Annotated in this window: 102 protein-coding genes and 1 tRNA gene (2 of these 103 only partly in view); 73 read left to right on the top strand and 30 right to left on the bottom strand. The window is 67.4% G+C overall.

The features are described 5' to 3' along the window. Window positions 1-43, top strand: partial view of a CoA-acylating methylmalonate-semialdehyde dehydrogenase gene (locus RBT54_RS00565; protein ID WP_320363040.1) — the 3' end only. The gene continues 1,472 nt to the left of window position 1, outside the view; 43 of the gene's 1,515 nt are visible here — the last part of the coding sequence; its start codon lies beyond the left edge, outside the window; it ends in the stop codon at window positions 41-43. A 49-nt stretch (window positions 44-92) separates the two neighbouring features. Here the strand turns inward: RBT54_RS00565 and RBT54_RS00570 are convergent, their stop codons facing one another. Beyond that, the gene (locus RBT54_RS00570; protein ID WP_320363041.1) at window positions 93-1,139 is read right to left on the bottom strand and encodes an AraC family transcriptional regulator; all 1,047 of its coding nucleotides are present in this window, start codon (window positions 1,137-1,139) and stop codon (window positions 93-95) included. Window positions 1,140-1,301: 162 nt separating this feature from the next. Between RBT54_RS00570 and RBT54_RS00575 the strand changes: the two genes are divergently transcribed. The 13 genes from RBT54_RS00575 (at window position 1,302) to RBT54_RS00635 (ending at window position 15,856) form a co-directional block, all read left to right on the top strand. After that, window positions 1,302-2,483, top strand: a complete 1,182-nt coding sequence (locus tag RBT54_RS00575; RefSeq protein WP_320363043.1) for an isovaleryl-CoA dehydrogenase — start codon at window positions 1,302-1,304, stop codon at window positions 2,481-2,483. Window positions 2,484-2,496: 13 nt separating this feature from the next. Continuing rightward, window positions 2,497-4,104, top strand: coding sequence for a carboxyl transferase domain-containing protein (locus tag RBT54_RS00580; protein WP_320363045.1), 1,608 nt, complete (start codon window positions 2,497-2,499; stop codon window positions 4,102-4,104). A 10-nt stretch (window positions 4,105-4,114) separates the two neighbouring features. Further along, complete coding sequence (locus RBT54_RS00585) at window positions 4,115-4,906, top strand: enoyl-CoA hydratase/isomerase family protein (protein WP_320363047.1); 792 nt, start codon at window positions 4,115-4,117, stop codon at window positions 4,904-4,906. A 77-nt stretch (window positions 4,907-4,983) separates the two neighbouring features. Continuing rightward, on the top strand, window positions 4,984-5,661 hold the full coding sequence (locus RBT54_RS00590; protein WP_320363049.1) for a DUF4126 domain-containing protein: 678 nt from the start codon (window positions 4,984-4,986) through the stop codon (window positions 5,659-5,661). Between the two features lie 57 nt (window positions 5,662-5,718). After that, window positions 5,719-7,725, top strand: coding sequence for an acetyl/propionyl/methylcrotonyl-CoA carboxylase subunit alpha (locus RBT54_RS00595; protein ID WP_320363051.1), 2,007 nt, complete (start codon window positions 5,719-5,721; stop codon window positions 7,723-7,725). A gap of 89 nt (window positions 7,726-7,814) precedes the next feature. After that, a complete protein-coding gene (locus RBT54_RS00600; protein ID WP_320363053.1) occupies window positions 7,815-9,506 on the top strand; it encodes an AMP-binding protein in 1,692 nt (563 codons plus the stop codon). 188 nt (window positions 9,507-9,694) lie between these two features. After that, window positions 9,695-10,633 carry a hydroxymethylglutaryl-CoA lyase gene (locus tag RBT54_RS00605; protein WP_320363055.1) on the top strand — a complete coding sequence of 313 codons (939 nt, stop codon included), beginning with the start codon at window positions 9,695-9,697 and terminating at the stop codon, window positions 10,631-10,633. A 78-nt stretch (window positions 10,634-10,711) separates the two neighbouring features. Beyond that, the gene (locus RBT54_RS00610; protein WP_320363057.1) at window positions 10,712-10,912 is read left to right on the top strand and encodes a DUF1289 domain-containing protein; all 201 of its coding nucleotides are present in this window, start codon (window positions 10,712-10,714) and stop codon (window positions 10,910-10,912) included. After that, window positions 10,909-11,103, top strand: a complete 195-nt coding sequence (locus RBT54_RS00615; RefSeq protein WP_320363059.1) for a DUF1289 domain-containing protein — start codon at window positions 10,909-10,911, stop codon at window positions 11,101-11,103. Before RBT54_RS00610 ends, RBT54_RS00615 begins: the two co-directional genes overlap by 4 nt. After that, window positions 11,100-12,020: an MBL fold metallo-hydrolase gene (locus RBT54_RS00620; protein ID WP_320363061.1), complete on the top strand. Its 921-nt coding sequence runs from the start codon at window positions 11,100-11,102 to the stop codon at window positions 12,018-12,020. The genes RBT54_RS00615 and RBT54_RS00620 overlap by 4 nt, the downstream gene beginning before the upstream one ends. A gap of 89 nt (window positions 12,021-12,109) precedes the next feature. Beyond that, window positions 12,110-13,831, top strand: coding sequence for an ABC transporter ATP-binding protein (locus RBT54_RS00625; protein WP_320363063.1), 1,722 nt, complete (start codon window positions 12,110-12,112; stop codon window positions 13,829-13,831). A 2-nt stretch (window positions 13,832-13,833) separates the two neighbouring features. Next, a complete protein-coding gene (locus RBT54_RS00630) occupies window positions 13,834-14,523 on the top strand; it encodes a S8 family serine peptidase (RefSeq protein ID WP_320363065.1) in 690 nt (229 codons plus the stop codon). Next, the gene (locus RBT54_RS00635) at window positions 14,465-15,856 is read left to right on the top strand and encodes a lycopene cyclase family protein (protein WP_320363067.1); all 1,392 of its coding nucleotides are present in this window, start codon (window positions 14,465-14,467) and stop codon (window positions 15,854-15,856) included. Before RBT54_RS00630 ends, RBT54_RS00635 begins: the two co-directional genes overlap by 59 nt. A gap of 98 nt (window positions 15,857-15,954) precedes the next feature. On the opposite strand, the gene RBT54_RS00640 is transcribed toward RBT54_RS00635, so the two are convergent. Further along, window positions 15,955-16,941 (bottom strand): helix-turn-helix domain-containing protein, encoded by a 987-nt coding sequence (locus RBT54_RS00640; protein WP_320363300.1) that lies wholly within the window; start codon window positions 16,939-16,941, stop codon window positions 15,955-15,957. 516 nt (window positions 16,942-17,457) lie between these two features. Here RBT54_RS00640 and peaA point away from each other — a divergent pair. The 13 genes from peaA (at window position 17,458) to RBT54_RS00705 (ending at window position 32,670) form a co-directional block, all read left to right on the top strand. Next, a complete protein-coding gene (peaA, locus tag RBT54_RS00645) occupies window positions 17,458-19,041 on the top strand; it encodes a quinohemoprotein amine dehydrogenase subunit alpha (protein WP_320363069.1) in 1,584 nt (527 codons plus the stop codon). A 69-nt stretch (window positions 19,042-19,110) separates the two neighbouring features. After that, window positions 19,111-20,541, top strand: coding sequence for a quinohemoprotein amine dehydrogenase maturation protein (gene peaB, locus RBT54_RS00650; RefSeq protein WP_320363071.1), 1,431 nt, complete (start codon window positions 19,111-19,113; stop codon window positions 20,539-20,541). Continuing rightward, window positions 20,538-20,864, top strand: coding sequence for a quinohemoprotein amine dehydrogenase subunit gamma (gene qhpC, locus RBT54_RS00655; RefSeq protein ID WP_320363073.1), 327 nt, complete (start codon window positions 20,538-20,540; stop codon window positions 20,862-20,864). Before peaB ends, qhpC begins: the two co-directional genes overlap by 4 nt. A 10-nt stretch (window positions 20,865-20,874) precedes the next feature. Further along, window positions 20,875-22,029, top strand: a complete 1,155-nt coding sequence (gene peaD, locus RBT54_RS00660; protein ID WP_320363075.1) for a quinohemoprotein amine dehydrogenase subunit beta — start codon at window positions 20,875-20,877, stop codon at window positions 22,027-22,029. Window positions 22,030-22,142: 113 nt separating this feature from the next. Beyond that, window positions 22,143-23,459 (top strand): alginate export family protein, encoded by a 1,317-nt coding sequence (locus RBT54_RS00665; protein WP_320363077.1) that lies wholly within the window; start codon window positions 22,143-22,145, stop codon window positions 23,457-23,459. Window positions 23,460-23,509: 50 nt separating this feature from the next. Continuing rightward, the gene (locus tag RBT54_RS00670; RefSeq protein ID WP_320363079.1) at window positions 23,510-25,012 is read left to right on the top strand and encodes an aldehyde dehydrogenase family protein; all 1,503 of its coding nucleotides are present in this window, start codon (window positions 23,510-23,512) and stop codon (window positions 25,010-25,012) included. A gap of 92 nt (window positions 25,013-25,104) precedes the next feature. After that, entirely contained in the window at window positions 25,105-25,971 is an 867-nt protein-coding gene (locus RBT54_RS00675; protein ID WP_320363081.1) for a hypothetical protein, read from the top strand. Then, entirely contained in the window at window positions 25,968-26,981 is a 1,014-nt protein-coding gene (locus RBT54_RS00680; protein ID WP_320363083.1) for a U32 family peptidase, read from the top strand. The genes RBT54_RS00675 and RBT54_RS00680 overlap by 4 nt, the downstream gene beginning before the upstream one ends. A 1-nt stretch (window position 26,982) precedes the next feature. Then, complete coding sequence (ccsA, locus tag RBT54_RS00685; protein ID WP_320363084.1) at window positions 26,983-29,166, top strand: cytochrome c biogenesis protein CcsA; 2,184 nt, start codon at window positions 26,983-26,985, stop codon at window positions 29,164-29,166. A 113-nt stretch (window positions 29,167-29,279) separates the two neighbouring features. After that, window positions 29,280-30,728 (top strand): alanine/glycine:cation symporter family protein, encoded by a 1,449-nt coding sequence (locus RBT54_RS00690; RefSeq protein WP_320363086.1) that lies wholly within the window; start codon window positions 29,280-29,282, stop codon window positions 30,726-30,728. Between the two features lie 91 nt (window positions 30,729-30,819). Then, on the top strand, window positions 30,820-31,716 hold the full coding sequence (gene rapZ / locus RBT54_RS00695) for an RNase adapter RapZ (protein ID WP_320363088.1): 897 nt from the start codon (window positions 30,820-30,822) through the stop codon (window positions 31,714-31,716). Beyond that, entirely contained in the window at window positions 31,713-32,102 is a 390-nt protein-coding gene (locus RBT54_RS00700) for a NusG domain II-containing protein (RefSeq protein WP_320363090.1), read from the top strand. Before rapZ ends, RBT54_RS00700 begins: the two co-directional genes overlap by 4 nt. Before the next feature lie 55 nt (window positions 32,103-32,157). Then, the gene (locus RBT54_RS00705) at window positions 32,158-32,670 is read left to right on the top strand and encodes a Gx transporter family protein (RefSeq protein WP_320363302.1); all 513 of its coding nucleotides are present in this window, start codon (window positions 32,158-32,160) and stop codon (window positions 32,668-32,670) included. Between the two features lie 311 nt (window positions 32,671-32,981). Here RBT54_RS00705 and RBT54_RS00710 read toward each other — a convergent pair whose 3' ends face one another. Continuing rightward, window positions 32,982-33,866, bottom strand: coding sequence for a dienelactone hydrolase family protein (locus RBT54_RS00710; RefSeq protein ID WP_413788409.1), 885 nt, complete (start codon window positions 33,864-33,866; stop codon window positions 32,982-32,984). Between the two features lie 327 nt (window positions 33,867-34,193). Here RBT54_RS00710 and RBT54_RS00715 point away from each other — a divergent pair, with 327 nt between their 5' ends. Next, on the top strand, window positions 34,194-37,577 hold the full coding sequence (locus RBT54_RS00715) for an EAL domain-containing protein (protein ID WP_320363092.1): 3,384 nt from the start codon (window positions 34,194-34,196) through the stop codon (window positions 37,575-37,577). Window positions 37,578-37,605: 28 nt separating this feature from the next. On the opposite strand, the gene infA is transcribed toward RBT54_RS00715, so the two are convergent. The 13 genes from infA to ybgC form a co-directional block, all read right to left on the bottom strand. Then, window positions 37,606-37,872 carry a translation initiation factor IF-1 gene (infA, locus tag RBT54_RS00720; RefSeq protein WP_320363094.1) on the bottom strand — a complete coding sequence of 89 codons (267 nt, stop codon included), beginning with the start codon at window positions 37,870-37,872 and terminating at the stop codon, window positions 37,606-37,608. Between the two features lie 397 nt (window positions 37,873-38,269). Continuing rightward, window positions 38,270-38,716: a YaiI/YqxD family protein gene (locus RBT54_RS00725; protein ID WP_320363096.1), complete on the bottom strand. Its 447-nt coding sequence runs from the start codon at window positions 38,714-38,716 to the stop codon at window positions 38,270-38,272. Window positions 38,717-38,842: 126 nt separating this feature from the next. Continuing rightward, window positions 38,843-38,918 (bottom strand) — tRNA-Lys (locus RBT54_RS00730). A 67-nt stretch (window positions 38,919-38,985) separates the two neighbouring features. Further along, the gene (locus RBT54_RS00735) at window positions 38,986-40,092 is read right to left on the bottom strand and encodes a YeeE/YedE family protein (RefSeq protein WP_320363098.1); all 1,107 of its coding nucleotides are present in this window, start codon (window positions 40,090-40,092) and stop codon (window positions 38,986-38,988) included. Between the two features lie 57 nt (window positions 40,093-40,149). After that, window positions 40,150-40,842 (bottom strand): 7-cyano-7-deazaguanine synthase QueC, encoded by a 693-nt coding sequence (queC, locus tag RBT54_RS00740; RefSeq protein WP_320363100.1) that lies wholly within the window; start codon window positions 40,840-40,842, stop codon window positions 40,150-40,152. A 75-nt stretch (window positions 40,843-40,917) separates the two neighbouring features. After that, a complete protein-coding gene (gene queE, locus RBT54_RS00745; protein WP_320363102.1) occupies window positions 40,918-41,589 on the bottom strand; it encodes a 7-carboxy-7-deazaguanine synthase QueE in 672 nt (223 codons plus the stop codon). A 4-nt stretch (window positions 41,590-41,593) separates the two neighbouring features. Then, window positions 41,594-42,334, bottom strand: coding sequence for a tol-pal system protein YbgF (ybgF, locus tag RBT54_RS00750; RefSeq protein ID WP_320363104.1), 741 nt, complete (start codon window positions 42,332-42,334; stop codon window positions 41,594-41,596). A 12-nt stretch (window positions 42,335-42,346) separates the two neighbouring features. Next, on the bottom strand, window positions 42,347-42,859 hold the full coding sequence (gene pal / locus RBT54_RS00755; protein ID WP_320363106.1) for a peptidoglycan-associated lipoprotein Pal: 513 nt from the start codon (window positions 42,857-42,859) through the stop codon (window positions 42,347-42,349). 69 nt (window positions 42,860-42,928) lie between these two features. Beyond that, window positions 42,929-44,206: a Tol-Pal system beta propeller repeat protein TolB gene (tolB, locus tag RBT54_RS00760; RefSeq protein WP_320363108.1), complete on the bottom strand. Its 1,278-nt coding sequence runs from the start codon at window positions 44,204-44,206 to the stop codon at window positions 42,929-42,931. A gap of 40 nt (window positions 44,207-44,246) precedes the next feature. After that, the gene (locus RBT54_RS00765) at window positions 44,247-45,170 is read right to left on the bottom strand and encodes an energy transducer TonB (RefSeq protein WP_320363110.1); all 924 of its coding nucleotides are present in this window, start codon (window positions 45,168-45,170) and stop codon (window positions 44,247-44,249) included. After that, on the bottom strand, window positions 45,167-45,583 hold the full coding sequence (tolR, locus tag RBT54_RS00770) for a protein TolR (protein WP_320363111.1): 417 nt from the start codon (window positions 45,581-45,583) through the stop codon (window positions 45,167-45,169). The genes RBT54_RS00765 and tolR overlap by 4 nt, the downstream gene beginning before the upstream one ends. Before the next feature lie 18 nt (window positions 45,584-45,601). Beyond that, a complete protein-coding gene (tolQ, locus tag RBT54_RS00775; protein ID WP_320363113.1) occupies window positions 45,602-46,270 on the bottom strand; it encodes a protein TolQ in 669 nt (222 codons plus the stop codon). Further along, on the bottom strand, window positions 46,267-46,725 hold the full coding sequence (ybgC, locus tag RBT54_RS00780; protein WP_320363115.1) for a tol-pal system-associated acyl-CoA thioesterase: 459 nt from the start codon (window positions 46,723-46,725) through the stop codon (window positions 46,267-46,269). The genes tolQ and ybgC overlap by 4 nt, the downstream gene beginning before the upstream one ends. 187 nt (window positions 46,726-46,912) lie before the next feature. Here ybgC and RBT54_RS00785 point away from each other — a divergent pair, with 187 nt between their 5' ends. From RBT54_RS00785 to RBT54_RS00875, 19 genes are all read left to right on the top strand, one after another. After that, the gene (locus RBT54_RS00785) at window positions 46,913-48,082 is read left to right on the top strand and encodes an STAS domain-containing protein (protein ID WP_320363117.1); all 1,170 of its coding nucleotides are present in this window, start codon (window positions 46,913-46,915) and stop codon (window positions 48,080-48,082) included. Between the two features lie 43 nt (window positions 48,083-48,125). Next, on the top strand, window positions 48,126-48,662 hold the full coding sequence (hslV, locus tag RBT54_RS00790; protein WP_320363119.1) for an ATP-dependent protease subunit HslV: 537 nt from the start codon (window positions 48,126-48,128) through the stop codon (window positions 48,660-48,662). 10 nt (window positions 48,663-48,672) lie between these two features. Then, a complete protein-coding gene (gene hslU, locus RBT54_RS00795) occupies window positions 48,673-50,010 on the top strand; it encodes an ATP-dependent protease ATPase subunit HslU (protein ID WP_320363121.1) in 1,338 nt (445 codons plus the stop codon). Between the two features lie 195 nt (window positions 50,011-50,205). Then, complete coding sequence (locus RBT54_RS00800; RefSeq protein ID WP_320363123.1) at window positions 50,206-51,081, top strand: AEC family transporter; 876 nt, start codon at window positions 50,206-50,208, stop codon at window positions 51,079-51,081. Between the two features lie 166 nt (window positions 51,082-51,247). Then, window positions 51,248-51,652: a type II secretion system major pseudopilin GspG gene (gspG, locus tag RBT54_RS00805; protein ID WP_320363125.1), complete on the top strand. Its 405-nt coding sequence runs from the start codon at window positions 51,248-51,250 to the stop codon at window positions 51,650-51,652. Between the two features lie 12 nt (window positions 51,653-51,664). Beyond that, complete coding sequence (locus tag RBT54_RS00810) at window positions 51,665-52,840, top strand: type II secretion system F family protein (protein ID WP_320363127.1); 1,176 nt, start codon at window positions 51,665-51,667, stop codon at window positions 52,838-52,840. Continuing rightward, the gene (locus tag RBT54_RS00815) at window positions 52,837-54,561 is read left to right on the top strand and encodes a GspE/PulE family protein (protein WP_320363129.1); all 1,725 of its coding nucleotides are present in this window, start codon (window positions 52,837-52,839) and stop codon (window positions 54,559-54,561) included. Before RBT54_RS00810 ends, RBT54_RS00815 begins: the two co-directional genes overlap by 4 nt. Next, on the top strand, window positions 54,542-55,408 hold the full coding sequence (locus RBT54_RS00820; protein WP_320363131.1) for a hypothetical protein: 867 nt from the start codon (window positions 54,542-54,544) through the stop codon (window positions 55,406-55,408). Before RBT54_RS00815 ends, RBT54_RS00820 begins: the two co-directional genes overlap by 20 nt. Further along, window positions 55,405-55,962: a PilN domain-containing protein gene (locus RBT54_RS00825; RefSeq protein ID WP_320363133.1), complete on the top strand. Its 558-nt coding sequence runs from the start codon at window positions 55,405-55,407 to the stop codon at window positions 55,960-55,962. The genes RBT54_RS00820 and RBT54_RS00825 overlap by 4 nt, the downstream gene beginning before the upstream one ends. After that, window positions 55,959-56,513 carry a hypothetical protein gene (locus RBT54_RS00830; protein ID WP_320363135.1) on the top strand — a complete coding sequence of 185 codons (555 nt, stop codon included), beginning with the start codon at window positions 55,959-55,961 and terminating at the stop codon, window positions 56,511-56,513. Before RBT54_RS00825 ends, RBT54_RS00830 begins: the two co-directional genes overlap by 4 nt. Then, a complete protein-coding gene (locus RBT54_RS00835) occupies window positions 56,510-57,028 on the top strand; it encodes a hypothetical protein (protein WP_320363137.1) in 519 nt (172 codons plus the stop codon). Before RBT54_RS00830 ends, RBT54_RS00835 begins: the two co-directional genes overlap by 4 nt. A gap of 4 nt (window positions 57,029-57,032) precedes the next feature. Further along, window positions 57,033-59,282, top strand: coding sequence for a secretin N-terminal domain-containing protein (locus tag RBT54_RS00840; RefSeq protein ID WP_320363139.1), 2,250 nt, complete (start codon window positions 57,033-57,035; stop codon window positions 59,280-59,282). A 25-nt stretch (window positions 59,283-59,307) separates the two neighbouring features. Next, window positions 59,308-59,784, top strand: a complete 477-nt coding sequence (locus tag RBT54_RS00845) for a type II secretion system protein (RefSeq protein WP_320363141.1) — start codon at window positions 59,308-59,310, stop codon at window positions 59,782-59,784. Window positions 59,785-59,788: 4 nt separating this feature from the next. Beyond that, on the top strand, window positions 59,789-60,181 hold the full coding sequence (locus RBT54_RS00850; protein WP_320363143.1) for a prepilin-type N-terminal cleavage/methylation domain-containing protein: 393 nt from the start codon (window positions 59,789-59,791) through the stop codon (window positions 60,179-60,181). Between the two features lie 4 nt (window positions 60,182-60,185). Beyond that, window positions 60,186-60,650, top strand: coding sequence for a type II secretion system protein (locus RBT54_RS00855; RefSeq protein WP_320363145.1), 465 nt, complete (start codon window positions 60,186-60,188; stop codon window positions 60,648-60,650). A gap of 210 nt (window positions 60,651-60,860) precedes the next feature. Next, window positions 60,861-61,214, top strand: a complete 354-nt coding sequence (locus tag RBT54_RS00860; protein WP_320363147.1) for a hypothetical protein — start codon at window positions 60,861-60,863, stop codon at window positions 61,212-61,214. Window positions 61,215-61,224: 10 nt separating this feature from the next. After that, entirely contained in the window at window positions 61,225-62,277 is a 1,053-nt protein-coding gene (locus RBT54_RS00865; RefSeq protein WP_320363149.1) for a hypothetical protein, read from the top strand. Between the two features lie 68 nt (window positions 62,278-62,345). Continuing rightward, the gene (locus RBT54_RS00870; RefSeq protein ID WP_320363151.1) at window positions 62,346-64,193 is read left to right on the top strand and encodes a hypothetical protein; all 1,848 of its coding nucleotides are present in this window, start codon (window positions 62,346-62,348) and stop codon (window positions 64,191-64,193) included. Between the two features lie 60 nt (window positions 64,194-64,253). Then, window positions 64,254-64,964, top strand: a complete 711-nt coding sequence (locus tag RBT54_RS00875) for a PEP-CTERM sorting domain-containing protein (RefSeq protein WP_320363153.1) — start codon at window positions 64,254-64,256, stop codon at window positions 64,962-64,964. A 99-nt stretch (window positions 64,965-65,063) separates the two neighbouring features. Here RBT54_RS00875 and RBT54_RS00880 read toward each other — a convergent pair whose 3' ends face one another. The 10 genes from RBT54_RS00880 to RBT54_RS00925 form a co-directional block, all read right to left on the bottom strand. Further along, on the bottom strand, window positions 65,064-65,834 hold the full coding sequence (locus tag RBT54_RS00880) for a slipin family protein (protein ID WP_320363155.1): 771 nt from the start codon (window positions 65,832-65,834) through the stop codon (window positions 65,064-65,066). Beyond that, window positions 65,831-67,501, bottom strand: coding sequence for an NfeD family protein (locus tag RBT54_RS00885; protein ID WP_320363157.1), 1,671 nt, complete (start codon window positions 67,499-67,501; stop codon window positions 65,831-65,833). Before RBT54_RS00885 ends, RBT54_RS00880 begins: the two co-directional genes overlap by 4 nt. Before the next feature lie 277 nt (window positions 67,502-67,778). Then, window positions 67,779-68,180, bottom strand: a complete 402-nt coding sequence (locus RBT54_RS00890) for an RNA-binding S4 domain-containing protein (protein ID WP_320363159.1) — start codon at window positions 68,178-68,180, stop codon at window positions 67,779-67,781. A 150-nt stretch (window positions 68,181-68,330) separates the two neighbouring features. Then, a complete protein-coding gene (locus RBT54_RS00895) occupies window positions 68,331-69,068 on the bottom strand; it encodes a complement resistance protein TraT (protein ID WP_320363161.1) in 738 nt (245 codons plus the stop codon). A gap of 248 nt (window positions 69,069-69,316) precedes the next feature. Beyond that, entirely contained in the window at window positions 69,317-70,597 is a 1,281-nt protein-coding gene (gene cysN, locus RBT54_RS00900; RefSeq protein ID WP_320363163.1) for a sulfate adenylyltransferase subunit CysN, read from the bottom strand. Window positions 70,598-70,635: 38 nt separating this feature from the next. After that, a complete protein-coding gene (gene cysD / locus RBT54_RS00905) occupies window positions 70,636-71,550 on the bottom strand; it encodes a sulfate adenylyltransferase subunit CysD (protein WP_320363165.1) in 915 nt (304 codons plus the stop codon). Between the two features lie 257 nt (window positions 71,551-71,807). Continuing rightward, window positions 71,808-72,581 carry a phosphoadenylyl-sulfate reductase gene (locus RBT54_RS00910; protein ID WP_320363168.1) on the bottom strand — a complete coding sequence of 258 codons (774 nt, stop codon included), beginning with the start codon at window positions 72,579-72,581 and terminating at the stop codon, window positions 71,808-71,810. Next, a complete protein-coding gene (locus RBT54_RS00915; protein ID WP_320363170.1) occupies window positions 72,578-73,132 on the bottom strand; it encodes a DUF934 domain-containing protein in 555 nt (184 codons plus the stop codon). The genes RBT54_RS00910 and RBT54_RS00915 overlap by 4 nt, the downstream gene beginning before the upstream one ends. Further along, window positions 73,125-74,804, bottom strand: coding sequence for a nitrite/sulfite reductase (locus tag RBT54_RS00920; protein ID WP_320363172.1), 1,680 nt, complete (start codon window positions 74,802-74,804; stop codon window positions 73,125-73,127). Before RBT54_RS00920 ends, RBT54_RS00915 begins: the two co-directional genes overlap by 8 nt. Window positions 74,805-74,867: 63 nt before the next feature. After that, window positions 74,868-75,650: a sulfite exporter TauE/SafE family protein gene (locus RBT54_RS00925; protein WP_320363174.1), complete on the bottom strand. Its 783-nt coding sequence runs from the start codon at window positions 75,648-75,650 to the stop codon at window positions 74,868-74,870. Window positions 75,651-75,754: 104 nt separating this feature from the next. Between RBT54_RS00925 and cysB the strand changes: the two genes are divergently transcribed. Beyond that, window positions 75,755-76,696, top strand: coding sequence for an HTH-type transcriptional regulator CysB (gene cysB, locus RBT54_RS00930; RefSeq protein WP_320363176.1), 942 nt, complete (start codon window positions 75,755-75,757; stop codon window positions 76,694-76,696). 100 nt (window positions 76,697-76,796) lie between these two features. Here cysB and RBT54_RS00935 read toward each other — a convergent pair whose 3' ends face one another. The 3 genes from RBT54_RS00935 to RBT54_RS00945 are packed head-to-tail and all read right to left on the bottom strand — an operon-like array spanning window position 76,797 to window position 81,489. Continuing rightward, the gene (locus RBT54_RS00935; protein WP_320363178.1) at window positions 76,797-77,819 is read right to left on the bottom strand and encodes an asparaginase; all 1,023 of its coding nucleotides are present in this window, start codon (window positions 77,817-77,819) and stop codon (window positions 76,797-76,799) included. 17 nt (window positions 77,820-77,836) lie between these two features. Next, the gene (locus tag RBT54_RS00940; protein WP_320363180.1) at window positions 77,837-79,594 is read right to left on the bottom strand and encodes a cation:proton antiporter; all 1,758 of its coding nucleotides are present in this window, start codon (window positions 79,592-79,594) and stop codon (window positions 77,837-77,839) included. Window positions 79,595-79,626: 32 nt separating this feature from the next. Then, the gene (locus tag RBT54_RS00945) at window positions 79,627-81,489 is read right to left on the bottom strand and encodes an ABC transporter ATP-binding protein/permease (RefSeq protein ID WP_320363184.1); all 1,863 of its coding nucleotides are present in this window, start codon (window positions 81,487-81,489) and stop codon (window positions 79,627-79,629) included. 428 nt (window positions 81,490-81,917) lie between these two features. Here RBT54_RS00945 and RBT54_RS00950 point away from each other — a divergent pair, with 428 nt between their 5' ends. From RBT54_RS00950 to nqrF, 16 genes are all read left to right on the top strand, one after another. Further along, window positions 81,918-83,837 carry a DUF1302 domain-containing protein gene (locus RBT54_RS00950; protein ID WP_320363186.1) on the top strand — a complete coding sequence of 640 codons (1,920 nt, stop codon included), beginning with the start codon at window positions 81,918-81,920 and terminating at the stop codon, window positions 83,835-83,837. A 29-nt stretch (window positions 83,838-83,866) separates the two neighbouring features. Next, the gene (locus tag RBT54_RS00955; RefSeq protein ID WP_320363188.1) at window positions 83,867-85,198 is read left to right on the top strand and encodes a DUF1329 domain-containing protein; all 1,332 of its coding nucleotides are present in this window, start codon (window positions 83,867-83,869) and stop codon (window positions 85,196-85,198) included. 140 nt (window positions 85,199-85,338) lie between these two features. Then, window positions 85,339-86,313 carry a WD40/YVTN/BNR-like repeat-containing protein gene (locus RBT54_RS00960; RefSeq protein WP_320363190.1) on the top strand — a complete coding sequence of 325 codons (975 nt, stop codon included), beginning with the start codon at window positions 85,339-85,341 and terminating at the stop codon, window positions 86,311-86,313. Continuing rightward, window positions 86,313-88,652 (top strand): efflux RND transporter permease subunit, encoded by a 2,340-nt coding sequence (locus tag RBT54_RS00965; protein ID WP_320363192.1) that lies wholly within the window; start codon window positions 86,313-86,315, stop codon window positions 88,650-88,652. The genes RBT54_RS00960 and RBT54_RS00965 overlap by 1 nt, the downstream gene beginning before the upstream one ends. 148 nt (window positions 88,653-88,800) lie before the next feature. Continuing rightward, a complete protein-coding gene (locus tag RBT54_RS00970; protein WP_320363194.1) occupies window positions 88,801-89,499 on the top strand; it encodes a TetR/AcrR family transcriptional regulator in 699 nt (232 codons plus the stop codon). Window positions 89,500-89,561: 62 nt separating this feature from the next. Then, complete coding sequence (locus RBT54_RS00975) at window positions 89,562-92,057, top strand: acyl-CoA dehydrogenase (protein ID WP_320363196.1); 2,496 nt, start codon at window positions 89,562-89,564, stop codon at window positions 92,055-92,057. Further along, window positions 92,054-93,334 carry an acetyl-CoA C-acetyltransferase gene (locus RBT54_RS00980; RefSeq protein ID WP_320363198.1) on the top strand — a complete coding sequence of 427 codons (1,281 nt, stop codon included), beginning with the start codon at window positions 92,054-92,056 and terminating at the stop codon, window positions 93,332-93,334. The genes RBT54_RS00975 and RBT54_RS00980 overlap by 4 nt, the downstream gene beginning before the upstream one ends. After that, the gene (locus tag RBT54_RS00985; protein WP_320363200.1) at window positions 93,334-95,370 is read left to right on the top strand and encodes a 3-hydroxyacyl-CoA dehydrogenase NAD-binding domain-containing protein; all 2,037 of its coding nucleotides are present in this window, start codon (window positions 93,334-93,336) and stop codon (window positions 95,368-95,370) included. Before RBT54_RS00980 ends, RBT54_RS00985 begins: the two co-directional genes overlap by 1 nt. Window positions 95,371-95,402: 32 nt before the next feature. Beyond that, window positions 95,403-97,796 carry a 3-hydroxyacyl-CoA dehydrogenase/enoyl-CoA hydratase family protein gene (locus RBT54_RS00990; RefSeq protein ID WP_320363202.1) on the top strand — a complete coding sequence of 798 codons (2,394 nt, stop codon included), beginning with the start codon at window positions 95,403-95,405 and terminating at the stop codon, window positions 97,794-97,796. Between the two features lie 38 nt (window positions 97,797-97,834). After that, a complete protein-coding gene (locus tag RBT54_RS00995; protein ID WP_320363204.1) occupies window positions 97,835-99,034 on the top strand; it encodes an acetyl-CoA C-acyltransferase in 1,200 nt (399 codons plus the stop codon). 337 nt (window positions 99,035-99,371) lie between these two features. Next, complete coding sequence (locus RBT54_RS01000) at window positions 99,372-100,712, top strand: Na(+)-translocating NADH-quinone reductase subunit A (protein WP_320363206.1); 1,341 nt, start codon at window positions 99,372-99,374, stop codon at window positions 100,710-100,712. A 2-nt stretch (window positions 100,713-100,714) separates the two neighbouring features. Next, complete coding sequence (locus RBT54_RS01005) at window positions 100,715-101,929, top strand: NADH:ubiquinone reductase (Na(+)-transporting) subunit B (protein ID WP_320363208.1); 1,215 nt, start codon at window positions 100,715-100,717, stop codon at window positions 101,927-101,929. Then, window positions 101,919-102,707, top strand: coding sequence for a Na(+)-translocating NADH-quinone reductase subunit C (locus tag RBT54_RS01010; protein WP_320363210.1), 789 nt, complete (start codon window positions 101,919-101,921; stop codon window positions 102,705-102,707). The genes RBT54_RS01005 and RBT54_RS01010 overlap by 11 nt, the downstream gene beginning before the upstream one ends. Before the next feature lie 2 nt (window positions 102,708-102,709). Continuing rightward, complete coding sequence (locus RBT54_RS01015; RefSeq protein WP_320363212.1) at window positions 102,710-103,375, top strand: NADH:ubiquinone reductase (Na(+)-transporting) subunit D; 666 nt, start codon at window positions 102,710-102,712, stop codon at window positions 103,373-103,375. Further along, complete coding sequence (gene nqrE / locus RBT54_RS01020; RefSeq protein ID WP_320363215.1) at window positions 103,375-103,983, top strand: NADH:ubiquinone reductase (Na(+)-transporting) subunit E; 609 nt, start codon at window positions 103,375-103,377, stop codon at window positions 103,981-103,983. Before RBT54_RS01015 ends, nqrE begins: the two co-directional genes overlap by 1 nt. Window positions 103,984-103,998: 15 nt before the next feature. Continuing rightward, window positions 103,999-105,222 carry an NADH:ubiquinone reductase (Na(+)-transporting) subunit F gene (gene nqrF / locus RBT54_RS01025; protein ID WP_320363217.1) on the top strand — a complete coding sequence of 408 codons (1,224 nt, stop codon included), beginning with the start codon at window positions 103,999-104,001 and terminating at the stop codon, window positions 105,220-105,222. 135 nt (window positions 105,223-105,357) lie between these two features. On the opposite strand, the gene RBT54_RS01030 is transcribed toward nqrF, so the two are convergent. Next, window positions 105,358-106,140: a YdcF family protein gene (locus tag RBT54_RS01030; protein WP_320363218.1), complete on the bottom strand. Its 783-nt coding sequence runs from the start codon at window positions 106,138-106,140 to the stop codon at window positions 105,358-105,360. Window positions 106,141-106,404: 264 nt separating this feature from the next. Here RBT54_RS01030 and RBT54_RS01035 point away from each other — a divergent pair, with 264 nt between their 5' ends. The 9 genes from RBT54_RS01035 to ubiD form a co-directional block, all read left to right on the top strand. Beyond that, window positions 106,405-107,061 carry a DUF2802 domain-containing protein gene (locus RBT54_RS01035; RefSeq protein ID WP_320363219.1) on the top strand — a complete coding sequence of 219 codons (657 nt, stop codon included), beginning with the start codon at window positions 106,405-106,407 and terminating at the stop codon, window positions 107,059-107,061. A gap of 236 nt (window positions 107,062-107,297) precedes the next feature. Then, window positions 107,298-107,654, top strand: a complete 357-nt coding sequence (locus tag RBT54_RS01040) for an SPOR domain-containing protein (protein WP_320363220.1) — start codon at window positions 107,298-107,300, stop codon at window positions 107,652-107,654. Window positions 107,655-107,725: 71 nt separating this feature from the next. Continuing rightward, complete coding sequence (fliW, locus tag RBT54_RS01045; RefSeq protein ID WP_320363222.1) at window positions 107,726-108,169, top strand: flagellar assembly protein FliW; 444 nt, start codon at window positions 107,726-107,728, stop codon at window positions 108,167-108,169. 74 nt (window positions 108,170-108,243) lie between these two features. Then, window positions 108,244-108,624, top strand: coding sequence for a RidA family protein (locus tag RBT54_RS01050; RefSeq protein WP_320363225.1), 381 nt, complete (start codon window positions 108,244-108,246; stop codon window positions 108,622-108,624). Between the two features lie 15 nt (window positions 108,625-108,639). Continuing rightward, window positions 108,640-110,694, top strand: coding sequence for an ATP-dependent DNA helicase RecG (gene recG, locus RBT54_RS01055; RefSeq protein WP_320363227.1), 2,055 nt, complete (start codon window positions 108,640-108,642; stop codon window positions 110,692-110,694). Between the two features lie 67 nt (window positions 110,695-110,761). Then, window positions 110,762-111,355, top strand: coding sequence for a chorismate--pyruvate lyase family protein (locus RBT54_RS01060; RefSeq protein WP_320363228.1), 594 nt, complete (start codon window positions 110,762-110,764; stop codon window positions 111,353-111,355). Further along, on the top strand, window positions 111,352-112,233 hold the full coding sequence (gene ubiA / locus RBT54_RS01065; RefSeq protein ID WP_320363230.1) for a 4-hydroxybenzoate octaprenyltransferase: 882 nt from the start codon (window positions 111,352-111,354) through the stop codon (window positions 112,231-112,233). Before RBT54_RS01060 ends, ubiA begins: the two co-directional genes overlap by 4 nt. 74 nt (window positions 112,234-112,307) lie before the next feature. After that, on the top strand, window positions 112,308-113,132 hold the full coding sequence (gene pyrF, locus RBT54_RS01070; protein WP_320363232.1) for an orotidine-5'-phosphate decarboxylase: 825 nt from the start codon (window positions 112,308-112,310) through the stop codon (window positions 113,130-113,132). A gap of 63 nt (window positions 113,133-113,195) precedes the next feature. Next, window positions 113,196-114,183, top strand: the 5' portion of a protein-coding gene (ubiD, locus tag RBT54_RS01075; protein WP_320363234.1) for a 4-hydroxy-3-polyprenylbenzoate decarboxylase. 503 nt of this gene lie beyond the right edge of the window; 988 of the gene's 1,491 nt are visible here — the first part of the coding sequence; its start codon is at window positions 113,196-113,198; its stop codon lies off the right edge, out of view.

Below are 114,183 nucleotides of genomic sequence, written 5' to 3' on the forward strand. Positions count from 1 at the left end.
CAGCGGCTCGAACGGGCCGGAGTTCGTGATGCCGGTCAACTAGCGGGGTTTGGCCGGACGGGCGGCATTAAATCCGTTGCGCGCGGCACTGGCTACGGTGCCGACCCAATGCTCGTCCGGTACGCGCTCGGCGCCACCCCAGTCCACTCCCGGAACGCGCGCGCAAAGCTCTTCTCGCTGTCGAACCCCACCGCGGCGGCGATCTGCTTGACCGGCTTCGTCGTCTGCAGCAGCAGCTTCACCGCGTGTTCGCGGCGCGACTCGTTCTTCAGCCGTTGCAGTGACACGCCTTCCTCCTTGAGCTGCCGGTGCAGTGTGCGCACCGAGGTGTTGAGCTGGGCAGCGACGTCTTCCGCGGTGTGGGTGGCGGCAGGGTCAGCGGCGAGGATCTGCGCGACGCTGTGCACCAGCAGGCGGTCGCGGCGGTACTGCAGCACGGTGAGCGGCAGCGCGCGCTGCAGCATGGTCTGCAAGGCCTTTTCGTCGCGGCGCACCGGCAGCGCGAGGTAGCGCGCGTCGAAGGCGATGCTGGCGGATTCTGCGGCGAAGCGCGCCGGGCCGGCGAAGAGGTAGGCGTAGGCGTCGGCGTGGGCCGGGGCGGGAAAGGGGAAGGCGGCCGCGGTGAGCGCGATGCGTGAATCCACCACCCAGCAGGCGTAGCCGAGCAGGTAGCGCAGGGTGCTGACGAGGGAGAACTCGCGCAGTTCGCCGAGCGCGGCGTGCTCGGTGACGCCGATCGTGGCGAGCCCCCCGCGTTGGGTCAGCTCGAAGACGATGTCCTCGGTGAGCAGACGGTGGTGGCGGCACCAGCGCTTGAGCGCCACCTCCAGCGTCGGCGCGGTGAGCGACGCCCGGCACAGCATGCCGTAGCTGCCCCAGGGCAGGCGCCGCGAGAACCAGCCCAGCGCCTCGTCGTCGAGCGCCTGCATGGCCGCGCCCGACATCAGCTCCATCTGCGCCGCGGTGACGCGTGCGCTCGGGTCGTCCAGCAAGGCCGACGGGATCTGCGCCTGCGCGAGCGCGCTGGCCGGATCCATGCCCCGCAGCCGATACCCGGTGACGATCGCGCGGATGAAGGCGATCGGCGTGGCGGCACGGCCGCGAGTGAGTTCGGCGGGCGAGGGGGCGAGGATCTTCATGCATCGGAATGCTAGTCCGCGTGGCACGAATTGCAACCATGATGGCACTCGTCGAACGCCCCGCCCCGCTAATCTCCATTCATTCCCGGGCATGCGCCGTCCATAATGGATTTTGCGCAAGGAGCCCATCGCGCCAGGACAACCTCGAGAAGGAGACACCCCATGAACGTGCCCAGCCTGAACTTCAACCTCGGCGAGACCATCGACGCGCTGCGCGATACGCTGCAGTCCTTCTGCGCGGCGGAAATCGCCCCGCGCGCAGCCGAGATCGACCGCGTCAATGAGTTCCCCGCCGACCTGTGGAAGAAGCTCGGCGACCTCGGCGTGCATGGCATGACGGTGAGCGAGGAGTACGGCGGCACCGACATGGGCTACCTCGCCCATATCGTGGCGATGGAAGAAATCTCGCGCGCCTCGGCCTCGGTGGGCCTGTCGTATGGCGCGCACTCAAACCTGTGCATCAACCAGATCCGCCGCAACGGCACCGAGGCGCAGAAGCAGAAGTACCTGCCCAAGCTGATCTCGGGCGAGCACGTCGGCGCGCTGGCGATGTCCGAGCCTAACGCCGGCTCCGACGTGGTGAGCATGAAGCTGCGCGCCGATCGCAAGGGTGACCATTTCGTGCTCAACGGCGCCAAGATGTGGATCACCAACGGCGGCGACGCCGACACCCTGGTGGTTTACGCCAAGACCGACCTCGCCGCCGGCCCCAAGGGCATCACCGCCTTCATCATCGAGAAGGGTATGAAGGGCTTCTCCTGCGGCACCCACCTCGACAAGCTCGGCATGCGCGGCTCCAACACCTACCCGCTGTTCTTCGACGACGTCGAGGTGCCGCTGGAGAACGTGCTCGGCGGCGAGGCCAACATCGGCCGCGGCGTGCAGGTGCTGATGTCCGGCCTCGACTACGAGCGCGCGGTGCTGTCGGGCGGCCCGCTCGGCATCATGGCGGCGTGCATGGACGTGGTCGTGCCCTACATGCACGAGAGGAAGCAGTTCGACACCCCGATCGGCGAGTTCCAGCTCATGCAGGGCAAGATCGCCGACCTGTACTCCACCTGGAGTGCCTGCCGCGCCTACGCCTACGCCGTGGGCCAGGCCTGCGACCGCATCGACCACGCGCGCAGCCTGCGCAAGGACGCCGCCGGCGTGATCCTCTACACCGCCGAGAAGGCAACCTGGATGGCGGGTGAGGCGATCCAGGCCCTGGGCGGCGTGGGCTACACCAATGAATACCCGGTCGGCCGCCTGTGGCGGGATGCCAAGCTGTACGAGATCGGCGCCGGCACCAGCGAGATCCGTCGCATGCTGATCGGTCGCGAACTCTTCACCGAAACTCGCTGAGCGGAGCGCCCCCATGAGCGTGATCAAATCCAGCATCAACACCCGCAGCGAAGACTTCCAGGCCAACGCCGCCAGCCTGCGCGCCCAGGTCGAGGACCTGCGCGCCAAGGCGGCCCAGGTCAGCCTCGGTGGCGGCGAGTCGGCGCGCGCCAAGCACACGGCGCGCGGCAAGCTGCTGCCGCGCGACCGCGTCGGCCACCTGCTCGACCCGGGCACGGCCTTCCTCGAGGTCGGCCAGATGGCCGCGTACGGCATGTACGACGACGAGGCGCCGAGCGCCGGCGTCATCACCGGCATTGGCCGCGTGCAGGGCGTCGAGTGCATGATCGTGGCCAACGACGCCACGGTGAAGGGCGGCACCTACTACCCGATGACGGTCAAGAAGCACCTGCGCGCGCAGGAGATCGCCGAGCAGAACAACCTGCCCTGCATCTACCTGGTCGACTCGGGCGGCGCCTTCCTGCCCCGGCAGGACGAGGTCTTCCCCGACCGCGACCACTTCGGGCGCATCTTCTACAACCAGGCCAACATGTCGGCCAAGGGCATCCCGCAGGTCGCGGTGGTGATGGGTTCGTGCACCGCCGGCGGCGCCTACGTGCCGGCGATGTCGGACGAGACCGTCATCGTCAAGAACCAGGGCACCATCTTCCTCGGCGGCCCACCGCTGGTGAAGGCGGCGACCGGCGAGGTGGTGACGGCAGAGGACCTCGGCGGCGGCGATGTTCACACCCGGCTTTCGGGCGTGGCCGACCACCTGGCCGAGAACGACGCCCACGCGCTGTATCTGGCGCGCCGCATCGTCTCCAACCTCAACCGGACGAAGCCGATCAGCCTGGCGCTCGGGCAGGGCGAGGAGCCGCTGTACGACCCGGAAGAGATCTACGGCATCATCCCCTCTGATACCCGCAAGCCCTTCGACGTGCGCGAGATCATCGCCCGCGTGGTCGATGGCTCGCGCTTCGACGAATTCAAGGCCCGCTACGGCACCACGCTGGTGTGCGGCTTCGCCCAGCTCCACGGCTACCCGGTGGGCATCGTCGCCAACAACGGCATCCTGTTCGGCGAGTCGGCGCAGAAGGGCGCGCACTTCATCGAGCTGTGCGGCCAGCGCGGCATCCCGCTGCTGTTCCTGCAGAACATCACCGGCTTCATGGTCGGGCGCAAGTACGAGAACGGCGGCATCGCCAAGGACGGCGCCAAGATGGTGACCGCGGTCGCCACCGTGCAGGTGCCCAAGATCACCATGCTCATCGGCGGCTCCTTCGGCGCCGGCAACTACGGCATGTGCGGCCGTGCCTACAGCCCGCGTTTCCTGTGGATGTGGCCGAATTCGCGCATCAGCGTGATGGGCGGCGAGCAGGCGGCGAGCGTGCTGTCCACCGTGCGCCGCGACGGCATCGAGGCCAAGGGCGGCGCCTGGAGCAAGGAAGAGGAAGAAGCCTTCAAGGCGCCGATCCGCGACCAGTACGAGGCCCAGGGCCATCCCTATTACGCCACCGCGCGCATGTGGGACGACGGCGTGGTCGACCCGGCACAGTCGCGGCGCATCCTGGGGCTGAGCTTGTCTGCCGCGCTCAACGCGCCGATCCAGCCGACGAAGTTCGGCGTGTTCCGGATGTAAGGGGGCTGAGATGAGCTATGAGACCCTGGAGATCGCCCGCGAAGCCGGCGTGGCGACGATCTGGATGAACCGTCCGGACGTGCACAACGCCTTCAACGCACAACTGATCGCCGACCTCACGACGGCCTGCATCGAGCTCGATGCGGACGATTCGGTGCGCGCGGTGGTGCTGGCCGGGCGCGGCAAGAGCTTCTCGGCCGGCGCCGACCTCAACTGGATGAAGGCCGCCGGCGAGGCGAGCGAGGCGGAGAACTTTGCCGACGCGATGAAGCTCGCCGGCATGCTGCGTACGCTGGCCGAGATGAACAAGCCGACGATCGCGCGCGTGCATGGCGCGGCGCTCGGCGGTGGCATGGGGCTGGCGAGCGCTTGCGACATCTGCATCGCCGGTGACAAGGCGGTGTTCGCGACCTCCGAGGTCAAGTTCGGGATCATCCCGTCGGCGATCAGCCCCTATGTGATCCGCGCCATCGGCGAGCGTCAGGCCTATCGCTACTTCCAGACTGCGGAGCGCATCGGTTCGGTGCGCGCTGCCGAACTGGGGCTGGCGCACGAGGCGGTGGTGACCGAGGCGCTCGACGCCAAAGTCAAGGAGGTGGTCGAGGCGCTGCTGCAGGGCGGGCCGAAGTCCCAGGCTGCGGCCAAGGACCTGATCCGCGCGGTGGCCAACCGGCCGGTGAGCGATGCGGTGGTGGAAGACACCGCGCGCCGCATCGCCAGCCTGCGCGTGACGCCCGAGGCCAAGGAAGGCTTGGCCGCCTTCCTCGACAAGCGCCCTGCGGCGTGGATCAAGCAGGGCTGAGGCGCGGCCGGGCTGTGGCCGGCAAGCGCACGGACCGCGCTGCCAGCCGCGCCTGACGAACATCCGGAGACACCGCCATGGACGCCTACGCCTTCAGCAGCTGGCCGACCGAGCTCACCGCGCTGCTCGACTGGAGCGGTGTGCCGCTCGACATGGCCTCGCTCGCTGCATTGGCGGCGGGTCTGGGTTGGGCGAGCGGGCTGCGGCTGTATGCGCTGGTGTTCGTGCTCGGGGCGCTCGGGCGCTTCGGCGGCGTGCAGGTGCCGGGCGGGCTGGAAGTGCTCACCCATCCGCTGCTGCTCGGGGTGTCCGGGGTGATGCTGCTGGCAGAGTTTTTCGCCGACAAGCTGCCCTGGGTCGATTCGATGTGGGACGCGGTGCATACCTTCATCCGCATCCCGGCCGGTGCGGCGCTCGCCGCGGCGGTGATGGGCGACCAGAGCGGCGCCTTGCAGGTGGCGGCGGCGTTGGCCGGCGGCACGCTGGCGGCGGGCACGCACTTCGCCAAGGCGGGGGCGCGCGCGGCGATCAACACCTCGCCCGAGCCGGTGACCAACGTCACCACCTCCCTCGGCGAGGACGCGCTGTTCGCCGGCGGGCTGTGGATGTTGCTGCAGGAGCCGCTGTGGTTCCTGGTGGCGCTGGTGGTGTTCGTGGTGCTGGCGGTGGCGCTGATCGTGATGCTTTGGCGCTTCCTGCGGCGCGTGTTCCGGCCGCGATTGCGACCGCCGCGCCCCGAGTTGCCCGCGCCGTGATGGCCGCAAATAGCGCAAAGACAGATTTCTGAATTCCGACAAGAAGCTGGAGACGACATGTTCGACAAGATCCTGATTGCCAACCGTGGAGAGATCGCCTGTAGGGTGATCAAGACCGCCCGCCGCATGGGCATCAAGACCGTCGCGGTCTATTCCGAGGCCGACGCCAACGCCCGCCACGTGCGCCTGGCCGACGAGGCGGTGCTGATCGGGCCGGCGGCGGTGCGCGAGTCCTACCTCGTCATCGACAAGATCATCGCCGCCGCCAGGCAGACCGGCGCGCAGGCCATCCACCCCGGCTACGGCTTCCTGTCCGAGAACGAGGACTTCTGCCACGCCTGCGAGCGCGCAGGCATCGTCTTCATCGGTCCGCCGGTGGCGGCGATCCGCGCCATGGGCTCGAAGTCCGAGGCCAAGAAGCTGATGGAAGCCGCCGGCGTGCCGCTCACCCCCGGCTACCACGGCGACGACCAGGAGCCGGCGTATCTGCACCAGCAGGCCGACGCCATCGGCTACCCGGTGCTGATCAAGGCCGCGGCCGGCGGCGGCGGCAAGGGCATGCGCCTGGTGGAGCGCTCGGAGGACTTCATCGACCTGCTCGCCTCCTGCAAGCGCGAGGCCATCTCCAGCTTTGGTGACGATCACGTGCTGGTCGAGAAGTACATCACCAAGCCGCGCCACATCGAGATCCAGGTCTTCGGCGACACCCACGGCAACGTGGTGTATCTGTTCGAGCGCGACTGCTCGGTGCAGCGCCGTCACCAGAAGGTGCTGGAGGAGGCGCCCGCGCCCGGCATGACGCCCGAACGGCGTGCGGCGATGGGCAATGCCGCGGTCGAAGCGGCGAAGGCGGTGGGCTACGTCGGTGCCGGCACTGTCGAGTTCATCGCCAATCAGGACGGCTCGTTCTACTTCATGGAGATGAACACCCGCCTGCAGGTCGAGCACCCGGTCACCGAGATGATCACCGGACTGGACCTGGTTGAATGGCAATTGCGCGTCGCTTCGGGCGAGAAGCTGCCGCTGGCGCAGGAGCAGCTGCAGATCCGCGGCCATGCGCTCGAAGCGCGCATCTACGCCGAAGACCCGGCCAAGGGCTTCCTGCCCTCGACCGGCAAGCTGGTGCACCTGGCGCCGCCCGCCGAGTCGCTGCACGTGCGCGTCGACACCGGCGTCGAGGAGGGCGACGAGATCAGCCCGCACTACGACCCGATGATCGCCAAGCTGATCGTGTGGGACATCAACCGCGACCGCGCGCTCGCCCGCATGCTGCAGGCGCTGGCCGACTACCGCGTGGTGGGCGTGGCCAACAACATCGAGTTCCTGTCGCGCCTGACCGCGTGCCCGGCCTTTGCCGGCGCGGACCTCGACACCGGCCTGATCGAGCGCGAGAAGGCCTACCTCTTCCCCGCCGAGGAAGGCGTGCCCGACGAGGTGCTGCAGATCGCCGCGCTCGCCGAGCTGCTGCGCGAGACCGCGCTCGCCGATAAGCGCGCCCAGCGCACGGCCGATGCACGCTCGCCCTGGCACGCGCGCGACGGCTGGCGCATGAACGCCACCGCGCGCCGCACGCTGCTGTTCCGCGCCGGTGAGACCGAGCACGCGGTGGACGTCGCCTACCTGCCCGGGGCGTACCGGCTGACGATCGACGGCCGCAGCGTCGAAGCGCGCGGCGAACTCAACCCGCGCGGTCTGCTGCGCGTCGAACTCGACGGCACGCGCATGGACGCCACCGTGATCGCCGCCGCCGGCCGCCGCCATGTCTTCGCCAAGGGCCGTGCGTGGCAACTGGCCGCGGTCGATCCGCTGCACCACGGCGGCGAGGGCGGCGGCGCCGAAGGCGGCCTGCTGGCGCCGATGCCGGGCAAGGTCATCGCCCTGGTCGCCGCCGAGGGCGCCAAGGTGGAGAAGGGCGCGCCGCTCTTGATCCTGGAGGCGATGAAGATGGAGCACACCATCACCGCGCCGTCCGCCGGCACGGTCAAGGCCTACCGCTTCGGTGTCGGCGACCAGGTGGGCGATGGTGCGGAGTTGGTTGAGTTCGAGGCGGCAGCGGCGGCCTGAGCCTGCAGGTGCAGGATGGAAGTCTGGAAGAAGCAGCCTGGCGGCCGGCAAGCGCCGGTGCTGCCCTGGCGTATGAGGAGAGGAACACGATGAGCAGTACCGCGAGCTATGTGCACGGCGCATCCGCCAAGCCCTTGATCGGCCAGACCATCGGCCGCTTCTTCGACGAGGCCTGCGCCCGCCACGCCGAGCGCGAGGCGCTGGTGGTGCGTCACCAGAACGTGCGCCTGACCTACGCCCAACTGAAGAGCAAGGTCGACGCGCTCGCCTGTGGTTTCATGCGTCTGGGCCTGGCGCCGGGCGAGCGCATCGGCATCTGGTCGCAGAACACCCTGGAATGGACGCTGACCCAGTTCGCCGCAGCCAAGGCCGGGCTGGTGCTGGTGAACATCAACCCCGCCTACCGCCGCTCCGAGCTCGAGTACGCGCTCAACAAGGTCGGCTGCCGCGCGCTGGTGCTGTCGCCGGCCTTCAAGACCAGCGACTACCTCGAGATGATCGCCGAACTCGCGCCCGAGCTCGGTCACTGCGAACCCGGCCTGCTGCGCAGCCACCGCCTGCCCAGCCTGGAGATGGTGATCCGCATGGGCGCGGACGAGTCGCCCGGCATGCTCAACTTCGACGCGCTGCTGCGCGCGCCCGGCCGCGAGGAGCTCACCGCGCTCGCCGTGCTGTCCGAGAAGCTGCAGTTCGACGACCCGATCAACATCCAGTTCACCTCCGGCACCACCGGCCACCCCAAGGGCGCGACCCTGTCGCACCACAACATCCTCAACAACGGCTTCTTCGTCGGCGAGGCGATCAAGCTGGTGGCGGGCGACCGCCTGTGCATCCCGGTGCCGCTGTATCACTGCTTCGGCATGGTGATGGGCAACCTCGGCTGCCTCACCCACGGTGCCACCATGGTGTATCCCGCCGAGGCCTTCGAGCCGCTGGCGGTGCTGGAGACGGTGGCGCAGGAAAAGTGCACCGGCCTCTACGGCGTGCCCACCATGTTCATCGCCGCGCTCGACCATCCGCGCTTTGCCGAGTTCGACCTGTCCAGCCTGCGCACCGGCATCATGGCCGGCAGCCCGTGCCCGATCGAAGTCATGAAGCGCGTGATCGGCAAGATGAACATGGCCGAGGTGACCATCGCCTACGGCATGACCGAGACCTCGCCGGTGAGCTTCCAGAGCGGCACCGACGATCCGATCGACTGCCGGGTGTCCACGGTGGGCCGCATCCAGCCGCATCTGGAGGTGAAGATCGTCGACAACGAGGGCCGCATCGTGCCGCGCGGCCAGTCGGGCGAGCTGTGCACCCGCGGCTACTCGGTGATGCTCGGCTACTGGGACGACGAGGCCAAGACCCGGGAGGCGATCGACGCCGGCGGCTGGATGCACACCGGCGACCTCGCGGTGATCGACGACGAGGGCTACTGCAACATCGTCGGCCGCATCAAGGACATGGTGATCCGCGGCGGCGAGAACATCTATCCGCGCGAGATCGAGGAGTTCCTCTACGCCCACCCCAAGGTGCTCGACGTGCAGGTGGTCGGCATCCCGGACGAGAAATACGGCGAGGAGCTGTGCGCGTGGATCATCCTGCGCGAGGGCGAGCGCCTCTCGGAGGACGAGGTGCGCGAGTACTGCAAGGGCCAGATCGCCCACTACAAGATCCCGCGCTACATCCGCTTCGTCGACAGCTTCCCGATGACGGTGACCGGCAAGATCCAGAAATTCCTGATCCGCCAGAAGATGAAAGAAGAGCTCGGGCTGGATGAGGCAAGGACGGCCTGAACTGCACAGCGGGCGTAGTTTTTCTGTGGGAGCGGGCTTGCCCGCGAAAAGGGCTGGCTGAATCGCTGCCTTCGCGGGCAAGCCCGCTCCCACAAGAGCCCGCTCCCCGTGGACTGGCACCTTGTCCGCCGCACATTCACGCTGGTACGCGCTGTTCCAGCCCGGCAAAGTTTGAGGAGATGCAATCCATGGCGAACAACCGCCTCCCCGAATCCGTCCGCATCGTCGAGATGGGCCCGCGCGACGGCCTGCAGAACGAGAAGCAGCTCGTCTCCACCGACACCAAGCTCGAGCTCGTGCGCCGCCTCGAGCGCGCCGGGCTGAAGGCGATCGAGACCACCTCCTTCGTGTCGCCCAAGTGGGTGCCGCAGATGGGTGACAACGCGGAGCTGCTGCCGCGCGTGCTCGCCGCAGCCGCGCCCGGCGTCGCCTACCCGGTGCTCACCCCCAACCTCAAGGGCTTCGAGACCGCGCTTGCCGCCGGCGCGAAGGAGGTCGCGGTGTTCGGCGCCGCCTCCGAATCCTTCAGTCAGAAGAACATCAACTGCTCGATCGCCGAGTCGCTCGAGCGCTTCCGCCCGGTCACCGAGGCGGCGCACGCGGCCGGCGTCAAGGTGCGCGGCTACGTCTCGTGCGTGGTCGGCTGCCCCTACGAGGGCGCGATCGCGCCGCAGGCGGTGGCCGACGTGGCGGCGACGCTGCTGGACATGGGCTGCTACGAGGTCTCGCTCGGCGACACCATCGGCGTCGGCACGCCCGCGAGCATCCAGCGCATGCTCGAGGTCGTGGCCGGGCGCGTGCCGGTGGACAAGCTCGCCGGCCACTATCACGACACCTACGGCATGGCGGTGGCCAACGTGTATGCGTCCCTCGAACTGGGCGTGGCGGTGTTCGACGCCTCGGTCGGCGGGCTGGGCGGCTGCCCTTATGCGGCGGGCGCGTCGGGGAACGTTGCCACCGAGGATGTGGTCTGGTTGCTCAACGGGCTCGGCATCGACACCGGCATCGACCTCGATGCGCTGGTCGACACCGCCGCCTGGATCAGCGCCCAGCTCGGCCGCGAGCCGGCGTCGCGCGTGGCGCGCGCAGTGCTGGCCAAGCGCGCCAAGGCGGCCTGCGCGTCGTAAGTCGTTCATAATCGGGGCTGAATTCCACGAGGCGGCGCGCATGTACGCGCCGTCCACATCCCAGCAGAGACTGTACCCATGAGTGTTCCTTCCCCCTGCACCAACGTCTGCCGCATGAGCCCCGACACCGGCTGGTGCGAAGGCTGTCAGCGCACGATCGACGAGATCACGCGCTGGAGCCGCACGACCGACGACGATCGCCGCAGCATCCTCGCCGCCTTGGCCGAGCGCCGCGAATGGCTGGGCGAGGCTGGCCAGGCCGCGGAGACGCGCGCATGAGCGGTGATGCGCTGTGTGTCGGCGTGTGCATGATCGACTGGGACTCGGGCGTGTGCCTGGGCTGCGGCCGCACGGCAGACGAGATCAACGGCGTGCCGGTGGCGCCCCCGCCCGCGGCCCTGCAGGCTGACGACAAGCCCGTACCGCTGCCGGCGAATGTCGCCGCGCAGGTCGGGGAGGGGAGCGATTGAGCGCGCAGCCCCGCCTGCCCGAAACCGTCCAGGTCTTCGAGCGCGGCTGGCTGTCGGCCAACAACGTGCTGCTGTTCGACGGCGGTGAGGCGACGCTGGTCGACAGCGGCTACGTCACGCACGCCGGGCAGACGGTGGCGCTGGTGCGGGCGGGGCTCGACGGGCGCCGCCTCGGGCGGCTGATCAACACCCACTCGCATTCCGACCACATCGGCGGCAACGCCAGCGTGCAGCGCGCCTTCGGGTGCACCATCACCGTACCGACCGGCATGGCGCAGGCGGTGACGCACTGGGACGAGGCCGCGCTGCTGTTGAGCACCGCAGCCCAGGCCGGCGAGCGCTTCGAGATCGACGCCACGCTCGCCCCCGGCGACCGCTTCCTTGCTGGTGAGCTGGAATGGCAGTCGATCGCCGCGCCCGGTCACGACATGGACGCGCTCGCCTACTACAACGCCGAGCGCCGCATCCTGATGTCGGGCGATGCGCTGTGGCGCGACGGCTTCGGCATCCTGTTCGCCGACGTGCTCGGCACCGGCGACGGGCTCGGCGAGACGCGGCGCACGCTGGAAGGCATCGGCCGGCTCGCGGTCGATATCGTCATCCCCGGCCATGGCGCCCCCTTCACCGAGTTCGACGATGCGCTCGAGCGCGCCTTCGCCCGCCTGCGCGCCTTCGAGGCCGACGGCGCACGCATGGCGCGCAACGCCATCCGCGCCTGCATCACCTTCAGGTTGCTCGACGTGCGCAGCATGGCGCTCGACGAACTGCCGCAGCACCTCGCCGAGACGCCGCTCTACCGCGAGGCCAACCGGCGCTTCCTCGGGCTGAGCCCGGACGCGCTGGCGGGCTGGCTGGTGAAGGAGCTGGAGCGGGCGGGCGTGGCGCGGCGTGAGCACGGCGCGCTGGTGGTGAGCTGAGCCATGCGTGATGACGACCGACTGGTATCCGGATGCAGAGGGGCCCGCCGCGCCAATCGGTCGCGCGGATCCGGGGTTGTGCCGATGTCATGCTCGCAAAGCTGATCCACGCCGAACGGCCGGAGGAACTGGCCCGCGGCCTGCGCTGGCTGTATGGGTTCGTGCGTCCGCAGCGGCGCAGGATCGCCGGGCTGCTGCTGCTGTCCTTCGTCGCTACCCTGCTGGTCCTGCTGCAGCCGTGGTTGACCAAGCTGCTGATTGACGACGGTCTGTTGGCGCGGGACTACGGAACCTTGCTCAAGGTCGCTGGCGGCATGGTCGCGGTGGGGATCGTCGGCACCGTACTCGCGGGGGTGAACCGGCAGCTTCACACCCGGTTGTCCGGCACGATCCTGTTTGCCTTGCGCAGTGACCTTTACCGCCACCTGCAGACACTGTCGCCCACTTTCTACGGCCGTCAACGCATGGGCGATCTGCTGTCGCGCATCGACGGCGACGTGGCCGAGATCCAGCGCTTTGCGGTGGACAGCCTGTTCGCCGCCGTCAGCAGCGTGATCGGCCTCGTCGGGGCGCTGGCGCTGATGCTGAGCCTGTCCTGGCAGTTGTCCTTGCTGGTGCTCGTGCTCGTCCCGCTCGAGACCGTCTGGCTACGCTGGATGCGGCGCAAGGTCGAGTCGCGTACGCGCACCGTGCGCGAGCGCGCGGCCGACCTGTCGAGCTTCCTGGTCGAGACCCTGCCAGCGATGAAGTTCATCCAGGCTTCACGGCGTGAGAGTGACGAGCGCGCCCGCCTCGATGGCCTGGGCGTACGTTATCTCGACGACTTGTTGAGCCTGCAGCGCACCGAGTTCATGACGCATGCAGTGCCGTCCACGCTCACCTCGCTGACGCGCGCCGCGGCCTTCATGATCGGCGGCTGGTGGGTGATAAACGACACCTGGCAGCTCGGCGCGCTGATCGCATTTTCGACCTACCTCGGCATGGCGACCGGTCCGGTCAACAGCCTGCTCGGCCTCTATGTTGCGATCCAGCGCATGAGCGTGAGCCTGATGCGGGTCAGCGAGCTGCGCGAAGCGCAGGCCGACGTCGCGGAGGATGCCCGGGCAACTGCCGTTTTGCCGTCCTGGCGGGGAAACCTCACGTTCGACGAGGTCACGTTTCGCCATCAGGAACGATCGGAGGCCGTGCTTGATGGTGCCCGGCTGACGATCCCCGCCGGCAGCAAGGTGGCGCTCACGGGCGCCTCGGGTGTCGGCAAGTCGACGCTGATCGATCTGCTGCATCGACATTACGATCCGCAAGGCGGGACGATCCTGCTCGACGGTACGGATCTGCGCGTGATCCCACTCGGCGAACTGCGTCGTGCGGTGGCCGTGGTGAGTCAGGACATCGTGCTGTTCCGGGGGTCGCTGGCGACCAACATTCGCTACGCTGCGCCGCACGCCGATGACGACGCGGTGCTTGAAGCGGCGCGGCGCGCGCATCTCGACGCCCTGGTTGCCAGCCTGCCGCAGGGCCTGGACACGCCGCTCGGCGAGCGCGGCCAGCAGCTCTCGGGCGGTCAGCGCCAGCGCATCGCGATCGCCCGTGCGTTGTTGCAGGAGCCCTGCGTGCTGGTGCTCGACGAGGCGACCTCGGCGGTGGATGAGGCCACCGAGGCCGCAATCATCGCCGAGGTCGACACCCTGTTCGCCGGACGTACCCGCATCCTGATCAGTCATCGTGCGGCAACATTGAGCGGTTGCGACTTGCGCGTGCGCCTGGAGAACGGACGCCTGGAGGTGCTTCAGCAGCTTGGGGAGCGGGTTTAGCCATGTCGATCTCGGTCCGCATCGGCGTGATCGACAGCGGCTGTGCCGCCGTTCATGCGCCGCAGGTGGCGGCCTCCGCGGCCTTCGAACGGATTGGATCGGAGGTTCTCCACGTGCCTGTCGAGATGGATGTCCTCAATCATGGAAGCCGCGTGGCGGACATCCTGCTTCACTGCGCTCCGCAGGCCGAGCTCGTGGTCGCCCAGGTTTTCCGCGCACGTCTCACCACGACCGCGGCTCAGGTGGCGGCAGCGATCGACTGGGCAGTCGCCAGCGGCGCACGTCTTGTCAATCTGAGCCTCGGTCTGCGCGAACCGCGGCCCGAACTGGCAGAGGCTTGTGCGCGTGCCCTGGCGGCTGGGGTCGTGCTTTGTGCGGCGGCGCCCGCACGTGGAGAGCCGGTTTATCCGGCCGCGTTTCACGGCGTGCTGCGGGTCACTGGCGATGCGCGTTGCGCGCCCGCCGAACTCGCCGACCTTGGCGCCGGGCACGCCGACTTTGGCGCCCACGTGCGGCCGTTGGACGGAGGGCTGGCCGGGGCGGGGGCGAGCATGGCCTGCGCCTGGCTGACGGGCGCGGTTGCGCAGCACTTCGTCGCTGGCGGCGATGCGGCTTCGCTTCGCGCGTGGCTGCATGCGCAGGCGCGTCACCACGGCGTCGATAATCCAAGGGAGCGGCAGCATGGCAGGTGAAGGCATCGTCATCGTCGGCGCGGGCCCGGCAGGGGCTGCGGTAGCGATCGGACTGGCGCGGATGGGCGAGCCGGTGACGCTGGTGGGAGAACCTCGGCGATTTGCTGCGGTTGAAGGCGTGTCCGCGCGGGTGATCGAGGCCCTGCGCGCGCTGGATGTGCGGCAGGCGCTGCAGGCTTTCGCGCCGCCCTCGCCGCGGCGGGCAAACTGGGACGGTGCCTACACCGAGGCCAACACCGAGAGTCTGGTCGACCGCCAGCGCTTCGATCAGGGTTTGCTCGAAGATCTGCAGCGCCTGGGCGTCAGCGTGGTGCGCGGCCGGGTGACGGCGCTGCATTCTGCACCGGGCCAGCATGAGATCGAGGTCGACACCGAGCGCGGGCGGAGAACGCTGGGCGCGGACTTCCTCGTCGAGGCACGTGGCCGTGCTGCACCAGGAGGCGGCGTTCCGCGGGTGCGCGGAGTCGAGACGGTTTCACTCTTGCAGTACTGGCAGGGCCCCCCGGGAGCGGCAGGATCGGCGGTACAAAGCTGCGAGGATGGCTGGGTGTGGATGGCGGCGCTGGGTGACGGGCGGCGTTACCTGCAACTCACGATCGATGTGGCCAGCACGACCCTGCCGCCCAAGAAGGCGCTCGGCGACTATTGCAGTGCGCGCTTTCGCGCTCTCGAAGCGGCGGAACCATTCGTGCGCGACGCGGTGCCGGTTGGCGAGCCCCATGCTCGCACCAGCACGGCAGTGCTCAACGAGGCCCTCGTGGCCGATGACTGGATCCGCGTCGGCGATGCCGCGATGGCGGTCGACCCGCTGTCCGGAAACGGCATCTTCCAGGCCTTGTCCTCTGCCCTGCAGGCCCCGGCGGTGGTGGCCACCCTGCGCCACGATCGCAGCCTTGCGGCGCTGGCGCAGCAGTTTCATTGCCAGCGGATCGAGCATCTGTTCTACCGCTTTGCCCGCATCGGGCGGGATTTTTATGCCCGGGAGACGCGCTGGCCGCAGGCCCCGTTCTGGGCCGCGCGTCGTGGCTGGCCCGACGCCGAGCCGCTCCACGTTGCCGTGACCCCCGACGCTGTCAGCCTCGCGCATCGGCCGGTGGTGTGCGATGGACGAATCGCCGAGGCAGACGTGGTGGTGACGCCGGATCAGCCGCTCGGCGTGTGGCGCGTCGATGGAATCCTGATTGCGCCGGTGCTCCACGCATTGCGTTCGCATGGGGGCGTCGGGCAGGACGGGGAGGCAGAACAGGCCCTGCTGATGAGCCGGTTCGGGTTCGATCAATTGCGTGCGCGTGCGCTGCTCGACTGGATGCGGGCGCAAGCTTGGCTGAATTGATCACTTCTGAGGGCGATCGGGGAACTTTTTTTGCCCGTCTTTTTGCCGATTTGGGCTAATGACCGAAGAAGTTATTTTTATTTCAGGAGCGCTCGCCGTCAGCCTGGTCGCTTGAGGGTCTCCGACGGCAACTCGCTGAACATCGCCTTGTATTCGGCCGAGAAGTGCGACAGATGCCAGAAACCCCAGCGCGCGGCGATGTCGGCAACCGTCGCGCCGCGGCTCTGATCCGCAGCCTTCAGCGCTCGGCGTACCGCGTTGAGGCGTATGGCGCGCAGGAATTTCACCGGGTTGAGGTCGAGAACGTCCTGGAAGCTGTACTGCAGCGTGCGGCGTGACACGCCGAGTTCGATGCACAGGTCGGCTACGGTGATTACCTCGTCGATGTGGGCTTCCATGTAGGCCCGCGCCCTCGCGACCAACTGCTGGCGCGCGCTGCAACAGGGCGCTGCAGTTGACCGGGCGGTGCCCGTCGACACACTGTCGAGCAGGGTCGCGAACACGGCTTGTTCCATCGCCTTGCGCATCTGCGGATGCTTGAGCAGTTCGGGCGTCGCGCGCAGGCCCGTCATCATTGTCGCCAGCAGGCTGCCGAGGAGGCTGATTCCCTCCGGCGTGGTCGGGGCGAGCCTGTGCCCTGCAAGTTCGGCTTCGAGATCGCGATGATCCACCTGCATGGCGTAGTCGTTGAGCGCAGACGAGTCCGCCGTGCACGCGAGAATCTCCAGCCGGCGCGGGGTCCGGAAGTCGAGTTCGTCGCTGCCGCCGAGCGTCAGCATTGATTCCGCGTCGTAGGCTGCGCCGCCGAACGAGCCTGTACCTTCGATCGCGATCGGCACTGCAAAGGTGCGCGATCCGGGCCAGGCGCCGCCGACCTGATGAACCGACTGGTTCAGACCCTCGCGGAACAGCTGCAGCCGGCCGAAACAGAACTCCTCGAACACCCCCGCGAACGAGCCCGCGGTGAGCTGATCGTAGCGCTGCTGCCAGTTGGTGAGGCACGCAGCGTGCTCGTCCGCGTCAAGGGTGTCGCGCAGGGTGCAGCAATAGGGGAGTCTGTCCGCGCTGTGGCCAGGCGGGGTCATCGCCTGCACCTTCTCGGCAAACGCCGAGTGGCGGTGGCAACCATGTCTCATCCTCTCTCGATCGTCGTGCGATCGTGCTTGTCGTTATGTGTGTGCCCGTAGCGTCGCACAGACACCGGGCGACGCTCGTTTCCGGATTTTCCGGCGGCGATTCAGGATGGCACGGGCGATCGTCCTTTTGCAACCTGGGCTGTTCCGACGGCTTGCCGTTTTAGGATAACGCCCAAAGGGGCGACTGCATACGATGCAATCACCCCGTGCATGAACCCGACGCCGATCGGTACAGGCACAGGCAGTGGTGGTTGCTGCGCAGGCTCTCGAAGAAGGGCTGCAAGCGGATCTCGTGCGCCGTTCGGCGGTGGTGCGAGGAGGAGACAGGATCGGATCGCCCGCTGCGATCGATGTCCGTTTTCGCCTTCAGTCTGCGCAGTGCTGCAGTGTTCCCGGCGTACGAGGCGGCAAGGCCGACCCGCCGCGGGGACGCTTCATCAAAGGATATGAAGAGGAGATCCGGTCTTGAAAATCAAAATGCTCGCCACTGCGATGAGCAGTGTGGCCATGCTTGGCATCTCGCTGGCGTCACCGCCGGCTTACAGCTCTACCGAGGCGCTGATCCGCGCAAAGTGCCTGCCCTGTCACACCGAGAGTGATGACGGCGTCAGTCGCGTCAGCCATCAGCGCAAGACCCCCGAAGGCTGGCTGATGTCGGTTGCGCGCATGCAGATCGTGCACGGCCTGAAGATCACCGATGAAGAGCGCCGCGCAGTGGTCAAGTACCTGGCCGACAAGCAGGGCCTCGCTCCTGCCGAGACCGAGGGCGTGCGTTACGCGCTCGAGCGCCGGCTGAATACCGTCGAGGCCTTCGAGTCCGAGAAATTCACGCAGATGTGCGCGCGTTGCCATTCCGGTGCGCGGGTGATGCTGCAGCGTCGACCTGCCGAGGAGTGGGAGCACCTGGTGCATTTCCACCTCGGTCAGTTCCCCACCACCGAATATCAGGCGCTTGGGCGCGATCGTGACTGGTTCGGCATTGCGCTCAAGGAGATGGTGCCCGAACTGGCAGACAAGCTGCCGCTGCAGTCGGAGGCCTGGAAAAACTGGCAGGCCCGTGGCCCGCAAGTGGTCAAGGGCGAGTGGAGCATGAGCGGCCACCTGACCGGCCGCGGCGGCTTCTCGGGTGTGATGAAGGTGGCGCCGGGCGAGGGGCAGGATCGTTACACGCTCGCCTTCGAAGGCCGTTGGGACGACGGCAAGGCGATGAAGGGAAAGGGCCAGGCGTTGATCTACACCGGCTATGAGTGGCGTGGCGATCTGGTGGTCGACGGCACGCCGATGCGTCAGGTGTTCGCGGTCGAGGACGGCGTGATGCGTGGGCGCATGTTCCTGCGCGATCAGGACGAGGTCGGCGCCGATGTGGTGGCCAGCCTGCAGCAGGCGGGCAACAGCCGTGTGCTGGCGGTGCATCCGTCCTACCTGAAGGCGGGTGAGACCGTCGAGCTGCGCATCGTCGGTTCCGGCCTGACGGGCGACGTGGCGCTGCCCCAGGGGGTGAAATTGCTCGAGACGGTGAAGCGTTCCACCTCCGAGGTCGTGGTCCGTGTGCAGGCCGATGCGGCCGCGCGCGGGGTGCACACGGTGGCCGTGGGTCAGGCCTCGGGCGGCAGTCTTGCGCTGTACGACAGCATCGCGGCGCTCAAGGTCAGTCCCGCGTTTGCAGTCGCCCGTATCGGCGGCAACGGCACGCCCACGGCCAAGGTCGAAGCGCGTTTCGACGCCGAGGCCTGGGCGGCTGGCGCGGATGGCAAGGCCGGCACGGAGGACGACTTCCGCATCGGCGTGGTGCCGGCGACCTGGTCGGTGGAGCCGTTTGATGAGACCTCGGTGCGCGACGAGGATGTCAAGTTCGCGGGTCTCATGGATCAGGCAAGTGGCGTATTCGTGCCGGGTGATGCCGGCCCCAATCCGGCGCGCCGTATGACGGCGAGCAACGTGGGCAATCTGAAAGTCGTGGCCGAGGTGGCGCAGGGGGCTGACCGCTTGCGCGGCGAGGGGCAGGTGATCGTGGCGCCGCCGCGCTGGAACAACCCGCCGCTCCCCTGATCCGCGTTCCCCCGCGTTCCGGCAGGTCCCGGCCTGCCCTCCGCAACCCCGACACGAAAGGAGGCCCCCATGGGAGCCGTCTTGAATCTGGTGCAGAACAATCTGCACGAGCTGTGCGTCGACGACACGCGCATGCTGTTTCACATCCCGAGCAGTTCGCTGTTTGCGCTCGACCCGCTGACCGAGGCCCTGATTGACCGCATTCGCCGCCAGAGCCTGACGGCAGAGGCGCTGATCGACGGTTTGCGCGGCGAGTTCGATGCCGATGAAGTCGCCGGCACGATCCGCGACCTGGTCGCGCTCGAGCTTGTCGATGACGGGCGTCCTGCCGGTGCCAAGGCGTTGGCGCACACCTTCGAGCGCTTCCCGCTCACGACGGTGGTGCTCAACGTCAACACCGGCTGCAACCTGAGCTGCACCTACTGCTACAAGGAAGACCTCGACAAGCCTTCGGCGGGGAAGAAGATGGCTTTCGAGACTGCGCGTGACTCGATCGAGATGCTGTTGCGCGAGTCGCCCGACGAGCCGCGCTACAACGTCGTCTTCTTCGGTGGGGAGCCGCTCAGCAACCTGCCCCTGATCAAGCAGGTGGTCGAGTACTGCGAGGCCCGCTTCCCTGAGCTGGGCAAGCAGATCGACTTCGTGATGACGACGAATGCGACCCTGCTCTCCAACGAGACCATCGACTGGCTCAACGCCCACCGCTTCGGCCTGTCGATCAGCATCGACGGTCCGAAGGCAATCCATGACCGCAACCGGCTCACGGTCGGCGGCCAGGGCACCTACGAGACGGTGCGGCGCAAGGCCGAGCGCCTGCTGTCCCGCTACACCGCGCGGCCGGTCGGGGCGCGGGTAACGCTGACCCGCGGCACGACCGAGGTCGAGCGCATCTGGGATCACCTGTTCAACGAACTCGGGTTTGCCGAAGTGGGCTTCGCGCCGGTGACCTCCGGTGACATCAGCACCTTCAACCTCACCAACGAGGAACTGGTCGAGGTGTTCGCGGGCTTGAAGCGGCTCGGCGCGCGCTATCTGGAAGCGGCGCTGGAGGGGCGCAACATCGGCTTCTCCAACATGCACCAGCTGATCACCGACCTGCATGAAGGCCACAAGAAGGCGCTGCCCTGCGGTGCCGGCCTGAAGATGCTGGCGGTCGATTACAAGGGTGAGCTCAACCTGTGCCACCGCTTCACCGGCTCCACGCTGCCGACTTTCGGTGACGTGAAGAACGGCATCAAGCGCGAGCAACTCGGGGACTTCCTGTCGCAGCGCCTGGATCGGACCGATACCGGCTGCGCGAGCTGCCGCATCCGCAACCTGTGCTCGGGCGGCTGCTACCACGAGAGCTACGCGCGCTATGGCGATCCCGCACATCCCACCTACCACTACTGCGATCTGATGCGCGACTGGGTCGATTTCGGCATCGAAATCTACAGCCGCATCATGGCCGGCAACCCGGCCTTCATCGAACAGCACATTACCCCGAGGAGTGCGTCATGAAACATCTGAAAGCGATCAACAACAAGGCGCGGCTGCTGGACAAGGCGGTGAGCGAGAACCGGGTCGAGGAAGTGGTGGCCATGAGCGCCATCGCCGGCTGCGCGGCGACCGTGGACCCGGGCTGGGAGGTCGATGCCTTCGGTGGGGTGTCGTCGCTGTGTCAGCCGATGGAATCGGATCTCTATGGCTGTGCCGACCCGTGCTGGTGGCCGGCGCAGGTGCCGGATGTGATGAACACCTATCCGGACTGGAACAAGGACGCGATGAACTCCAAGGAAGACTGGCGCAATCTCGGCTCGGTCTTCCCGGGCGACAAGCTGTAAGGGGGCGGACATGAAGAAATCGATGATCGGCGGCGCGCTGTGCCGCACCGCGGCCGCGGCCGCCTGCCTGGCGGCGGGCGCCTTGCCCGTCGCTGCAGCCAACCCCGCCGTGGCGGCCAACGAATCGCTGGCACTCAAGTCGGGTAGCGAATACCTGATGGTGGCCAACTACCCCAACAACCTGAACGTGGTCGATCTGGCTACCGAGCGTGTTTACAAGACCTGCGCGTTGCCGGACGCCTTTGGTCCCGGCACGACGCAGATTTCGCCCGACCGCCGCACCGCCTACGTCCTCAACAACCGCTTCGGCACGATCTACGGCGTCGAACTCGATACCTGCAAGGTGACTTTCCGCGCCGAGATGTCGCAGGTCGAGAACGAACGTGCGAAGTCGATCGCGTCGTTCACCGTCAGTCCTGATGGCAAGGAGTTGTATGCCGTACAGAACCCGACGATGATCAACCGCGACCACTACCGCGTAGGCGAGCCACGCTTTGCGGTCTACGACACCAGTGGGGGTCTGGAGGCCAAGCCGGTGCGCGTGTTCCCGGCCCCGCGCCAGGCCAACATCATGCAGGCGGGCGACGACGGGACGATCTATCTGGCTGGCCCGAACATCTACAAGGTCGATGTGAAGACCGGCGAGATGACGGTCGCGCTGCCGATCCGCGACTGGCAGCGGCCCACGCATGCGCCGCTCGATGTGCTCTACATCTGGCCGGTGCAGACGCCGCAGCGGGACTTCACCATCCTCTACACCACGGCGAAGTTCCAGGATGAGAAGCAGGACATGGCGACGGCGGAGTACCAGTACGGTTTCCTCAACGTGGACCTGAAGAGCGGTGATACGGAGGCACGCGAGTTCGGGCCGCTGACCGAGATCTACTTCACCGGCATGCGCTCGCCGAAGGACCGTAACGTCATCTACGGCCTGCTGCACCGCCTGACCAAGTACGACATCGCGCAGCAGAAGCTGGTGCAGGCGGCCGAGCTCGATCACACCTACTACACCCTGCTGACCAACCAGGCCGGTAGCCGGCTGTACCTCACCGGCACCTTCAACGACATCTCCATCCACGATGCCGACACGCTGGCCAAGGTCGGGCAGGTGAAGCTGCCGGGTGGGGACATGTCGCTCGGCACCGGGCAGGTCTTCGTGCGCTGAACGCGCTTTCCCGACCAGTGATTCGCTGACCCGCGTCGCGGGGTGTTCATCGGGGCCTTCACCGGCTCCGAGGGCCCCCGCGCGCCAAAAAAATCAATCAGGAGACGAACATCATGCGCATTCACACAACCCTGGCCGCCGTGCTCGCGGGGCTCGCCACGCTGGGCAGCGCACACGCCGCCGACTTCTACGAGCGCGACGGCACCACCCTGGGCCTCAACGTCGACGGCATGGCAGGCGCCTTCTCGACCCGCGAGGACTACCTGACCGAGGGCGGCAAGCAGTGGCGCGAGGCCTTCGTGCACGGGGTGCTGGTCGGCAAGACCCGCGCCGGCAACGGTGAGCTGTATGGCGGGCTGGGCGCGATCGCCCAGGGTACCTGGGGCGACGGCGACGCCGGCGGCTACACCAACGGTCGCGAACGCGACGTCGATCTGGAGGACGCCTATCTCGGCTGGCGCAGCGCCGGCGGCCTGCTCGACTTCTCCTTCGGCCGCCAGCAGTTCCAGCTCGGCGACGGCTTCCTGATCGCGGGTGACCGCATCAACCTCGGCAAGGGGCTCGATGTGCTCGGTGTCGATGTGGACCGCGGTGGCGCCTACTACCTGGCGGCGAAGAAGAGCTTCGGTAATACCGCCATCCTGCGCGTTGATCCGCACGGCCCCCTGCGCGGCGACGCCTTCTGGCTGCAGTCGGACAACCCCTACCACCAGGACACCGAGCTCGGTGGCCTGAACGTGGAGTACGTGTCGGAGACGCACGGCACCCTGGGTCTGAGCTGGATGAAGGTCCTTGACGTTGATCAGGACGCAGGTCTCGGCATCTTCAATCAGCGCGATGGCATGCGAATCGCCAGCGTGCGCGGCCAGGGCAGCCTCGGCGTGGAGAACCTGTTCCTGTCCTTCGAGTACGTCGACCAGCGCGGCGGCAGCACCGCGGTGAAGAACGATGCCGACGCCTGGTACGTGGAGGGCGGCTGGACCTTCGCCGACCTGCCCTGGAGCCCGACGCTGAACTACCGCCATGCGCGCTTCTCGGCCGACAAAAGCGGGACCGACCGTAACGAAGCCTTCGACCCGCTGTTCTTCGGCCTGAGTCGTGGCCTGGGTACCTGGTTCCAGGGCGAGGTCGCCGCCAACTATGCCGGCCCGGCCAACAGCGGCAACAAGCTGGACCGCCTGGAGCTGACCGTGACGCCGCGCGCGGACCTGTCGGTGACCGTGCAGTACTGGGACATCAAGTCCATTGGCGACGCACCCGACCTCGACGGGCGCGAGATCGACCTGTTCGCGTTCTGGCAGATCAACGACAACTTCACCTTCGTGCCGCTCGTCGGCATCTATGAGCCGCGCGGCGGGGACGTGCAGGCTCTGCAGGGCAACGATCGCCGCAACGTCTATCTGCAGGCGGTGCTGCTCTACAACTTCTGACGGCGGCGACGCCTTTCCCACACCAGTACATAAGTAGTCGGAGACAAGAGATGGATCGATACAAGGGCGAACTGATCAGCGAAAACACACGCCGCTTCCTGGCTCAGCCCAAGCGCATGCTGATCGGGGGCGAGTGGGTGGATGCGGTAGGCGGCGGCCGACTGGAGGTGATCGACCCCGCCAGCGCGCAGGTGTTCGCCAGCGTGCCGGCGGGCGAGGAAGCGGACATCGACCGTGCCGTCGCCGCAGCACGCAAGGCCTTCGAGCAGGGCGAGTGGCCGCGCATGCGACCGGTCGATCGCGAGCGCCTGTTGCTGCGCCTGGCCGATCTGGTCGAGGTGAACGCGCAGGAGCTGGCCGAGATCGAGGCGCTCGACAACGGCAAGCCGGTGACCATGGCGCGCGCGGTCGATCTGGCCCTGGTGGTGGATTTCCTGCGCTACATGGCGGGGTGGGCGACCAAACTCGAAGGCTCGACGATGGAGGTATCGGTCCCGCTCGTGCGTGACCGTGAATTCTTCGGCTTCACGCGGCGGGAACCCGTAGGCGTGGTGGGCGCAATCATCCCGTGGAATTTCCCCTTGCTGATGCTGGCGTGGAAGGCCGGTCCGGCGCTCGCCTCCGGCTGCACCATGGTACTCAAGCCGGCCGAGGAGACGCCCTTGTCGGCGCTGCGCTTTGCCGAGCTGATGGAGCAGGCGGGCTATCCTGCCGGGGTGTTCAACGTGGTGACCGGCCACGGCCACACTGCAGGTGCGGCGCTGGCGTCCCACAAGGGGATCGAGAAGGTGGCCTTCACCGGCTCGACCGAGATCGGCAAGCTGGTCGGCAAGGCCGCGCTGGACAACATGACGCGGGTGTCGTTGGAGCTCGGCGGCAAGAGCCCGGTGATCATGCTCGACGATGTCGATCCGGGGGTGGCGGCCGCGGGCGCGGCGCAGGCGATCTTCTTCAACCAGGGTCAGGTGTGCTGCGCCGGTTCGCGCCTGTATGTGCACAAGAGTCGTTTCGAGCGCGTTGTCGAGGGCCTGTCCGAGATCGCCGCAGGCATGAAGCTCGGTGCCGGCATCGACCCCGCAACGCAGATCGGCCCGCTGGTTTCCGCGGTCCAGCAACAGCGCGTACTCGGCTACATCCGCAGCGGTTTCGAGGAAGGGGCGCGTGCGCTGGCCGGCGGTGCGGCAGGCGAGGGCGAGGGCTACTTCGTCAAACCCACCGTGCTGGTCGACACCCGTGACGACATGCGCGTGGTGCGAGAGGAGATCTTCGGTCCGGTGGTGGTCGCGATGCCCTACGACGATCTCGATGAGGTGGCTCACCGCGCCAACGACACCCCGTTCGGTCTGGGCGCCAGCATCTGGTCGAACGACCTGTCGCGTGTGCATCGTCTGGTGCCGAAGATCAAGGCGGGAACGGTGTGGGTCAACTGCCACAACATTCTCGACGCCTCCATGCCCTTCGGCGGCTACAAGCAGTCCGGTATCGGTCGCGAGATGGGGCGCGCGGTGCTCGACCTCTATACCGAAAGCAAGTCGGTGATCATGGCCCTGTGATCCATGGCGCGCGGCGCCGGGGGCCCGCGCCGCGCGCCATGGATGGTCCGGACCATCTGTCGGCGGCTGCCAAGGCCGCCTGGAATGCGCATATGAATGCCCCCGAACTGGCAGTGAGCGCGATTCATGCCGTCGCGCTCGAGTGGACAACGGCGACGCCCGCCGAGCGCGAACGTCACTGGTTCCGCCTGCATGGCGACACGGACCTGGCCGCCTGGCTCGCGCCCCTGCAGCCCACGCATGTTCACTTCGGCAGCGAGTTTTGCGAGCACCTGCTGCCCTCGACCCGCAGCCTGCATCAGGCGCTGCGGCAGGCGGAGCAAGCCGGGCTGTGCCTGGCCCTGCTCACGCCGCTTGCCTCGCCCGATGTGCTCGCCCACCTCGCCCGGCTGTTGCCGATGCTGCCCGCCGGGGCCGAGGTGGTGGTGAATGACTGGGGCGTCGCACACGAGCTGGCCACGCGCTTTCCCGCGCTGCGCCCGGTTGCTGGCCGCGTGCTGTGCCGCATGACCAAGGACCCGCGCCTCGACGCGCGCTGGGCGGGACGCTGCGGCCATGGCCTGGAGGCGCCCGCCATGCGCGGCCTGTTCGAGCGCCTCGGTATCCGCCGGCTCGAGATCGACATGCCGGTGTTCGCGGAGGATGAGGCGCTCGATGACCTGCCGTTGCCCGCGGGCGTGCATCTGCCCTACGTCTACGTTGCCAAGGGCCGCATGTGTCGGGCGGGGTCACTGTCGATGACGGGGCCGGAGCGCTTCGCTGTCGGTCGTCGCTGCCAGAAGGAGTGTCTGCGCCTGTCGGCCGTGGCCGAGCGGCCGGGCAGGGGGGATGCCTGTGCCACGGTGCAGGTGGGCAATACCTTGTTCAGCCGGCATTCGGATGCGATGGCCCGCGTCCTGCGACATGCTGTCGGCCGCGGTCGAGTCGCCCGCCTGGTGGTTCCGGGAGAACCGCTATGAGGATCGTTGCCCCGATTTCCCGCGTGGCCGAAGTGGCGCTGCTCGCGCAGGCGGGCGCCAGCGAACTTTACTGCGGCATGATGCCGCCCGAATGGCTTGGGCGCTTCCATGCCCTGAGTGTCAATCGCCGGCCGTCGGGCAATCTGACCCGCTACGAGGACCTGGCAAGCGCGATCGAACTCGCTCATGCACATGGCTCGACCCTCTCGTTGGTCCTCAACGCCCAGCATTATTCCGCCGCCCAGGGCGAGGCCGCGACGGAAGTTGCAGAGCGCTTCGCTGAACTCGGTGGTGATGCACTGATCGTCAGTGACCTTGGTCTGGTGCAATCGCTCGCGGCACGGCTTCCCGGGCTTCGGGTTCACGTCAGTTCGGTGGCGACCTGCCGTAACGCCGGCGCGGCGCGATTATGTCGCGAGTTGGGCGCGTGCCGTCTGATCCTGCCGCGCGACGTCACCATCGCCGAAGCCGCAGCGATTGCGGCCGAGGTGCCCGATATCGAGATCGAGGCCTTCGTGCTCAACGACGGCTGCATCTTCGAGGAGGGCGCCTGCCATACGATCCATCTCCCCGGTCAACTCGGTGGGCCGATCTGTCTCGATCGCTACCAGTACCGCTATCGTCGCCGCGATGGCGGCGCATTGTCGCCCGGGCTGCTCGAACGCCTGCGGGAAAACGATGAGTCTTACGAGCGCTGGCTGTGGTACCGCTTCTCCTGCGGCTTCAGCACCACGCCGGAAGGGTTGCCCTACGGCCCTTGCGGGTTGTGCGCCGTGCCGGCGCTGCGGCGCGGGCGGGTGGCGGCGATCAAGATCGCCGGACGCGAGGCGCCGACCGCGCGCAAACTGGCGAGCGTGCGCATGGTGAAGTCGGTGCTCGAGCGTGTGTGCGGAGGTGAGGACGACACAGCCGTGCGGCGCTTTGCCATGGAATTGCGGCCGTCCGAGGCCCACTGCGCCACCGGCTTCATGTGTTACTACCCGGAAGTGCTGCGCGCGGAGGTGAATTGAAATGTCTGCGCCGCCTCCTGCCCTGCTGAGCCTGGCGGTCACCGCCTTGGCGGCGGCGTTGGTGGCGAGTTGGGCGGCACTGGGGCAAGTCGCGCTTGCCGCAGCAGCTGTGCTGGCCGCGCATGCTGCGTTCCGACCGCCCGGCCGCAGGACCATGCTGACGCTGGCGGCAACACTGACGTGGGCTTGCGTGCTCGCGCTGGGCTGGCATTTCGCCCACGATCACTTCGTGCTGCGCTACGTCTGGCTGTACAGCAGTACCGAACTGCCCCTGCACCTGAAAATCGCCAACCTGTGGGGTGGGGATGAGGGCACCACGCTGCTGCTCGCCGCCTGCTGCCTGAGTCTCGCTGCCGCGGAGGTGCGTGCCGTGCGCGATCCGTCCCGCCTGTCTGTTTTCGCAGTGATCGCCACCTGGTACGGGGTGACCGCGCTGTGGCTGGCGCCCTTCGCCGCGACTCCGGCTGAGTGGTTGGCGCAGTCGCCGTCTCAGGGCATGAACGCGCACCTGATGAAGCCCTGGATGCTGTTCCACGCGCCGCTGGTGCTGGCGGCCTACGCGTGGACACTGTCGCTTGCCGCGCCCGCCCTCGAAGCCCTGCGTGGGCTATCGACGCCGTGGCCGCCCCTCGCACGCCTGCGAGCACGCCGGGCCTGGATGGTGCTCACCGCGGGCATCGGTTTCGGGATGCTGTGGGCCTTCGAGGATGCGATGTACGGGCAGGTGTGGCATTGGGATCCCGTGCAGACCGCGGTGTTCTGCCTGTGGTGTCTGCTGGGCGCGCATCTGCACGGCGTGGGGGGATGGGGTGTGGGTCGCCGGCACTGGCGAGCGATGCCGTGGGCTGGCGCGCTCGCTGCGGCCGCCGTGCCACTCGTCATGGCGGTGACGCGCAATCCAATGCTCGCCAGTTCGCATCGATATGTCGGTGCCGATTCCTGGGTGAGCCATGTCATCCTCGGAACGGCGCTGCTGCTGGCTGCAGTCGGTTGCGCAATCGCAGGTTGGCGCGCTGGGGCGGGGCTGCCGTGCGCGACGGAGCGGCGGTCGTCCGGACTGGGCCTGTGGCTGGCGCAGCTCTGCTTCCTGGGCGCCGCGGTCGCCGCGGCCGGGCAGTTGTTGTTTGCATTCGCCGCGAGCGCGCTGGAGCTGCCGCGGCCGGAGGAATACAAGCCTTTCCTCGCCATGCTGAGCAACCTCACGACCGGCGCCGAGCTGGCTGCCCTGCGTGCAGCTTTCGAGCAGTGGGATGTGGACGGCTATGTGCTCGCGCGCGGACTGTTGCTGCCCCTGGCCGGATTTGGGCTCGTTGGCGGCTGGTACTTCTTTCGCCGGATCTCCAAGGGTGCGGGACACCTTTCGCTACCTCTGGCGTTGGCGGCAATGTGGGCCACTGCCGCATGGGGCGGGCCGATGACGAAGTCCTATGCGGGCGCTGGCATCCTGTCGCAGCAGATCGTGGCCGTGCTGCCGCTGTTCGATGCGAGCCTGGTCGGCGGAGCCTACCTCGCGCTTGGTGGCATCGCCTGGGCGGCGACCGTCCTGCGCCAGCGTGGTCGCAAGGGCCTCGCGACGGCTATCCCGTTGGCGGCGATTCATGTCGGCGTCGCGTTGGCGCTGTGGGGTGGACTCCTCGCAACTGCGCTGAACAGCTACACACAGCACGAGATTCGCTTCGACGGCGCGCAGACAGGCTGGGCGCAGGCTCGTCACGGTTATGCATTCCGGATTGCAGACGTTCGGGTCTCCTCCGTGCGGGATGGCGGCGTCAACGCGTCGAACGGGGTTCAGGCGCTGACCGCGATCGAGGTACGCAGCCCGGCGGGCGAGGTACTGGACGGGCAGACCCTGTATCGGGATTCACGCGCGCCGCCAGAGCGTTACGACGGTCCCCTGCGCCAGGTCTGCGAACTGCTGGATTATCGCTATGCTCGTCACATGGGAGCGCCGGGCTATCTGCTGCAACCGCTCATCGACCAGGGTTGGGCGAGTGCAGTGCAGTTCTGGGTTTCTCCGGCCGCGGTGGTCGAATCGCTTGCGGACCGCCAGGGCGGAGCGGAAGTGATCGTTGTCGTGAAGGTCTTCCCGTTCCTCTCCCTGCTGTGGAGCGGGCTCCTGCTCGTGCTGTTCGGAAGTGGATGGTTTGCGTTCTTCAGCCCTCGCGAGCCGGCATGGCGCCATTAGTTTCCTCCACCCTGAACAGGTCTTGCTTCAGGCCCCTCCCGAGAACGAAGGCTTTTCATTGATCTGCAACAAGCGGATACAATCAAGCCCTTACTTTTCCCGGATGTACCTTCATGCAACAAACCGTCGACTGGATCAACGGCTGGGTGTGGAGTCCCGCCCTTGTCTATCTGTGCCTGCTGGTAGGTCTGTACTTCTCGATTCGTACCCGTTTCATGCAGGTGCGCCACATGGGCGAGATGGTGCGCGCGATGTTCCGCGGCAAGAGTTCGGCCGCAGGCGTGTCGTCCTTCCAGGCGCTGACCATCGCGCTGTCGGGGCGGGTCGGTACCGGTAACATCGCCGGTGTCGCCACGGCGATCGGTTTCGGCGGTCCGGGCGCGATCTTCTGGATGTGGATGGTCGCCTTCCTCGGCGCCGCTACCGCCTACATCGAATCCGCGCTCGGCCAGATCTACAAGACCGAGCATCACGGCCTGTACCGTGGCGGTCCCGCCTACTACATCGAGAAGGGCCTGGGCTGGCGCACGTACGCGATCGTGTTTGCGGTCGCGACCATGATCGCCTGCGGCTTGCTGCTGCCCGGGGTGCAGACCAACGCCATCGCCGCTGGCATGGAGAACGCATTCGGCGTGGCGCCGGCCGTCACCGGCACCATCATCGTGATCCTGCTCGGCCTCATCATCTTTGGCGGCGTACGCCGCATCGCCCAGGTCACCCAGGTGGTCGTACCGTTCATGGCGCTCGGCTACGTGCTGGCGGCGGCGGTGGTGGTGGCGCTCAACGTCGAGAAGGTGCCCGAGGTCATCGGCCTGATCCTGTCCTCGGCTTTCGGTATCGAGGCTGGCTTCGGCGCCATGATTGGCCTGGCGATCCAGTGGGGCGTCAAGCGCGGTGTGTATTCGAACGAAGCCGGCCAGGGTACCGGCCCGCACGCGGCCGCCGCGGCCGAGGTGCCGCACCCGGCCGCGCAGGGCCTGGTGCAGGCCTTCTCGGTGTATGTCGACACCTTGTTCGTGTGCTCGGCGACCGCGTTCATGATCCTGATCACCGGGACTTATAACGTCACTGGCGCGGACGGCCAGCAGGTGTTCACCGGCCTCGCCAACATCGCCGCGGGTACCGGCTTCACGCAGGCGGCGATGGAGCAGGTGCTGCCCGGCTTTGGCGCGGTGTTCGTGGCCATCGCGCTGTTCTTCTTCGCCTTCACCACGGTGCTGGCGTATTACTACATCGCCGAGACCAACCTCGCCTACCTCACTCGCAACCTGCGCTCCGAGGCCTTGATCTTCGTGCTGCGCGTGGCGCTGATCGGTTCCGCGCTGTACGGCTGCGTGCGCACCAGCGACCTCGCCTGGGGCCTGGGCGACATCGGCGTCGGCATCATGGCGTGGCTCAACATCGTGGCGATCCTGGTGCTGCAGAAGCCGGCGCTGCTGGCGCTGAAGGACTACGAGGCGCAGCAGGCGCGCGGTCGCGCCGAGCCCGAGTTCGATCCCCGTCCGCTGGGCATCAAGAACGCCGACCTGTGGGAGAAGATCGCCGACAAGCGCAAGGCCTGATCGACCCCGCGGGCAGCAAGACCCGCTTGCGAAGCCCCGCCCGCCGACGCTGCGCTATAGTGTCGGCGGGCGTTTCACATTCGAAGGACCCATGCAGATCGTACTCATCAGTGGCCTGTCGGGCTCGGGCAAGAGCATCGCGCTCAACGTGCTGGAAGACGCCGGCTACTACGTAGTGGACAACCTGCCCGCAGCGCTGCTGCCGCAGCTTGTGGCGCACCTGCGCGGCGCGGGCTGGCGGCGAGTCGCGGTGGCGGTGGATATGCGTTCCGGCGTGAGCATCGCAGCCCTGCCGCAGCAGGTCGAGGCGCTGCGCGCGACCGTGCGCGACCTGCGCGTCATCTTCCTCGAGGCGCGCGACGATGCACTGATCGCCCGCTTTTCCGAAACCCGCCGCCGACATCCACTTGCCATCGACGACGTCACCCTGGAAGAGGCGATCCAGCGCGAGCGCGAGGCGCTCGAGAGCATCGCGGAACTCGGTCATCGCATCGATACCAGCGACCTGCATCCGAACACGCTGCGTGCCTGGGTCAAGGACTTCATCCAGATGGCCTCGACCGAGGGCATGACGCTGATGTTCGAGTCCTTCGGCTTCAAGTACGGCATCCCGCTCGACGCCGACCTGGTGTTCGACGTGCGCTGCCTGCCCAACCCGCACTATGACCCAACGCTGCGCCCGCTGACCGGACGCGACCAGCCGGTGATCGAGTTCCTGGAGAAGATTCCGGAGGTCGAGCGCATGGCGCAGGACATCCGTCAGTTCGTCGCCAATTGGTTGCCCGCCTACCTGCGTGATAACCGCAGCTACCTCACGGTGGCAATCGGCTGCACCGGCGGTCAGCACCGCTCGGTGTATCTCGCCGAGTGGCTCGCCGACCACTTTCGCGATCAGCTCGAAGTCATCGTGCGCCATCGCTCGGCGGCCCGCCGCGCGGCAGATCGCGCTGCCGGTAGCCACGAGGCCGGGGGTGGAACGGCAACGTGAAGTTCGATGTGGCCCAGTGGCGGGCGCTGCTGCGACCGGGCGACATCGTCGTGGTCGCCCTTGGCCTCGCAGTGTGCGTGTATGCGGTGCTGAACCTGTGGCAGGGCGGTGTGCCGGATGGCGCGGTGGTGCGCGCTGGCGGGCGGGTGGTGGCCGAGGCCGATCTCACGCGCGAGCGCCTGATCGAGGTGCCCGGCCCACTCGGCGTTACCGTGATCGAAATCCAGCCCGGACGCGCGCGCGTCGCCTCGGATCCCGGGCCGCGGCAGTATTGCGTGCGCCAGGGCTGGCTGACACAGGCCGGCGCGGTGGCGATCTGCGCGCCCAACGAAGTCAGCCTCAGCCTCACCGGCCGCGCTGCCGCCTATGACTCCCTCAACTATTGAGCTGACGCCCACCGTGGAGGACCGCCGCATCGCCCGCCATGCGGCGGCGGCGATCGTGCTCACGGTGGCCGAAGCGGCGATTCCGTTGCCGCTGCCCGGGGTCAAGCCCGGGCTGGCCAACATCGTGACACTGGTTGTGCTTGCGCGCTGGGGCTGGCGCGAGGCGGTGTGGGTGTCGCTGCTGCGCGTGCTTGCGGGAAGCCTGCTGCTCGGCCAGTTCTTCGCACCGGGTTTTTTCCTCAGTCTGTCCGGGGCGCTCGCCAGTCTGCTGGTGTTGGGAATGGCGATGCATCTGCCGGCACGCTGGTTCGGCCCGGTGAGTCACAGCATCCTCGCGGCGTTCGCGCACATCGGCGCGCAGCTGGTGGTGGCGCGGCTGTGGCTGGTGCCGCATGACGGAGTGTTCTACCTGTTGCCGGTGTTTGCCCTGGCTGCGGTGGTGTTTGGCCTCGTGAATGGCCTGGTTGCGTCGCGCTTGCTGGCCGAGCTGCCTCTTCAGGCTTCCGGCTCGCCGTCAGCGGATTTGGCCGTGCGATCGGCAGCGGAAGCGGATTCTCCGGAACGCTGACTGCCTGCCGCCGTCCAACCGGACACTGCGGGCGACAAGTGCCGCCCGTGCGACGTACGGAGGACACATGCGCGGACCCTGGTGGCGATGGCTGAGCACCGTGCTGGCGATCATCTCCGGCCTGGTTTTCGGCTGGGTGGCGGGTACTGGCGTGGTGCAGGCCGCCGTCACTGCAGGCGCCCCCGTCGTTGCAGTCAAGGACGCCGGCAGGCTCGGGTCTTTCGCCAGCGATACGGCCCGGATACCGCCCGGGAGTCCATGAGAGCGGCTCCACGGGCGGCGCCTGGGCGCGGCGCCCGTGGAAATGGTGCTCAGCTGCGCTGCTGGGCGAACCATTCCAGCATGCGTTTCCAGCCGTCCTCGGCCTCTGCCTTGCGGTAGCTCGGGCGGTAATCGGCATGGAAGGCGTGCGGTGCATCCGGGTAGACGTGGATCGTGCTGCGGCTGCCGGCCTTCTCCAGCGCTTCGCGCATCATGTCTACATCGGTCAGTGGAATGCCCTGGTCCTGCCCACCGTAGAGGCCAAGCACCGGGGCATGCAGGGCGTCGGCAATGTCCATCGGATGCTGGGGCGTCATGTCGGACGGTACGCCGTCGACGCGGCCGTACCAGGCCACGCCGCTCTTGACCCTGGGGTTGTGGGCAGCGTACAGCCAGGTGACGCGGCCACCCCAGCAGAAGCCGGTGATTGCCAGCCAGTCCGGGTCGCCGCCCTGGGTTGTGGCCCAGGTGGCGCAGGCGTCGAGGTCGGCCATCACCTGGGCGTCCGGTACCTTGGAGACGATGCCCTGGATGATCTCGCCGACGTTCTCGATCGTGCGCGGGTCACCCTGGCGGAAGAAGAGTTCGGGCGCGATCGCGAGGTAGCCCTGGTGCGCCAGGCGGCGGCAGACGTCGCGGATGTACTCGTGCACGCCGAAGATCTCCTGCACCACCAGCACCACCGGCAGCTTTGCTCCGCTGGCGGGGCGGGCGAAGTACACCGGCAGCGCACCGCCCTCGACCGCAATGTTGGCGTCGCCGGTGCTGAGCCCGGTGGCCTCGGTGCTGATCGCGGTGCTTGCCTGCACCGGTTGCACGGCAAGCGCAAAGCCCGCGGCGGCAAGGGTGGTGACGAAGCCGCGACGGTCGAGGCGGGCTGCAGGGAGCAGGCTGTCGAACTGCTGGCGGTCGGTTTCTGTATCCATGTTCTTCATCGTTCGGGTCTCCTCTGTCGGATTCTGGGCAGCCGCTGCAGGCTGCATTGTGAGCATCGTCGTGGGCACGGATGCCGCCTGTTCATGACCGTCGTATGCTTCAACGCGTTCCGCATGGCTCGCGATAAAGTAACATCTTGCTAACGTAAATCCCCGCTTTGGGTCGTCCATGCGTCTTGTGCTCCTCGTTCTGCCCACTCTGCCCGCTGCGCCTGTCAGCCGGACCCCGGTCCGGCCTGTCTGCGCTCGGGGCAAAGTGTCGATCAACTGTGCGCCGCTGGGGTGGGGGCGTGACGGAGGTGTCGGCATCGGGCTGGTGCGCACGCGATGAACAATGACCTGTCGGTGCTGCGCGTACTGTACGTCGAGGACAACCCGGCCGACGCCGAGCTCGCGCAACGGGTGCTGGCACGCGTGGCACCGTGGATCGAGCTGGATATTGCGACCACGATCGCCGAGGTGAAGGCGGCGCTCCAGTGCGCCGAACTCCCCGATGTGCTCGCCACTGACATTCATCTGTCCGATGGCAGCGGAATCGAGCTCGTGAGCTGGCTGCGCAGTTGCGGCCTGGCGCTCCCGGTCGTGGTGCTCACCGGCTTGGGCAACGACCAGTGTGCCCTGACGGCATTGCGTGCGGGCGCCGACGACTACCTGACCAAGCACGGCGACTACCTCCAGCGCCTGCCCCGCATCCTGCGCGAGGCGCGCGAACGCAAGCTGCGGCGCAAGGCGTTCATGGGCGCGACCGTGCGCGTGCTGTTCGTCGACGCGGATGAAGCCGAGATCGCCAGCGTGCGGGATTGCCTGGCGCGCAACACGCCCAACATCCATGTCGACATCGCACATACGATCGCCGAGGCGCTCGCGGGCCTGCCCGCAGACGAGGTGCCGCCGGTCGATCTGCTGCTGATCTCGCATGCCCTGCCCGATGGGGAGGGTCTCGAACTTGCCCACATCCTGCGCGTTGAGCGCGGCATTGCCTTGCCGGTGGTTCTGCTCGCCGATCAGTGCAGCGAGGCGCTGATCACGCGCGCCGCGCACGAGGGTGTGGACGACTATCTCGTCCGCCACGACGCCTACCTCTACGAGCTCCCTGCCACGCTCGAGAAGGTGCACCGCCAGGCCGTCATTGCCCGCGAGCGTGTGCAACTGCGCATGACCACCGAGCGTCTCGGACGCCTGCTCGCGACCGGCTCCACCGTGCTCTACGGCCTGCGCATGGTCGACGGGGCGCTGGTGGCGACCTGGTTCAGCGACAACATCGAGCGCCTCACGGGCTACACCGCAGCAGAGACCATGGCGCCGGGTTGGTGGGCCGCAAACCTCGATCCGGTGATGCGCGACGATGTCCTCGCACATTCTGCTCGCCTGATCGAGGACGGCCAGTTGAGTCACGAGTACCGCTTCCGCTGCCGGAATGGACGGATGATCTGGGTGCGCGACGAACTGCGCGTGGTGCCACGGCGGGCTGCCGAAGCGCTGGAGGTGGCGGGCGCGTGGACCGACATCACCGCGAGCAGGCGGGCCGAGCAACTGCGTTGCGCGCGCGCTGCCGTGCTCGATGGCGTGGTCGCCAGCCAGCCGCTGTCCTCCATTCTCGACATGGTTGTGCGCAGCCTGGAGGATCTGGTGCCGGAGATGCGGGTGTCGATCCTGCTGCTCGACGCGCACAGCGGGCGGCTCCATGTGGCTGCGGCGCCCAGGTTGCCGGATTTCTACAACGCGGCGGTCGAGGGCCTGGAGATCGGCGAGGGGCGCGGCTCGTGCGGCACCGCTGCGTTCCGCGGCGGGCGGGTGATCGTCGAGGACATCGCGCAGCATCCGTTCTGGCGGGGCTTCGAGGAAGTGACCGCGCGCGCGGGCTTGCGGGCGTGCTGGTCGGTGCCGTTCAAGGACACCAGCGGCCAGGTGCTGGGTACCTTCGCCAGCTACCACGCCACGCCCCACGCGCCTGACCAGGACGAACTCGATCTGGTCGAGGAGTTCGCCCGCATCACCGGGCTGGCGGTGCAGAAGGTGCGTGCCGAGGCGGCGCTGCGGCAGTCGTCGGCGGTGTTCGAGAGTACGCGCGACGGGGTGGTGATCACCACGCTCGAGCCGCGCATCGTCGCGGTCAACCCGGCCTACAGCGAGATCACCGGTTACAGTGCCGAAGAGGTGATCGGTCGCAATCCCGGCCTGTTGCGCTCGGGGCGTCATGATCGTGCCTTCTATCAGGCGATGTGGGCCAAGCTCAAGACGTTGGGCTACTGGCAGGGTGAGGTCTGGAACCGGCGTGCGAACGGCGAGGTGTATCCGCAATGGCTGACGCTCAGCACGGTGCGCGACGAGGCCGGCGAGCCGAGTCATTTCGTGGGTGTGTTCACCGACCTCACACAGCTCAAGCGCTCGGAGCAGCAGCTCGAGCACCTGACCCACTACGATCCCTTGACCGATCTGCCGAACCGGCTGCTGGTGCAGTCGCGGCTGGAGCACGCGATCGAGCAGGCGCGCCGCCATCGCAGCAAGGTCGGGGTGTTGTTCGTCGATCTCGATCGCTTCAAGAACGTCAATGACAGCCTGGGGCATCCTGCGGGGGACGAGCTCATCCAGGCGGTTTCGGCCCGCCTGCGCGGCGGTCTGCGCGACGAGGACACGCTCGCGCGGCTGGGCGGAGACGAGTTCCTCGTCGTCATCGAGGATCTCGAGTCCGCCGACGCGGCCGCCAGCGTCGCCAGCAAGCTCACGCAACTGGTGCAGAATCCGTTCCGCGTCGCCGATGGCCAGGAGGTCATCGTCAGCGCGAGCATCGGCATCAGTCTGTACCCGGACGACGGCGACACGGCCACCGGGCTCATCCAGCATGCCGATGCCGCGCTGTATCAGGCCAAGGCGCGCGGTCGCGACAGCTTCTGCTTCTATTCGAGCTCACTCACGGCCGCGGTCAGCGAACGCATGCAGATGGAGATGGGGCTGCGCCGGGCGCTGGAGCGCGGTGAACTGCTGATTCACTACCAGCCGCTGGTGAGCCTGGAAGGGGGGCGCATCGGCGCCGAGGCATTGCTGCGCTGGCAGCCGCCGGGCGAGGCACTGGTGCGGCCCGACCGCTTCATTCCGCTGGCGGAAGAGACCGGTCTGATCGTGCCGATCGGCGCCTGGGTGCTGCGCCAGGCTTGCCAACAGGCGCGTGCCTGGCTGGACGCCGGGCTGGATTTTGGTGTGGTGTCGGTCAACCTGTCGGTGCGCCAGTTCCACGAGCGGGATCTGGGTAGTCTGGTGGCGGACGTGCTGAGGGAGACGGGCCTGCCGGCGGATCGCCTTGAATTGGAAATCACCGAGTCCGCGCTGATGAACGATGTCGAGCAGGCGGTGCGCATGCTGCGGCTGCTGCGCGCAATCGGAGTGGCGCTGGCGGTGGATGACTTCGGGACCGGCTACTCGTCGCTCGCCTACCTGAAGCGTTTTCCGATCGGCAAGCTGAAGGTGGATCAGAGCTTCGTGCACGGCATTGCCACCGACGACAGCGATCGTGCAATTGTCACGGCGACGATCGCCATGGCGCGCAGCCTGGGCTTCACGACCACAGCAGAGGGGGTGGAAACCGAGGCGCAACTCGACATCCTGCGCGCGCTCGGTTGTAGTGCCTACCAGGGCTACCTGTTCAGCCGCCCTGTCGATGCGATGACCTTCGCCCGCCTGCCGTGCTTCGGCAGGGCGGATGAGGCCGGGTGAGCCCGCGTTCAGCGGGGTAGGGCGGGAATCAGCGGCGGCGCGGGGGCGGCGAGGCGGCAGCGCCAGCCGGGCGGCCCGGCAGGTGGCGGAACGTGATCCGGCCCTTGCTCAGGTCATAGGGCGACATCTCGAGTGAGACGTTGTCGCCGGCGATGATGCGGATGTGGTGCTTGCGCATCTTGCCGCCCGAGTAGGCGATCAGGTTGTGACCGTTGTCCAGCGTCACGCGGTAGCGGCCGTCGGGCAGCACCTCGGTGACGGATCCGTGCATTTCGATGAGTTCTTCCTTGGCCATGTTCAGGCTCCTTGTCGTTTTCCGGTGCCGGCGTGTGCGCGGCACCGGTTTGGCTCGCTCCGCAGCGGCAAGCTTGAATCTGGTGTACGTCATGCGGTGGCGCAGCATGAGCCGGATACAAGCGGCGCGTCGTGGGCGGGCCGTTAAGGGGTGTTGCAGTGGCGTGCCCGCGGTTGAATGCATGGCACGGGCAGTGAAGGCGAGAGGGTGGAGCGTACGCGGGGCGCTCGGGATCGCTGCCGGAAAGGGTGGAGTTGCGATGAAGTTGCGGCACTTCGCGTGCCACGTTCCGGATTGAACGCGTACATGCCGATCCGGGAAAATATTCGCCATAAACTATACCCGATTTCCAGCCTCGGGTCCAGACGTGGGTTTGTCCTCCGCCCGCCCGCGCTCCTCAAGTCATGCGTAGCAGAAGGCGGTCCAGGCGGTTTGCGAACGCCTGTCGGTCCGCGGCGCCGAATGCCGCCGGCCCGCCGGTCTCCACGCCCGTGTTGCGCAGCGTGTCCATGAAGTTGCGCATGTCGAGCAGCTCGCGGATGTTCTCCTTGCCGTAGAGCTCACCCCGCGGCGACAGCGCGTGGGCGTCCCTGGCCACCACGTCGGCGGCGAGCGGGATGTCGGCGGTGACCACCAGGTCGCCCGCCGCGACGTGCGCGGCGATGTACTTGTCGGCCTCGTCGAAGCCGCCTGGAACCTGGATCATGCGGATCAGGGCGGACGGCGGCGTACGCAGGAACTGGTTGGCGACCAGCGTCAATGGGAGTCCGGTGCGCCCCGCGGCGCGGAACAGGATGTCCTTGATGACCACGGGACAGGCGTCGGCATCGACCCAGATGTGCATGGCGGGACGTCCTTTGGCGGAGGCGGGCAGGATCGGAGCGAGAGGGGTGAAGCGCCGCCGATCGAGCAGGTCGCGGCCTGGAAACGAAAATGCCCCAGCCGAAGCCGGGGCATTTTCGTGTTTTCTTGGTAGGCCGTGCGGGATTCGAACCTGCGACCAACGGATTAAAAGTCCGCTGCTCTACCAGCTGAGCTAACGACCCGAAAAACGAGGCTGAATTATAGATGCTCCTCGCAGCTTGCGTCAAGTGGGCAACAAGCGTCGTGTCGTCAGGCTTCGCGCATCAGCAGCCAGTACTGGATCTTCATCGTGATTGCAGAGCCGGCGATGATCGCGGCGGTGGTCAGGATCGAACCGACGGCCAGCGTCGACAGCCCGGTGACGCCCTGGCCGATGGTGCAGCCGAGCGCGGTGACGCCGCCGAAACCCATCAGCAGGCCGCCGAGCATGTGGCGGACGAGGTCGCCGGTGTCGCGGAAGCTTTCGATGCGAAAACCACGGCTGAGCAGCGCATGGATAGCCGCGCCGACGATGACGCCCAACGCGCTGGCGATGCCGAAGGTGACGATGCGGCTCTTGTCGCTCCACAGCAGCAGCAGTTCGAGCGTGTACGCGACCGGGGCAACGAAGGTCAGGGATTCCGCGCGGCCGCTGTTGGTGGCGATGAAGGCTTCCTCGAGGGTCTCGGGATGCTCGACGACGTAGCCGATGTGCCCGGAGACGTACCATCCGGCAACGACGGTGGCGCCGACCACGATGCCGCCCAGCAGCACGTCCACGCGCCAGGCTTCGCGGCTGGCGAGCGACCACAGCAGCAGGCCGCCGCCGATCACCGCGGTGGCGAGCAGCAGAGCGGTGGCGGGCTCGAGGCCGGCGGCGGCGAGGAAGGCGGGGATGTCCTGACCGTGGGGCAGATCGGCGGAGAACGGCTCGATGAAGCTGACCCGCCACACGCCGAACAGCCCGCGGATCGTCATGTAGGCGCCGATCGCCAGGAACACGAAGACCACGATCGACTTCAGGTTGCCACCGCCGATCCGGATCAGGGTCTTGCTGCCGCAGCCCGAGGCCAGGGTCATGCCGATGCCGAAGCACGCGCCGCCGAGGAGGTGTCCCAGCCAGGTCAGCCGGCTGCCGGTGTAGAGCGTCTTGGACGCGTCGAACAGCCCCAGCCATTGCAGGGCGCCGGTGCCGAGGATGGCGACCGCGATGGCGAGCGCCCACATCCGCATGCGGTTCCAGTCGCCCATGTTCACGATGTCGGATACCGCGCCCATGGTGCAGAAGTTGGTGCGGTGGGCAACGAAGCCGAACACGACGCCGATGGCGAACGCGAGCCAGACGATGGTCGAGGCGGAGACCAGGGTTTCTTCCATGATGCAGACCGGAAAGCGGCAGGAGCCGGGAGTTTAAAGGAAAGACTGCAGTTGCCGTCAGGCAGTGCGCGGTCGGTAGAGGGTGGGATCGGGGATGCCCGCGGCCTGGAAGCCGGCTGCACGCAGGCGGCAGGCTTCGCAGCCGCCGCAGGCGCGACCCTCGTCGTCGGCCTGGTAACAGGTGACGGTGATGCCGTAGTCCACGCCCAGTGCCACGCCGCGGCGGATGATGTCGGCTTTGGAGAGGTCGATCAGCGGGGCGTGGATGCGCAGCCGGGCGCCTTCGACGCCAGCCTTGGTGGCGAGGTTGGCCATGTGCTCGAAGGCCTCGATGAAGGCGGGCCGGCAGTCGGGATAGCCGGAGTAATCCACCGCATTGACGCCGACGAAGATGTCGTTGGCGCCGAGGACTTCGGCCCACGCCAGCGCGATCGACAGCATCACGGTGTTGCGCGCCGGCACGTAGGTGACCGGAATGCCGCCCTTGTCCTCGTTCATCGGCACGGCAATGCCCGGGTCGGTGAGGGCCGAGCCGCCGAACTGGCCGAGGTTGACGCTGGCGGTGCGATGTTCGCTGGCGCCCAGCGCGGCGGCGACGCGTCGTGACGCGTCGAGCTCGGCGGCGTGACGCTGGCCGTAGGCCACCGACAACGCGTAGGTTTCGAAGCCCAGGTCGCGGGCGATGGCGAGGCAGGTTGCGGAGTCGAGGCCGCCGGAGAGCAGGACGACGGCACGGGGCGGGTTGTTCATGTCGGCAATTTCCATAAGGGGCGCGTCCGGCGCAAAGGCACGCGACACGGCGTGCTCACCGCCGCGGGCGGTCGACTAGCGCCCGCGGGCGTCGTTCCACAGAATCTTGTGCAACTGGAGCTGGAAGCGCACCGGCAGGCGGTCGCGCACGACCCACTCTGCCAACTCGGCGGGGTCGAGCGCACCGGCAACCGGCGACAGCAGCACGCTGCAGCGCCGGTCGAGCGCATGGGTGGTGATCTGCGCGCGCGCCCAGTCGTAATCGGCGGCGTCGGCGAGCACGATCTTCACTTCGTCATGGGCGCGCAGCAGCGCCATGTTCTCGTAGCGGTTCTTTGCCACTTCCCCGGAGCCGGGGGCCTTCAGATCCATGACGCGGGAGACGCGCGCGTCCACTTCGCTGATGTCGAGGGCGCCGCTGGTCTCCAGCGACACCTCGTGGCCGGCGTCGCACAGGGCGCTGAGTAGCGCCAGGCAGCCCTTCTGGGCGAGCGGCTCGCCGCCGGTCACGCACACGTGGCGCAGGCCATGGCGGGCGACTTCGGCGAGGATGTCGTCGAGCGCGCGCGAGCTGCCACCGGTGAAGGCGTAGGCGGTGTCGCACCAGGTGCAGCGCAGGGGGCAGCCGGTGAGGCGGACGAAGACCGTGGGCAGGCCCACCCGGCTCGATTCGCCCTGTACGGAGGCAAATATTTCGGTGATGCGAAGGCGGACGGCGGCTGCCGTCCCCGTGTCCATGACCGCCATGGACTCAGCGTGTGCCCAGACGCTGGCGCGCGACCTGGGCGGCGTTGCTTTGCGGATAGCGTTCGGTCAGCGACTTCAGCGTGTTGCGCGAGGCGGTGGCGTCGCCGAGGGCCTGCTGGCTGTTGGCCAGGCCGAGCATGGCGTCGGGCGCAACGTTGTCGCTGGGCCACTTGTCGAGCACGGTCTTGAAGTGGCGGTTCGCGCTGGCGACGTCCTTCGACTGCAACGCCGCATTGCCGGCCCAGAAGTGGGCGCCGGCGGTGAAGTTGCCGGACGGATAGCGCCTGGTGTAGCTGTCGAAGGCGGCGAGCGCCTCTTGCTGCTTGCCGCTCTTGAGCAGGTTCAGTGCGGCTTCATAGTCGGCCGATTCGGCCGCCGCATCGCCGGCAGGCGCTGGCGCCGCAGTCCCGCTCGCCGGGGCTGCGGCGGTGCCGCCGGTTTCGATCTGGCGCAGACGTGCGTCCAGATCGACGTAGAAATCCTTCTGCCGCTGCTTGAGCGTTTCCACCTCGTTCATCAGCAGTTCGATCTGGCCACGCAGGCGCGCCACCTCGGCACGCTGTTGTTCGTTCTGCATGGCGAGCTCGAGCTGGCCGCGGCTGGTGGTCTCGATCTGGCCCTGAACATCCTGCCGGAGCTGGATGATCTGGTTGCGAGCCTCGGTATCACCCCCGAACAACTGGGCGTGCGCCGGCGCGACCGGGACGAGGGCAAGCAATGCTGCGAGCGGCAGAAGGCGTTTCATGGCGTGACTCTCTCAGAACTCGCCGGAGTAGAGCATGTCGCCACGACGGTTCTCGCCGTAGCAGGCCTCGGTGCGGTCTTCACAGCGCGGCTTCTCCTCGCCCAGGCTGACGGACTCGACCTGCGCTTCCTGGGCGCCCAGCAGCATCAGAGCCTGCTTGACGACGTCGGCACGCTTCTGGCCCAGCGCCAGGTTGTACTCGCGGCTGCCGCGCTCATCGGTGTTGCCCTGGATCAGCATGCGCATCTGCGGATTCTGGACCAGGAAGCGGGCGTGGGCTTCGACCAGCGGACGGGCTTCCTGCTTGATGACGTAGCTGTCGAAGTCGAAGAACACGCTGCGCTTCGAGAGGATGTTGTTCGGATCGGTCAGGGCCGCGATGCCGCTGCCGCTGGCGCTGCCGGCGGTCACGGTGGCCACGCCGGCGCCGCGATCCTCGACCGATGCGCCGGCGGTTTCGGGGCCGGTGCTCGAGCATGCGGCAAGGGTCAGGGCCAGCAGGGCCGGGAGGATGAGTTTCTTCATGGGTGTTGCTCCAATACTTGTGTTTAAGACAGCAGAGAGGAATGCACGGCTTATGTGCCGCTTCTTTGATTACCGGATCTGCGGACCCCAGGCGGGTTCGCGGACGTCGGCGGCCTGCACCGTCAGCCGCTGGCGGATGCTCCCGTCCGTCGACACCGCCGACAGCACGCCGCGGCCACCGCTATCGGTGGCGTAGAGGATCATGCGGCCGTTGGGGGCGAAGCTGGGCGATTCGTCGCGTGCCGAATCGGTGAGGATGGTGGTCTGCCGCGTGGCGAGGTCTTGCACGGCCACCTGGAAGCGGCCGGCATTGCGGGTGATGAAAGCGAGCAGCTTGCCGTCGAAAGACAGGCGCGGCGACACGTTGTAGTTGCCGTCGAAGCTCACTCGCTGGGCGCCACCGCCACTTGCAGGAATGCGGTAGATCTGCGGACTGCCGCCGCGATCGGAGGTGAAGTAGATGTGGCCGTCTGCACCCCAGAACGGCTCGGTATCGATGCCGGCGGACTGCGCCAGGCGGCGCACGCCCGAGCCGTCAGCGCTCACCACGTAGAGTTGCGACTGGCCGTCCTTGGTCAGCACCACCGCGATCTGGCTGCCGTCGGGCGACCATGCGGGGGCGGAGTTCGAGCCCTTGAAGTTGGCGACGACCCGACGCTGCCCGGTGGCGAGCGTGTGCACATAAACGATCGGCTTCTTCTGCTCGAAGGACACATAGGCCAGGCGCTGGCCGTCCGGGGACCATGCCGGCGAGATGATTGGCTCACGCGAGCGCAGCGCGGTGGCGGCATTCATGCCGTCGGCGTCCGCGACCTGGAGCTCGAAGTTGGTGCCGGACTTGACCACGTAGGCGATGCGGGTGGCGAAATAGCCGGGCAGACCGGTGAGCTTTTCATATACGAAGTCGGCGATGCGGTGGCCGACGAGGCGGTTCTGCGCCGGGCTCATCGGCAGCGCCATGGCGCCGAGTTCCTGCTGCTTCTGGGCATCGAAGAGTCGGAAGCGCGCCTCGTAGCGGCCATCCGCCATCGGGATCAGGCTGCCGGTGAGCACGGCATCGGCGCCGCGGCCGCGTACCGCGGCGAGGTCGGGCATGACCGATTCGGGCATCGGCAGCGGGCCGGTGTCGATCAGCGTGAACACGCCGCTGCGCTCGAGATCGGCGCGGACGACGTCGGTCACGCTCTGCGGCAGGCGGCCCTCGTTCTCGAAGATCGGGATGATGACCGGGAAGCGCGAGGCGCCTGTGCCGGTGATCTCGATCGACAACTGGGCGTGTGCGCCCAGCGCGAGGCTGGCGAGCAGGCCGGCGAGGAAGAGGCGGAAGACTTGCAGTGTTTTGATCATGCGGGGTTTTCTCCAGCCGCGGATTATAGACATGACGGACTCAATCGTCCGCCAGCGGACGGAATTTAAGCTCCAGCGTGCGCTGGAACTGGCTGCGGTTCTCCGGCAGGGGCAGCGGGCTCGAACGCCGGATTGCGCGTTCGATTGCCTCGTCGAGCGCAGGTATGCCGGACGAGCGTTTCAGCCGTACGTTCAGCACCTCGCCGCTGGGCAACTGATCCACTTCGAAGATCGCCTCCGGGTTGCCGGCCAGACCCGGTGGACGCAGCAGGTTGCCGCGCACCTTGGCGGCGATCGCCGCGCGGTACTTGTCGATGTCACCGCCCGGTGCGCCCTGGCTGGCGGCGCCCTGGGCGGCCGCACGCGCGCCCTCCTGCTGCATCAGGCTGGCCAGGCGTGCCTGCTCAGCACGCTGGAGTTCCTGCTCCAGGCGCTGCGCGGTCGGATCCGGCGCGGGCTTCGGCTCGGGTTTGGGCGGCGGCTTCGGTTCGGGCTTCGGCTCGGGTTTGGGCTGAGGCTTGGGTTCCGGTTTCGGTTCAGGTTTCGGCTGGGGCTTGGGTTCGGGCTTGGGCTCAGGTTTCGGTGCGGGCTTCGGTGGCTCCGGCTTCTTCTCGGGAGGCTTGGTCGCGATCTCGGGTTTCGGCACAGGCGCGGGCGTCGGCTTGGGTGGCTCCGGCTTGGGCTCGGGCTTCGGTTCGGGCTTGGGTTCGGGCTTCGGTTCGGGCTTGGGTTCCGGCTTGGGTTCCGGCTTGGGTTCGGGCGTCGGCTGCGGGCGCGCGACTGCGGGCGCGCTGCGCGCCGGCATCGACGCCAGGCCGACCTCGAGCGCCGCCGGTGGCGGGCTCTGCCAGCGCACACCGAAGAACAGGAACAGGAAAAGCCCCAGGTGCACGGCGATCGCCAGGCCCAGGGACTGCCACTTGCCGGGCGCCTCGCGCCGGGGCGGTGCTGCGCGTTCCCTCATTTCTGGGTCGTCGCACTCTGGGTGACGAGGCTGATCTTGCGTACCCCGGCACTGCGTGCGACTTCGAGCACGTCAATGACCTTCTGATAGTCCAGCTTGCTGTCGGCGGCGACCAGGAATGCTTGCTCCGGGTTCTTGGCCAAGGCGTCCTGCAGGGTGATTCCGAGCTGATCCTTGCGGATCGCCCGGGAATTGCCGCTGTTGCTCGGGCGCAACGCGAGCGCGCCGTCAGCCTTCACCTCGATGAAGATCGCCTCGGATTGCGGCGGGGGCGTGCCTGCGCCGGCGGACGGGATGTTGATCGTGCCCTGCTGGATCATCGGTGCAGTGACCATGAAGATCACCAGCAGGACCAGCATCACGTCGATGTAGGGCACGACGTTGATCTGGTTCATTAGGCGGCGTTGGCGCATTGCTCGTTCTCCGCCCGGTCAGCGCAGGTTGCGCTGGAGGATGTTGGAGAACTCTTCCATGAAGCTCTCGAAGCGGATGCCCAGACGGTCGATGTCGTGCGCGAAGCGGTTGTATGCGACGACCGCCGGAATCGCTGCAAACAGGCCGATCGCGGTGGCGACCAGGGCTTCGGCGATGCCGGGCGCGACCTGGGCGAGGGTAGCCGAGCCGACGCTGGACAGCCCGCGGAAGGAGTTCATGATCCCCCACACGGTGCCGAGCAGGCCGATGTAGGGTGAAACCGAGCCCACCGAGGCCAGGAAGGCGAGGTGGGCCTCGAGGTCGTCGATCTCGCGCTGGTGGGTGGCGCGCATCGCGCGCCGGGCGCCGTCGAGCGTGGCGCCGTGGTCGTGGCCCTTCGCGCGCAGCTTGGTGAATTCGCGGTATCCGGCCTCGAAAATGCGCTCCATGCCGTCGGACTGGTGGCGGCTGGCGGATTCATAGAGCGTGTTGAGGTCGCCGCCACTCCAGAAGTCGCGTTCGAACTTGTCGGTTTCGGTGCGCGCCTGGCGAATCCGGAAGGACTTGCGGAAGATCCAGTACCACGAGACGAGCGACAGGGTGGCCAGCAGCGCCATGACGAGCTGGACGAGAATGCTCGCCTGGGAGATCAGGCTGATGATGGAGAGGTCGTGGGTGACGGTCATGCTTTGCTTTCGAGAAGGTCGTGCAGGGAAGCCGGGATGGCGACGGGTTTTTGCCGGTGCAGGTCGATGCTGGCAAGCAGGACCCGCGTATTGAAGAGAAGTTCTGGTCCGCGCATGACCTGCTGCTCGAACAGGATGCTCGCGCGGCGCAGCATGGCAATGCGAGTCACGACCTCGAGGGCGTCGTCCAGGCGCGCCGAGGCGAGATAATCGGCCTGCACCGAGCGCACGACGAAGGCCAGTCCTTGCTCGTCGATGAGCGCCTGCTGGCTGACGCCGAGCGTGCGCAGCCACTCCGCGCGCGCGCGCTCGCAGAATTTGAGATAGTTTGCGTAATAGACCACCCCCCCCGCGTCGGTATCTTCGTAATAGACTCGGACCGGCAGGGTGAACAGTTGCGACGATGCCTGCGTGTCGGATGCGCGGGCATCGTCGCGTTCGATTCTCGGTTGCATCGCAGCATTCTAGCTGAGCATTCAGGCGCGGTGCACGTCTGTTGCAAATGGTGATGAGCGCTTTGGCTGTCGGAGCTTAGCGCTTGTTGCAAAAGCAGTTTTCTCGAAATGTTGTTCTTATCGGTGGCGCCGCCGGACCCGGATGCCGGGCCCTTGTGCGGCGCTCTGGATACGCAGGAATACGAACGTGGCGCTCCCTTTCTTCGGCAAGAAACCTGCCTCGCCTCGGCCTGCGCCGGCGCCGGAGGGGCGTGTGGCCGGGGCCGAGAATCCGCCGCCGACGGAGTTGTCGGGGTTGGATTTCAGTGCTTCGGATCACGGCAGGGGGTTGGCGCACGCGGCCGGGCTGGTCGAGGTCCAGGAGTGTGGAAGCGGCATCGGGGCGACCTTCGAGGAGGCCGCGGTGCTGTACGCCAATGGCAACGACGACGAGGCGCTTGCCCTGCTCGAGGCGGCTGTGCCGAGCGAGGGCGGCGCGGTTGGGGAAGGTGCCTGGTTGATGCTGCTCGATCTGTATCGGCTCGGCGGTCATCGGCAGCGTTTCGATTCGAGGGTGCTCGACTACGCCACGCGCTTCGAGCGTTCGCCGCCGTCGTGGGCGGATCTGTCCCCCAATGCAGGCAAGGCGAAGGTCTTCCAAGCACCGCTGGTCAATCTCAACGGGCAGTTGTCGGCTGCGGCCGAGAAGCAGTTTGAGCAGATCGCCGCCATTGCCCGGCGCAACGGAGGCGTGCGCATCGATGTGAGCAAGGTGCGCGGGGTGGATGACGCCGGCTGCGGCGTCTGGCGCCGGCTGCTCGCCGAGCTGGCGGCGGAACGGCTCGGGGTGACGCTGCTCAATGTGCAGTCGCTCGCCGATGTGCTCGGCAAACGCGTGGTGGCGGGGCGGGCCGAGGAGCGCGATACCTGGCTGATGCTGCTCGAACTGCTGCAGTATGCAGGCGATCAGCCTCATTTCGAGGATCTTGCCGTCGCCTATGCGGTGACCTTCGAGGAGTCGCCGCCATCGTGGGAGCGTCGCGGCGGAGTTGCGCCGGGGACGATAGCTCCTGCAGACGCGACGCCGGTCGCCCAGCTGGACCCGGACGACTTCGTGTTCGAGGGCGAGCTGACGGGCGCGGGCAACGAGACCCTGAAGCGCCTCGCCGCCTTCGCGTCCGAGCGCAGGCAGATCAGGATCGACTGCGCGCGCCTGCGCCGGATCGATTTCGTCTGCGCCGGCACGCTGTTCAACATTCTCGTCACGATGCAGGCTCAGGGTAAACTCATCGGCCTCGTCAACGTAAACGCCATGGTGGCGGGCCTGCTGCGCGTCATGAGCGTGGATCAGGTCGCCCATGTCACCCTGCGTCCCTGAACAACGCACCAGCCCCCGGCACGGCCGCGGGCGGAGAACGTCAATGGAACAATATCGCGGCACCACCATCCTGTCGGTGCGGCGCGGCAACCGCGTCGCCCTCGGCGGGGACGGCCAGGTCACCCTGGGCAACATCGTCATCAAGGCCTCGGCGCGCAAGGTGCGCACGCTCTACGGCGGCCAGATCCTCGCTGGTTTTGCCGGCGGCACCGCCGACGCCTTTACGCTTTTCGAGCGCTTCGAGGCCAAGCTCGACAAGCACCAGGGCAACCTGCTGCGCAGCGCGGTCGAGCTTGCCAAGGACTGGCGCACCGATCGCATGCTGCGCCGGCTCGAAGCCATGCTCGCAGTGGCCGACCGCGAGCACTCGCTGGTGATCACCGGCAACGGCGACGTGCTCGAGCCCGAACAGGGCATCGTCGCCATCGGCAGCGGCGGCGCCTACGCGCAGGCCGCGGCGCGTGCGCTGATCGAGAACACCGAATTCGATCCCAAGGACGTCGTCTCCAAGGCGCTTTCCATCGCCGGCGACCTGTGCATCTACACCAATCACCACCACACCATCGAAGTGCTGGATTGAGAGCGAACGCATGACCCAGATGACCCCGCCGGAGATCGTCTCCGAACTCGACAAGCACATCGTCGGCCAGGACAAGGCCAAGAAGGCCGTCGCCATCGCGCTGCGCAACCGCTGGCGGCGCGCCCAGGTCGAGGAGCCGCTGCGTAGCGAGATCACCCCCAAGAACATCCTCATGATCGGCCCCACCGGCGTCGGCAAGACCGAGATCGCGCGCCGCCTGGCGCGCCTGGCCAATGCGCCCTTCATCAAGATCGAGGCGACCAAGTTCACCGAGGTGGGCTACGTCGGTCGCGATGTGGATACGATCATCCGCGACCTGATGGAGATCGCGATCAAGGACGGTCGCGAGCGCGCGATGAAGTCGGTGCGCGACCGCGCGCTCGACGCCGCCGAGGACCGCGTGCTCGACGCCCTGCTGCCGCCGGCGCGTCCGGTCGGCTTCAACGCCGAGCCCGAGCCGGCGCAGGACTCCGCCACCCGGCAGAAATTCCGCAAGAGGCTGCGCGAGGGCGAACTCGACGACAAGGAGATCGAGATCGAAGTGTCCACGCCCTCGATGAGCGCCGAGATCTTCGCCCCGCCCGGCATGGAGGAGCTCACCCAGCAGATCCAGGGCATGTTCCAGAACCTCGGCGGCGGCAAGAAGAAGCAGCGCAAGCTGCAGATCCGCGAAGCGCTCAAGCTGCTCGCCGACGAAGAGGCCGCGCGCCTGATCAACGACGAGGAAGTGAAGCTCGAGGCCGTGCGCTCGGTCGAGCAGAACGGCATCGTGTTCCTCGACGAGGTCGACAAGATCGCCGCGCGCAGCGACGTGCAGGGCGCCGACGTGTCCCGCCAGGGGGTACAGCGCGACCTGCTGCCGCTGGTCGAAGGTACGACGATCTCGACCAAGTACGGCATGATCAAGACCGATCACATCCTGTTCATCGCCAGCGGCGCCTTCCACCTGTCCAAGCCGAGCGACCTGATCCCCGAACTGCAGGGACGCTTCCCGATCCGGGTCGAGCTCGAGTCGCTGTCGGTGGAGGATTTCGCCCGCATCCTGACCAGCACCGACGCCTGCCTGACGCGCCAGTACGCGGCGCTGCTTGCGACCGATGGGGTGACGGTGGAGTTCACCGACGAGGGCATCCGCCGCCTCGCCGAGATCGCCTTTCAGGTCAACGAGAAGACCGAGAACATCGGCGCCCGTCGCCTGTACACGGTCATGGAGAAGCTGCTGGAGGAGGTCTCCTTCTCGGCCGGTTGCAGCAGTGCGACGCAGACCGTGGTGGTCGATGCGGCCTATGTCGACGTCCGCCTCGACATGCTGGCGCAGCGCGAGGATCTGGCGCGCTACGTGCTTTGATCCTTTCTCAGTCCTGTTCGCGGGCGAACCCGCTCCCACCGCCGGCGGCGCCCCGCGCGCCCGTGCATGAGGATCGACGGGGTCAGACTCGATTGATCCTGATCCGGTCCGCCGTGGGAGCGGGCTCGCCCGCGAACGCCATTGGCCCCCGGCCTTGGGCGCGCGCCCTGCACACGCCGGTTTCGAGCAGTCCCCATGCTGATCCGCATCGTTGAAATCCTTTTCCCGCTGTTCTTCATCACCGCTCTGGGCTTCCTCGTCGGCCAGCGCCTCAAGCCGGACCTCGCGCAGGCCAACAAGCTCAACATGGATGTGTTCGTGCCGGCGCTGGTGTTCGCGGCGCTGGCCAACAAGGCTTTCGACGTCGCGGCTTTCCTGCCGCTGATCGTCGCGTCGACGTTCATGGTGGTGGGCTCCGGCTTGGCGGCCTGGGGCCTGGCGCGGGCGACCGGGATGCAGACCAGGACGCTGGTGCCGCCGATGATGTTCAATAACTGCGGCAATCTCGGCCTGCCGCTGGCGGTGCTCGCCTTCGGTGAACTTGCGCTGGCGCCGATGGTGGTGATGTTCATGGTGTCGAACCTGATCCACTTCTCCTTCGGTGCCTGGCTGCTCGACCATCGGGTCCGTTTCCACATGCTCTGGCGCGTGCCCTCGGTGATGGCAACCATGCTCGGCCTGTCGGTGAGCCTGACCCAGTTCGAGGTGTGGCCGCCGCTCCTCACCGCGATCCGCATGCTCGGCGAGATCTCCATCCCGCTGATGCTGTTCGGCCTCGGCGTACGCCTGGCCGACTCGCGCATCAGCGCGGTCGGCGTCGGGGTTTTCGGCGCGGTGGCACGTCCGCTGGTCGGACTCGCATTGTCGTGGATCGTGTTGCAGCTCATCGATTTGCCGCCGCGCGAGCAGGCGCTGGTGCTCGTGTTCGGCGCCCTGCCGCCGGCAGTGCTCAACTTCATGTTCGCCGAGCGCTACAACCAGGAGCCCGACAAGGTGGCCTCGATGGTGCTGATCGGCAACGTTGCAGCGGTGGTATTCCTGCCGATCGCGCTTGCAATGGTGCTCGACTGAAGCGTTGATGCGAATATTTCCGCAGGGTGACCGAAAAACGACTGTCTCGAGATCGAAACATTCATAAAGCCTGTGGCAGACTTCAAAGGTCTTGAGGCCCCGGTCGTTCCTCTGCACCCCTTTGCGGCGGGTGCCGGCCCGCGGCCCCGTCAGGAAGAACAGAAAAATGAAGCAACGTGGTTTTACCCTGCTCGAACTGCTGGTGGTGATGGTGATCATCGGTCTGCTTGCCGGCTATGTCGGCCCACGCTTCTTCTCCCAGATCGGCAAGTCCGAGGTGAACACCGCAAAGGCGCAGATCGACGCCTTTGAAAAGAGTCTTGACCAGTACCGCCTCGACGTCGGTCGTTATCCGTCCACGGAGCAGGGTCTGCAGGCGCTGATGACTGCGCCTGCGGGCGAGTCGCGCTGGCAGGGGCCCTATCTGCGCAAGGCCGTGCCGGTCGATCCGTGGGGCAACGCATATCGCTACCGCCACCCTGGCGAGCATGGCGAATACGACATCTTTTCCTATGGCGCTGACGGTCAGCCTGGCGGGGACGCCACCAACGCCGACATCACCAACTGGTGAGATGAGCCGCACATGCGCTACCGCGTGAAAGCAGTCGGTGCCGACGCGCGAGTCGTCGAGACCGAACTCGACGCGCCTTCGGAGGCCGAGGCGCGCACGCTCGCGGCCGGGCGCGGGCTGGTCGTGCTGTCGCTCGCGCGTGCGGGCCGGGGCGGGCGGCGGGCGCGCTTTCCGTTGCTGCTGTTCAACCAGGAACTGCTCGCCCTGCTGCGTGCGGGCATTCCGCTCGCCGAGGCGGTCACGGCGCTGTCCGAGAAGGAAACGCGCGCGCCGGTGCGCAGCGTGCTGTCCGACATCGTCGCCGCGCTGCGCGAGGGCCAGCCCTTGTCGCGTGCGCTGGAGCGCGCGCCGCAGGCCTTCCCCGATCTCTACGTCGCCATGATCCGCGCCGCCGAGCGCACCAGCGACCTCGAGCGTGCGCTCGAGCGCTACGTCGCCTATCAGCAGCAGGTCGACACCCTGCGTGGCAAGCTGGTCAGCGCCGCCATCTATCCCGCGCTGCTGGTCGGCGTCGGCGGCCTGGTGGTGATGTTCCTGCTCGGTTACGTGGTGCCGCGCTTCTCGCATATCTACGAGGACGTCGGCAACGACCTGCCGTGGCTGTCGCAGCTGCTGCTCGACTGGGGGCAGTTGGTCGAGGCCCATGCGCTGGCGATGGGCGGCGTGCTGCTCGCGGTGATCGCCGCGCTGGTGCTGGCCGCGCGCAGCGAGGCGGTGTGGGCCGCCGTGGGCCGCCAGGCCTGGCGCACGCCAGGCATCGGCGAGCGCCTGCGCGCCTTCGAGCTCGCGCGCTTTTACCGCACGCTCGGCATGCTGCTCTCGGGGGGCATCCCCGCGGTGGGCGCGCTGCGCATGGTGTCGGGTCTGCTGTCGCCGACGCTGCGCGCCAGCCTGCAGCTGGCGATCGAGCGCGTACGCGAGGGCCAGCCCTTCACCGCCACGCTCGCCGCCTGTGGGCTGGCGACGCCGGTTGCGCAGCGCATGCTGGCGGTGGGCGAGCGTGCCGGCAATCTCGGCGAGATGCTCACCCGGTCGGCGGAATTCCACGAAGAAGACACCGCGCGCGAGATCGAATGGCTCACCCGCCTGTTCGGTCCGGTGCTGATGCTGGTGATCGGCGGTGCGATCGGCCTGATCGTGGTGCTGATGTACCTGCCCATCTTCCAGCTTGCGGAGAGCATCGGATGAGCGCCGCGCCCGATATCGGTCACGAGCCTTCGCTCGCCCCACAGGATGTCGCCTTGGTGGCGTCGCGTCGGCCTCAGGCGCGTCCGTTCTCGACCGAAGAGCTCGCCGCCGCGCGCACCGCCGGCAGCCGCGTGCTCGACGCCCTGGCCGAGCACGTGCCCGATGCCGCCGAGCGCCTCGCCCGCATCGCCGCCACCTGCGGCCTGCCGGTGCTCGGCCATGCCACGCTGATGGCGCGCGCCCCCGACTTCGCCGCGGTCGGCTTCGAGACCGCGGTGCGCCACGACTGCGTGGCCCTGCGCGACGAGGCCGGCGGCCTGGTGCTGGTGCTCGCCAACCCCTTCGACAACGACCTCCTCGACGGTCTGGCCGCGCGCCTGATCGAGCCCTTCGAGCTGGCGATCGCCGACCGCGACGACCTCTCCGCCTGTCTCGCCCGCCACGAGGACCAGGTGCGGCGCGCCGCCGGCCTCGACGAGGAGCGCCAGGGTACCGGCGGTGGCGGCGAGGTCGAGGACCTTTCGCTGCAGCGCATCACCGCGGGCGCCAGTCCGGTGGTCAAGCTGGTCAACTCCACGCTCTACGACGCGCTCAAGCAGGGCGCGAGCGACATCCACCTCGAATCGCAGCCCGGCGGCCTGGTCATCAAGTACCGCATCGACGGCGTGCTGTCGCGCGTCGGCACGGTGTCGGCGGCGGACCTGGCCGAGCAGGCGATCTCGCGCCTGAAGGTGATGGCCGAGCTCGACATCGCCGAGCGCCGCGTGCCGCAGGACGGCCGCTTCAAGGCCCAGGCCGGCGGGCGCGAGATCGACTTCCGGGTCTCCATCATGCCCAGCATCCACGGCGAGGACGCGGTGCTGCGCGTGCTCGACAAGGAGCACCTGAGCCGCGAGATGAGCGGACTGAGCCTCGAGGTGCTCGGCTTCGATGCCGAGTCGCGCCGCGTGCTGCGGCGCCTGGCCAACGAGCCCTACGGCATGCTGCTCGTCACCGGCCCCACCGGCAGCGGCAAGACCACCACGCTGTACGCGGTGCTGGGCGAGACCAACCGCGGCACCGACAAGGTCATCACCATCGAGGATCCGGTGGAATACCAGCTCGCCGGCGTGCTGCAGATCCCGGTGAACGAGAAGAAGGGCCTGACCTTCGCGCGCGGCCTGCGCTCCATCCTGCGCCACGACCCCGACCGCATCATGGTCGGCGAGATCCGCGACGGCGAGACCGCCGAGATCGCCATCCAGGCCGCGCTCACCGGCCACCTGGTCTATACGACGGTGCACGCCAACAACGTGTTCGACGTCATCGGCCGCTTCATGCACATGGGCATCGACCCCTACAACCTGGTCGCGGCCTTGAACGGTGTGGTCGCCCAGCGCCTGGTGCGCATCAATTGCCCGCACTGCAGCGAGGACGTGGTGCCCGACCCCGCGCTGGTGGCGGATTCCGGTCTCGGCGACGTGTCTGTCTTCCGCTTCCGTGCCGGCCACGGCTGCGGCCACTGCCGCGGCTCGGGCTACCGTGGCCGGCGCGCGGTGGCCGAGGTGCTGCTGCTCGACGACGAGGTGCGCGAGCTGATCCTCGCCCGCGCGCCGGTGCGCGCCGTGCGCGAGGCCGCATCGCGGCGCGGCTTCCGCAACCTGCGCGCGGCGGTGATCGAAATGGTCGCCGCGGGCGAGACCACGCTGGAGGAACTGAACCGTGTCACGCTCCACGGCTGAAACCCTGCTGCGGCTCGAACGCGACGCCTGGGTGCTCGATGGCCCCGACGGCACGCGCCGCTGTGCGCTCGAGGGCGGCGCGCCCGCCGCGGCGCTCGACGCGCTGCAGCCCCCCGCGCCCGGTCGCGGGCGGGCCTTGCGCGTGCGGGTCGCTGACGCCTGGCTGCGCTACCTGGTGGTGAACTGGCCGCAGGGCCTGCGCACCGCCGGGGAGCGCGCCGCCTTCCTGGCGCACCGCTTCGGCGAGGTGCATGGCGTGGGCGCGCCCGAATGGGTGGTGCAGGCCGACCGCGACGCGCATGACCTGCCTGCGCTCGGCTGCGCCGCGCCTGCCGCGGTGATTGCGGCAGTGCAAGGCTTCGCGGCCCGGCACGGCTACACGCTGGCGGGCATCGAGGGGGGGTTCATCGCCACCTACAACCGGCTGCGTGCGCGCTTTCGCGAGCCGGACGGCGAGCCGGCGGCGCTCGCCGTGCTGCACGACGGGCGGTTGACCGTCGGCTTGTGGCGCAGCGGTGCATGGCGCGGCGTGCGCAGCCAACCGGTGCGTGACGACGGGGCCACTGCCTTGCGTCTGATGCTCGAGGCCTGGGGGCGGGAAGCCGACCTCGTCCATGCGTCTGTCGCGAATCCCGACGCACGGCCGGCGCTGGCAGGTGCGGTGCAGGCGGGCAAGATGCAGTCAGCCTACTCGCAGGCAGGCGGGATGCGCGGCGGTGTGCTCCACGCTGCCGGCTACGACGGCGCCGTGCCCGAGGGCTGGCGCCGCGGCCAGGTGGAAGCCGGGATGAAGGAAGTCGGGACGAAGGAGGGCGGGATGAACACCAGGGAGCGACGCGCCGGATGAAGCTGCTTCCCAATGCGCCCGCTGCAGTCGATCTGGACTTCGCCCCGGCGCGCCGGCGGCGCCCGGGCGCGCTCGGCTGGGTGCTGCTCACGATCGGCCTGCTCGCTGCGGGCTTCGTGGGCTACGACCTGTGGATGGCCGAGCGCGAACTCGACGAACGCGAGGCGCTGGTCGCCCGGCTGCGCACCGAACTGCGTCAGGAGCGCCCGCAGCAAGCGGTGCGCAGTGCGGCGCCGGTCAGCGCCGAAGAGCGCGCGCCGGCCGAGCGCGTCGCCGGTGCGCTCAACGCCGACTGGGCGGCTTTCTTCTCCGACCTCGCCGGCGCAAGCCACCGGGAAGTCGCGCTGCTCGAACTGCAGGGCGACGCCACGCGCGGCAGCCTGCGCGTGGTCGGCGAGGCGCAGTCAGTGGAAGCCGCCTTCGCTTACCTGGAACAGCTGCAGCGCGCCGGCATGTTGCGCGAGGCGCGCATCGACAGCCACGAATGGGTGACGCAGGGCCCGCAGATGGTGGTGCGCTTCGTGCTCACCGCGCAGTGGAGGCCGGCGCCATGACGACCCTGCTTCGCATTCGTGAATCCCTGCGGCGCGCGCTGCGCGGTGCCGGCTGGGCGGGGGCTGCGGGCGGCCTGCTGCTCGCGCTGGCGGTGGCGACCGACCAGCAGGCGGCGGGCTCCTTCGAGGCTCGCCGCGCAGCCCTGGCCGCAGAGCGCGCCAGCGTGCTGCGCGGCGGTGAGGCGGCGCAGTCGGTGCGCACCGGGGTCGATCGCGACACGTTGCGCGCCTTCTACGACGGCTTTCCGGTGCGCGATGCGTTGCCGGCGTTGCTGTCCGCGCTGCAGGTGCAGGCCGAGACGCACGGTGTCGACATCGATCGCAGCGACTACCGTGTGGCCGAAGAGACCGGTGCGCCCCTGCAGCGCGTGGTGCTGAGCCTGCCGGTGCGGGCCGAGTTCGGCGCGCTCTACGGCTGGCTCTCCGAGCTCGTCGCCACCACGCCGCACGTGGGCCTGGAGGCCCTGACCCTGCGCCGCGGCGATGCGCGCGGCGGCTTCGTCGAGGGCGAGCTGCGCCTGCTGGTGTTCGTGCGGAGGACGCCGGCATGAACGCACGGCAATGGACGCTGATCGGTGCGTTGGCGCTGACGCTGGCCGCCACCTGGTGGGCCGCGCAGGTCGAAGAAGACGGTGCTGTGGAAGGCGACCTCGCCGGGGTGGTGGAGCCGGCCGCGCGCGCGCCGCTCGCACCTGCGGCAGTTCAGCGCGCGCGCGCGCCGGCGGCGGACGCTGCGTTCTCCGGCGAGCTCGCCATCATCCGGGAACCCTGGCCGGCAGCCGCATCCAGCCTGCTGCAGCCGCCGCTCGCCGCGCAGGCGCAGCTGCGCGCCGCGCCGGCGGTGATGACGCCGACCGCGCCGCCCTTGCCGTTCACCTTCATCGGCAGCATCGAGCGCGGCGGCCGTCGCACCGTGATGCTGATGGAGGGCGAGCAGCTCCATCTGGTGGGCGTGCGCGAGCGCATCGGCGAGCACTACCGTGTCGAGCGCGTGACGCCGACACAGATCGAATTCACCTACCTGCCGATGCAGCAACGGCAGGTGCTCGAGACCGGGCAGGACTGACAAGATGAACAAGAACCGAACCAGCAAACTGCACGCGCGTCATGCGCTCGGCGTCGCGGTGCTTGCCGCGGCCGGGCTGCTCGCCGGCTGTGCCACGCCGCTCACAGGCATGCCGCACGACGCGCCGCCGGTCGAGACCGACCCGATCGCCGAGCTGCGCCGACTCGGCGAAGCCGTCGTCGCCGAGCCGCGCAACGCCGACCTGCGCGCCCGCTATCTCGCCCGGCGCGACGCGCTCGCGACCGGCTGGCTCAACGAAGCCGAGCGTGCACGCGCCTTCGCGCAGTTCGAGCAGGCCGAGCGCCTGTATCGTGAAGTGCTCAGCATCGAGCCCGCCAACGCGCGGGCGCGCACCGGCCTCGACACGCTGGTCGACGAACGCCGGCGGCTACAGCGCCTGGACGAAGCCGAGGCCGCCTACATGCGGGGCGACAGCGCCAACGCCGAGCGTCTGGTGCGCTCGGTGCTGGCCGAATCCCCCGCCAACACCCGCGCGCGCCGTCTGCTGCGCGAGCTCGACGAGCGCCGCCTGTTGCAGCCGCCGGTCGCCGCGCTCGCCGGGCCGCTGGCGAAGAAGGTGAACCTGCAGTTCCGTGACGCCCCACTGCGCGTGGTGTTCGAGGCCCTGTCGCGCGCGGCCGGCCTGAACTTCGTGTTCGACAGCGACGTGCGCGACGACGCCCTGGTCAGCATCTTCGTGCGCGACACCTCGGTTGAAGAGGTCATCAAGCTGCTCACCGCCACCCAGCAGATCGACCGCAAGCTGCTCAACGCCAACTCGGTGCTGATCTACCCGGCCACGCCCGCCAAGCAGCGCGAATATCAGGAGCTGGTGTCGCGCAGCTTCTACCTCGCCAACGCCGACGTGAAACAGGCGCTCAACCTGATCAAGCAGGTGGTGAAGTCGCGCGACGTGTTCATCGACGAGAAGCTCAACCTGCTGGTCATCAAGGACACCCCCGAGGCCATGCGCCTCGCAGAGCGCCTGATCGCCTCGCTCGACGTCGCCGAGCCGGAGGTGATGCTCGAGGTCGAGGTACTGGAAGTAAGCCGCACCAAGCTGCGCCAGATCGGGCTCGAGTTTCCGCAGGAGATCGGCTGGGGCGCAATCGACGGGCAGAACGTCGGCCCCCTGCAGGACGGCGTGATCAACCTCAACAACACCGGCGGGCTGGTGCCGTTCGTGTCCAACCCGGCGGCGGTGCTGCGCCTGCGTGCCGAGGATGGCGACACCACGCTGCTCGCCAATCCGCGCATCCGGGTCAAGAACCGCGCCGAAGCCAAGGTCCATATCGGCGAGAAGGTGCCGGTGTTCACCACCACGTCCACCGCCAACGTCGGTGTGGCGGCTTCGGTCAGCTACCTCGACGTCGGTCTCAAGCTCGATGTGGTGCCGAGCGTGACGCTGGACGACGAGGTCGCGATCAAGGTCGCGCTCGAGGTGAGCAACATCGTGCGCGAAGTGCCCGGGCCGGAAGGTTCGCTCGCCTACCAGATCGGCACCCGCAGCGCGGCGACCACGCTGCGCCTCAAGCACGGCGAGACGCAGGTGCTGGCAGGCCTGATCAACGACGAAGAGCGCGGCAGCAACCGGCGCCTGCCCGGACTGGGCGACCTGCCGGTGGTCGGCCGTCTGTTCTCGTCCGAGCGCGACCAGGCTGCGCGCACCGAGATCGTGCTGCTGATCACCCCGCGCATCGTGCGCAACATTGTCGCCCCCGCCTTCACCCGCGACGATCTCGCCGCCGGCACCGAGGCCCTGGTCGGCGCGCCGCCGCTGCGCATCGGGCCGATGGCGCCCGAAAGTCTGCTGGTGAGCGGCACCGGCCAGCCCGGTGTCGCGGCGGCGGCGAGTGTGGCGGCTACGCCCCTGCTGCCTTCCGGTGAGGCCGAGGTCGATCCAGGCAGCATCGTGGTCGATCTGGCCGCCCCCGAAAGCGCGGTCGCTGGCGGCACGCTGACCTTGTCGCTCAAGCTCGACGGCACGGGGGGACACAACGGCGTACTGGTCGAGTTCGACTACGATGCCGAGCGCCTCGAGCCGGTCGGCTTTGCGCCGTCCGAGAGTGGCCAGGCCAGCACCGCGCTGCCCGCGGGCAATCTGCCTACCGCGGTGCCGATCGGCTTCAAGGTCAAGGAAGGCGCCACCGGCACGGCCAACGTGCGCATCAACGGCCTGATCTTCGACCTCGGCGGGCGTCAGGTGCCGATTCCCGCCTCGGGTGCGGCGGCGGTGCAGTTGCTGGCCCAATGACGCGGCCCTGGTGACGCGCTCTCCAATGACTCGCCCATTGCGCGGCTTCACGCTCATCGAACTGGTGGTCACCCTGGCCATCATCGGCGTGCTCGCCACCGGCGTGATGCCGCTGGCCGAACTGGCCGCGCAGCGCAGCAAGGAGTCCGAGCTGCGCACCGTCCTGCGCCAGATCCGCAGCGCGCTCGACGCCTACAAGGCCGCCTACGACGAAGGCCGCATCGAGCAGAAGGCCGATGCCTCGGGCTACCCGCCCAGCCTGCGCGTGCTGGTCGAGGGCGTGCCGGATGCGAAGGACGAGGAGGGGCGGCGCATCTATTTCCTGCGCCGGCTGCCGCGCGACCCGATGCACACCGACGCCAGTGTGGAGCCCGAGCGCACCTGGGGGCGGCGCAGCTACGCCAGCCCGCCCGATGCGCCGCGCGAGGGCGCGGACGTGTACGACGTGTATTCGCTGTCCGAGCGCACCGGCCTCAACGGCGTGCCCTACAAGGAATGGTGAGCGCATGACACCTTTCGTTCTACCAGCGCTGCGCCGCGGCTTCACCCTGATCGAGCTGCTGGTGGTGATGGCAATCATCGCCACCCTGCTCAGCATCGCCGCGCCGCGCTACTTCGGCCAGGTCGATGTCGCGCGCGAGAGGGCGCTGCTGCAATCGCTGGAGGTGATGCGCGACGCGATCGACAAATTCCGCGCCGACACCGGCAAGTACCCGGCCACGCTCACCGAGCTGGTCGAGAAGCGCTACCTGCGCAAGCTGCCGGTGGACCCGATCACCGAATCGGCCGAGACCTGGGAGCTCGTGCCGCCGCCCGACCCTGGCGAGAGCGGGGTGTGGGACGTGCGCAGCGGCGCGCGCGGCAGCGGCCGCGACGGTCGGCCCTTTGCCGAGTGGTAGCGCGATGGGCTTGCGGTCCGGCCAGCGCGGTTACACCTATCTGCTGGTGCTGTTCATCGTCGCCGCCATGGGCTTGTTTGCAGCCCGCACCGGCGTGGTCTGGCAGCAGGTCGCCCAGCGCGAGCGCGAAGCCGAGCTGATCGCCGTCGGCGTCGAGATCGCGCGCGCGCTCGCCAGCTACGCGCGCGAGACCCCGGTCGGCACGCCGTCGCGTCCCACCGAGCTCGCCCAGCTCGTCGAGGACAAGCGCTGGCCGACCCCGCGCCGCCATCTGCGCAAGGTCTATCGCGACCCGATGACCGGCAAGGCGGAGTGGGGCATCGAGCGCGACGGCAACGCGATCCTCGCGGTGCATAGCCTGTCGACGCAGGCGCCGATCCGGCGCGATGGTTTTCCGCCTGAGTTGGGGGATGTGGCGGCGAGCGCGGCGAGCTATGCGGAGTGGGTGTTCAGGCCGATGGAGGAGTGAGGGGCGCGCTTGCCCGGGGTCACGACGGGCATCGTCGACCCGACCGAGGGTGTCGGCCTTTTTTACACGACTGAGTGCGAATAAAAAGAAAGCATATATAAATCAACGAGTTTTCTTTTTGGCACGCTTGATGCTGAGCTCCTTGAAACGATGCGTAACAATTTGTTCCGCGCTTCGTTCTCGTCAGATCGACCTCGGGAGGTTTGCATCATGAAGAAGGAACTCAGTTTGCGGATGTCGCTCGCAGCGACGGCGTTTTCGGTAGTGCTCGGTGGCGGCGCCGGGTTTGCTCATGCCCAGGGCTCGGTCTGGCTCAGCGGGCCTTCGGTCGCCACGCTCGGTGCGAAAGCCAACTTTTCGGGCGGCAATCTGCCACCCGGAGCGGTGGTGCGCGTCCTTGTTCAGGAAGCGGGTGCCGCCTCGCATCAATCCGACGTGCTGGTTGCCCCCGATGGCACGCTCTCATATGAACTCAACCCCAGTCTGGAGGGCGAGCACAGTGTGACCGTGCTCGATCCGGGCGGACAGACGCTCGCCACCGCGCGGCTCAACGTCATGCGCTGAGGGTTCAACCATGAAGCCCGCTCAGATTGTGCTGGCCCTTGGCATGACCGTTCTCGCGCACAGTGTGGCCGTCCATGCGCTGCCTGCGACCGCTGCGGACGCCGAGGTAGCCCTCGTTTCGATCCGCAACGGCAACGCGCACATCTTCCTCAGTGACGGAAAGGGTAATGACCGCGCCCTGACGGCTGGCGAGTCCGTCAACCTGCAGCCGAGCTGGTCGCCGGACGGGGCGCACATCGCGTTCACCTCGAATCGCGAAGGACTCAACAAGGTGTTCGTGATGGATGCGCAGGGGGGCGAGGCCCGACGGCTGACGTCCGACGACGCGATCGAGACCACCCCGTCATGGTCGCCTGATGGCAGCGCCATCGCCTTTTACTCGCGAAGTGAGGCGTCCAACCAGATCGCGTTACGTATCGTCGAACTCGCAACCGGCAAGCACGTTGCGATCGCCGGTAACGGGCTCGACAAGGGGCCGGACGTGCCCGCGTGGTCCGCGGACGGCAGACGGATCGCCTTCCCCGGCATCGGCGCTAGCGGCAAGAGCGAGATCTGGGTCGTCGAGCGCGATGGCTCGAACCTGCGCGAAGTCAGTGCGAATGCCTCGAAGCGGACCAAGGGCCAGCCCTCTCTGTCGCCCGATGGCAGCCAGGTTGCCTACGTTGCAGACATGCGCGGTGCAATCGCCATCTTCGTCACAGACCTTGCAACGGGCGAGAGCCGCAACCTCACCGCGGGAGTCGAGGCCTCGCACGAGAACCCGCGCTGGTCGCCGGATGGCAAGCAGTTGCTGTTTTCGAGCTCGCGCGACGACGAGGGCAGGACGCGCATGGACATCTTCGTGATGAACGCCGACGGATCCGAGGTTCGCAATCTCACCCGTCACCCGCACGAGGATTTCAACGCGCAGTGGTCCGGCGACGGGCGGCGCGTCGTGTTCAACAGCCTTCGTACCGGCACCTCGCAGATCTTCGCCTTCGACCTGATATCGGGCGCCACGCTGCGCATGTCCGAGAACACCTCGCACGACCTCGAGTTCGCGCCCCGACCTGGCGGCCAATGAGCTTAAAGCAAGCAGGACTCACGCTTTTCCAAACGAAATTGCATCCGATCCTGAAGGAGCAGATGGAAATGAAAACGACACACTCGATGCACACCGCGCCCAAGGGCCGGACGCTGCGCCTGCTGACCCTGGCCCTGATGGGCGCGCTCGCAGGGCAGGCCATGGCGGCGGACAAGATCTATACCGTCAATGGCGACTTTGCGCTCGGCATTCTCGATGGCGTCAATTTCACCGTGGTCGCCAATCAGCTGCAGCTCAACGCGGTCGGCACGACCTTCCCGGTAGCGTGGATTGCCAACGCGGGCGAGGACACGGTCTCGAAATTCGATACCAATCTCAACAAGGAGGTCGCGCGCTACCGCACCTGGTTCGGACCGGCTGGGCAGCCTGGCTACTTTGGCCACCTTGGCAATGCCTACGCCGGTGCGGCCCCTTCGCGTACTTCGGTGGATATCGACGGCAATGCCTACGTGTTGAACCGCCACTTCAGCCAGGGTACCCAGAACGGCGGCACGATCGTCAAGATCCTCGCCGAGGGCTTCATTGACCGCAACGGCAACGGGGTGATGGATACCTCGATCGACCTCGACAACAACGGCATCATCGAGGGCGCCGAGATCCTGCCGCTGGCCGACACCAACGGTAACGGCATCATCGACGACAACGAGATCCAGGACGAACGCATTGCCTGGGTCAAGCGGGTGCCTGACGGGATTGGTGCGCCGCTGGTCGCCACCGGGGCTCTCGGGCGCGCGATGTGTATCGGCACCGACGGCAACCTGTGGGTGGGCCTCTACAGCAACCGGACCTTCTACAAGGTGCGCTCGTCCGATGGTGCGACCATCGCGGGGCCGGTCAGCACCGCGCCGACAGCGGGGCAGCCCAGTGCCGGTTCGTGGTCGCCCTACGGCTGCCTGATCGATGCGAACGGCACGCTGTGGAGCGCTTCGCTTGGAAGCGTACTCGGCCGCATCGACAACACTGCCAGCGACACGGGGCCGTATACGGTTTCGTCATACAGCAACTGCAGCAACTATGGTATCGGCCTCGGTAACGGCAAGGTCTATCTGGGTAGCGGCAATCGTGTGTTTGATCCGTCCTCGGGCGCAACGTCCTGCGGTGCCTTGAGCGGCATGAGTGGTGTCGGTACGCTCGGCATCGTGGTCGATGGTGGTGGAAACATCATTGCCGGCACGTCCACGGTTCGCAAGGTTGCTCCCGATGGCACCACCATCCTTTGGACGCAGCCGCTGCAGTCGGGTGGCAGTTCGTCTGTCGGCATCCAGGTCGACGCCAACAACGACGTGCTGCAGATCGGCTTCACCAGCGCGGGCCGCATCCAGAAGTACAGCGGCGCCAACGGTGCGCCGCTCGGTGTCTTCCCGGTCGGCAACATGCCCTACACCTATAGCGACGCCACCGGCCTGTCGGCGCGGACGGTGACCAGCCCGACCGGCACATGGACCGTGACCCTCGACGGCGGTGCGGCGGGTACGGACTGGAGCAAGGTGCTGTGGAATGACCTGACGCCCAATGGCACAGCGGTGGTGGTGTCAGCCCGCGCGGCGGACACCGAGGCAGGCCTGCCCGCACAACCCTATATGCCGGTCGCGAACGGCGCCGATCCGATGGTTGCCGGGCGCTTCATGCAGATTCAGGCGCGCCTCAACGGCAACGCCGCGGGCGACTCGCCGATCCTGTACGACCTGACCGTGCAAGGGCCGGCGCAGGGCACGTGCGACGTCGACCTCGACGGCGACATCGACAAGGCCGACCTCTCGCTGATCAGCCGCTCGCGCAACCAGACCGCCCAGCCAGGCGATCCCCGCGATGCAGATGGCGATGGCCGCATCACGCCGAACGACGTGAAGGTGTGCATCCCGCAATGCACGCGTCCGAACTGCGCGCTGCAGTGATTCCTGAACGCGCCCCGGCTCCGGCCGGGGGGCTTCGATCTTTGACTTAGGAGAGACATCATGAAGAAGCGAATCATTGCCGTCTGCATAGCGGCGTGTGCTATGGCCGGTAGTGCGCAGGCAGCACTGCTGTCCGATCTGCTCGCTGGACAGAGCATCACCGCCGGCGACAAGTTGTTTGCCAACTGGGAGATCCTGTTCCAGGACTCTTCGGAAGTGAACCGTACCGTCAATACCGCCAATATCGACGTGGTGGCGATCGAAGATGGCGGAGATTACGGGCTGTCTTTCTCGATCCTGAACAACGAGTTCCTCGTGAATGGCGACGGCTTTTACGCTTACCTCGACTTCATGTTCGGCTTCAGTGTCACGGCAGCGCCCGGGATGAAAATCAACGGGGCTTCGCTGGGAATCCTCAGCGCAACACTGATTTATCCGTCCGATCAGGATCTTGAGGCGATCTTCATTCGTGAGACGCTGGGTACGGCGCCGGAGGCGGATGATCTCGGCGAAATGTCCGCGGAGTTCAGCCGTCTCGACGGAGCGTTGACCGATGATCTTTCGGACACCGCAGCCTTCCTCCCGCAGCAGACGGTCTGGGTAACCAAGAACATCCTGGTGGAGGCCGAGGACGAAGGGCACAGTGCAAACCTCACCGGCTTCGAGCAACGCTTCTCGCAAACCAGTGTTCCTGAACCGGCTTCCCTGGCCCTGCTCGGCATCGGCCTGTTCGGCCTGGCCGCGGCACGCAAGCGCACACCCGTCGCCTGAACGGGAGGCTGTGGAGAGGCGTGGCCAGTAATCGAGTAGTCGGGGACAGACCACGATTACCGGTTCGGCTGCCCCACTGGTTTTGCGCCGCCGAGGGTTTCACGCCCGAGGCGGCGCTTCCTTTTGCCCCATCAGCTTGCCTAACAGGTCCACCGGCACCGGAAACACCAGCGTCGAGCTCTTGTCGCCCGCCACCTGGGTCAGCGTCTGCAGGTAGCGCAGCTGCATCGCCGCCGGTTCCTGCGCCAGCATCTGCGCGGCTTCGAGCAGGGACTGTGCGGCCTGCTTCTCGCCTTCGGCGTGGATCACCTTGGCGCGGCGCTCGCGTTCGGCCTCGGCCTGGCGGGCGATGGCGCGGACCATGCTTTCGTTGAGGTCGATGTGCTTGATCTCGACGTTGGCCACCTTGATGCCCCAGGAGTCGGTCTGCGCGTCGAGGATCTGCTGCACGTCGAGGTTTAGGCGTTCGCGCTCGGCCAGCATCTCGTCGAGCTCGTGCTTGCCGAGCACCGCGCGCAGCGTGGTCTGGGCGAGCTGGCTGGTGGCCATGAGGAAGTTCTCGACCTGGATGATGGCCTTTTCCGGATCGACGACGCGGAAGAACACGATCGCATTGACCTTGACCGAGACGTTGTCGCGCGAGATGACGTCCTGCGAGGGCACGTCCATGGTCACCACCCGCAGGTCCACCTTGACCATCTGCTGGATGCCGGGGATCACGATGACCAGGCCGGGGCCCTTGACCTTCCAGAAGCGCCCGAGCAGGAAGATGACGCCGCGCTCGTACTCGCGCAGGATCTTGATCGAGGCGATGACGAGGAAGAGGAGCAGCAGGAAGAGCGGGGCAAGCCCGAATTGAAGGTCGATCATGATGAGGTGCTCCCTGGGGTGAGGTGGTGAGTGTCCGGCGGCGATGAGCCCGGACCGGCTGCGGCTGCCGAAGCGTTGGACCGCGTCGCGATCGGGGTGACCGTGAGGGTGAGGCCGTCGATGCGCGTCACGCGCACATGGGCGCCCGGCGCGAGCGCCTGCGTACTGCGCGCGCGCCAGTGCTCGCCATGCACCGCGATCCACCAGTCGCCGTCGTCGGTGGCGCGCTCGACCCTGCCGAGGGCGCCGAGCATCTCCTCGCTGCCGCTGACCACCGGTCTGCGCAGGCTGCGCGCGGCGAAGCTGCCGATGGCGACGATGATGGCCGCGCTGGCCAGCGCCATGCCCACGATCAGGGCGATCGGGATGCCGAAGCCGGGCACGTCCGCATCCATCAGGAACAGGCCGCCGACCACGAAGGCGATGATGCCGCCCACGCCGAGCACGCCGAAGCTGGGCAGGAAGGCCTCGGCCAGCATCAGCCCGGCGCCCACCGCGAGCAGCAGCACGCCGGCCCAGTTCACCGGCAGCAGCTGGAAGGCGTAGAGTGCCACCAGCAGCGAGATCGCCCCGGCCACGCCGGGTACGCCGAAGCCGGGCGAGGTGAACTCGAAGAACAGACCGTACATGCCGATCATCATCAGGATCAGGGCCACCTGCGGGTTGGCGAGCACGGCGAGCACTCGGTTGCGCCAGTCGGGCTCCATGCGCTCGATGGCGATGCCGGCGGTGGCGAGCGTACGCGTGCCGTCGAGCACGGCGACCTCGCGGCCGTCGAGCTTCTTCAGCAGCTCGGCGGTGTCGATGGCGATGAGCTCGATCACGCCTTGGGCCAGCGCCTCCTCGGCCGACAGGCTGGCGGCCTCGCGCACGGCGCGCTCGGCGAAGTCGACGTCGCGCCCGCGCAACTGGGCCAGGCTGCGGATGTAGGCGCTGGCGTCGGACATGGACTTGGCGGCCATGGCGTCGGTGGGGGCTGGGGCGCGCCGGCTCCCCGCCGCCGCGGGGGGCGATGTGGTGGCGGGTTGATTCGACACGGTGGGGCGCGCGGTCGCCTCATCGCTCCGGGCCCCTGGCGTGGTCGCCGGGTCGCGGTTTGCGCTGTCGGGCTGCGAGGGGGGTTGTGATGAGGGCTGTGATGGGCTGGACGTGGCACCCGCGCCATCCTGCGCCCCGGGGCCGGCATCTTCGGCCGCCTCCGGCTCGTCGCCGAGCGGCGCCGTGCGCCCGGGCTGGGCGCCGCCGATGCCGATGGCGACCGGCGTCGCCGCACCGAGGTTGGTCGCCGGCGCCATCGCGGCGATGTGGCTGGCGTAGAGGATGTAGGTGCCGGCGCTTGCCGCGCGTGCGCCCTCGGGCGCGACGAAGGTGGCCACCGGCACCGGTGAGGCGAGGATGTCCTTGATGATCGCGCGCATCGAGGTGTCCAGCCCGCCCGGGGTGTCCATCTCGATGACCACGAGTTGTGCGCCGGAGGCCGCCGCGCGTGCAAGGCCCTTGCCGATGTAGTCGGCGCTGGCCGGGCCGATGGCGCCGTCCACCTTGAGTACCAGCACGCCCGATGCATTCGAGCCCGCGTTCGAGGCGAGCAGGAACAGCAACAGGCCGATCAGGACGAGCGCGGCGCTCAGCGCGCTGCGCGGTGCAGTGGAGGGAAGAGCGGGCATTCCAGTCTCTCCGTTGCGGCCGGTGAGCGGATGGCTCACGGCTCTTCAATCGGAGTGCAGGAGCAGCGCTCAAGTTCGCAAGCCGGCCGATTTTCTACTGCTGGGCGGTGGCAAGCTCGTCGCCGAGGCGCTCCGGCACGAGATGGCGCACTCGCCCGGCGCCCCGGCACCGCAGCTTTCTTCCGTCGGGCGCGGTGCCGGGGCGTCCTCGGCGTTACCGTCGCATCAGGCCTCAGTCGTACCCCGAGTGCGCGCCCCCAGTCGCTCCGTGCGGCGTTCAGTCGCCGCCGAAGCGGTCCATTCGCCGGCGGTCGCGCTTGGTGGGGCGGCCGTGCAGGTCGGCGCCCGGGGTGGCGGCGAACTTGCGCAGGTCGCGGGCGCGCTCGCGCGCCTCGATGCTCTCGGCGGTTTCCGCGTACAGCGCCTGCGCGACCGTGGCGGAGCCGCGCTTGTCGGCGATGGCGCGCACGATCACCGTGCGCGCGTCCTCGCCGGCGGTGATGTCGAGCCGGTCGCCCACCTTGACGTCGCGCGCGGGCTTTACCGCCACGCCGTTGAGCTTGACCTTGCCGCCATCGACCGCCTCGGTGGCGGCGCTGCGATGCTTGAAGAAGCGCGCGGCCCACAGCCACTTGTCGAGGCGGGTGCGGGCGGTGTCGGTGGGCGAGTGTTGGCTCATGAAGGTGATGGTCGATGAAGCGCGGCAGACGTGAAAAAGGCGCTGCCGACATTATCGACAGCGCCGCGGTCCAGGGCAAAGCGAAACATCAGGCGTGTGCCCGCCCCTGTGGTGTGCAGTTGGGTGCGCGCTCGAGGCTGACCCAGGAATTCAGAACAGGCCCGAGATCGAGTTGATGAGGCCCTTCTTCAGCTCCGGCAAGGCTTCTTCGAAGGCGAGGTTCACCTTGTTCGCGGTGGAGCCGATGCGGGTCTGGTAGATCTTGTAGTCCGACTCTTCGGCATAGGTGACCTGAGAGGCTCCGCTGTTGCCCTGGCGCAGCTTGTGGTTTGAATTCACCTGGGCCTTGCCCGCGCCGCGGATGCGCTCCTTGAGCTGAAGGTCGGTAATCATCGAGAAGTACACGTCCTTGACCGCAGCACCGGCGATGCCCTCGGCCAGCGCGCCGATCAGGCCGGCGGCCGCGATGCCGCGACCGCTGGCACCACCTGCATAGCCTGCACCCGCCCCCAGCACCAGCCCGCCTACGGCGGAGACGCCGTAGCCCTGGCTGATCGCGGCTTCGGTTGCAGTGGGCGCCGACTTGCCGACCTGCAGGATGTTGGCCTGCAGGATGTAGTGCGCGGCGTCGGGGTCCTGCATCAACGTGTAGCCCTTGGCCTGCAGGGCGGCGGCGATTTCCTCGTTCACCGCGAGGTCGGGCTTGTCGGAGGTGTTGCGGATCTGCAGGAAGATGGTGCGCTTGTCGGCGCCGACCGGGTCGAGGAAGACGGTGTCGGACATCTTGGTCTGCACGTCGAGGTCGCGCTTGCTGATGGCGACCTGGGTGGCGGCACAGCCGGAGAGAATGAGGGCGGCGACAGAGACGAGAGCGATTCGCTTGAGCATCGGAAGACTTCCTTAGGGTCGAGTGGACGCAGCAGACACCTGAACTTGCCGCCCAGCGGGCCGGGGCGCGCGAAAACATCGATGTCATTGGCAGAAAATGCTAATAGGATTATATGACAAAAACAAGGAAAGCTTTTTGTCATTTTCGCGGCCGTTGTCCTGTCCGGGCGCCCCCAGTCGTTCACAGGAAAAACCCCGGCGCTCTTGCGAGGGCCGGGGCTCAATGGATGCTGAGGGCGGTGCGGCGTCTAGCCGATCATCCCCGCACCCACCGTGTTGTTGGTGCTCTCGTCGATGATGATGAAGGCGCCGGTGGCGCGGTTGCTCTTGTAGCGGTCGGCGACGATGGGCTGGGCGAGCTTGAGGGTGATGCGGGCGATGTCGTTCATCGCCAGGCCGGTGGTTTCTTCCTTCTCCAGCGTGTTTACGTCCAGCCGGTAGTCGATCTTGGCGAGCTTGGCCTTCACCTCGCGCGTGGTGTGGCGCACGAGGTAGGTGCGCGCCGGGCTTAGCGGCGTCTCGGACAGCCAGCACACGGTGGCGTCGATCTGCTTGACCGGCTCGGGGGCTTCGGCCGACTTGGTGATGATGTCGCCGCGCGAGATGTCGATCTCGTCCTCCAGCAGCAGGGTCACCGACTGCTCGTGGATGGCGCGCGGCAGGCGCTCGCCGCCGATCTCGATGCGCTTGACCCGGCTGGTGGCGCCCGAGGGCAGCACGGTGACGGCGTCGCCCACGGCGATCTCGCCGGATTCGACCCGGCCCATGAAGCCGCGGTAGTCGTGCAGTTCGGGGTTGGCCGAGTCCTGCGGGCGGCATACGTACTGCACCGGGAAGCGGAAGTCCTCGGCCTGCTCGGTGTGGGCGGCGGGGGCGTTCTCGAGGATGTCGAGCAGCGTGGGGCCGTCGTACCAGGACAGGCGCTCGCCGCGGTCGACGATCATGTCCCCGGCCAGCGCCGAGATCGGGATGAAGCGCACGTCCGCAATGCCGAGCTTGGCGGCGAAGGCGAGGTAGTCGGCCTTGATGCGCTCGAATACGGCCTGGTCGTAGTCGACCAGGTCCATCTTGTTCACCGCGACCACCAGGTGCGGGATGCCGACCAGGCTGGCCAGATACGAGTGGCGGCGGGTCTGGGTGAGCACGCCCTTCCTCGCATCGATGAGGATGATGGCGAGGTTGGCGGTGGAGGCGGCGGTCACCATGTTGCGGGTGTACTGCTCGTGCCCCGGGGCGTCGGCGATGATGTACTTGCGCCGGCCGGTGGTGAAGTAGCGGTAGGCGACGTCGATGGTGATGCCTTGCTCGCGCTCGGCCTGCAGGCCGTCGGTCAGAAGGGAAAGGTCGACCGCGCTCATGCCGCGCTTGGCCGAGGTCTTCTCGATGGCGTTGAGGGTGTCGGCGAGGATGGTCTTGGTGTCGAACAGCAGGCGGCCGATCAGGGTGCTCTTGCCGTCGTCGACGCTGCCGCAGGTGAGGAAGCGCAGCAGGCCGTTGTCGATCTCGGGCAGGTTTTCAAGGGCGGACATGGTCATGATTCCTTCAATTCTCTGTGTGCGGGCGCGGGTCAGAAATAGCCTTCCTTCTTGCGCTGTTCCATCGACGCTTCGGAGGTCTGGTCGTCCATCCGGGTGGCGCCACGCTCGGTGATCGTCGTCGTCGCCGTCTCGGCGAGGATCTTGTCCAGGGTGTCGGCGTCGGACTCCACCGGCGCCGTGCACGTGATGTCGCCCACGGTGCGAAAGCGCACCAGCACGTCCTCGACCACATCGCCATCCCTGGCCGGGGTCACGTCGGTCACCGGCTGCAGCAGCCCGTTCCTGCGCACTACCGGGCGCACGTGCGCGAAGTAGATCGACGGGAGCTCGAGCTGCTCGCGGGCGATGTACTGCCACACGTCGAGCTCGGTCCAGTTGCTGATCGGAAACGCCCGGATGTTCTCGCCCTTGTGGCTGCGCGCGTTGTACAGGTTCCACAGCTCGGGGCGCTGGTTCTTCGGATCCCACTGCCCGAATTCGTCGCGAAAGCTCATGATCCGCTCCTTGGCGCGCGCCTTTTCCTCGTCGCGGCGGGCGCCGCCGATGCAGGCATCGAACGAAAACTCCTCGATCGCCTCGAGCAGCGTCACCGACTGGTGCTTGTTGCGCGACTCGCCCGCGTGCTTGAGCACCACGGTCCCGCGCGCCATCGAGTCTTCCACCGAGCGCACGATCAGGCGCTCGCCCAACTCCGCAGCGCGCTTGTCGCGGAAGTCGGTGACTTCCTTGTAGTTGTGGCCGGTGTCGATGTGCATCAGCGGGAAGGGGAAGCGGCCCGGGCGGAAGGCCTTCTCGGCCAGGCGCAGCAGGCAGATCGAGTCCTTGCCGCCGGAGAACAGCAGCACCGGGTTGGCGCACTGGCCGGCGACTTCGCGCAGGATGTGGATGGCTTCGGCCTCGAGCCAGTCGAGGTGGGAGAGCGTCTGTTTGGTCAGCGTCGACATGATTTGATTACCGTTGCGGATGCTTGATCGGATGGGTTCTGAATGCCCGCAGCGCGGCCTTGAGGCCGGCGTGCAGGGCGCCGAGGCGGTATTGCAGGCTGCGGCGGGGCGTGGTGGTGCTGGGGGAGGCGATCGTGCTGTGGGAGCGGGCTTGCCCGCGAATCTCAGCGTGCTCGGGGGCTGCTTTCGCGGGCAAGCCCGCTCCCACAGACTGAGCTGCAGTCGGGGAGAAGCCCGCTCCCACGGGCCGGGTGTCCTTACTTGACATGGAGGCCGCACTCCTTGGTTTCAGGGTTCTCCCACCACCAGCGCCCGGCGCGCACATCCTCGCCGACTGCGATCGCGCGTGTGCACGGGGCGCAGCCGATGCTGGGGTAGAACTGGTCGTGGAGCGCGTTGTAGGGGACCTCGTTGATTCGGATATAGGCCCACACCTCGGCCTCCGTCCAGTCCGACAGCGGATTGAGCTTCTCCAGGCCGTTGGCGGCGTCGAACTCGCGCACCGGCAGGCCGGCACGGGTGACCGACTGCGCCGCGCGCAGGCCGGTGATCCAGGCCTTGCGGCCGGCGAGCGCGCGGCGCAGCGGCGCCATCTTGCGCACGCCGCAGCAGGCCTTGCGCAGCTCGACCGAGTCGTAGAAGGCGTTGATTCCGTGGCTGCGCACCAAGGTCTCGACCGCGCCGGCGTCGGGGAAGTAGATCTCCAGCTTCGAGCCGTAGCGCTGCTCGACCTCGCCGATCAGCGTGTAGGTTTCCGCCGGCAGGCGGCCGGTGTCGAGCGAGAAGACGGTGATCGGCAGCGCGTTCGCCAGGATGAGGTCGGTCAGCACCATGTCCTCGGCGCCGAAGCTGTTGGCGAAGGCGAGTTCGCCATTCGTGGCATTCGCGCCGAACTCGGCCACGGCCTCGCGCAGCAGGGCGAGCGCGGCAGCCGACTTGGCGCCGACGATCGTGCGCACGGCGTCGGTGAGGTCGGGGCGGGTGGGGGCATTGCTTGCTGCGGGACGCAGGAGGGAGACGCTCGCGTTCATTGCTGCGCCTCCCGGTCGGCCGCACGATTGACGCTGCGGAACAGCGGCAGCGGATCCTTCACCGAGTGCTGGTAGGGCTGGGTGAAGTCGTCGATGCTGGCCAACGCCGCCTCGAGTTGCGCGTCGGTGTAGCGGCCGGCCTGCGGCTGCAGGGCGTCGAAGCCGCAGCGCGTCATGTAGTTGAACTGGTCGCGCAGGACCTCGCCGATTGCGCGCAGCTCGCCCTTGTAGCCGTGGCGCTTGCGCAGCAGCGTCGCGGCCGAATAGCTGCGGCCGTCGGTGAACTTGGGGAAGTGCAGGGCGATGACCTGCAGTGCCTCGAGGTCGCCGGCGAGGGTGGCGGCGTCCTCACCGGCGGCCAGCCACACGCCGAGTTCGCCGCTGCGCGCACGCGCCAGCAGTTCGTCGCGGCGGGTCTGCCACACGGCCAGCGGCACCAGCACACGACCGGCGGGCACGGCGATGTCGGCGGCGGCCTCGCCCTCGGCGAGCGCCACGGTCAGGCGCTCGTCGACGACGACGCGGCCGTTCTTGATGATCTTGTCAGACATGGGCGGGCTTCCTTTGCGGCTGGCGGTCGGCATAGACACGGGTCTTGAAGGGCTCCACGCCGATTCGGCGCACCGTGTCGATGAAGCGTTCATCGTCGTGGCGCTGGTCGACATAGGTGTCGATCAGCGCGCTGATCACGTCCGGCATCTCGGCGGCGGCAAAGGACGGGCCGATCACCTTGCCGAGCGCGGCGTCGTTGCCCTGCTTGCCGCCGATCGTCACCTGGTAGAACTCCGCGCCGTTCTTGTCGACGCCGAGGATGCCGATGTGGCCGACGTGGTGGTGGCCGCAGGCGTTCATGCAGCCGGAGATGTTGATCTCGATGTCGCCGATGTCGAACAGGTAGTCGAGCTTGTCGAAGCGGTCCTGGATGGCGTTGGCGATCGGGATCGACTTGGCGTTGGCGAGTGCGCAGAAGTCGCCACCCGGGCAGGCGATGATGTCGGTGAGGAGCCCGATGTTGGGCGTGGCCAGACCGATCGCGCGGGCCTCCTGCCATAGCGCGACGAGGTCGGCCTCGCGCACGCTGGCGAGCACCACGTTCTGCTCGTGGGTGCTGCGCACCTCGCCGAAGGCGTAGCGGTCGGCGAGGTCGGCGACCGCGTCGAACTGGTCGGCGGTGAGATCGCCCGGCGCCACCCCGTAGGGCTTGAGCGAGAGCACGACGCTCGCGTAACCCGCCACGCGGTGGGCGCGCACGTTGCGGCGGGCCCAGGCGGCGAAGGCCTTGTCGTCGGCGAGCCTGGCGCGGTAGCCGGCGTCCTCTGCGAGCGGACTCAGCACGGGGTCGTCGAAGCGGCTGGCGACGCGGTCGATCTCGGCCTGGGTGAGGGTGGACGGGCCGTCCTTCAGGTGAGCGAACTCCTCTTCGACCTGGCGCGCGAACTCGGGCACACCGAGCGCCTTCACCAGGATCTTGATGCGCGCCTTGTAGGCGTTGTCGCGGCGGCCGTGCTGGTTGTAGACGCGCAGGATGGCCTCGCAGTAGTTGAGGATCTGCTGCCAGGGCACGAAGGCCGCGACCTCCTCGCCGATGATCGGCGTGCGGCCGAGGCCTCCGCCCACCAGCACGCGAAAGCCGAGCTCGCCGGCGGCGTTGTGCACGATGTCGAGACCGATGTCGTGCACCTGGATCACCGCGCGGTCCTCCTTCGCGCCATTGACCGCGATCTTGAACTTGCGCGGCAGGAAGGCGAACTCGGGGTGGAAGGTGCTCCACTGGCGGACGATCTCGCACCACGGCCGCGGGTCGACGATCTCGTCGGCCGCAACGCCGGCGAAGGGGTCGGCGGTGACGTTGCGGATGCAGTTGCCCGAGGTCTGGATGGCGTGCATCTGTACATTCGCGAGCAGGCCGAGGATCTCGGGCACGTCATCCAGGCGCGGCCAGTTGAACTGGATGTTCTGGCGCGTGGTGATGTGGCCGTAGCCGCGGTCGAAGGTACGGGCGATGTGGCCCAGGGTGCGCAGCTGCTTCGAGTTCAGGTTGCCGTAGGGCACGGCGATGCGCAGCATCGGCGCATGGCGCTGGATGTACAGGCCGTTCTGCAGGCGCAGCGGGCGGAATTCGTCTTCGCTCAGCTCGCCCGCCAGGTAGCGCCGGGTCTGGTCGGCGAACTGGGCGACGCGCTCATCGACGATGCGCTGGTCGTATTCGTCGTATTGGTACATGTGGGCTCTCTCTGTATTTTTGGGGGATTCGGTCGGGTGGCGTCGTTATCGTTTCAGCGCGGCTCAGTGCGCCATCAGCTTGGCGCCGACCAGCATCAGCATCGTCGCCAGGATCGGGCGCAGGATGCGGTCGGGCACCTTGGTCGAGATGTGGCTGCCGAGCCAGATGCCGGGCAGCGAGCCGACCAGCAGGCTGCCGAGCAGGAACCAGTCGACGCTGCCGAGGAACCAGTGGCCGATGCCGGCGACCGCGGTCAGCGGCACGGCGTGGGCGATGTCCGAGCCGACGATGCGCAGTGCGGGCATAGCCGGGTAGAGGAAGAACAGTGCGGTGACGCCGAGCGCGCCCGCGCCCACCGAAGAGATCGACACCAGCACGCCGAGCACCGCGCCGGTGATGATGGTGAGGCGAGCGGTGCGCGCCGGATCTTCCGGGCGGCCGCCGGAGCGCGCCACCGCGTAGGCCTGGATGCGCTTGCGAAAGATCAGCGCCACCGCGGTCAGCACCAGCGCGACGCCGAGCGCGACCTGAATCAGGTGGGCCGCACCCTCGATGCCGCCGGGAGCGAGCCAGCCGATCAGCGCCAGCGTGATCGCCGCCGCCGGGAGGCTGCCGGTGGCGAGCAGGCGGGTGATCTTCCAATCCACCGTGCCCTTGAGACCGTGCGCCAGGGTGCCGCCGGCCTTGGTGATCGCGGCGTAGAGCAGGTCGGTGCCGACCGCCACCGAGGGGTGGATGCCGAACATCAGCACCAGCAGCGGCGTCATCAACGAACCGCCCCCAACGCCGGTCAGACCGACGATGGCACCGACTGCAAAACCGGCGATGGTGTAGGCGAAGTCCATGAAATGCGCTCCTGGATGGTGCGGCGCATCGTAAGGATTTCTTTTAGGGTCAAGAAGCGGTTTAAGGTTAGACTTTAAGAACTCATTGTTATATAGATGCCGCCATGAACCTGCAGCAACTGCGCTACGTGCATGAAGTCGCCCGTCGCGGGCTCAATGTTTCCGATGCTGCCGAGGCGCTGTTTACTTCGCAGCCAGGGGTGTCCAAGCAGATTCGCCTGCTCGAGACCGAACTCGGCATCGAGATCTTCACCCGCCACGGCAAGCGCCTGGTGGCGGTCACCGAGCCGGGGCACGCGGTGCTGGCGATCGCCGAGCGCGTGCTGCGCGATCTCGACAACCTGCAGCAGGTGGGCGACGAGTTCGCCAACGAGGCGGTGGGCAGGCTGTCGATCGCCACCACCCACACCCAGGCGCGCTACGTGCTGCCCGACGTGATCCGCCGCTTCATGCAGCGCTACCCGCAGGTCAAGCTCGAGCTGCACCAGGGCAACCCGCGCCAGGTGTGCGAGATGGTGCTCGACGGCAGTGCGGACATCGCGATCGCCACCGAGGCCATCGCCGAGTACGACGAGCTGGTGATGCTGCCTTGCTACCAGTGGAACCGCTGCGTGGTCGCCACTCCGCGCCACCCCATCCTGCAGGCCGCGCCCCTCACGCTCGAGGCGATCGCGCGCTACCCGCTGATCACCTACGACGACGCCTTCACCGGCCGCGGCCAGATCAACAAGGCCTTCCTCGGCCGCGGCCTCAAGCCCAAGGTGGTGCTCACCGCGATCGACTCGGACGTGATCAAGAAGTACGTCGAGATGGACCTTGGCATCGGCATTCTCGCGCGCATGGCCTACGACCCGGCGGAAGACCGCAAGCTCGGCATGGTGGATGCGTCGCACCTGTTCGAATCGAGCACGACGCGGATCGGCCTGCGCAAGCGTGCGTGGTTGCGCGCCTACGTGTATGCCTTCATCGAAGGCTTTGCCCCGCACCTGTCGCGGCGCATGGTCGAGCTCGCGCTCGCGGGGGGCGGCACCGATCCGGGCCTGTGAAACAGGGGTGGCGTGGGCAGTCCCCGTGGGAGCAACTGGCTGTGGGAGCGGGCGGTGTTCAGGCCCACGGGCGGTCTCCAGGCCGCCGACAGGACCTTGCTCAGCCGCGTTCGAACCAGCGCCGCAACCGTGCGCCGCGCAGGCCGGCGCCCAGGCCGGCGATCAGGCGTACGCGCGCCTTGAGCGCATCGAGCGCGCCGGCGTCGAGCCAGTTGCCAGGCGCGTTGTCGCGGTGCCTGCTGATGCCGCCGCCGCAGCGACTGGCGAGCACGAGCGGCACCGAGTTTGGCAATTCGTCCAGCGCCGGCAGCCAGGACTCGGGGAGGCTGGCGTTACCCGGTAGCGCCAGGACCAGACCAGCGCCGCCGGTGACCAGACTGGCACGGGCGAGCGCGCGTGCCACGGCCGAAGCGAGTGCCGGCGAGCTGCCGGCGGCCACGGTGAGGAGTTCCACCGGCGGCAGCGTCTGCAGCTCGGCCGGCAGCGCCGCCCGGCTATAGCGCGCCGGGGCGAGCGCATGCAGCGCCGCGTCACTGGCGAGTGTGGTCAGGGCGCCGTCGTGGGTGAAGGCGTCCACCGCCGAGGGGTGGCGTTTGGCGATCGTTGCTGCAGGCAGGATACGGTCGCCGAGTACCGCGAGCACGCCGGCGCGCGCCGCTGCCGGGCGGCAGGCGAGCTCCACCGCTTGGTAAAGGTTGAGCGGACCGTCGGCCGATAGTGCGGTGGCCGGGCGCATCGCGGCGGTCATCACCAGGGGTTTGGTGGTGGCAATGGTGATTTGCAGGAAGTACGCGGTTTCTTCCAGCGTGTCGGTGCCGTGGGTGATGACGATGCCGTCGACGGCGGGGTCGTCCATCAGCGCCTGCACGCGGCGCGCGAGCGCCAGCCAGTGCTGCGGCGTCATGTCCTTGCTGTCGATGCCGAACAGGGGCCGCGCATCGATGTGGGCAAGATCGCCCAGTTGCGGCACGGCAGCGAGGAGGACGTCGGGGCCGAGCTGTCCGGCGGTGTAGTCGCGGACGTCGGTTGCCGAGCCGGCGGTGCCGGCGATCGTGCCGCCGGTTGCGATGAGGGCGATGCGCGGTTTGCGCACGAGTTGAAGAGCGTTTTGTTGCGGAATCATGATCGATCGGGGGCGGGTCAGGTGGTGCCGCTGCCGCGCAGCGCGACGATGCGGCGCTCGCGTTCCTGCTCGAGCAGGCGCGTGGCGGCGTCGGGCGGTACGCCCAGGGTTTCGAGCACCCAGCCGGTGAGCTTGAGGCTGGACTCCAGTGTCTCCGGCACCACCACCGAGGCACCGGCCTCGCGCAGCAGCAGCGCGTGCTTCTCGTCGCGCGCGCGGGCAATGATGCGCATCATCGGCATCAGGCGACGAATGCCCTGCACGGCGTGGATGGCGGCCGCGGTGTGGTCCATGGTCAGCACCACCGCGCGCGCCTGGTCGATGCGCAGCTTGCGCAGCAGCTCGGGTCGGCTGGCGTCGCCGAACACCAGCGGCACGCCGGCCTTGCGCTGGTGGGCGATGAGCTGAGCGTCGTTCTCGATGGCGACGAAGGCCACGCCCTGCTCGCCCAGCATCTGCCCCACCATCTGCCCGACGCGGCCGTAGCCGGCGATGATGACGTGGCCGCCGGGCCCACCCATTGCGCCCAGCTCGGTGTCGTCCGGTGCCGGCGGTGCGGTGCGGCGGTCGATGTTGTCGCCCAGGCTCTGGCCGAGGCGGGCGACCACCGGCGCCGCCAGCATCGACACGCCGACCACGATCAGCATGAACTGCCCCACCTGGCGTTCGAGCAGGCCCAGCGCGAGCGCCATGCCGATGACGATGAAGGCGAACTCGCCGCCCTGGCCGAGCAGCAGCCCGCCCTCGGCCGAACGCCCCCACGACAGCCCGAACACGCGCAGCAGCACGAAGACGATCAGCGCCTTCATGGCCAGCAGGCCGACGACCGAGAGGGGAATCCACAGCGGCTCGGCGAGCAGCGCGCGCAGGTCGATGCCCATGCCCACCGACATGAAGAACAGGCCCATGAGCAGACCCTTGAAGGGCTCGATGGTGATCTCGACCTCGTGGCGGAACTCGGTCTCGGCGATGATCAGGCCGGCCAGGAGCGCACCCAGCGCCATCGACAGGCCGGCGTACCAGGTCAGTGCTGCCACGCCGAGCGTGGTCAGCAGGGTGAGTGCGGTGAAGGTGTCGGGCTGTTTGTCCACTGCGATCTGGTGGAACAGCGGTCGCACCACACGGCGGCCGATGAGGTAGATCAGCACCACGGTCAGCACGCCCTTGAGCACTGCAGTGCCGAGCAGGCTGGCAAAGCTGCCCTCGCCCGATGAAGCGCCAAGGATGCTGATCAGCACCAGCAGCGGCACTACCGCCAGGTCCTGGAACAGCAGGATGGCGAATGCCGACTGACCGAGCGGCGTGCCCAGTTCGCGGCGCTGGATCAGCAACTGCATGACGATCGCGGTTGAAGAAAAGGCCAGCACCACGCCCAGGATCACTGCGGCTTCGATGCTGTTGCCGAACCACAACGCCAGCCCGCCGAGGGCCGCCGCCGACAACGCGACCTGCAGCCCACCGAGGCCGAACACCAGCCGACGCATCGACCACAGGCGCTCGACCGACATCTCCAGGCCGATCATGAACATCAGGAAGATCACCCCGAGCTCGGCCAGAAACTCCACGTCTTGCGGGCGCGCAAAGGTGAACAACGACAGCACCGGCCAGGTGCCCGCCAGTGAGGCGAGGCCGTAAGGGCCGAGCAACACACCGACCGACAGAAAGCCGAGCACCGGGTTGATGCGCAGCCGTGACAGCAGCGGCATCAGCACGCCGCTGAGCGCCAGGAAGAGGATGGTTTCTTTCAGGAACGGGAAGTTGCCGTGGGCGTCCATGCAGCCGTCGTCAATCGGGATAGCTTTTCAGTCTACGCCACACCGCCCGCAGGCGCGCCCCAAGACTTGGCATCCGGGGTCATGTTGTCGGTCGCATCGGTGCCTTCCTCCTGCTGCTGCAGCATCCACATCTGCGCATAGGCGCCGCCCTGCGTCAGCAGTGCGTGATGCCGGCCGCGTTCGACGATCCGGCCCTGGTCGAGCACGATGATCTCGTCCGCGTCCATGATCGTCGACAGACGGTGGGCGATGACGAGCGCGGTGCGGCCCTGTGCGGCGCGCTCGATCTGGGCCTGGATCGCCTTCTCGGTCTTGGAGTCGAGCGCAGAGGTGGCCTCGTCGAAGATCAGGATGGCGGGGTTCTTGAGCAGCGCGCGCGCGATCGCGACACGCTGCTTCTCGCCGCCGGAGAGCTTCAGCCCGCGCTCGCCGACGCGAGTCTCGTAGCCGTCGGGCAACTGGCGGATGAAGCCTTCCAGTTGCGCGGCCTGCGCCGCTGCCTCGACCTCCTCGCGCCTGGCGCCGGGGCGGCCATACTGGATGTTGTAGAACAGCGTGTCGTTGAACAGCACCGTGTCCTGGGGGACGATGCCGATCGCCGCACGCAGGCTGTCCTGGGTGAGGCTGCGCAGGTCGTGGCCGTTGATGCGCAGCGCGCCGCCCTGCACGTCGTAGAAGCGATACAGCAGCCGGGCCAGGGTGGATTTGCCCGAGCCGGAGTGGCCGACCACCGCCACCGTGCTGCCGGCGGGGATGTCGAAATCGACGTCGAACAGGATCGGGCGCTTGGCGTCGTAGGCGAAGCTCACGTGCTCGAAGCGCACGCTCGCCGGTCCGGCCGGCAGGGTGCGGGCGTCGGGTGCGTCGGCGATCTCGCGGTGGGTGTGCATGAGGCCGAACATGCGCTCGATGTCGGTGAGCGACTGGCGGATCTCGCGGTAGAGCACGCCGAGGAAGTTGAGCGGGATGTAGAGCTGGATCATGAAGGCATTGACCAGCACGATGTCGCCGATCGTCATCTCGCCGCTGGCCACGCGGTCGGCGGCCTGCCACATCATCGCGGTGACCGCGACGGCAATGATCGCCGCCTGGCCGACGTTGAGCGCGGACAGCGAGTACTGGTTGGTCACCTGCGCCTTGCTCCACTTCTGCAACTGCTCGTCGTAGCGCCGCGCTTCGAAGTCCTCGTTGTTGAAGTACTTCACCGTCTCGTAGTTGATCAGGCTGTCGATCGCGCGCGCGCTGGCGGCCGAGTCGAGCTCGTTGGCCTCGCGGCGCAGCGCGGTGCGCCAGTTGGTCACCTTGACGGTGAACACGATGTAGATCGTCAGCGCGGTGAGCGTGATAAGCGCGAACACCGCGTCGTACTGCACCAGCAGGATGCCGATCACCATGCCGATCTCGATCAGCGTGGGCAGGATCGAATACAGCGTGTAGCTGATCAGCGAGCCGATCGAGCGCGTGCCGCGTTCGATGTCGCGGGTGAGGCCGCCGGTCTGACGCTCCAGATGAAAGCGCAGCGACAGCGCGTGCAGGTGGCGGAACACGCGCAGCGAGATCTCGCGCACCGCCTGCTGGGTCACGCGGGCGAACACCACCTCGCGCAGCTCGGTGAGCAGCGAGGTCGAGAAGCGCAGCACGCCGTAGGCCAGCAGCAGCGCCGCCGGCACCACGATGAAGGCCTGCTCGGGCGTGATCGTGAGGCCGTCGATAAGGTGCTTGAATATGATCGGCACCGACACGTTGGCGCCCTTGGCCGCGATCAGGCAGGCGAGGGCGAACAGCACCCGGCCCTTGTAGGCCCAGATGAAGGGGAACAGGCTCTTGAGCGTTTCCCAGTCGCGGCGTTCGGTTGGTTCGGGGGCGGGCAGTGCGGCAGCGGGGGCGCGTCTCATGGGGTTTCCGTGGAAGAGGCAGGCAGGCGGTGTGGAGGACGATGCACAGCGCACAGGCCGGGCGCAAGGGTGATGGATTCTGTTGGTGCGGCACGGTGACGTCAAATTGCACACGCGACCGGCAAAAAAACCACGAGGGCGCTTGACTTCCAGCACGGACTTTGTAGGATTCAAACAAACGTTCGAATTAGTTTTTTGGATCGGCTCATTTGCTGACTTGCAGGCCCCCCGAGGGGCAAACCAGGCCGGTCTGCGCTGTTCCCGTAAGTATTTTTCCGGAGGAGACAGCTTCCACCCGGGACAGCATGCTTGAGCCTGTGACACCCAGACACGCTGCACCCAAAGAAGGTGCTGCACGCGGATATGTACCGCACCCATAAGAATGCCCGCATCCCCAGGTGGGCGCATTGATCTCGAGGAGGAGTCAAATGAGTCGGAGTCACGCCGTAGTTCGTTCGCACCGCCCGTTTCTGGCGTTGAGTACCCTGGCCGCATCGGTCGCCCTCGCCCTGATGGCCGCGCCCCAGGCACACGCCTTCGAGTTCGCCAGCGCCAGCGGCGAAGTGACGGGCAGTTTCGATACCACGCTGTCGGTGGGGGGCTTGTGGCGGATGCAGGATCGGGAGTCCTCGCTGATCAGCATCGCCAATGGCGGCACCTCGCGCGACCCCAATTCGGACGACGGCAACCTCAAGTACGACAAGGGCGACATGGTCTCGCTGGCCTTCAAGGCCACGCACGACCTGGAGCTGAGCTACCAGAACTTCGGCGCCTTCTTCCGCGGCACCTATTTCTACGACCACGCCTTCATGCACAAGAGCGGCATGACGAACGCCGCGCGCGGCGAACTGGGGCGCGATGCCGAGCTGCTCGATGCCTATGTGCGTGGTCGCTTCGACGTCGGCGGCCGGGCGCTCAACGTGCGCGCCGGCCGCCAGGTGGTGAGCTGGGGCGAGAGCACCTTCATCCAGAACGGCATCAACATCCTCAACCCGGTCAACGTCAGCCGCCTGCGCGTGCCCGGTTCGGAACTCCGCGAAGGCCTCACGCCGATCGGCATGCTGTGGGCCTCGCAGGAACTCACCGACAACGTCACCGCTGAAGTCGTGTGGATGGCCGAGTGGGAGAAGACCAAGATCGAGCCGGCGGGGACGTTCTTCAGCACGAATGATTTTGTGTCGGCGGGTGGCAATATTGCCTACACCGGCTTTGGTAGGTTGGCTGACGGCAATGCGCCGCCGATGGTGTATGGGACAAGCCCCACGGCGCAGTTATTTGCCCCGCGCGCTCAAGACAAGGAGCCCGGTGATGGTGGTGAATACGGGCTTGCGCTGCGAATGCTCGTTCCCGAGTGGAACTACACCGAATTCGGCCTTTATCACGTGAACTACCACAGCCGGATTCCGTTTGTTTCTGGCTATCGCGGCGGTTACTCGACCAATGGAACACCGTTTCCTTCGGGGCATCCAGCGTCTGGTTGTACTGTTTTTGACCCGATCATTGCTGCGAGCGCCGGTCTTGCTGCCGGATGCGCTTATGCGAACGATCGAGGTGGCGAGTACTTCGTCGAATACCCGAAGAACATCAAGCTGTTCGGCCTGAGCTTCAATACTGCTGGACCTGCCGGCATTGCCTTGCAGGGTGAATACTCGTATCGCAAGAACCAGCCGGTGCAACTGCCCTCGGCTGAGCTGCTACTGGCGGCTTTGGGTGCGCCCAACCAGATCACGGGTACGGGCGTGACGCAAGTGGCGCCGGGCACGTTTGTGCCGAATGCTTTCCTGGAACAGCCGTATGGCACCGAAATCACAGGTTATCGCCGCGTGAAGATGCACCAAGTCCAGCTGACGGGAACGAAGGCTGTGCCGCAGGTGTTTGGTGCGGAGCAAATGGTGGTTGTCGGTGAAGTCGGTTACACGCACCTGAACCTGCCATCGGATCTGAAGTTTGCAGCCTCCGGCTGCCACCTGCCACAACCCGGTTCCTCAGTCGCTACCTCTCAAGGTGGCGTGAGTTCTGGCTGCTTCCTGACCGAGAACTCCTGGGGCTATCGTGTACTCGCCCGCTTCGAGTATCCAAGTGCAGTTGCGGGGGTGAATCTCTCGCCACGTATTGCGTTCTCGCATGACGTTAATGGTCGAGGGCCGAGCTTTAATGAGGGCGCGAAGGCTGTGACGCTTGGCCTGGGTATGAACTACCGTCAGAACTGGCAGGCCGACATCGCCTACAGCAGCTTCTTCGGCGGCAAGAAGGTGAGTGGAACTGACTCGGCTGGCTCCTATGCCAGCCACACCAACCCCCTCTACGACCGCGACTTCCTCTCGGTCAGCGTCAGCTATTCGTTCTGAGCACCACACCGGATCTGGAGACAAACGACATGCGCAAGACACTCACGATTCTCGGCGCGGCGCTCGCGGTGGCGCTGTCCGCGCCGGCCATGGCCGATGCCTCGCGGCTGGGCAAGGACCTGACGCCGATGGGCGCGGAGCAGGCGGGCAATGCGGCGGGCACCATCCCCGCCTGGGACGGCGGTCTCAAGTCCGCGCCCGCTGGGCATGAGGCCGGCGGTCATTACGCCGACCCCTTCGCCACCGACAAACCGCTGTTCACCATCGACGCCGCCAACCACGCCCAGCACGCCGACAAGCTCACCCCCGGCCAGGTCGAGATGCTCAAGACCTACGCGACGTGGAAGATGAACGTCTACCCGACGCGGCGTAGCGCGGCCTTCCCGCAGGGGCACTACGACCAGACCATCGCCAACGCCAGCCGCGCCAAACTGGTCGATGGCGGGCGCACGATCGAAGGCACGACCGGCGGCATTCCGTTCCCTATTCCGCAGAACGGCGCCGAGGCGATCTGGAACCACCTTGCGCGCTACCGCGGCGAGGCGTACGCGATGAACTGGAGCCAGGCCGCGGTGACGCGCCAGGGCACCTACACGCCGGTGCGCTTCGAGTACCAGTATGACTTCCACTATGGCAGCCTGAAGAAAGCACCGGAGCAGATCGAGTCCGGCAAGCTGTTCAACTTCCTGCAGACGGTGACGGCGCCCGCGCGCCTCGCGGGGCAGATCCTGCTGGTGCATGAATTCCTCGACCGCCGCCAGGCGTGGACCTACAACCCCGGCCAGCGCCGCGTGCGCCTGGCGCCGAACGTGGCCTACGACAACCCGGGCACGGCGGCCGACGGGCTGCGCACCAACGACGACTTCGACATGTACAACGGCGCCATCGACCGCTACGACTGGAAGCTGGTGGGCAAGAAGGAGATCTACGTCCCCTACAACGCCTACAGGCTGGTCGGCAACACGGTGAAGATGGCCGACGTGCTGCAGGCGGGGCACATGAACCCGGACCACACGCGCTACGAGCTGCACCGCGTGTGGGTGGTGGATGCCACGCTGAAGGACGGCACCAGCCACAGCTACAAGCGCCGCACCTTCTATCTGGACGAGGATTCGTGGTCGATCCTGGTGATCGACAAGTACGACGCCCGCGACCAGCTGTGGCGCGTGTCGGAGCTGCACTCGATCAACTGGTACGACATCCCGATGCTCTACCCGAGCCTGGAGGTGCACCACGACCTGCAGTCGGGCCGCTACATTGCGATGGGCCTGCGCAACGACGAGGCGCGCATCTACCAGACCATCGAGGCCCGTCCGGCCGACTTCACGCCCGCCGGCCTGCGTGGCATCGGTACGCGCTGACGTACCACGCCCGGCGCCGTGGTGCCGGGCCTGAAACCATGCGGGGGGGCGTTGGCCCCCGCTGCCGTATCGCAAAATTCTCTCCGCCCTTCCTGCCCGGTTCCGCGCGTCGGTGCCGTGTTGCATGCGAGCCTGTCCTCATGAACCGAGCCATCGGCGTCCTGTTTGTCGCCTTCGTGCTGGCCGCGACGGCCTATGCGTTCTCCACGCGCAGTGATCCCCCCATGCCGCCGAGCCGGACGCTGATCTCCCACCTGCAGATGCTGGACGTGGCCGAGAGCGCCGCGGGGCGGCTCGTGGCAGTCGGGGAGCGTGGCAGCATCTTTCTCTCCGACGATCGGGGGGGCAACTGGCGTGCCGCAGTGTCATCGAGTACGGCCACGCTGACTGCAGTGCGCTTCATCGATGGTGAGCGGGTGCTGGCGGTCGGCCACGACGCGGTGATCCTGCGCAGCGAGGACGGGGGTGAGAACTGGCATCTGGTGCAGTCCGAGCCCGAGGCGGAAGAGCCGCTGCTCGGCCTGTGGGTGGATGCTTCCGGGCAGGGCTTCGCGGTCGGTGCCTATGGTCGCTTCCTCGCCACCACCGATGGCGGTTCGAGCTGGGCGGCGCGCGCGCTGGACGCGAACGAGGAGGCGCTGCACCTGAACGCGGTGCTGGCGCTCGGTGGCGGGCGCTTCTTGATTGCCGGCGAGGCCGGCACCCTGCTGCGCTCGGAAGACGGGGGCGAGACCTGGCAGGCGCTGGAGTCGCCCTATGCCGGCTCCTTCTTCAGCGCGCTGACGCTCTCCGATGGCGGTGCGCTGGTGTTCGGCATGCGCGGCCATGTGTTCCGCACCGAAGACGGGGGCGACACCTGGGTCGAGATCGGCACCGGCGTGCAGTCCTCGCTGTTCGGGGGCCGCGTGCTGGCCGATGGCCGGCTGGTGCTGGTGGGGCAGAGCGGGGTGGTCCTGGTCAGCGCCGAACAGGGGCGCAGCTTCGTGCGCCTGGATGGACCGGATCGGCGGGTGCGCGCGGCGGTGGCGGAGATCGGTGGTGGCGAGATCCTGCTCGTGGGCGAGGAGGGCGTCGAGCGCATGGCGCTGCCTTCGGCAACCGGGGAGAAATCCTGATGTTGAAGCGCCTCGTCGAACTTCTCGGTCTGCTCCTGTTCAAGCGGCGCAAGTTCTTCCTCGGCCTGTTCGTGCTGCTGACCGTGCTGCTGGGCGCGTCGGCGAGCCGGCTGCAGGTCGATGCGGGCTTCGAGAAGATGATCCCGCTCGAACACGAGTACATGAAGACCTTCATGGGCTACCGCAACACCTTCGGCGGAGCCAACCGGGTGCTGGTGGCGTTGCGCCAGCACGAGGGCGACATCTACAACGCGGAATTCATGCACAAGCTGAAGGCCGCCACCGACGAGATCTTCTTCATCCCCGGTGTGGACCGTGCCACCGTCACCTCGTTGTTTACGCCCAACGTGCGCTTCATCGAGGTGGTCGAGGCCGGTTTTGCCGGCGGCAACGTGATTCCGGCCGACTTCGATGGTTCGGCCGATGATCTCGAGACCGTGCGCCAGAACGTGCTCAAGTCGGGGCGTGTCGGCCGCCTGGTGTCGAACGACCACCGCGCGGCGATGATCAGCGCCGAGCTGCTCGAGATCGACCCCAACACGGGCGCACGCCTGGATTACCTCGCGGTGGCGAGGCAGCTCGAGGAGCTGCGTGCGCGATACGCCGGCGAAGGGCTGGATGTGCACATCATCGGTTTTGCCAAGGCGGTCGGCGACATCACCGACGGGGCACGTGGCGTGCTCGTGTTCTTCCTGGTGGCGTTCGCGATCACCGCAGTCTTGCTGTTCTTCTACTCCGGTTCGGTCAAGCTCGCCGCGCTGACGCTGGCGTGCGCGATGGTGCCGGTGGTGTGGCTGATGGGGCTGCTGCCGCTGATCGGCTTCGGCATCGATCCGATGTCCATCCTGGTGCCCTTCCTGATCTTCGCGATCGGCGTCAGCCACGCGGTGCAGATGACGCACGCCTGGCGACTCGAGATCCTGGCGGGCGCGGGTCCGCTCACCGGCGCGCACAACGCCTTCCGGCGCCTGGTCCTGCCGGGGTCGATGGCGCTGACCACGACCGTGGTCGGCTTCCTGGTGATCATGCGCATCGAGATCGACATGGTGCGCGAGCTGGCGCTCACCGCCGGGCTCGGGGTGGGGCTGATCCTGATCACCAACATGTTGCTGCTGCCGGTGTTGCTGTCGTGGACCCGCCTCAGTGAATCGGCGATGCGGCGCACGATGACGGCCGAGACCAAGGACCACTGGCTGTGGAAGCGGCTGCGCACGCTGGCCGAGCCGAAGCGGGCCACCGTGGTGTTGCTGATCACCGCCGTGTTGCTCGGCGCGGCCACGTGGAAGTCGCGCGACCTGCGCACCGGCGACCTCGGCCACGGCATTCCCGAGCTGCACGAGGATTCGCGCTACAACCAGGATGCGGCAGCGATCGTGAAATCGTTCTCGATCGGCGTCGATGTGCTGTCGGTGATCGTGCAGACCAAGGGTGTGGATGGGGCGTGCACGAGCTTCGAGATCATGGACACCATTGACCGCTTCGAGGCCACGATGCGCGGCGTCCACGGGGTGCAGAGCGTGGTCGGCCTGCCCGGGGTGGCCAAGACGATCAACGCGGGCTGGAACGAAGGCAACCCGGCCTGGCGCGTGCTCTCGCGCAACCCGACCGTGCTCGCCCAGTCGGTGACGCCGGTCGATACCAGCACGGGCCTGCTCAACACCGACTGCAGCGCGATGCAGGTGCTGATCTTTACCCGCGATCACGAGGGGCCGACGATCGCCCATGTCATCCGCGAGGTGAAGGCCTTCCGCGCCGCCAACCGCAGCGAGAACGTCGACTTCCTGCTCGCCTCGGGCAACGTCGGCGTCATGGCGGCGACCAACGAGGCGGTGGATGCGGCCTCGATCGCGATCCTGGTGCTGGTGTTCGGCGCGATCAGCCTGCTGTTCTTCCTGGAGTTCCGCTCCTGGCGGGCGACGCTGTGCATCATCCTGCCGCTGATGATCGCCGCGGTGTTCTGCAACGCGCTGATGGCGCTGCTCGGCATCGGTCTCAAGGTATCGACCTTGCCGGTGGTGGCGATCGCCGTCGGCCTCGGGGTCGATTACGGCATCTATTTTTACGAGCGCATGGCGAACCGTTTCGAGCATGGCGACAGCTTGCCGGACGCCTTTTACCAGGCGCTGAGACAGCGCGGGACGGCGGTCATGTTCACCGCGACCACGATGGCCGTCGGCGTCGGCACCTGGATCTTCTCGGCGCTCAAATTCCAGGCCGACATGGGCTTGGTGATGGCCCTGATGTTCGTGATCAACATGCTTGGTGCCTTGCTGCTGCTGCCTTCGCTCGCGGCCCTGCTGCTGGGTGACCGGCCGGCGGGCAGCAAGAAGGCGGGTTGAGACCCAGGCAGCCCGTGCGCCGGACAGGCCGAGCCGGATGGGCGAACGAAAGTGTGAATTCAGCCATTAAAAATATTGACGGGCCCGGGTTTTTCCTTAGAATTCAAACATACGTTTGAATGAGATGGCCTCATTCAGGAGATTGATCATGAGCAACGCAAGCGGCCGGGGCGGGCTGGAAACCCGGTGGCGCATCCTCGATGCGGCAGAGACGCTGTTCGTCGAGCACGGGCTGGAAGCGACCTCGATGCGCATGATCACGGCGACCGCGGGCGTCAATCTGGCGGCGGTGAACTACCACTTCGGCACCAAGGAGAACCTGATCCAGGAGGTGTTCCGCCGCCGCCTGGGCGAGCTCAACCAGCGCCGCCTGGCCGCACTCGCCCGCATCGAGGAAGGCGCACGAAAGCGCGGTGCACGGATCAAGCCCTCGCAGGTGCTGGAGGCCTTTTTCGAGCCCTCGTTGCAGATGGCGACCGACCAGACCCATGGCGGAAGCATCTTCATGCAGTTGCTCGGGCGCACCTACACCGAACCCAATGCCTTCGTGCGCAAGTTCCTCGCCGCTGAATACGCCGACACGCTGGGGCGCTTTCTGGATGCCTTGTATGCCTCGCTGCCGGGGGTTCCGCGCGATGAGATCCTGTGGCGCTTCCACTTCATGATGGGGGCGACCTCGTATGCGATCGCGGGCACCGATGCGCTTCAGCTTTTCGCCGGCAAGTTTGACGACGAAGACCCTGCGCGCCTGATCCCGCGCCTGATGTCCTTCCTGCTCGGCGGCTTGCGCGCGCCCTTGCCTGGTTTTGCGGGCGGGGCGGAGGCCGCCACGCATGCTGATGACTGAACTGGGCCGCATGGATTTGCGGCCTGCATGCGGTTTTTGACCGAATCCGGAGACGACGAACGATGATCTGGCTGCTACTTGTTTCCCTCCCTCCCTTGGCAGGTGCGCTCGCCTACGGGCGAGCGCCTCTTTTTGCCTGGCTTGCGGCGGGACTGGCGTGGCTTCTGGCGATGGGCATCGCTGCGGGCTGGGGCTTCTGGTTGACGCTGTTGGCGATGGCGGTCTTCGCTGCGGCGTTGAGCGTGTTCCTTATCGAGTCGGTGCGCGTGAAACGGATCACCGCGCCGGTGTTCGCCATGTTCCGTCGCACCCTGCCGACCATGTCGCAGACCGAGAAGGACGCCCTCGAGGCCGGCACCGTGTGGTGGGAAGGCGAGCTCTTCGCCGGCAATCCCGACTGGAAAAAGCTGCAGGCCTATCCGTGGCCCAAGCTCACCCCCGAGGAACAGTCCTTCCTCGACAACGAGACCGACGAACTCTGCAGCCTGACCCACGACTGGGAATGCACGCAGCAGGGCGACATGCCCGCCGAGGTCTGGCAGTTCATCAAGGCCAAGGGCTTCCTCGGCATGATCATCCCCAAGGAATACGGCGGCAAAGGCTTCTCGGCCTATGCGCACTCCCAGGTGGTGACCAAGCTGTCCACCCGCTCGTCGGCGCCGGCGGTCACCGTGATGGTGCCCAACTCGCTCGGCCCGGCCGAACTGCTGCTGCATTACGGCACCCCCGAGCAGAAGCAGCATTACCTCCCTCGCCTCGCGAGCGGCGCGGATATTCCGGCATTCGCGCTCACCAGCCCGTGGGCGGGCTCGGACGCCGCGTCCATTCCGGACGCCGGCGTGGTGTGCAAGGGCGAGTGGAAGGGCGAGGAGGTGCTCGGCATGCGCATCAACTTCGACAAGCGTTACATCACGCTCGCCCCGGTGTGCACCGTGTTCGGGCTGGCCTTCCACCTCTACGACCCGGATCGACTGCTCGGCGGTGACGAAGTGCTCGGCATCACCTGCGCGCTCATCCCGCACGATCACCCCGGCGTCGACATCGGTCGCCGCCACTTCCCGCTCAACGCGGTGTGGATGAACGGCCCGGTGCGCGGCAAGGACGTGTTCGTGCCGCTCGATTACGTCATTGGCGGGCCGAAGATGGCCGGCCAGGGCTGGCGCATGCTGATGGAGTGCCTGGCCGCCGGGCGCAGCATCTCGCTGCCCGGCTCCAACACCGGGATGCAGAAGATGGTGGCGCGCGCCGTCGGTGCCTATGCCCGCGTGCGCTACCAGTTCAAGACCGCGATCGGCCGCTTCGAGGGGGTGGAGGAGGCGCTCACCCGCATCGGCGCCAACACCTACCTGAGCGATGCCGCGCGCGTGATGACCGCCGGCGCGATCGACCTCGGCGAGAAGCCCTCGGTGGTGTCGGCAATCGTCAAGTACCACGTCACCGAGCGCGCTCGCCAGACCGTGAATGACGGCATGGACGTGATCGGCGGCAAGGGCATCTGCCTCGGCCCGCAGAACTTCCTCGGCCGTGCCTACCAGCAGATCCCGGTCGGCATCACGGTGGAAGGCGCCAACATCCTCACCCGCAGCCTGATCCTGTTCGGCCAGGGCGCGATCCGCTGCCATCCCTACGTGCTCAAGGAAATGCACGCCGCCCAGCAGGGCGATCTGAACGCCTTCGACAAGGCCTTGTGGGGCCACGTCGGCTTCACCGTGTCGAACGCAGCGCGTGCGCTGATCATGGGCCTGACCGGTTCGCACTTCGTCGGCGTGCCGGACAATGTCGCGCCCGAAACCCGCCGTTACTATCAGCAACTCACCCGCTTCTCGGCCGCCTTCGCCTTCATCGCCGACATCTCGATGGGCACCATGGGCGGCGCCTTGAAGCGCAAGGAAAAGCTCTCCGCCCGGCTCGGCGACATCCTGTCGCTGATGTACCTCGCGACCGCCACGCTCAAACGCTTCGAGTCCGAAGGCCGCCACGCTGCCGATGCGCCGCTGATGCACTGGGCGATCTGGGACTGCATGTTCCGCATCCAGCAGGCCTTCGAGGGCGTGATCGCCAACTTCCCGAACAAGCTCTTCGCCTTCGTGCTGCACCGCGTCGTCGTGTTCCCGCTCGGCCGGCCCTATGTCGTGCCCTCGGACAAGCTCGGCCACCAGGTCGCCGCACTGCTGCTCGAGCCTTCTCCGACGCGCGACCGCCTGACCTCGGACGTGCATCTGCCCACCGACCTCGAGGAGCCGATCGGTGCCCTGGAAGCTGCGCTCGCCGCGACGCTGGCCGCCGACCCGGTCGAGGCCAAGCTCAAGGAGGCTCGCCGTCAGGGGCGCTTCGATCCCAAGGTGCTGGCTTCGGGCGACGTCGACGAGATCTGGCGTCTTGCGCTCCATGCTGGCGTGATCAGTGCGCAGGAGTACGCATTGGTCGAGCACCGCAACGCGCTGCGCGACAAGGTGATCCGTGTCGACGACTTCCCCTACGACATCGGGCTCAAGTCGGTGATGCGCAAGCTGCACGGACATTCGCCGGCCCAGGACAAGGTCGAGGTGGCCGCATGAGCAGGGCCGTCTATATCGTCGATGGCGCACGCACGCCCTTCCTGAAGGCGAAGAACGCGCCCGGCCCCTTCACCGCGGCCGATCTCGCCACCGCGGCGGGCAGCGCCCTGCTGATGCGCCAGCCCTTCGCGCCCGAGCAGCTCGACGAGGTCATCCTCGGCTGCGCCAGCCCCTCGCCGGACGAGGTCAACATCGGCCGCGTGGTTGCGCTGCGCCTGGGTTGCGGCGACAAGGTGCCGGGGTGGACGGTGATGCGCAACTGCGCCTCGGGCATGCAGGCGCTCGATTCCGCGATCGCCAACATCCAGTGCGGGCGCAGCCAGCTCGTGCTCGCCGGCGGTGTCGATGCGCTGTCGCATGCGCCGCTGCTGTTCTCCGAGAAGATGGTGCGCTGGCTTGCGGGCTGGTACGCGGCCCGGACCACCGGCGCCAGGCTGGCGATGCTCAAGACCTTCCGCCTCGGCCATCTCGCGCCGGTGATCGGCATCATGAAGGGCCTCACCGACCCGATCGTCGGCCAGTTGATGGGCCAGACCGCCGAGAACCTGGCGTGGAAGTTCGGCATCACGCGCGAGGACATGGACGCCTTCGCGGTCGAGAGCCACCGCCGCGTGTGCGCGGGGCAGGACGCCGGGCATTACCGCGACGAGATCGTCCCGCTGATCGACCGCGACGGCCAGGTGTATGCCGCCGACGACGGCGTGCGGCGCGACTCGTCGATGGCCAACCTCGCCAAGCTCAAGCCCTTCTTCGACAAGAAATACGGCCGCGTCACCCCGGGCAACAGCTCGCAGATCACCGATGGCGCGGCCTGGATGGTGCTGGCCTCCGAGGACGCGGTCGAGCGCCACGGCCTGAAGCCGCTCGGGCGCATCACCGACAGCCAGTGGGCGGCGCTCGCGCCCGACCAGATGGGCCTCGGTCCGGTGCATGCGGCGATGCCGATCCTGCAACGCCATGGCCTGGCGCCGAACGACCTCGACGCCTGGGAGCTCAACGAGGCCTTCGCCGCCCAGGTCATCGCCTGCCTGCGCGCCTTCGCGGACGACGATTACTGCCGCGCGCACTTCGGCGTCGATGCGCCGGGTGCGCCCGATGCCGCGCGCCTCAACGTGGATGGCGGCGCGGTCGCGCTCGGCCACCCGGTGGGCGCGAGCGGCGCGCGCATCGTGCTGCATCTGCTCGAAGTGCTGCGCCGCAAGGGTGGCGGGCGCGGCCTGGCGTCGATCTGCATCGGCGGCGGGCAGGGCGGGGCGATGCTGGTGGAGACGGTGTGATGAGCGCGAACATGCAACAAGACTGGAAGCACTGGCGCCTGCGCCGTGAAGACGCCGGCCTGGCCTGGCTCGACCTGGACAAGGCGGACGCCAGCGCCAACGTGTTGTCCGCCGAGGTGATGCGCGAATTCGCGAGCGTGCTCGATGCGCTCGACGCCGCGCCGCCGAAGGCGCTGGTGATCGCCTCGGCCAAGCCCGCCGGCTTCATCGCCGGGGCGGACATCGAAGAATTCTCCGGGCTGGACTCGGTGCTCGCCGCACGGGCGCTGGTCGAGCGCGGCTGGAAGCTGTTCAACCGCCTCGCCGCCGTGTCTTACCCTACGCTGGCGCTGATTCGCGGTCACTGCATGGGCGGCGGGCTCGAACTCGCGCTCGCCTGCCGTTACCGCATCGTGGTCGACGAGCCGGGCACCAAGCTCGCGCTGCCCGAGGTCATGCTCGGCATCGTCCCCGGCTGGGGCGGCATGCTGCGCCTGCCCGCACTGATCGGCCCGGCGGCGGCGCTCGACCTGATGCTGACCGGCAAGGCGGTGGATGCGAAGAAGGCCAAACGCCTGGGGCTGGCCGACGATTGCGTGCCGGCGCGGGTGATGGAGTCGGCCGCGCGCATCGTGGCGCTCGGCGGCAATCCCGCCAGAAAGCTGCCGGCGCAGGAACGTGCTACGCGCTGGGCCATGAACGGCCCGCTGCGCAAGATGGTCGCCGACAAGGCGCGCGCCCAGGCTGCGCGCAAGGTCGGCCGCGCCAACTATCCGGCGCCGTTCGCGATCATCGACATCTGGGAAAAGTACGGCGGCAACGCGCTGGATGTGCCTGCCGCCGATCCGTCCTCGCTCGACACCATCTTCACCTCGCCCACCGCACGCAACCTGGTGCGCGTCTTCCATCTGCAGGAGCGCCTGAAGGCCTTCGGCAAGGACAGCGACTTCGCGCCGCGCCACGTGCATGTGGTGGGCGCGGGCGTGATGGGCGGCGACATCGCCGCGGTGTGCGCGCTGCGCGGCATGACGGTGACGCTGCAGGACCAGTCGGTCGAGCGCATCGCGCCCGCGATCGCCCGCGCCGCCAAGCTGTTCGATCGCCGCCACAAGGGCGACCAGAAGCAGGTGCGCTTCACGCTCGACCGCCTGATCCCCGACCCCAAGGGCGAGGGCGCCGCGCGCGCCGACGTGATCATCGAGGCGATCTTCGAGAACCTGGACGCGAAGCGCGCGCTGTTCGCCGACCTGGAAGCACGCGCCAGGCCCGACGCGGTGCTCGCCACCAACACCTCCAGCCTGCGCCTGGAAGACATCGCCACCGCGCTGCGGGACCCCTCACGCCTGGTGGGCATCCACTTCTTCAACCCGGTGCCGATGCTGCCGCTGGTCGAGGTGGTGCAGGGCGAGGCCACCGACGCCGAGGTGCTGCGCCGCGCCACCGGCTTCGTGCGTCGCATCGACAAGCTGGCGCTGCCGGTGAAGAGTGCCCCCGGCTTCCTGGTCAACGCCGTGCTCGGCCCCTACATGCTCGAGGCCCTGCGCTGTGTCGAGGAAGGCATCGCACCCGAGACGGTGGATGCCGCGTTGGTCGCCTTCGGCATGCCGATGGGGCCGGTGGAACTGGTCGATATGGTGGGGCTGGACATCGCCGTGGCCGCCGGCAAAGCGCTCGCCGGAGAAGGGGCGGAGCCGCCGGCGCGGCTGCTCAAGCTGGTCGGCGAAGGCAAGCTCGGGCGCAAGAGCGGTGAGGGCTACTACCGCTGGGTCGATGGCAAGGTGGTGAAGGGGGCAGGCGAGGGTGAGGGCGCAACCAGGCACGGGCTGCTCGCCGTGCTGCGGGGAAAGCTGCCCGGCACGCGCCGACCGGAAGCGCCCCCCCGGATTCCTGACGGACTGGCCGAACGCGTGCTCGCGCCCCTGCTGGTCGCCACGCAGCGTTGCGTGGAGCAGGGGGTGGTCGCCGATGCCGATCTGGCCGATGCTGGCGTGATTTTCGGCACCGGGTTCGCGCCCCACACCGGCGGGCCCTTGCATTACGCTGCCGTGCGGACCTGAACGCATTTCGAGTTTCCGACGAGGAGGAAGACGTGAGCAAACTGATCATCCGCAAGGTCGCCGTGCTCGGCGCCGGTGTCATGGGGGCGCAGATCGCGGCCCATTGCGCCAACGCCGACGTGCCGGTGATCCTGTTCGACCTGCCGGCGAAGGAGGGCGACGCCAACGGCATTGCCAGCAAGGCCGTGGCCGGCATGAAGAAGCTCGACCCGGCGCCGTTCGCGGCGAAGGATCGCGCGCAGTACATCGAGCTCGCCAACTATGGCAGCGACCTCGCGCGCCTGGGCGAGTGCGACCTCGTGATCGAGGCGATCGCCGAGAAGATGGAGTGGAAGCTCGATCTTTACGCGAAGGTCGCGCCGCACCTGAGGGCGGGGGCGATCTTCGCCTCCAACACCTCCGGCCTGTCGATCGAGGCGCTCGCCGCCGGCATGCCGGCCGATCGGCGCAGCCAGTTCTGCGGCATCCACTTCTTCAACCCGCCGCGCTACATGCCGCTGGTGGAGCTGATCCCCACGGCGGCCACCGAGCCGGCGCTGCTCGATGGCCTGGAAGCCTGGCTGGTCACCCGCCTGGGCAAGAGCATCGTGCGCGCCAAGGACACGCCCAACTTCGTCGCCAACCGCGTCGGCGTGTTCTCCATCCTGGCGGTGCTGCACCATACGCAGCGGCTCGGGCTGGCCTTCGACGAGGTCGACCTGCTCACCGGTCCGCGCATCGGTCGTCCCAAGAGCGCGACCTTTCGCACCGCCGATGTGGTGGGCCTCGACACCCTGGTGCATGTGCTCGGCACCATGCAGGCGACGCTGGGCACTGGCGACCATGCAGACCCTTGGGCAGCGCATTTCCGCACGCCCGAATGGCTGCAGGCGCTGGTTGCCAAGGGCGCACTCGGGCAGAAGACCAGGTGCGGCATCTACCGCAAGCAGGGCAAGCAGATCCAGGTACTCGACCTGCAACTGCAGGATTACCGCGACAGCGGTGGCGAGATTTTTCCGGACGTCGAGGACATCCTCAAGCTGAAGAATCCGGCGGAGAAGTTCGCCCAGCTCGCGGCGCATCCGCATCCGCAGGCGCAGTTCCTGTGGTCCATCTTCCGCGACGTGTTCCACTACTGCGCGGTGCATCTGGCCGACATCGCCGACAACGCGCGCGACATCGACCTGGCGATGCGCTGGGGCTTCGGCTGGGCGCAGGGGCCGTTCGAGACCTGGCAGGCAGCGGGCTGGCAGGCCGTTGCCGAGATGGTCCGCGACGACATCGCTCATGGCCGTGCGATGGCCGACGTGGCGCTGCCGGCCTGGGTGTTCGAGCGCGAGGGTGTGCATGCGCCGGCGGGCTCGTACAGCGCCGCCGAGAACACCTTGAAACCGCGTGCCGCGCTGCCGGTGTATCAGCGCCAGCTCTACCCCGATCGGGTGCTCGGCGAGGCGCCTGAAGATCGCGGCGAGACGCTGTGGGACAACGCCGGCGTGCGCCTGTGGCGGCGCACCGACCAGGACGCGCGCATCGGCATCGTGTCGATCACCTCCAAGATGCATGCGGTCGGCGAAGAGGTCATGGACGGCCTGCTGGAGGCGATCGCGCGCGCCGAGTACGAGCTCGACGGCATGGTGATCTGGCAGCCGGCGCCGTTTGCGGTCGGCGCCAACCTGCAGCAGGTGGGCGAGGCCTGCCGCGCCGGGCAGTTCGAGATGCTCGAGCAGATGGTGGCCAGGTTCCAGCGCACCTCGATGGCGATCAAGCACGCACAGGTGCCGGTGGTGGCCGCGGTGCAGGGCATGGCGCTCGGCGGCGGCTGCGAGTTCGTCATGCACGCGGCGCACCGGGTGTTCGCGCTCGAGAGCTACGTCGGCCTGGTCGAGGCGGGCGTGGGCCTGATTCCTGCGGGCGGCGGCAGCAAGGAATTTGCGCTGCAGGCGCACAACCTGGCGCAGCGTGCGGCGGGCGGCGACGTGTTCCCCTACATCCAGAGCGCGTTCCAGACCATCGCCATGGCCACCGTGGCCAAGAGCGCGCTCGAGGCCGTGCAGCTCGGCTTCGGTCGCGCGGGCGACGACGTGGTGTTCAACGCCAACGAGATCCTCCATGCCGCCATTCACCGTGCGCGGGCGATGGCCGAGTCGGCCTGGCGTCCGGCGCTGCTGAACCCGCAGGTCACCGTGGCGGGGCGCAACGGCATCGCCACCTGCGAAATGATGCTGGTGAACATGGCCGAAGGCGGCTTCATTTCGGCGCACGACTACCGCGTGGCCAAGGCCGCGGCCACCGCGCTGTGCGGCGGCGAGGTCGACACCAACCGGCGCGTGAGCGAGCAGTGGATCCTGGACGTGGAGCGTGCGCAGTTCGTTGAGCTGCTCAAGACCGAGAAGACTCAGCAGCGCATCGCGCACATGCTCGAAACCGGCAAGCCCCTGCGTAATTGATGGCAACCGAGTGACGGCAACGGATTGAGGAAACAACCATGAGCAAACAGATTCAGGACGCCTACATCGTCGCCGCGGTGCGCACCCCGGTGGCGCGGCGCAACGGCGCCTTCCGCCACGTTCGCCCTGACGACATGCTGGCGAGGGTGCTGCGCGACGTGCTCGCCAAGGTGCCCAACCTCGACGCCACCGAGATCGGCGACGTCATCACCGGCTGCGCGATGCCGGAGGCCGAGCAGGGCATGAACGTGGCGCGCATTGGTCTGCTGCTGGCCGGGCTGCCCGATGGCGTGCCCGGTATCACCATCAACCGCTTCTGCGCCTCGGGCCTGCAGGCGGTGGCCGACGCCGCCAGCCGCATCCGGCTGGGCGAGGCGGACGTGATGATCGCCGCCGGCACCGAAAGCATGAGCGCGATGCCGCAGATCATGGGCAACAAGGTCAGCCTCAACCCCGAGATTTTCGCGCACGCCGAGAACCTCTCCATCGCCTACGGCATGGGTCTTACGGCAGAGAAGGTCGCCCAGCAGTGGAAGGTGAGCCGCGAGGACCAGGACGCGTTCGCGGTCGAGTCGCACCGTCGCGCCTGCGCCGCGATCGCCGCCGGCCACTTTGCCGACGAGATCCTGCCCTACGCGGTGAAGTCCTATGCCCCGGGTGCCGATGGGACGGTGCGTATCACCGAGCGCGTGCTCGAGCACGACGAGGGCCCGCGCCCGGACGCCGATGCCGACACGCTGGCGAAGCTCAGGCCGGTGTTCGCCGCGCGCGGCTCGGTGACCGCGGGCAACAGTTCGCAGATGTCGGACGGCGCCGCCGCGGTGCTGCTGATGAGCGAGGCTGCGGTCAAGCGCTACGACGTCAAGCCGATCGCGCGCTTCGCCGGCTTCGCGGTGGCCGGTGTGCCGCCCGAGGTCATGGGCATCGGCCCGGTCGAGGCGATCCCGCGCGCGCTGGCGCGCGCAGGGTTGCAGTTGGCCGACATCGGCTGGGCCGAGCTCAACGAGGCTTTTGCCGCGCAGGCGCTGGCGGTGATGCGTCAACTCGACATGGATCCGGGAAAGGTCAACCCGCTTGGCGGTGCGATCGCGCTCGGCCATCCGCTGGGCGCCACCGGTGCGATTCGCACGGCGACGCTGATGGCCGCGATGCAGCGCGATCCGGGGCTGCGCTACGGCATGATCAGCATGTGCATCGGCACCGGCATGGGTGCGGCAGGCGTCTTCGAGCGCGTTTGATGTAGCAGCTTGCCGAAAGCTGAACGCCGGCTTTCGGCAAGCTGAGCGGGGGCTGTCGCGGACGAAAGGCGCCTGGCGACAGGCGGTCAGCCTCCGTGGGCTGTGGCCAGATATTCCTTCGGTATTTTCTGGGGTGTCGCTGGCGGGCGTTCGGCGTATTGTGGATTCCACTTATACGGCGCGCTTCGGGTATATCCGGCGTGATCAACTGGTAACAATCTTTTATAATCCGCGCGTTTATAGACGCGGGAACGCCCCGGCGTCCGGCCGCCGAGGCGGTTGCGGATGCTCCCCCGGCGGTCCCGATCACTCTGTGGAACCTACGGGCGAGAGGCGCATGATTAGAATCAAACGCGGTCTGGACCTGCCCATCACCGGCGCTCCCGAGCAGCGCATCGAGGCTGGGCGGCCGGTGCGCAGCGTGGCCGTCATCGGATTCGACTACCACGGCATGAAGCCGACGATGGCGGTTCAGGTGGGCGACCGGGTCAAGCTCGGCCAGGTCCTTTTTTCCGACAAGAAGACGCCGGGCGTGGTGTTCACCGCCCCAGGCGCGGGCACGGTCAGTGCGATCCACCGCGGTGAGCAGCGCGTGTTGCAGTCGGTGGTGATCGACCTCGACGGCGACGATGCGGTTGAGTTCGCGCGCTACGGCGACGCCGATATCGATCGGCTCGACGAGCAGCAGGTGCGGGCCAACCTGATCGACTCCGGTCTGTGGGCGGCGCTGCGCACGCGCCCCTTCAGCAAGGTGCCGGCGATCGATGCGCGTCCGCATTCGATCTTCGTGACTGCGATGGATACCCATCCGCTGGCGGCCGATCCGGTGGTGGTCATCGCCGAGCACAAGGAAGACTTCGCGCGCGGCCTGCGCGTGCTCGCGCGCATCGCGCCGGTGCTGGTCTGTCATGCCGACGGCACTCAGATGCCGTGCTCCGGGCTGGCCAATGTGCGCACCGAGACCTTTGCCGGCCCTCATCCGGCCGGCTTGGCCGGCACCCACATCCACTTCCTCGATCCTGTCGGTGCCGACAAGTCGGTGTGGTCGCTCAATTACCAGGACACGATCGCGATCGGCAAGTTGTTCGCCACCGGGCGGCTGTGGACCGAGCGTGTGGTCGCCATCGCCGGACCGATGGTCGACAAGCCGCGTCTGGTTCGCACCCGGCTGGGCGCCAACCTCGACGAGCTGGCCGCGGGTGAGCTCAAGGTGGGAAGGCCCGTGCGTGTGATCTCGGGGTCGGTGTTCGGCGGCCGCAGCTCTCGGGGTGCATGTGCCTTCCTCGGGCGCTACCACTTGCAGGTCTCGTGTCTGGAAGAAGGTACCGAGCGCGAGATGCTGCACTACCTTCGCGCGGGGGCGAACAAGCACTCGGTGATGAACCTCTACATCTCCAAGCTCTCGCCCGGCAAGCTGTTCGATTTCACCACGTCCACCAACGGCAGCCCGCGCGCCATGGTGCCGATCGGCAACTACGAAGAGGTGATGCCGCTCGACGTCCTGCCCACGCAACTATTGCGCGCACTGATCGTCGGAGATACCGAAATGGCGCAAAAGCTCGGCTGCCTCGAGCTGGACGAGGAAGACCTGGCGCTGTGCACCTACGTGTGCGCCGGCAAGTACGAATACGGTCCCATCCTGCGGGATAACCTCGCACGCATCGAGAAGGAGGGTTGAGAATGGGTCTGCGCTCCTGGCTCGACAGCATCGAGCATCATTTCGAAAAAGGCGGCAAGTACGAGAAGTTCTACGCCTTGTACGAAGCCGTAGACACCGGCCTGTTCAAGCCCGGCAGTGTCACCCGCACCACCGCCCACGTGCGCGACGGTCTCGACCTCAAGCGCATGATGATCACGGTGTGGCTGTGCACTTTCCCGGCCATGTTCTTCGGCATGTGGAACGTCGGCTACCAGGCCAACACCATTCTTGCCGCGAACGCCGACCTCGTCGCTGCGCAGGAGGGCTGGCGCTTCGCGTTGCTGGGCGGCATTGCAGGGTTCGATCCTGCCAGCCTGTGGGCGAACTTCCTGCATGGTGCGGCCTACTTCCTGCCGATCTACCTGACCACCTTCATCGTCGGCGGCTTCTGGGAGGTGCTGTTCGCCTCCATCCGCAAGCACGAGGTCAACGAGGGCTTCTTCGTCAGCTCGGTGCTGTTCGCGCTGATCTGCCCGCCCGACATGCCGCTGTGGCAGGTCGCGCTCGGCATCAGCTTCGGCATCGTGGTGGGCAAGGAAGTGTTCGGCGGCACCGGCAAGAACTTCCTCAACCCGGCGCTCACCGGCCGTGCCTTCCTCTACTTCGCCTACCCGGCGCAGATGTCGGGTGACGCGGTGTGGACCGCGGTCGATGGCTACACCGGCGCGACCATGCTGTCCTTCGGCGCCTCGGGCGGTCTGGACGCCATCATGGCAGGCGGCATCACCTGGTGGGACGCCTTCCTCGGCACGGTCCATGGCTCGATCGGCGAGACCAGCACGCTGGCCATCCTGCTCGGCGGCGCTGTGCTGCTGGTCATGAAGATCGCGGCCTGGCGCATCGTGCTCGGCGTCTTCCTCGGCATGGTGGCGATGAGCCTGCTGTTCAATGCCATCGGCTCCGACACCAATCCGATGTTTGCCATGCCCTGGTACTGGCACCTGGTGATGGGCGGCTTTGCGTTCGGCATGATCTTCATGGCCACCGATCCCGTGTCAGCCTCGATGACCAACACCGGAAAGTGGATCTTCGGGGCACTCATAGGCGTGATGACCGTGCTGATCCGTGTGGTGAACCCGGCTTTCCCGGAAGGCATCATGCTCGCCATCCTGTTCGGCAACCTTTTCGCGCCGCTGATCGACCACTTCGTGGTGGCGGCCAACATCAAGCGGAGGCTCGCGCGCGATGTCCAATAGGGAATCCACATCCCGCACCCTGATGGTGGCGCTGGCGGTCAGTCTTGTCAGCTCCGTCTTCGTGGCCGGGGCAGCGGTCTCGTTGAAGCCGCTGCAAACCCAGAACCGTCTGCTCGACAAGCAGCGCAGCATCGCTGCGATCGCCGGCATGAATGGCCGCGAGTTGCCCGCGGCACAGGTGCGCGCGTTGTTCGGCGATACCATCAAGGCGCGACTGGTCAATCTTGAAACCGGCGACTTCGCCGATGATTTCAATGCCGAAACCTTTGATCCGCTCAAGGCCGCCAAGGACCCGCAGCTGTCGCTGCGGCTTTCGAAGGACGAGGACATCGCGTCGATCAAGCGTCGCGAGCGCTTCACCACGGTGTACATGATCGAAGACGCGCAAGGTGGCATCGAAACCCTGATCCTGCCGATCCGCGGTTATGGCCTGTGGTCGACGCTGCATGGCTTCATGGCGCTCAAGGGCGACCTCAATACCGTGGTCGGCCTCGGCTTTCACCAGCACGCCGAAACCCCCGGTCTCGGCGGCGAGGTCGACAACCCGCGCTGGCGCGGACAGTGGGAAGGCAAGCAACTGTTCGACGAACAGGGTGCGGTCGCAGTGCAGATCGTCAAGGGTGGCGTGGATCCGCAAAGCGCGGCTGCCATCCACCAGGTCGATGCGCTGGCGGGGGCCACCCTCACCAGTAACGGCGTCGATAATCTGCTGAAGTTCTGGCTGGGTGAGCAGGGCTTCGGCCCCTTCCTCGCCAAACTGCGTTCGAAGGAGGCGTGATCATGTCCAAGCTCACTCCGAAGGAAGTCCTGCTCAATCCGTTGTTCAACAACAACCCGATTGCGCTGCAGATCCTCGGTATCTGTTCCGCGCTGGCGGTGACGACCAACCTCAATACCGCGCTCGTCATGTCGATCGCGTTGACGTTGGTGACCGGGTTCTCGAGTTTGTTCGTGTCAATGATTCGCGCCCAGATCCCGAGCTCGATCCGCATGATCGTGCAGGTGGTGATCATCGCCTCGCTCGTGATCGTGGTCGACCAGACCTTGAAGGCCTTCGCCTACAGTCTGTCGAAGCAGTTGTCGGTGTTCGTGGGCCTGATCATCACCAACTGCATCGTGATGGGTCGTGCCGAAGGTTTCGCCATGCAGAATCCGCCGTTGCTGTCCTTCCTGGACGGTATCGGCAATGGCCTGGGCTACAGCGTGGTGCTCATCGCGGTGGGCTTCGTGCGCGAGCTGTTTGGCGCCGGCAAGCTGTTCGGCGTCACCATCCTGCAGCCGGTGACCGAAGGTGGCTGGTACCAGCCCAATGGCCTGCTCTTGCTGCCACCGTCCGCGTTCTTCCTCATCGGCTTCCTGATCTGGGGCCTGCGTGAGTGGAAGCGTGACCAGGTCGAGCACAACCAGTTCAAGATGGCACCGCAGGCGCGCAAGGAGGCCTTCTGATGGAACACTATCTCAGCCTCTTCGTTCGGGCCGTGTTCATCGAGAACATGGCGCTCGCCTTCTTCCTGGGCATGTGCACCTTCATCGCGATCTCGAAGAAGGTGGAAACCGCGATCGGTCTGGGAATTGCAGTGGTCGTGGTGCAAACCATCACCGTGCCGCTCAACAACCTGGTCTACAACACCTTCCTCGCCGACGGCGCGCTTGCCTGGGCCGGCATGCCCGATGTGGATCTTTCCTTCATCGGGCTGCTGTCGTTCATCGGCGTGATTGCGGCCACCGTGCAGATCCTGGAGATGCTGCTCGACAAGTATGTGCCCAGCCTCTACAACGCGCTGGGCGTGTTCCTGCCGCTGATCACGGTCAACTGCGCGATCATGGGTGGCGTGCTGTTCATGGTCGAGCGCGACTACACCTTCAGCGAATCGGTCGTGTATGGCCTCGGCTCGGGCTTTTCCTGGGGTCTGGCGATCGCGCTGCTCGCGGCCATCCGCGAGAAGCTGAAATACAGCGACGTGCCCGAAGGCCTGCAAGGCCTGGGCATCACCTTCATCACCATCGGGCTGATGTCGCTGGGTTTCATGTCTTTCTCCGGTGTGCAGCTGTAAGGAGGCAACGAAACGATGAATTCAGAAATCATCCTCGGCATCGGAATGTTCACCGCCACCGTACTGGTGCTGGCGGTGATCATCCTGATCGCCCGTTCCAAACTGGTGGCCAGCGGCGACGTCACCATCGACATTAACGGCGAGAAGAAGATCACCGTGCCGGCCGGCGGCAAGTTGCTACAGACGCTGGCCGAGACGGGTCTCTTCCTGCCCTCGGCCTGCGGCGGTGGCGGCACTTGCGCGCAGTGCAAGTGCATCGTCACCGAGGGCGGGGGGTCGATGCTGCCGACCGAGGAGTCGCACTTCACCAAGCGCGACGCCAAGGAAGGCTGGCGCCTGTCGTGCCAGACCCCGGTCAAGCAGGACATGAAGGTCGAGGTGCCGGAAGAGGTCTTCGGCGTCAAGAAGTGGGAATGCACCGTCGAGTCCAACCCCAACGTCGCCACCTTCATCAAGGAACTCACGCTGCGCCTGCCCGAAGGCGAAGACGTGGCTTTCCGCGCCGGCGGCTATGTGCAGCTCGAGTGCCCGCCGCACGTGGTCAATTACAAGGACTTCGACATCCAGGACGAGTACCGCGGCGACTGGGACAAGTTCAACATGTGGCGCTTCGTGTCGAAGGTGGATGAGACCACGATCCGCGCCTATTCGATGGCGAACTACCCGGGTGAAAAGGGCGTGGTGAAGTTCAACATCCGTGTCGCCTCGCCTCCGCCGGGCAGGGACGACATCCCGCCGGGCAAGATGTCGTCCTGGGTGTTCAACCTCAAGAAGGGTGACAAGGTCACGGTATATGGCCCGTTCGGCGAGTTCTTTGCGCGCGAAACCGACAACGAGATGGTCTTCGTCGGTGGTGGTGCGGGCATGGCGCCGATGCGTTCGCACATCTTCGACCAGCTCAAGCGCCTGCACAGCACGCGCAAGATCACCTTCTGGTACGGCGCGCGCTCGATGCGAGAAGCCTTCTATGTCGAGGAGTTCGACAAGCTGGCCGCCGAGAACCCGAACTTCACCTGGCATCTGGCGCTGTCCGACCCGCTGCCCGAGGACAACTGGAAGGGGCACACCGGCTTCATCCACAACGTGCTGTACGAGAACTACCTCAAGGACCACCCGGCACCGGAGGATTGCGAGTTCTACATGTGCGGCCCGCCGATGATGAACTCCGCGGTGATCAAGACCTTGCTGGACCTTGGGGTCGAGCGCGAGAACATCATGCTCGACGATTTCGGCGGCTGACCCGCGAGCGCTTCGCGCGGCAACCTGCATCGGGCTGCCGCGTGTCGTCCTTGAACAGGCCCGCAGCTTTCGCCGATGACGGCGAGCGCGGGCTTTTCATTGCAGACTCACAGAGCGGCTGCCATGGCCGTGATGTCACTGCGACCAGCGATAGGCAAGCTGCCCGAGCAGTTCATGCAGTGCAAACCAGCCCGCGTAGGCGGTGTTCTGGCTGGGCATGCGGATCAGCGCCTGGTCGCTCCCCGTGTCGTCAGTGCCGCCCCCGAACCAGGCGGTCGGTGCGGGCACAACCTCCATTTCAGCCGCTTCGAAGGCATCGCGTGCCCGCTTCATGTGCATGGCGTGGGTGACCAGCAGGACGCGGCGCACGCCTGCGGCCTGCAGATGTACGGCGGAGAATTGCGCGTTCTCGCGCGTGTCTCGCGATGCAGACTCCACCCAGCGTGCGCGCAGCCCGTAATCCTGTTCCAGCGTACGCTGCATCAGCATTGCTTCGGGTGTGTCGCCACGCGGGGCTCCGCCGCTGACGAGCAGCGGCAGGCCTGTGCGGCGGGCCAGTTGCGCCGCGTAGCGCAGGCGCTCCAGCGCCAGCCGGTTCACCGTTTCCCCGCCAAATTCGGGCGCATGCGTCCGGCGTCCGGCGCCCAGCACCACGATCGCCTGCGCGGTGCGCGCAGCGGCGGCATCGAGTGTCTCGGGGTATTCCACCTGTTTGACCAGCCAGCTCACCGAGAACGGCGTGATCAGCAGCACGTTGATCACGACGCCCGACCACGCGATCAGCTTGCCCAGGCGTGGGCGGCTGTGCAGGAGCAGCAGCCCGATCACGATCGGGATCAGCGGCAGCACCGGCGGCAAGAGCATGACGGCGGTGAGCTTCTTGAGCCAGAAGAGCAGGGTGGAGGGATCAAAAGTCATGGTCGGGCGCCGTGGTCCTTGGGTCGGGGGGGCTGAGCGAGCGGCACACGGCAGGGCCATGAGTGCGGCGCACATTTCCGCCGCCGTGTCGTCCTGGTGCCGCCGCGTTTGTCGGGCAGTGTGGCGCCAAGTATTATCCGGGCATCGCGTCCGCCCTGGTCAATATGTACGCATCGATGCGCTTTTCCCGCTGTTGCTCAGCTTTTTCCGTCGGCTCCCGGCGGAGTGGGCGTGGTTGCGGGCACGATTGGGGCGGAGGTTGGAATGGGCATGCGTGAGGCCTTCTGGCTGATCGGCCTGGCGCTGGTGTGTTATTCCGTCTGGCAGTTCTTTCGCGCGCTGCGCGCGCCGCGTTCAAGCACGGCTGTTCCGCCCGGTGTCCCGGGGAGCGTTGAAGCCGGGTCCTCCCTGGCTCTTGGGGGCCGTGCCGTGCCGCCCGCCGGCCCGGACACGCAGCAGATCCGAAGGCACGTGGACGCTGGAGCACGGGCCGAGGATGAAGACGAGGACGAGGACGCTTTCGACGGCTATGCCCCGCTGCCGGGGCGCGAGCCAGGCCCAGATCCCGGGCCTGCGCAGCAGCAGTCCGATCCCGTGCCCGTTCAGCGCGAGGTCAGTCAGCCCGATGCATTCCAGCTTGAGCTCGAAAACTCGCGCCTGCGCCAGGCGCTGCAAGCACAGCGCGACCTGGTGGCGCTGCAGCAGAACGAGATCGATCGCCTCGTCGAGGACATCACTGCGCTGCAGGACGAGCTCGAGCGCGTTCGCGAACAGCCGACGAGTTCGCCGGAGTACTCCGAGGCGCTGGTGCTTGCGGCCCAGGGGCTCAACGCCGAGATGATTGCGGCGCGTTGCGGCATCACGCTCGCCGAGGCCGAGCTGGTGCTGGCGCTGGCGCGGCGCGATGCGGGGGCTGGATGAAGCGCGCGTCGGCAGCGCGTTCGTCGGCCGCATCGGGTGCGCGCCGACCCAGGCGAGAGGCGCTGCTCAGGTCCGGGGTCGCGCTTGCAGTGGCGGTGGTGCTCGGAGTGCTGGGACTGCTCGCTGGCGAGTGGGGCGCGGAACCGCAGGGTGCGGTGGAGGCAGGACGCGATGAGGCGTACGCCGCGCCCGCGCTGCCTCCGCCCCCCCAGCAACCACAGGCCTCGAACCTTACAGTGTCCCCGGTTGACGGGCGTGGCGACATTGGCTTCGTGGGCGGCATCAGCGCTGTGACGCCTGCGCCCGCGACCAGCGCAATCCCCGACATGGTCAGCGATGGTGTCGTCCTGCCACAGGCTGCGCTGCGCCCGGGTGGGCCTGGTTACCGAATCCAGCTTGGGGTGTTCGGCGATGCCGGCAACGCCCTCAAGCTCTACGAGCAACTCGCCGCCCAGGGCTACGAGGGGCACATCCAGAGTCGGGTCCTGGTTGGCCCTTTCGCTGACCGTGCGGCAGCAGAAAAAGCCCGGCAGGCCTTGCGCCAGGCAGGCGTGGGGCAGGGCGTTCTGTTGCCGCCCGAACATTCGAAGTGAGTGTTCGTGAAGGGCGTCACGGGAGGTCGGGCGCGATCGAGGGACCATGATCCTTTGAGGAGAAACGTCACATGCAGATCAAGAGCCCGATGTTCGGCAGCGCAGACATCGCCGAGGACAAGATCATCGAATTCCCCATGGGCTTGCCCGGCTTTGAGGAATGCCGGCGCTGGACCCTGGTGCATGAAGCCGGGCGTGAGCCGGATGTTTTCCTGCTGCAGAGCGTGGATGACCCGCAGGTCGGATTCTCGATCACGATGCCGGCGCTGCTCGGCGTGAATCTCGAATTCACCCTGAGCGACCAAGAGGCCGCCATGCTCAAGCTGGCTTCGCCGGCCGATGCTGTGGTGGCGGTCATCGTGCGCAAGGAGGACGTCGATGCCGCCAGTCCGGCCTCCGCCGGTCTGCGTGCCAACTTCGTCGCACCGCTGGTGATCAATGTGGGTGAGCGCATTGGCATGCAGAAGGTCATCAATCGCCTGGGCTGCGAGATCACGCTGCGCGCGCAGGGCTGAGCACGGACGCGCTCGGACGCGTCTGGGGGCGGGCAGGTACAATGCCGACTTCTCGTATCCGGAGGCATGTAGCCATGGCCCGTCAGATCATCTCCACTCCCAACGCCCCGGCCGCAATCGGCCCTTATTCGCAGGCGGTCAGGGCTGGCAACCAGGTTTTCCTGTCCGGCCAGATCGGCCTCGACCCCGCCACCATGGAGATGGTGGACGGCGTCGAAGCCCAGGCTCGGCAGGTGTTCGCCAACCTCAAGGCGGTGGCCGAGGCCGCTGGCGGTTCGTTCGGCGATGCGGTCAAGCTCACAATCTACCTGACCGATCTCTCCCATTTCGGCGTGGTCAATGAGGTCATGAAGGGCTGCTTCGTCGAGCCCTTCCCGGCGCGCGCCACGGTGGGCGTGCGCGAACTGCCGCGCGGCGCGCTGGTCGAGGCCGACCTGGTGCTGGTCCTCGACTGAGCATCGTCCAGGGCAGTGGGGGCAGTGGAATTGCCGCAGGGCTGGCCGGGAGTCGGTCAGCAGCTTGCCGGCCGACTCGCAAAGCTGGACCTGCGTGGCCCTCGCGATGTGCTGCTGCACCTGCCGATGCGCTATGAGGATGAGACCCGGGTGACCCCGATCGTCGCCACCCGGCCAGGCTTTCTGGCGCAGATCGAGGGCGAGGTGCTGTCTGCCGAGGTCACGCTGCGCCCCCGGCGCCAGCTCGTCGTGCGCGTAGGCGACGGCAGCGGCACGCTGGTGGCGCGCTGGCTCAATTTTTACCCTTCGCAGCAGAAGCAGCTTGCGACCGGTTGCCGGGTGCGGCTGTTCGGCGAAGTGCGGGGCGGTTTCTTCGGCGACGAGATGGTGCATCCGCGCGTGCGTAGTGTGGAGGCGGGCGAGCCGCTGCCCGAGGCGCTGACGCCGGTTTATCCGACCACCGCGGGTGTGGGGCAGGCGACGCTGCGCAAGCTGGTCGACCGTGCGCTGCAGACCGAGGCGCTCGACGACCTGCTGCCGCCCGACTGGCTGCGGCGTTTGAGCCTGCCCGGGTTCACCGAATCCCTGCGGGCCTTGCACCATCCCGCGCCCGACGCCGATCCCTTCGCGCTCGAGCAGCGTGAGCATCCCGCCTGGCGCCGGATGAAGTTCGAGGAGCTGCTGGTGCAGCAACTGTCGCTGCGCCGCGCCTATCTGGCACGCCGCGCGCGCGCTGCGGTGGCGTTACCCGCGCGTGGGCAACTCACCGCCGCCTTGCTCGCCAGCCTGCCTTTTCGCCCCACCGGCGCCCAGGCCCGTGTCCAGGCCGAGATCGCGATCGACCTCGCCGCGCCGCATCCGATGCAGCGCCTGCTGCAGGGCGACGTGGGCTCGGGCAAGACCCTGGTGGCTGCGCTCGCGATGCTGCAGGCGGTGGAGAACGGCTGGCAGGCGGCGATGATGGCGCCCACCGAGATCCTCGCCGAGCAGCACTGGAAGAAGCTCTCTGCCTGGCTGGCGCCGCTCGGACTCGAGGTGGCGTGGCTGTCGGGCAGTCGCAAGAAGCGCGAGCGCGAGGCCGACCTCGCGCGGCTGGCGAGTGGCGAGATCCTGCTCGCGGTCGGCACGCATGCGCTGATCGAGGATCCGGTGACGCTGCCGCGCCTGGCGCTGGCGGTGGTCGACGAACAGCATCGCTTCGGTGTGCGCCAGCGCCTCGCCCTGCGCGAGAAGGGCAACGAAGGCCGCCGCCCGCACATGCTGATGATGTCGGCGACGCCGATCCCGCGCACGCTGGCCATGACGCATTACGCCGACCTCGACGTGTCGGTGCTCGACGAGCTGCCGCCCGGGCGTACGCCGATTCGCACCCGGTTGGTGTCCGATGCGCGCCGCGAGCAGGTCGTCGCCCGCATGCGGGAGGCCTGCCTTGGCCGGCGCCAGGCCTACTGGGTGTGTCCGCTGATCGAGGAGTCCGAGGCGCTCCAACTGCAGACCGCGCAGGACACCTTCGCCGCGCTGGTCGAGGCGCTGCCCGAGCTGCGTATCGGCCTCGTCCACGGCCGGCTCAAGAACGCCGAGAAATCCGCCACCATGGCGGCGTTCTCGGCGGGCGAACTCGATGTGCTGGTGTCGACCACGGTGATCGAAGTTGGCGTGGACGTGCCCAACGCCAGCCTGATGGTGATCGAGCACGCCGAGCGTTTCGGGCTCGCGCAGCTGCACCAGTTGCGCGGGCGGGTCGGGCGCGGCACGGCCGAATCCGAATGCATCCTGATCTACGCCCAGCCCCTGTCGCAGACCGGGCGCGCACGGCTCAAGGTCATCTTCGAGAACACCGACGGCTTCGCGATCGCGCGCGAGGACCTGCACATTCGCGGCCCGGGCGAGTTCGTCGGCGCGCGCCAGAGCGGCGTGCCGCTGCTGCGTTATGCCGACCTCGAGGGCGATGCCGAGCTGATCGAGCCTGCCCGTGAACTGGCCGAGACGCTGCTCGAACACGATCCGGCGACGGCCCAGGCGCTGATGACGCGCTGGCTGGGCGGACGCGAGGCCTTGCTGCGCGCATGAACATCACTTTCCGTCACGCATCGTCCCCGCGCCACGAGCCGGCGCGCTGCAACCGATTCTCCTCCCGATGCGTCCGCTGATCGCCTTTCCGCTCCACACCGGCCCCCGCCACGAAACCTGGCTCGCCCATCCGCCGCGGTCGGCAATGCCCGCTGCGCTGTTGCCCTGGCTGAGCGATCCTGGCTCGCTCACCGCCCGCATCCGTGCGCGCTGCAGTCGCTTTGCCGTGCAGGTGGTATGCCAGAAACTTGCGCGCGTGCATCGCGACGAAGCGCTCTTGCTCGGCTTGCGCCCGGGCGAGCGCGCCTGGGTGCGCGAGGTGCTGCTGGTGGCCGACGGGCGGCCGGTGGTGTTCGCGCGCTCGCTGCTGCCGCCGCGCAATGTGCGGGGGGCGTGGAACCTCTTCCACGGCATGGGCTCGCGGCCGCTCGGTCAGGCGCTGTTCTCCGATCCGGCGATCAGCCGCCTGCCGCTGGCTTGCCGGCGTCTGGACGGGCGCGATGCGCGGTATCATCGCGCCCAGGCTGCGCTGAACCGTTACGCGCCCGCGCAATACCTGCCGCGCACCCTGTGGGCGCGGCGCTCCGTGTTCCTGCTGCGCGGCAGCGCGCTGATGGTGAGCGAAGCCTTCCTGCCCGAAATCCTGGAACTGCCCCGATGACGTCCGGCATGAGCCTGAACGACAAGCTGCCCCATTACATCCGCCTGATGCGGATCGACAAACCCATCGGCACCCTGCTGCTGCTGTGGCCCACGCTGTGGGCGCTGTGGGTGGCGGCCGAGGGCTGGCCGCCGCTGCACATCCTGGTGATCTTCGTGATCGGCACCTTCCTGATGCGCTCGGCCGGCTGCGTGATCAACGACTACGCCGACCGCGACATCGACGGTCACGTGGAGCGTACGGTCAATCGCCCGCTTGCCACCGGGGTGGTGAGCGCGCGCGAGGCGCTGTGGCTGGCAGGTGGCTTGTCGCTGGTCGCCTTCCTGCTCGTGCTGCCGCTCGATCCGTTGGTGATCTGGCTGTCGATTCCCGCGCTCTTCCTGGCGGCCAGCTACCCCTTCACGAAGCGCTTCTTCGCGGTGCCGCAGGCTTATCTGGGACTGGCGTTCGGCTTCTCGATCCCGATGGGCTTCGCCGCGGTGCAGGGCGAGGTGCCGGCGCTGGCCTGGCTGATGCTCGTCGCCAACGCGCTGTGGACGATCGCCTACGACACCGAATACGCCATGGTCGATCGCCCGGACGACCTCAAGATCGGCATCAAGACCTCGGCGATCACCTTCGGCCGCTTCGATGTCGCCGCGGTCATGCTGTGCTACGCGGTGGCGATCGGGCTGCTTGGCGTGGTCGGCCTGCTGATCGAGGCCGGGGCCGCCTACTACCTCGGGCTCGCCGCGGCTGCGGGCATCGCCGGCTATCACTACACGCTGATCCGCGCGCGCGAACGCGCCGACTGCTTCAAGGCCTTCCGCCACAACAACTGGTTCGGCGCTGCCGTATTCGCCGGCATTTTCATCGACTATCTGCTGCGCGCGGCGTAAGCGCTGCGCGGTCGCTCGCCGAACCCCCGCCTTCGCAATCGCCAACTCCAGACTCTCCCTTTTCGGGTTTTCCCATGCACTTCATGACCGCCCTCGAGGCCGCCTGGCAACAGCGCAACAGCCTGCTCTGCGTCGGCCTCGACCCTGATCCCGCGAAATTTCCTATCCATCTGCAGGGCCGGCCCGACGCCATCCTCGAATTCTGCAGGGCGATCGTCGACGCCACCGCCGACCTGGTGTGCTGCTTCAAGCCGCAGATCGCCTACTTCGCCGCCCATCGCGCCGAGGACCAGCTCGAGGCGCTCATCACGCACATCCACGCCGCCCACCCCGACACCGCGGTGATCCTCGACGCCAAGCGCGGCGACATCGGCAGCACCGCCGAGCAGTACGCCATCGAGGCCTTCGAGCGCTTCAAGGCCGACGCCATCACGGTCAATCCCTACATGGGTCGCGACTCGGTCGATCCCTACCTGGCCTATCCGGACAAGGGCGTGATCCTGCTGTGTCGCACTTCCAACCCGGGCGGCTCGGACCTGCAGTTCCTGGAGGTCGATACGCCGCGTGGCCGCATGAAGCTCTTTGAATACGTCGCGCGCACCGTGGCCGAAGACTGGAACGCCAGCGGCAACTGCGGCCTGGTGGTCGGCGCCACTTTCCCGGCCGAGATCGCGCGCGTGCGCGAACTCACCGGCGACATGCCGCTGCTGGTGCCGGGCATCGGTGCCCAGGGCGGCGACATCGCCGCGACGCTTGCGGCTGGGCGCACGGCCAAGGGAACCGGGCTGATGATCAACTCTTCGCGTGCGATTCTGTACGCAGGCAAGGGCGAGGATTTCGCCGAGGCCGCACGCAAGGTGGCGCTCGAAACCCGCGACGCGATCAACGCGCAGCGCTGAAGGGCTGCGACCCAGGGTCCCGGGCGTGCAGCGCCCGTCTGAATATTGATCAATGAGACCTGAATGAGATACAACGACCTGCGCGACTTCATCTCCCAGCTCGAAGCCCGCGGCGAGCTCAAGCGCATCACCGTCCCGGTCGACACCCACCTCGAGATGACCGAGATCGCCGACCGCGTGCTGCGCGCCGGCGGTCCCGCCCTGCTGTTCGAGAAGCCGGTGACCAAGGGCGTGGCGCAATCCATCCCGGTGCTCGCCAACCTCTTCGGCACCCCGCAGCGGGTGGCGATGGGCATGGGCGAGGACGTCGCCGACGGCAACTGGAGCACGCCGTTGCGCGAAGTGGGCAAGCTGCTTGCCTACCTCAAGGAGCCCGAGCCGCCCAAGGGCCTGAAGGACGCCTGGGACAAGCTGCCGGTGTTGAAGCAGGTGCTCAACATGGCGCCCAAGGAGGTGCGTTCCGCGCCCTGCCAGCAGGTGGTGTGGCAGGGCGACGAGGTCGATGTGGCGAAGCTGCCGATCCAGCACTGCTGGCCGGGCGACGCCGCGCCGCTGATTACCTGGGGCCTGGTGGTGACCCGCGGGCCGCACAAGAAACGCCAGAACCTGGGCATCTACCGCCAGCAGGTCATCGGCCGCAACCGCGTGATCATGCGCTGGCTGGCGCACCGCGGCGGCGCGCTCGACTTCCTCGAGCACCAGCGCGCGCACCCGGGCGAGCCTTTCCCGATCTCGGTGGTGCTGGGTTGCGACCCGGCAACGATCCTCGGCGCGGTGACGCCGGTGCCGGATTCGATCTCCGAATACCAGTTTGCCGGCCTGCTGCGTGGCGCCAAGACCGAGCTGGTGAAGTGCCTCGGCAGCGACCTGCAGGTGCCGGCCTCGGCCGAGATCGTGCTCGAAGGCGCGATCCACCCTAACGACATGGCGCCCGAAGGCCCTTACGGCGATCACACCGGCTACTACAACGAGGTCTCGGACTTTCCCGTGTTCACCATCGAGCGCATCACCATGCGCCGCGACCCGATCTACCACAGCACCTATACCGGCA

The organism is Thauera sp., assembly GCF_034003485.1.
Lineage (GTDB): Bacteria > Pseudomonadota > Gammaproteobacteria > Burkholderiales > Rhodocyclaceae > Thauera.

Bases quoted from the DNA above. Each gene is read 5' to 3' on its own strand.
- pyrF (WP_320363232.1), top strand. From the start codon at position 112,308: ATGCACTTCATGACCGCCCTCGAGGCCGCCTGGCAACAGCGCAACAGC.
- peaB (WP_320363071.1), top strand. From the start codon at position 19,111: ATGGGAGCCGTCTTGAATCTGGTGCAGAACAATCTGCACGAGCTGTGC.
- RBT54_RS00840 (WP_320363139.1), top strand. From the start codon at position 57,033: ATGAACAAGAACCGAACCAGCAAACTGCACGCGCGTCATGCGCTCGGC.
- RBT54_RS00915 (WP_320363170.1), bottom strand. From the start codon at position 73,132: ATGTCTGACAAGATCATCAAGAACGGCCGCGTCGTCGTCGACGAGCGC.
- cysB (WP_320363176.1), top strand. From the start codon at position 75,755: ATGAACCTGCAGCAACTGCGCTACGTGCATGAAGTCGCCCGTCGCGGG.
- RBT54_RS00875 (WP_320363153.1), top strand. From the start codon at position 64,254: ATGAAGAAGCGAATCATTGCCGTCTGCATAGCGGCGTGTGCTATGGCC.
- RBT54_RS00865 (WP_320363149.1), top strand. From the start codon at position 61,225: ATGAAGCCCGCTCAGATTGTGCTGGCCCTTGGCATGACCGTTCTCGCG.
- RBT54_RS00670 (WP_320363079.1), top strand. From the start codon at position 23,510: ATGGATCGATACAAGGGCGAACTGATCAGCGAAAACACACGCCGCTTC.
- RBT54_RS00590 (WP_320363049.1), top strand. From the start codon at position 4,984: ATGGACGCCTACGCCTTCAGCAGCTGGCCGACCGAGCTCACCGCGCTG.
- qhpC (WP_320363073.1), top strand. From the start codon at position 20,538: ATGAAACATCTGAAAGCGATCAACAACAAGGCGCGGCTGCTGGACAAG.
- RBT54_RS00920 (WP_320363172.1), bottom strand. From the start codon at position 74,804: ATGTACCAATACGACGAATACGACCAGCGCATCGTCGATGAGCGCGTC.
- RBT54_RS00945 (WP_320363184.1), bottom strand. From the start codon at position 81,489: ATGAGACGCGCCCCCGCTGCCGCACTGCCCGCCCCCGAACCAACCGAA.
- queC (WP_320363100.1), bottom strand. From the start codon at position 40,842: ATGAACAACCCGCCCCGTGCCGTCGTCCTGCTCTCCGGCGGCCTCGAC.
- infA (WP_320363094.1), bottom strand. From the start codon at position 37,872: ATGGCCAAGGAAGAACTCATCGAAATGCACGGATCCGTCACCGAGGTG.
- tolB (WP_320363108.1), bottom strand. From the start codon at position 44,206: ATGATCAAAACACTGCAAGTCTTCCGCCTCTTCCTCGCCGGCCTGCTC.
- RBT54_RS00825 (WP_320363133.1), top strand. From the start codon at position 55,405: ATGAAGCTGCTTCCCAATGCGCCCGCTGCAGTCGATCTGGACTTCGCC.
- RBT54_RS00950 (WP_320363186.1), top strand. From the start codon at position 81,918: ATGAGTCGGAGTCACGCCGTAGTTCGTTCGCACCGCCCGTTTCTGGCG.
- RBT54_RS00680 (WP_320363083.1), top strand. From the start codon at position 25,968: ATGAGGATCGTTGCCCCGATTTCCCGCGTGGCCGAAGTGGCGCTGCTC.
- RBT54_RS00715 (WP_320363092.1), top strand. From the start codon at position 34,194: ATGAACAATGACCTGTCGGTGCTGCGCGTACTGTACGTCGAGGACAAC.
- RBT54_RS00575 (WP_320363043.1), top strand. From the start codon at position 1,302: ATGAACGTGCCCAGCCTGAACTTCAACCTCGGCGAGACCATCGACGCG.
- queE (WP_320363102.1), bottom strand. From the start codon at position 41,589: ATGGCGGTCATGGACACGGGGACGGCAGCCGCCGTCCGCCTTCGCATC.
- nqrF (WP_320363217.1), top strand. From the start codon at position 103,999: ATGAATTCAGAAATCATCCTCGGCATCGGAATGTTCACCGCCACCGTA.
- hslV (WP_320363119.1), top strand. From the start codon at position 48,126: ATGGAACAATATCGCGGCACCACCATCCTGTCGGTGCGGCGCGGCAAC.
- RBT54_RS00890 (WP_320363159.1), bottom strand. From the start codon at position 68,180: ATGAGCCAACACTCGCCCACCGACACCGCCCGCACCCGCCTCGACAAG.
- RBT54_RS00665 (WP_320363077.1), top strand. From the start codon at position 22,143: ATGCGCATTCACACAACCCTGGCCGCCGTGCTCGCGGGGCTCGCCACG.
- peaD (WP_320363075.1), top strand. From the start codon at position 20,875: ATGAAGAAATCGATGATCGGCGGCGCGCTGTGCCGCACCGCGGCCGCG.
- RBT54_RS01005 (WP_320363208.1), top strand. From the start codon at position 100,715: ATGGGTCTGCGCTCCTGGCTCGACAGCATCGAGCATCATTTCGAAAAA.
- RBT54_RS00595 (WP_320363051.1), top strand. From the start codon at position 5,719: ATGTTCGACAAGATCCTGATTGCCAACCGTGGAGAGATCGCCTGTAGG.
- RBT54_RS00925 (WP_320363174.1), bottom strand. From the start codon at position 75,650: ATGGACTTCGCCTACACCATCGCCGGTTTTGCAGTCGGTGCCATCGTC.
- RBT54_RS00850 (WP_320363143.1), top strand. From the start codon at position 59,789: ATGACACCTTTCGTTCTACCAGCGCTGCGCCGCGGCTTCACCCTGATC.
- fliW (WP_320363222.1), top strand. From the start codon at position 107,726: ATGCAGATCAAGAGCCCGATGTTCGGCAGCGCAGACATCGCCGAGGAC.
- cysD (WP_320363165.1), bottom strand. From the start codon at position 71,550: ATGTCGACGCTGACCAAACAGACGCTCTCCCACCTCGACTGGCTCGAG.
- RBT54_RS01050 (WP_320363225.1), top strand. From the start codon at position 108,244: ATGGCCCGTCAGATCATCTCCACTCCCAACGCCCCGGCCGCAATCGGC.
- RBT54_RS00855 (WP_320363145.1), top strand. From the start codon at position 60,186: ATGGGCTTGCGGTCCGGCCAGCGCGGTTACACCTATCTGCTGGTGCTG.
- ybgC (WP_320363115.1), bottom strand. From the start codon at position 46,725: ATGCAACCGAGAATCGAACGCGACGATGCCCGCGCATCCGACACGCAG.
- RBT54_RS00910 (WP_320363168.1), bottom strand. From the start codon at position 72,581: ATGAACGCGAGCGTCTCCCTCCTGCGTCCCGCAGCAAGCAATGCCCCC.
- RBT54_RS00585 (WP_320363047.1), top strand. From the start codon at position 4,115: ATGAGCTATGAGACCCTGGAGATCGCCCGCGAAGCCGGCGTGGCGACG.
- RBT54_RS00845 (WP_320363141.1), top strand. From the start codon at position 59,308: ATGACTCGCCCATTGCGCGGCTTCACGCTCATCGAACTGGTGGTCACC.
- tolQ (WP_320363113.1), bottom strand. From the start codon at position 46,270: ATGACCGTCACCCACGACCTCTCCATCATCAGCCTGATCTCCCAGGCG.
- pal (WP_320363106.1), bottom strand. From the start codon at position 42,859: ATGAAGAAACTCATCCTCCCGGCCCTGCTGGCCCTGACCCTTGCCGCA.
- RBT54_RS01030 (WP_320363218.1), bottom strand. From the start codon at position 106,140: ATGACTTTTGATCCCTCCACCCTGCTCTTCTGGCTCAAGAAGCTCACC.
- RBT54_RS00885 (WP_320363157.1), bottom strand. From the start codon at position 67,501: ATGCCCGCTCTTCCCTCCACTGCACCGCGCAGCGCGCTGAGCGCCGCG.
- RBT54_RS00935 (WP_320363178.1), bottom strand. From the start codon at position 77,819: ATGATTCCGCAACAAAACGCTCTTCAACTCGTGCGCAAACCGCGCATC.
- rapZ (WP_320363088.1), top strand. From the start codon at position 30,820: ATGCAGATCGTACTCATCAGTGGCCTGTCGGGCTCGGGCAAGAGCATC.
- RBT54_RS00605 (WP_320363055.1), top strand. From the start codon at position 9,695: ATGGCGAACAACCGCCTCCCCGAATCCGTCCGCATCGTCGAGATGGGC.
- RBT54_RS00970 (WP_320363194.1), top strand. From the start codon at position 88,801: ATGAGCAACGCAAGCGGCCGGGGCGGGCTGGAAACCCGGTGGCGCATC.
- RBT54_RS00735 (WP_320363098.1), bottom strand. From the start codon at position 40,092: ATGGAAGAAACCCTGGTCTCCGCCTCGACCATCGTCTGGCTCGCGTTC.
- RBT54_RS00980 (WP_320363198.1), top strand. From the start codon at position 92,054: ATGAGCAGGGCCGTCTATATCGTCGATGGCGCACGCACGCCCTTCCTG.
- RBT54_RS00710 (WP_413788409.1), bottom strand. From the start codon at position 33,866: ATGAAGAACATGGATACAGAAACCGACCGCCAGCAGTTCGACAGCCTG.
- RBT54_RS00765 (WP_320363110.1), bottom strand. From the start codon at position 45,170: ATGAGGGAACGCGCAGCACCGCCCCGGCGCGAGGCGCCCGGCAAGTGG.
- RBT54_RS00640 (WP_320363300.1), bottom strand. From the start codon at position 16,941: ATGACCCCGCCTGGCCACAGCGCGGACAGACTCCCCTATTGCTGCACC.
- ybgF (WP_320363104.1), bottom strand. From the start codon at position 42,334: ATGAAACGCCTTCTGCCGCTCGCAGCATTGCTTGCCCTCGTCCCGGTC.
- RBT54_RS01015 (WP_320363212.1), top strand. From the start codon at position 102,710: ATGTCCAAGCTCACTCCGAAGGAAGTCCTGCTCAATCCGTTGTTCAAC.
- RBT54_RS00985 (WP_320363200.1), top strand. From the start codon at position 93,334: ATGAGCGCGAACATGCAACAAGACTGGAAGCACTGGCGCCTGCGCCGT.
- RBT54_RS01060 (WP_320363228.1), top strand. From the start codon at position 110,762: ATGCGTCCGCTGATCGCCTTTCCGCTCCACACCGGCCCCCGCCACGAA.
- RBT54_RS00975 (WP_320363196.1), top strand. From the start codon at position 89,562: ATGATCTGGCTGCTACTTGTTTCCCTCCCTCCCTTGGCAGGTGCGCTC.
- RBT54_RS00955 (WP_320363188.1), top strand. From the start codon at position 83,867: ATGCGCAAGACACTCACGATTCTCGGCGCGGCGCTCGCGGTGGCGCTG.
- RBT54_RS00860 (WP_320363147.1), top strand. From the start codon at position 60,861: ATGAAGAAGGAACTCAGTTTGCGGATGTCGCTCGCAGCGACGGCGTTT.
- RBT54_RS00940 (WP_320363180.1), bottom strand. From the start codon at position 79,594: ATGGACGCCCACGGCAACTTCCCGTTCCTGAAAGAAACCATCCTCTTC.
- RBT54_RS01010 (WP_320363210.1), top strand. From the start codon at position 101,919: ATGTCCAATAGGGAATCCACATCCCGCACCCTGATGGTGGCGCTGGCG.
- RBT54_RS00965 (WP_320363192.1), top strand. From the start codon at position 86,313: ATGTTGAAGCGCCTCGTCGAACTTCTCGGTCTGCTCCTGTTCAAGCGG.
- RBT54_RS00600 (WP_320363053.1), top strand. From the start codon at position 7,815: ATGAGCAGTACCGCGAGCTATGTGCACGGCGCATCCGCCAAGCCCTTG.
- RBT54_RS00815 (WP_320363129.1), top strand. From the start codon at position 52,837: ATGAGCGCCGCGCCCGATATCGGTCACGAGCCTTCGCTCGCCCCACAG.
- tolR (WP_320363111.1), bottom strand. From the start codon at position 45,583: ATGCGCCAACGCCGCCTAATGAACCAGATCAACGTCGTGCCCTACATC.
- RBT54_RS00630 (WP_320363065.1), top strand. From the start codon at position 13,834: ATGTCGATCTCGGTCCGCATCGGCGTGATCGACAGCGGCTGTGCCGCC.
- RBT54_RS00835 (WP_320363137.1), top strand. From the start codon at position 56,510: ATGAACGCACGGCAATGGACGCTGATCGGTGCGTTGGCGCTGACGCTG.
- gspG (WP_320363125.1), top strand. From the start codon at position 51,248: ATGAAGCAACGTGGTTTTACCCTGCTCGAACTGCTGGTGGTGATGGTG.
- cysN (WP_320363163.1), bottom strand. From the start codon at position 70,597: ATGTCCGCCCTTGAAAACCTGCCCGAGATCGACAACGGCCTGCTGCGC.
- RBT54_RS00960 (WP_320363190.1), top strand. From the start codon at position 85,339: ATGAACCGAGCCATCGGCGTCCTGTTTGTCGCCTTCGTGCTGGCCGCG.
- RBT54_RS01000 (WP_320363206.1), top strand. From the start codon at position 99,372: ATGATTAGAATCAAACGCGGTCTGGACCTGCCCATCACCGGCGCTCCC.
- RBT54_RS00880 (WP_320363155.1), bottom strand. From the start codon at position 65,834: ATGATCGACCTTCAATTCGGGCTTGCCCCGCTCTTCCTGCTGCTCCTC.
- ccsA (WP_320363084.1), top strand. From the start codon at position 26,983: ATGTCTGCGCCGCCTCCTGCCCTGCTGAGCCTGGCGGTCACCGCCTTG.
- RBT54_RS00800 (WP_320363123.1), top strand. From the start codon at position 50,206: ATGCTGATCCGCATCGTTGAAATCCTTTTCCCGCTGTTCTTCATCACC.
- RBT54_RS00830 (WP_320363135.1), top strand. From the start codon at position 55,959: ATGACGACCCTGCTTCGCATTCGTGAATCCCTGCGGCGCGCGCTGCGC.
- RBT54_RS00725 (WP_320363096.1), bottom strand. From the start codon at position 38,716: ATGCACATCTGGGTCGATGCCGACGCCTGTCCCGTGGTCATCAAGGAC.
- RBT54_RS00895 (WP_320363161.1), bottom strand. From the start codon at position 69,068: ATGCTCAAGCGAATCGCTCTCGTCTCTGTCGCCGCCCTCATTCTCTCC.
- RBT54_RS00580 (WP_320363045.1), top strand. From the start codon at position 2,497: ATGAGCGTGATCAAATCCAGCATCAACACCCGCAGCGAAGACTTCCAG.
- RBT54_RS00690 (WP_320363086.1), top strand. From the start codon at position 29,280: ATGCAACAAACCGTCGACTGGATCAACGGCTGGGTGTGGAGTCCCGCC.
- RBT54_RS00570 (WP_320363041.1), bottom strand. From the start codon at position 1,139: ATGAAGATCCTCGCCCCCTCGCCCGCCGAACTCACTCGCGGCCGTGCC.
- nqrE (WP_320363215.1), top strand. From the start codon at position 103,375: ATGGAACACTATCTCAGCCTCTTCGTTCGGGCCGTGTTCATCGAGAAC.
- RBT54_RS00610 (WP_320363057.1), top strand. From the start codon at position 10,712: ATGAGTGTTCCTTCCCCCTGCACCAACGTCTGCCGCATGAGCCCCGAC.
- hslU (WP_320363121.1), top strand. From the start codon at position 48,673: ATGACCCAGATGACCCCGCCGGAGATCGTCTCCGAACTCGACAAGCAC.
- RBT54_RS00810 (WP_320363127.1), top strand. From the start codon at position 51,665: ATGCGCTACCGCGTGAAAGCAGTCGGTGCCGACGCGCGAGTCGTCGAG.
- RBT54_RS00625 (WP_320363063.1), top strand. From the start codon at position 12,110: ATGCTCGCAAAGCTGATCCACGCCGAACGGCCGGAGGAACTGGCCCGC.
- RBT54_RS01035 (WP_320363219.1), top strand. From the start codon at position 106,405: ATGGGCATGCGTGAGGCCTTCTGGCTGATCGGCCTGGCGCTGGTGTGT.
- ubiA (WP_320363230.1), top strand. From the start codon at position 111,352: ATGACGTCCGGCATGAGCCTGAACGACAAGCTGCCCCATTACATCCGC.
- RBT54_RS00995 (WP_320363204.1), top strand. From the start codon at position 97,835: ATGAGCAAACAGATTCAGGACGCCTACATCGTCGCCGCGGTGCGCACC.
- RBT54_RS00675 (WP_320363081.1), top strand. From the start codon at position 25,105: ATGAATGCCCCCGAACTGGCAGTGAGCGCGATTCATGCCGTCGCGCTC.
- RBT54_RS00615 (WP_320363059.1), top strand. From the start codon at position 10,909: ATGAGCGGTGATGCGCTGTGTGTCGGCGTGTGCATGATCGACTGGGAC.
- RBT54_RS00635 (WP_320363067.1), top strand. From the start codon at position 14,465: ATGCGCAGGCGCGTCACCACGGCGTCGATAATCCAAGGGAGCGGCAGC.
- RBT54_RS00870 (WP_320363151.1), top strand. From the start codon at position 62,346: ATGAAAACGACACACTCGATGCACACCGCGCCCAAGGGCCGGACGCTG.